Source organism: Adlercreutzia sp. (assembly GCF_056795635.1).
In genome coordinates this window covers 1-100,692 of sequence record NZ_JBQIIT010000009.1, presented here as the reverse complement: position 1 = coordinate 100,692, position 100,692 = coordinate 1, and the positions used below count along the sequence as shown (strand labels likewise).

At 63.3% G+C, this 100,692-nt stretch carries 73 protein-coding genes, 4 tRNA genes and 1 pseudogene; 15 read left to right on the top strand and 63 right to left on the bottom strand.

The genetic code is table 11. The annotated features are described in order from the left end of the window. Positions 1-160: 160 nt before the first annotated feature. On the bottom strand, positions 161-403 hold the full coding sequence (locus ACTOXK_RS07295) for a FitA-like ribbon-helix-helix domain-containing protein (protein ID WP_482277296.1): 243 nt from the start codon (positions 401-403) through the stop codon (positions 161-163). Positions 404-650: 247 nt separating this feature from the next. Here ACTOXK_RS07295 and ACTOXK_RS07290 point away from each other — a divergent pair, with 247 nt between their 5' ends. Continuing rightward, on the top strand, positions 651-1,931 hold the full coding sequence (locus ACTOXK_RS07290; protein ID WP_482279227.1) for an ICP22 family protein: 1,281 nt from the start codon (positions 651-653) through the stop codon (positions 1,929-1,931). Positions 1,932-2,039: 108 nt separating this feature from the next. Here ACTOXK_RS07290 and ACTOXK_RS07285 read toward each other — a convergent pair whose 3' ends face one another. Beyond that, on the bottom strand, positions 2,040-3,518 hold the full coding sequence (locus ACTOXK_RS07285) for a helix-turn-helix domain-containing protein (RefSeq protein WP_482277298.1): 1,479 nt from the start codon (positions 3,516-3,518) through the stop codon (positions 2,040-2,042). A gap of 278 nt (positions 3,519-3,796) precedes the next feature. Here ACTOXK_RS07285 and ACTOXK_RS07280 point away from each other — a divergent pair, with 278 nt between their 5' ends. Next, positions 3,797-5,704, top strand: coding sequence for an FAD-binding protein (locus ACTOXK_RS07280; RefSeq protein WP_482277299.1), 1,908 nt, complete (start codon positions 3,797-3,799; stop codon positions 5,702-5,704). A 230-nt stretch (positions 5,705-5,934) separates the two neighbouring features. Here the strand turns inward: ACTOXK_RS07280 and ACTOXK_RS07275 are convergent, their stop codons facing one another. After that, entirely contained in the window at positions 5,935-6,861 is a 927-nt protein-coding gene (locus tag ACTOXK_RS07275; RefSeq protein WP_482279226.1) for a substrate-binding periplasmic protein, read from the bottom strand. A 269-nt stretch (positions 6,862-7,130) separates the two neighbouring features. Next, on the bottom strand, positions 7,131-8,675 hold the full coding sequence (locus tag ACTOXK_RS07270; RefSeq protein WP_482277301.1) for a helix-turn-helix transcriptional regulator: 1,545 nt from the start codon (positions 8,673-8,675) through the stop codon (positions 7,131-7,133). 280 nt (positions 8,676-8,955) lie between these two features. Here ACTOXK_RS07270 and ACTOXK_RS07265 point away from each other — a divergent pair, with 280 nt between their 5' ends. Then, entirely contained in the window at positions 8,956-10,599 is a 1,644-nt protein-coding gene (locus ACTOXK_RS07265) for an FAD-dependent oxidoreductase (RefSeq protein WP_482277302.1), read from the top strand. Between the two features lie 384 nt (positions 10,600-10,983). Continuing rightward, positions 10,984-12,297: an ATP-binding protein gene (locus ACTOXK_RS07260; RefSeq protein WP_482277303.1), complete on the top strand. Its 1,314-nt coding sequence runs from the start codon at positions 10,984-10,986 to the stop codon at positions 12,295-12,297. Between the two features lie 151 nt (positions 12,298-12,448). Here the strand turns inward: ACTOXK_RS07260 and ACTOXK_RS07255 are convergent, their stop codons facing one another. The 4 genes from ACTOXK_RS07255 to ACTOXK_RS07240 all read right to left on the bottom strand — a co-directional run bounded on the left by ACTOXK_RS07255 (position 12,449) and on the right by ACTOXK_RS07240 (position 14,988). Continuing rightward, complete coding sequence (locus tag ACTOXK_RS07255) at positions 12,449-12,760, bottom strand: hypothetical protein (protein ID WP_482277304.1); 312 nt, start codon at positions 12,758-12,760, stop codon at positions 12,449-12,451. A gap of 231 nt (positions 12,761-12,991) precedes the next feature. Continuing rightward, a complete protein-coding gene (locus ACTOXK_RS07250; protein WP_482277305.1) occupies positions 12,992-13,636 on the bottom strand; it encodes a helix-turn-helix domain-containing protein in 645 nt (214 codons plus the stop codon). Positions 13,637-13,897: 261 nt separating this feature from the next. Further along, the gene (locus ACTOXK_RS07245) at positions 13,898-14,500 is read right to left on the bottom strand and encodes an ATPase (RefSeq protein WP_482277306.1); all 603 of its coding nucleotides are present in this window, start codon (positions 14,498-14,500) and stop codon (positions 13,898-13,900) included. Beyond that, positions 14,500-14,988 carry a helix-turn-helix domain-containing protein gene (locus tag ACTOXK_RS07240; protein WP_482277307.1) on the bottom strand — a complete coding sequence of 163 codons (489 nt, stop codon included), beginning with the start codon at positions 14,986-14,988 and terminating at the stop codon, positions 14,500-14,502. Before ACTOXK_RS07240 ends, ACTOXK_RS07245 begins: the two co-directional genes overlap by 1 nt. Before the next feature lie 798 nt (positions 14,989-15,786). Between ACTOXK_RS07240 and ACTOXK_RS07235 the strand changes: the two genes are divergently transcribed. Further along, complete coding sequence (locus ACTOXK_RS07235) at positions 15,787-17,544, top strand: FAD-binding protein (RefSeq protein ID WP_482277308.1); 1,758 nt, start codon at positions 15,787-15,789, stop codon at positions 17,542-17,544. A gap of 149 nt (positions 17,545-17,693) precedes the next feature. Further along, entirely contained in the window at positions 17,694-19,145 is a 1,452-nt protein-coding gene (locus ACTOXK_RS07230) for a helix-turn-helix transcriptional regulator (RefSeq protein WP_482277309.1), read from the top strand. A 170-nt stretch (positions 19,146-19,315) separates the two neighbouring features. On the opposite strand, the gene ACTOXK_RS07225 is transcribed toward ACTOXK_RS07230, so the two are convergent. From ACTOXK_RS07225 to ACTOXK_RS07180, 10 genes are all read right to left on the bottom strand, one after another. Next, the gene (locus ACTOXK_RS07225; RefSeq protein WP_482277310.1) at positions 19,316-19,999 is read right to left on the bottom strand and encodes a PspA/IM30 family protein; all 684 of its coding nucleotides are present in this window, start codon (positions 19,997-19,999) and stop codon (positions 19,316-19,318) included. Positions 20,000-20,134: 135 nt separating this feature from the next. Then, a complete protein-coding gene (locus ACTOXK_RS07220) occupies positions 20,135-21,322 on the bottom strand; it encodes a hypothetical protein (protein ID WP_482277311.1) in 1,188 nt (395 codons plus the stop codon). Between the two features lie 10 nt (positions 21,323-21,332). Continuing rightward, on the bottom strand, positions 21,333-21,803 hold the full coding sequence (locus ACTOXK_RS07215) for a universal stress protein (RefSeq protein ID WP_482277312.1): 471 nt from the start codon (positions 21,801-21,803) through the stop codon (positions 21,333-21,335). A 227-nt stretch (positions 21,804-22,030) separates the two neighbouring features. Further along, a complete protein-coding gene (locus ACTOXK_RS07210) occupies positions 22,031-23,683 on the bottom strand; it encodes an ABC1 kinase family protein (RefSeq protein ID WP_482277313.1) in 1,653 nt (550 codons plus the stop codon). Positions 23,684-24,060: 377 nt separating this feature from the next. Next, positions 24,061-25,002 carry a mechanosensitive ion channel family protein gene (locus ACTOXK_RS07205; protein WP_482277314.1) on the bottom strand — a complete coding sequence of 314 codons (942 nt, stop codon included), beginning with the start codon at positions 25,000-25,002 and terminating at the stop codon, positions 24,061-24,063. Positions 25,003-25,358: 356 nt separating this feature from the next. After that, positions 25,359-27,326 (bottom strand): Stk1 family PASTA domain-containing Ser/Thr kinase, encoded by a 1,968-nt coding sequence (gene pknB, locus ACTOXK_RS07200; protein ID WP_482277369.1) that lies wholly within the window; start codon positions 27,324-27,326, stop codon positions 25,359-25,361. Between the two features lie 100 nt (positions 27,327-27,426). Beyond that, positions 27,427-30,213, bottom strand: coding sequence for an FtsW/RodA/SpoVE family cell cycle protein (locus ACTOXK_RS07195; RefSeq protein WP_482277315.1), 2,787 nt, complete (start codon positions 30,211-30,213; stop codon positions 27,427-27,429). 7 nt (positions 30,214-30,220) lie between these two features. After that, the gene (locus tag ACTOXK_RS07190; RefSeq protein ID WP_482277316.1) at positions 30,221-31,495 is read right to left on the bottom strand and encodes a Stp1/IreP family PP2C-type Ser/Thr phosphatase; all 1,275 of its coding nucleotides are present in this window, start codon (positions 31,493-31,495) and stop codon (positions 30,221-30,223) included. Continuing rightward, positions 31,495-31,908, bottom strand: coding sequence for an FHA domain-containing protein (locus ACTOXK_RS07185; protein WP_482277317.1), 414 nt, complete (start codon positions 31,906-31,908; stop codon positions 31,495-31,497). The genes ACTOXK_RS07190 and ACTOXK_RS07185 overlap by 1 nt, the downstream gene beginning before the upstream one ends. 39 nt (positions 31,909-31,947) lie before the next feature. Further along, positions 31,948-32,817 carry an FHA domain-containing protein gene (locus tag ACTOXK_RS07180; protein WP_482277318.1) on the bottom strand — a complete coding sequence of 290 codons (870 nt, stop codon included), beginning with the start codon at positions 32,815-32,817 and terminating at the stop codon, positions 31,948-31,950. A gap of 223 nt (positions 32,818-33,040) precedes the next feature. Here ACTOXK_RS07180 and ACTOXK_RS07175 point away from each other — a divergent pair, with 223 nt between their 5' ends. Next, positions 33,041-33,697 (top strand): 4Fe-4S cluster-binding domain-containing protein, encoded by a 657-nt coding sequence (locus ACTOXK_RS07175; RefSeq protein ID WP_482277319.1) that lies wholly within the window; start codon positions 33,041-33,043, stop codon positions 33,695-33,697. Positions 33,698-33,770: 73 nt separating this feature from the next. Here ACTOXK_RS07175 and ACTOXK_RS07170 read toward each other — a convergent pair whose 3' ends face one another. From ACTOXK_RS07170 to ACTOXK_RS07080, 19 genes and pseudogenes are all read right to left on the bottom strand, one after another. Next, positions 33,771-34,478: an ABC transporter ATP-binding protein gene (locus ACTOXK_RS07170; RefSeq protein WP_482277320.1), complete on the bottom strand. Its 708-nt coding sequence runs from the start codon at positions 34,476-34,478 to the stop codon at positions 33,771-33,773. A gap of 20 nt (positions 34,479-34,498) precedes the next feature. Then, positions 34,499-35,377 (bottom strand): hypothetical protein, encoded by an 879-nt coding sequence (locus ACTOXK_RS07165; protein ID WP_482279225.1) that lies wholly within the window; start codon positions 35,375-35,377, stop codon positions 34,499-34,501. Next, positions 35,367-36,158 (bottom strand): hypothetical protein, encoded by a 792-nt coding sequence (locus tag ACTOXK_RS07160; protein ID WP_482277322.1) that lies wholly within the window; start codon positions 36,156-36,158, stop codon positions 35,367-35,369. Before ACTOXK_RS07160 ends, ACTOXK_RS07165 begins: the two co-directional genes overlap by 11 nt. Then, a complete protein-coding gene (locus ACTOXK_RS07155) occupies positions 36,159-37,382 on the bottom strand; it encodes a hypothetical protein (RefSeq protein WP_482277323.1) in 1,224 nt (407 codons plus the stop codon). It abuts the gene before it with no gap. 288 nt (positions 37,383-37,670) lie between these two features. Continuing rightward, positions 37,671-38,996, bottom strand: coding sequence for a sensor histidine kinase (locus ACTOXK_RS07150; protein ID WP_482277324.1), 1,326 nt, complete (start codon positions 38,994-38,996; stop codon positions 37,671-37,673). Beyond that, positions 38,993-39,712 carry a response regulator transcription factor gene (locus ACTOXK_RS07145; RefSeq protein ID WP_482277325.1) on the bottom strand — a complete coding sequence of 240 codons (720 nt, stop codon included), beginning with the start codon at positions 39,710-39,712 and terminating at the stop codon, positions 38,993-38,995. Before ACTOXK_RS07145 ends, ACTOXK_RS07150 begins: the two co-directional genes overlap by 4 nt. 105 nt (positions 39,713-39,817) lie before the next feature. Further along, the gene (locus tag ACTOXK_RS07140) at positions 39,818-40,849 is read right to left on the bottom strand and encodes a Na/Pi cotransporter family protein (RefSeq protein ID WP_482277326.1); all 1,032 of its coding nucleotides are present in this window, start codon (positions 40,847-40,849) and stop codon (positions 39,818-39,820) included. A 164-nt stretch (positions 40,850-41,013) separates the two neighbouring features. Next, positions 41,014-41,841, bottom strand: coding sequence for a phosphate ABC transporter ATP-binding protein PstB (pstB, locus tag ACTOXK_RS07135; RefSeq protein WP_482279888.1), 828 nt, complete (start codon positions 41,839-41,841; stop codon positions 41,014-41,016). Positions 41,842-41,870: 29 nt separating this feature from the next. Then, entirely contained in the window at positions 41,871-42,824 is a 954-nt protein-coding gene (gene pstA, locus ACTOXK_RS07130) for a phosphate ABC transporter permease PstA (RefSeq protein WP_482279887.1), read from the bottom strand. Positions 42,825-42,874: 50 nt separating this feature from the next. Beyond that, positions 42,875-43,945 carry a phosphate ABC transporter permease subunit PstC gene (gene pstC / locus ACTOXK_RS07125; RefSeq protein WP_482279886.1) on the bottom strand — a complete coding sequence of 357 codons (1,071 nt, stop codon included), beginning with the start codon at positions 43,943-43,945 and terminating at the stop codon, positions 42,875-42,877. Positions 43,946-43,964: 19 nt separating this feature from the next. Further along, a complete protein-coding gene (locus ACTOXK_RS07120) occupies positions 43,965-44,912 on the bottom strand; it encodes a substrate-binding domain-containing protein (protein WP_482277329.1) in 948 nt (315 codons plus the stop codon). A gap of 658 nt (positions 44,913-45,570) precedes the next feature. Further along, on the bottom strand, positions 45,571-47,169 hold the full coding sequence (locus ACTOXK_RS07115; RefSeq protein WP_482279885.1) for an alkaline phosphatase: 1,599 nt from the start codon (positions 47,167-47,169) through the stop codon (positions 45,571-45,573). Positions 47,170-47,847: 678 nt separating this feature from the next. Further along, positions 47,848-48,324 (bottom strand): integrase core domain-containing protein, encoded by a 477-nt coding sequence (locus tag ACTOXK_RS07110; protein WP_482277332.1) that lies wholly within the window; start codon positions 48,322-48,324, stop codon positions 47,848-47,850. Then, positions 48,296-48,457 (bottom strand): annotated as a pseudogene (locus ACTOXK_RS07105) (helix-turn-helix domain-containing protein); the annotation flags it as partial. The gene ACTOXK_RS07110 and the pseudogene ACTOXK_RS07105, both read right to left, overlap by 29 nt. Before the next feature lie 120 nt (positions 48,458-48,577). Beyond that, complete coding sequence (locus tag ACTOXK_RS07100; protein WP_482277333.1) at positions 48,578-49,354, bottom strand: ferric reductase-like transmembrane domain-containing protein; 777 nt, start codon at positions 49,352-49,354, stop codon at positions 48,578-48,580. A gap of 34 nt (positions 49,355-49,388) precedes the next feature. Next, positions 49,389-50,102 (bottom strand): TorD/DmsD family molecular chaperone, encoded by a 714-nt coding sequence (locus ACTOXK_RS07095; RefSeq protein WP_482277334.1) that lies wholly within the window; start codon positions 50,100-50,102, stop codon positions 49,389-49,391. A gap of 84 nt (positions 50,103-50,186) precedes the next feature. Then, positions 50,187-50,870 carry a 4Fe-4S binding protein gene (locus tag ACTOXK_RS07090; protein WP_482277335.1) on the bottom strand — a complete coding sequence of 228 codons (684 nt, stop codon included), beginning with the start codon at positions 50,868-50,870 and terminating at the stop codon, positions 50,187-50,189. Between the two features lie 48 nt (positions 50,871-50,918). After that, on the bottom strand, positions 50,919-54,182 hold the full coding sequence (locus ACTOXK_RS07085; protein ID WP_482277336.1) for a molybdopterin-containing oxidoreductase family protein: 3,264 nt from the start codon (positions 54,180-54,182) through the stop codon (positions 50,919-50,921). Positions 54,183-54,228: 46 nt separating this feature from the next. Next, complete coding sequence (locus tag ACTOXK_RS07080) at positions 54,229-54,909, bottom strand: hypothetical protein (RefSeq protein WP_482277337.1); 681 nt, start codon at positions 54,907-54,909, stop codon at positions 54,229-54,231. A gap of 333 nt (positions 54,910-55,242) precedes the next feature. Here ACTOXK_RS07080 and ACTOXK_RS07075 point away from each other — a divergent pair, with 333 nt between their 5' ends. After that, a complete protein-coding gene (locus ACTOXK_RS07075; protein WP_482277338.1) occupies positions 55,243-56,676 on the top strand; it encodes a helix-turn-helix transcriptional regulator in 1,434 nt (477 codons plus the stop codon). 51 nt (positions 56,677-56,727) lie between these two features. Here the strand turns inward: ACTOXK_RS07075 and ACTOXK_RS07070 are convergent, their stop codons facing one another. The 6 genes from ACTOXK_RS07070 to ACTOXK_RS07045 all read right to left on the bottom strand — a co-directional run bounded on the left by ACTOXK_RS07070 (position 56,728) and on the right by ACTOXK_RS07045 (position 67,507). Beyond that, positions 56,728-57,906: an ATP-binding protein gene (locus tag ACTOXK_RS07070; protein WP_482277339.1), complete on the bottom strand. Its 1,179-nt coding sequence runs from the start codon at positions 57,904-57,906 to the stop codon at positions 56,728-56,730. 185 nt (positions 57,907-58,091) lie between these two features. Continuing rightward, positions 58,092-60,425, bottom strand: a complete 2,334-nt coding sequence (locus ACTOXK_RS07065) for an anaerobic ribonucleoside triphosphate reductase (protein WP_482277340.1) — start codon at positions 60,423-60,425, stop codon at positions 58,092-58,094. Positions 60,426-60,852: 427 nt separating this feature from the next. Then, positions 60,853-61,761 (bottom strand): homocysteine S-methyltransferase family protein, encoded by a 909-nt coding sequence (locus tag ACTOXK_RS07060; protein ID WP_482277341.1) that lies wholly within the window; start codon positions 61,759-61,761, stop codon positions 60,853-60,855. 124 nt (positions 61,762-61,885) lie between these two features. After that, positions 61,886-62,119: a hypothetical protein gene (locus ACTOXK_RS07055; RefSeq protein WP_482279583.1), complete on the bottom strand. Its 234-nt coding sequence runs from the start codon at positions 62,117-62,119 to the stop codon at positions 61,886-61,888. Positions 62,120-62,254: 135 nt separating this feature from the next. Continuing rightward, entirely contained in the window at positions 62,255-66,370 is a 4,116-nt protein-coding gene (locus ACTOXK_RS07050; protein WP_482277343.1) for a hypothetical protein, read from the bottom strand. A 546-nt stretch (positions 66,371-66,916) separates the two neighbouring features. Beyond that, the gene (locus ACTOXK_RS07045) at positions 66,917-67,507 is read right to left on the bottom strand and encodes a hypothetical protein (RefSeq protein WP_482277344.1); all 591 of its coding nucleotides are present in this window, start codon (positions 67,505-67,507) and stop codon (positions 66,917-66,919) included. Positions 67,508-67,708: 201 nt separating this feature from the next. Between ACTOXK_RS07045 and ACTOXK_RS07040 the strand changes: the two genes are divergently transcribed. Both ACTOXK_RS07040 and ACTOXK_RS07035 read left to right on the top strand, forming a co-directional pair. Further along, a complete protein-coding gene (locus tag ACTOXK_RS07040; protein ID WP_482277345.1) occupies positions 67,709-70,351 on the top strand; it encodes a YhgE/Pip domain-containing protein in 2,643 nt (880 codons plus the stop codon). After that, complete coding sequence (locus tag ACTOXK_RS07035) at positions 70,348-72,522, top strand: YhgE/Pip domain-containing protein (protein ID WP_482277346.1); 2,175 nt, start codon at positions 70,348-70,350, stop codon at positions 72,520-72,522. Before ACTOXK_RS07040 ends, ACTOXK_RS07035 begins: the two co-directional genes overlap by 4 nt. Positions 72,523-72,720: 198 nt before the next feature. Here ACTOXK_RS07035 and ACTOXK_RS07030 read toward each other — a convergent pair whose 3' ends face one another. Both ACTOXK_RS07030 and ACTOXK_RS07025 read right to left on the bottom strand, forming a co-directional pair. Beyond that, complete coding sequence (locus ACTOXK_RS07030; protein WP_482277347.1) at positions 72,721-73,662, bottom strand: serine O-acetyltransferase; 942 nt, start codon at positions 73,660-73,662, stop codon at positions 72,721-72,723. A 495-nt stretch (positions 73,663-74,157) separates the two neighbouring features. Next, positions 74,158-76,155, bottom strand: coding sequence for an MDR family MFS transporter (locus ACTOXK_RS07025; RefSeq protein WP_482277348.1), 1,998 nt, complete (start codon positions 76,153-76,155; stop codon positions 74,158-74,160). A 313-nt stretch (positions 76,156-76,468) separates the two neighbouring features. On the opposite strand from ACTOXK_RS07025, the gene ACTOXK_RS07020 reads away from it, so the two are divergent. From ACTOXK_RS07020 to ACTOXK_RS07010, 3 genes are all read left to right on the top strand, one after another. Further along, entirely contained in the window at positions 76,469-77,779 is a 1,311-nt protein-coding gene (locus ACTOXK_RS07020; protein WP_482277349.1) for a hemolysin family protein, read from the top strand. Between the two features lie 112 nt (positions 77,780-77,891). Next, complete coding sequence (locus ACTOXK_RS07015; protein WP_482277350.1) at positions 77,892-79,256, top strand: helix-turn-helix transcriptional regulator; 1,365 nt, start codon at positions 77,892-77,894, stop codon at positions 79,254-79,256. Positions 79,257-79,403: 147 nt separating this feature from the next. Next, positions 79,404-81,104, top strand: a complete 1,701-nt coding sequence (locus tag ACTOXK_RS07010; RefSeq protein WP_482279884.1) for an FAD-dependent oxidoreductase — start codon at positions 79,404-79,406, stop codon at positions 81,102-81,104. A gap of 184 nt (positions 81,105-81,288) precedes the next feature. Here ACTOXK_RS07010 and ACTOXK_RS07005 read toward each other — a convergent pair whose 3' ends face one another. From ACTOXK_RS07005 to ACTOXK_RS06975, 7 genes are all read right to left on the bottom strand, one after another. Continuing rightward, positions 81,289-82,080, bottom strand: a complete 792-nt coding sequence (locus tag ACTOXK_RS07005) for an amidohydrolase family protein (RefSeq protein WP_482277352.1) — start codon at positions 82,078-82,080, stop codon at positions 81,289-81,291. Positions 82,081-82,298: 218 nt separating this feature from the next. Continuing rightward, a tRNA-Ser gene (locus tag ACTOXK_RS07000) sits at positions 82,299-82,391 on the bottom strand. Positions 82,392-82,479: 88 nt separating this feature from the next. Next, positions 82,480-82,571 (bottom strand) — tRNA-Ser (locus tag ACTOXK_RS06995). A 177-nt stretch (positions 82,572-82,748) separates the two neighbouring features. Next, complete coding sequence (locus tag ACTOXK_RS06990) at positions 82,749-84,092, bottom strand: peptidylprolyl isomerase (protein WP_482277353.1); 1,344 nt, start codon at positions 84,090-84,092, stop codon at positions 82,749-82,751. Positions 84,093-84,339: 247 nt separating this feature from the next. Continuing rightward, entirely contained in the window at positions 84,340-86,151 is a 1,812-nt protein-coding gene (gene typA, locus ACTOXK_RS06985; RefSeq protein WP_482277354.1) for a translational GTPase TypA, read from the bottom strand. 109 nt (positions 86,152-86,260) lie between these two features. Next, positions 86,261-86,875 carry a J domain-containing protein gene (locus ACTOXK_RS06980; RefSeq protein WP_482277355.1) on the bottom strand — a complete coding sequence of 205 codons (615 nt, stop codon included), beginning with the start codon at positions 86,873-86,875 and terminating at the stop codon, positions 86,261-86,263. A 10-nt stretch (positions 86,876-86,885) separates the two neighbouring features. Continuing rightward, positions 86,886-87,611, bottom strand: a complete 726-nt coding sequence (locus ACTOXK_RS06975; protein ID WP_482277356.1) for a CPBP family intramembrane glutamic endopeptidase — start codon at positions 87,609-87,611, stop codon at positions 86,886-86,888. A gap of 52 nt (positions 87,612-87,663) precedes the next feature. On the opposite strand from ACTOXK_RS06975, the gene ACTOXK_RS06970 reads away from it, so the two are divergent. Further along, positions 87,664-88,386, top strand: coding sequence for a TraX family protein (locus ACTOXK_RS06970; RefSeq protein ID WP_482277357.1), 723 nt, complete (start codon positions 87,664-87,666; stop codon positions 88,384-88,386). A gap of 24 nt (positions 88,387-88,410) precedes the next feature. On the opposite strand, the gene ACTOXK_RS06965 is transcribed toward ACTOXK_RS06970, so the two are convergent. The 10 genes from ACTOXK_RS06965 to ACTOXK_RS06920 form a co-directional block, all read right to left on the bottom strand. Further along, positions 88,411-88,614: a CopG family antitoxin gene (locus ACTOXK_RS06965; RefSeq protein WP_482277358.1), complete on the bottom strand. Its 204-nt coding sequence runs from the start codon at positions 88,612-88,614 to the stop codon at positions 88,411-88,413. Beyond that, a complete protein-coding gene (locus ACTOXK_RS06960) occupies positions 88,604-88,912 on the bottom strand; it encodes a BrnT family toxin (RefSeq protein ID WP_482279265.1) in 309 nt (102 codons plus the stop codon). Before ACTOXK_RS06960 ends, ACTOXK_RS06965 begins: the two co-directional genes overlap by 11 nt. A 797-nt stretch (positions 88,913-89,709) precedes the next feature. After that, the gene (locus tag ACTOXK_RS06955; RefSeq protein WP_482279268.1) at positions 89,710-90,219 is read right to left on the bottom strand and encodes a signal peptidase I; all 510 of its coding nucleotides are present in this window, start codon (positions 90,217-90,219) and stop codon (positions 89,710-89,712) included. A gap of 179 nt (positions 90,220-90,398) precedes the next feature. Next, positions 90,399-91,562, bottom strand: coding sequence for a MucBP domain-containing protein (locus ACTOXK_RS06950; protein WP_482277361.1), 1,164 nt, complete (start codon positions 91,560-91,562; stop codon positions 90,399-90,401). After that, positions 91,559-92,422: a hypothetical protein gene (locus tag ACTOXK_RS06945; protein WP_482279263.1), complete on the bottom strand. Its 864-nt coding sequence runs from the start codon at positions 92,420-92,422 to the stop codon at positions 91,559-91,561. Before ACTOXK_RS06945 ends, ACTOXK_RS06950 begins: the two co-directional genes overlap by 4 nt. A gap of 12 nt (positions 92,423-92,434) precedes the next feature. Further along, entirely contained in the window at positions 92,435-93,190 is a 756-nt protein-coding gene (locus ACTOXK_RS06940; protein ID WP_482277363.1) for a hypothetical protein, read from the bottom strand. 3 nt (positions 93,191-93,193) lie between these two features. Further along, a complete protein-coding gene (locus ACTOXK_RS06935; protein WP_482277364.1) occupies positions 93,194-93,736 on the bottom strand; it encodes a SipW-dependent-type signal peptide-containing protein in 543 nt (180 codons plus the stop codon). Between the two features lie 2 nt (positions 93,737-93,738). Further along, complete coding sequence (locus tag ACTOXK_RS06930; RefSeq protein WP_482279262.1) at positions 93,739-97,470, bottom strand: hypothetical protein; 3,732 nt, start codon at positions 97,468-97,470, stop codon at positions 93,739-93,741. A gap of 378 nt (positions 97,471-97,848) precedes the next feature. Beyond that, positions 97,849-97,924: transfer RNA gene (locus ACTOXK_RS06925), tRNA-Ala, on the bottom strand. Between the two features lie 116 nt (positions 97,925-98,040). Next, positions 98,041-98,117: transfer RNA gene (locus ACTOXK_RS06920), tRNA-Ile, on the bottom strand. Between the two features lie 144 nt (positions 98,118-98,261). Between ACTOXK_RS06920 and ACTOXK_RS06915 the strand changes: the two genes are divergently transcribed. After that, entirely contained in the window at positions 98,262-98,768 is a 507-nt protein-coding gene (locus tag ACTOXK_RS06915) for a bifunctional nuclease family protein (RefSeq protein ID WP_482277366.1), read from the top strand. A gap of 70 nt (positions 98,769-98,838) precedes the next feature. On the opposite strand, the gene ACTOXK_RS06910 is transcribed toward ACTOXK_RS06915, so the two are convergent. Then, positions 98,839-100,692: DNA gyrase C-terminal beta-propeller domain-containing protein (locus ACTOXK_RS06910; RefSeq protein ID WP_482277367.1), on the bottom strand; the 1,854-nt coding region annotated here is incomplete at its 5' end.

The following is a 100,692-nucleotide window of genomic DNA, read 5'->3' as shown; positions in this document are numbered from 1 at the left end:
GTTGCCAAAATGCAGTCGTTGCGCTTGCAGATGGCTGCGATCATCAGATCCTCTATGGTGGGCACTTTCCCCTGAGACAACGCCCGCTCATGAAGCTCGGCACAAAGAAAGGCGCTGGGGCGCATCAATTCCGAGGCCACATTGGTATCGACAACATAGTTCATACCCACCCCCGCGTATCAATTTCCCGGGCCGGATGGCGCGGAGGATCTTCAAAATCGATACCGCTGACGGCCTGGGCGGCATTCCTCAGCCGCGTCACCCAGCTTGACGGCTCAGGATGCAGCGACGATTCGAGGATGGCCTTTGCCTCCCCCTGCTGCGTGCGCCCATGACGCGCCGCCCACTCTCGCAGCAGTCGCTTCGTTCCCTCGTTAAGGTCTCGTATGAGCAGATCGGCCACAACAGCACCTCCCTCGCTTAGGTGATAGCAATGATATCGCCTTTCGGTGAAGCAGGGAAGCTGGATACTGCTCGTCGCATCCCAAAGCGCACGAGCCCTCTTACGAAATGTCCGGGAGACAACAGGTTACGGGAGGGTTGGTGACAGGTTCGGCGGGGGCGTGGGCTGCGAGAGGTCGCCTTCTTATACTTGCGATGACCTTTTCAGTGAGGGAGAACCTTTGCTGCACCGAGAATGGGGGCGCACCATGGCCACGTCAATGAGAAAATCCGTCCTCTCCCTGTGGGGATTCCTTCTTGCGGGATGCCTGGCCATCTCTCTGAGCGCCTGCGCAAGCCAGTCGATAGACGACCCCAACCGGAGCCTCGCTTCCACCAATCCAACGGAGGAGGCCGCTCCGAACAACGACGCTGAAGCCGAGGGGGCAGCCACCACGGCCACCATCATGTACTACGAGAACGTCAACTACGACGACGGCGACGTGAAGCCCGACGCCGAGGGCCGCGTGCTCTTGGGGACCTACGAGCTCAAAGATGTGGCCGTCGGACAAACGTTGAACGCCTGGAACTACGTGGTCGACATCCCCGGTTACTTCTTCTGGGACGGCTGGCCGCAGAACCTCACCGTGAGCGAGAACCCCGACGACAACGTGATCAAGCTGTTCTACTTCAAGCTGTGGAACAACGCGTACACCGTGAACTACTACCTCATGGAAAACGCCGATCTGTCGGCCGACAACTGGAAGGACGCCCTGAAGCCCGATGACGTGAAGTTCATCAAGATGGGCTCCGAAACCTTCACCGACCAGCGCTTCGACAAACTCGTGAAGGGCGACGCCTACGAGTACAAGATCGACGGCACCTACGTGGTTGACACCTATCCGACCGAGATCCGCGTGGGCGTGAATCCCGATGACAATGTCATCAACGTGCTATACGTGCCCGATTCCCCGAACATCCCCGACGGCGTGGAAATTCCCGATGACGGGGCGAAGCCCGACGACACGACCACGCCTGATGACGGCACGCCGCCCGATGACGCAACCGCCCCCGACGACAGCATGACCAAGCCCGATGGCGGGGATGCCCCCGATGACGGCACACCGGATCAGGGCGCCGGAAACGATTCCTCCGACAAGCCCGCCGATACCCCGAACGACGATTCCGCCCCTACCCCGGGCAGCGATGCCTCCACCCCACCGAGCCTGCCGAGTGACACCACCTTCGACAAGAACGAGATCGAAGCCGCCGTTCCCAACAAAGACGAGGTGGTCAACGACTTCGTAGCCTCGGGCGATGCCCAGGACAAGGTGGAAATCACCGATGAGATGATCGAGAACCCCGTGAGCAAAGCCGAAGCCGACTACGTGAAGAACGTCTACGAAACCGGGCTGCGCGAAGGCGAGAGCCTTGCTCAAACGGGCGACCGCACGGCCCTCGCCGCAGTGGCGACCGTCGCCGTGGCCGCCGCCGTCGTAGCCGCCATCGCCTTCGCCCTGCACCGTCGCAGCCAGCGCAAGAGCGACTAGGGCCGCGCGCCTAGGTACCCTGGTCGGAACCGCGGAGCTATGCCGCCCAGGCCCAGCGCCCCCTAGCGTGGCCCTGCCCGCAGACCGGCCTCCCCGTCCCGGGCGGCCCTACCGTCCGGGACGGTCGCGGAGGGCCAGGGCGCGGTCCACCAGCTGCTGCTTGGTATGGACGTCCACCTTCCGGTAGATGCTCTTGGCGTGGGACTGCACGGCGCTATCGCTGACGTACATGAGCGCGGCAATCTTCTTGTAGGTATTCCCCTCGAGCAAGAGTCCCAGCACCTCGGCCTCCTTCTCGGTAAGGCCGTAGGCACGGGCCATGGCCCCAGCGAGAACGACCGCCTCCGTTTGACCCGGAGCCGGCGCGAGTTCCACGCGGGGCAGATACCGAATCACCAGGGATGACAGGAACCCGAAGAGGAACACGCCCAGGGAGAACCCGAGCAACAGCGAGAGCACACCCCAGAAGTCGTTGTAGGCCACACCGAGGGCCTCGGCCGCCAACGGCACGATCAAATAGCTGATGAGACTGCTTGCGATGGTGGGCAGCACGAACTTCAGCAGCAGCGAACGCCCCGCAGCGGCAGGGCCTGCGGCTCCCTCCAACACCACGAGCATGAACAAGAGCAGCGAGAAGCAGGACTTGCCCGTCTGTATGAGACCGACGCCGATGGTGAACCAGCTTTGCCGGAACAGCGTGGCGAGGAAGATGCCGCCGAACAGCAACACGACGATCGCCACGATGAGCGTGAACTTGATGCGCTCTACCGACTTCGATGCGGCTATGAGGGCGATGATCGAAAGCGTCGCCACCACATTGAGGGTATCGCGCACGAAGGTGTGGGGCGACGGATCGTAGGAGGCCGTACCTGAGTTGATGAAGCCCGTCGCCACGCTGCTCACGAGGAACATCACCAAAACGAGTCCATAGAGGCTCCGACCGTCAGCCTGGGCCATCCCCGGGACCGCCGCTGTCTCACCGGCCCCATCGGACGCCGCAGCGCGTCCTTTGGGGCCGCCGTTTCCTTCGCGCCAGCAGTACAGCCAAGCTGCGGCCGACAAGAGAGGGGCGCCCACCGGGCGCACGAGGTTGAGCGGATCGGGGGCGTAGGACAGGTAGCCCACGAGGAAGCTCGCTCCGTAGGATGTCGCCGCCACGAGCAGCAGCCGCTTGGGAAACGGACCAAACCACCGCAGCAGCACGGTGCACCAACCCAGGGGCAACGCACCGTAAACGCAAGCCAAGATAACGGCATCGGCGGCAACAAGGGCCGCTTCCCCCGCCGCGGGCACCGCCACCAACAGAAGCCCCAGCACGCTTGCTGCCACGCAGGGCGCCAGAACCAAGGCGGCACTCCCGCGGCCAGCGATGATGCGGCGGCCACGCTCCGACCCCAAGGCCAGCACGCCTCCGCAAGCCACCAGGGCGGATACTGCGAGAAACAGCCAGAGGCAACCGTGGGCCCACGGCTCGGCCACCCGGGACGGCGAGAACAGGAAGCCCACGATGCTGTTGCGCAGCAGCGGCCACCAGAACGCCATACCGAGCGTTGCGACAATGAGAATGTTGCGTTCCTCCTTCTCCATGGGGGTAAGTATAACGCTTCCACGGGCCCTCCTGCACGACCGACGACCCCCGTTTCCCTCTGACCCCATCAGGGAAAAGGCAAATATACATGTTTTATGGGAGGGCCTGGCGAGCATGCGGGGCTTTTATGGGATGCGCATCGGCGCAGGGCGCCCCATCATGGGCGTTGCCCGGGCACCGCGACCGCACCTCCCCCGCCCCGGCCCGGGCCCGCGGCTCTATCCCGCCGATGCGAGACCGCGCCCCATCCGTTCCACCCCTGAAGGAGGGATACCCCATGAACACCAATCTGTCCCGTCGCTCGTTCCTCACCGGCTCGGCCCTTGCCACCTCGGGCCTGCTGGGCGCCGCCCTCATGGCCAGCTGCTCGCCGCAGACACCCGCGGCCGCCACTGGTACCGATGAGGCCTTCGAACACACCGTGGCCTGGGATGCCGAATACGACGTGATCGTCGTCGGCTTCGGCGGCGCCGGAGCGAACAGCGCCATTGCCGCAGCCGATGCTGGAGCCCGCGTACTGCTGCTGGAGAAAGCGCCCCAGGCCGAGGCCGGCGGCAATTCCATCGCCTGTATGCAGCTGTTGTGCTGGTCGGAGAGCCTCGACGATGCCATCGCCTACGTGAAGGCCATGCGCGGCGACTACGAGACCCCCAGCGACGCCATCATCGAGGCCTACTGCGGCGAGATGGTGAAGAACAAGGAGTGGATCGAGTACCTCGGCGCCGAGAGCCCTGCCTTCGTGGAGGGCAAGATCGAATACCCCGAGATGCCCGGTGCCCAGTCCTTCCGCGTGCTCACGGTGCACGAGGGCCGCGGCGACGGTGCGGCTTACAAGCTGTTCCGGGAGGCAGTGGCCGCCCGGTCCGACGCCATCGACGTGTGGTACGAGGCCGCCGGCCAGCACCTTATCCAGGATCCGCTGACACGCATCGTCCACGGCGTGGAGGTGGCCGTGGACGACCGCACAGTGAACGTGCGCGCCAAGAACGGCGTGATCCTGACCTGCGGCGGCTACGAGTCCAACGACGAGATGCTCCAGAGCTTCAACGGCTACCACGGCTGGGAATCGCTGGGCCACGCGCTGCACAACACCGGCGACGGCATCAAGATGGCCATGGAGGTGGGCTGCGACCTGTGGCACATGGGCAACATGCAGACGAACAATTTCGAGTTCGTGGATCCCGACACCCTGGACTGTACCTGGAAGTACGACAGCGACCTGAAGGGCATTCTCGTCGGCGGCAACGGGTGCCGCTTCATCAGCGAGACCGACACCGGCGCCACGAACCACGGGCACCTGAACTACGCCGGCACCTGGCACGTGCCCGTGCTGCCCGAAGTCACCTACGAAGTGCTCGACCAGGCCATCTTCAGTCGCGGACCCCTCTATAAGTCCTGGTCGGCCGACGGCCAGGAGGAAATCGCCAAGGGCTGGATCCTAAAAGCCGACACCCTGGAGGCCCTGGCCGCCGCCATAGGCTTCGATGAGGAGGGCACCCAGAACCTCGTGGCCGAGGTGTCCAAGTGGAATCGCTTCTGCGAAGAGGGCACCGACCTGGCCTTCGGCCGCAAGGGCGACCTGTCCCCCGTCGCCGAGGCCCCCTTCTACGCGGTGAAGCTCACCCATACCCTGGTGAACACCCAGGGCGGTCCCGTGAAGAACGAGCAGGGCCAGATCGTGACCCCGCGCGGCGAGGCCATCCCCCACCTCTATGAGGCCGGCGAGCTCGGCGATATCTGGTCGAATCACTACCAGGGCTCGTGCAACCTGGGCGGCGGCATGATCTTCGGGCGCATTTCCGGGCGCAACGCCGCGGCGGCGAAGGACGACAACCTGCAGGAATCGGTGCTTGAAGACGGCGTCGCCTTCGTGCCCACGACCCTGGCCGCCTTCGGTGAGGCCGTGGACCTGTCCTCCTACGAGGCCGGCGACGGGGAATACCTCGGCGTGGCCGAGGGTAAGAAGGGCCCCATCGTCGTCAAGGTAGCCTTCGACGGCACGACCATCAGCGCCGTGGAGATCCTCGAGCAGAACGAGACGCCCTCTATCGCCACGGACGCCGTGACCACCATGCCCGGCCGCATCGTCGAGGCCAACGGCACGAATGTGGACGTCGCCACCGGCGCCACCCTGACGAGCAAGGCCATCATGGCGGCCGTCGATGACGCAGTGAGCAAAGCCTAACGGCCGGAAAGCCAGCAGCCGAGCGAACCAGTGGAGGCCCCGAGCTGATCGGGGCCTCCACCTTGTGCCGTCGCGGCCAGCGCCGCAACCGCCGCCGTCGCAGCCAGTGCAAGGCCGGTTAGAGGCGCACGGGCAGCTGTCCACCGAGACGCCGGAGCGAGAGGGGCGTCGGCTGGGTGGGCGCGAGAAGGCCGGCGGCTGATTAGGCACGGCGCCCCGCCCGCCGGATCCTATCCGTTTTGGAACACCATATCGCCAGGGCCGTCGGGCATGGCGGTATAGGGGCCGGCATCGCCGCGCTGGGAAGGCTCGCCGAACCAGGTTTCGATCAGCTCGTCGTAGGTGCCATCGGCCTTCAGGGCGGCCAGGGCCTCGTTGATGGCCGTGGCCAACGCCCCGTTGTCCTCGGCTACGACCATCACGAAGCCGTCGCCGGTGGTCACGGTCTCGACGACCGCCAGACGCCCCGGCGCCTTCACCTTGCGGAACCGCTGCACCACGGGCTCGTCCACCACGCAGGCCACCACGTTGCCCGACACCAGCGCCGAGAGCGCATCGTTGGGATCGTCGTAGGTCACCAGCTCGGCCTCGGGCATGGACTCGGCCGTCCAAGCTGCGGCGCTTCCACGACCCTGAACAGCCACCGGCCCCGCCCCGATGGCTTCCACCCCTTCAATGCTGCTATCCGCGCGGACGACAACGGCCAGGTCGAGCGCAAGATAGGAATCGGTCGCCACAACGCCCTCGGGCAGATCGTCGCTCAACCGAATGCTCGAAAGGCCCACGGTCGCCTCATGGGCCGCCACCGACGCCGCCACATCCTCCACAGTGCCCGGCTCTATATCGGGCAGGGCACTTTCATCGTGCACGGGATCGCCGAAGGTCGGGGAAGTGCCCAACTCATCGCCCACCCGGGCCAGCAGGTCGATGGCGAAGCCCTCGGGCTCCATGCCCGTTTTCATCTCAAACGGCACCCCCGTGTAGGTCGACGCCACGACCAAAGCAGGCGCTACGGAATCCCGCCCGCCAACTTCCTCAGGCAACGAACCATCCGGATCTCCCGCACATCCAGCAACCACTACGGTCGCCGCAAGAGCCAACGCCAGCAGCGCCTTCACTCTGTTCGACCCAGAGCACCAGAGAGCACGCTTCACCATCATCCTTCCGACGGGACTACCGACCCCATCTTAGCCAAGGACCCCACCGTCCCCTCATACGATCAGGATGAAACCTCTGGCAAAAGCCAGCGCCCGCGCATCAAGCGAACCCTCACTGCACTGACTGCACGGACATCGCGCCTGTTTGCGAAAATTGCGAAAGTTTGCGAAAGATGCGAAAGAAGCCCGAGAGACCCCGAAGCCATAATAAACCGATCCAGAAACACGCAGACCATTGCGACAACAACATCCGGCAGTGCCCGGCGCTCCTACCCCTCGAACAGGGCGATGACGTCGGCTTTCGAGTTCGCGCCCAACTTGGCGTACAGGTGGCGCACGTGGGTCTTCACCGTGTTCTCGGACAGAAACAGCTCGCCCTCTATCTCGCGGCGCGTCTTACCCTGGGCGATGAGCCCCATGATCTCCGCCTCCCGGGCCGTCAGCCCATGCTCGGCGGACAGGCGATCGCAACGGGTGATGAAGCGCTCGCGAGGGCCGGCCACATGCAGGTTCGTCTCGGGCGCCACCCCCGCTGCGCCCCAGTCACCATTGACGGACTTCTCGCTCGTCCACACGAGCACGCAAGCTCCCACCAACGCAAGGCCCGCCACGGCGAAGGCTGCGACAAAGGCGTCGTTTTCCGTATAGCCGCTCTCCCAGAAGAAGCGCCGGAAGATGACGCCCACCAGAATGGCCGCCTCGCTAGAAGCGCGGGCAATAGCAAAGACCCGCAGGCTCGGCACCTCGAAGCGATAGCAGATGCCCGCCAGCACCAGCAGCACGAAGAACGTGAACCACACGTAGGCGAACTTGACGAGGAAGGCCACCAGGTAGGCCAGGGCACCGTGGGCGGAGGGCACCAGAGCCAGGGCCAGCACCGCCAGAGGCAGGGCCACCTTCGCGAGGAAACGCACGTCCATGCGGTCGCGGCGGGCGAACATCACCCCCAAAATGACCGCGCCCGCCAGCATGGTGGCCAGCACGCGGAACATCGCCCCGACCCCTTCCACCTGCACCAGACCTGACGTGCCCGACAGCAGGCCAGCCACGGCCATAATGGCCACGAGCTTCCATGGCACGGCGTATCGAGCCCGAGGCTGGCCGGCGGGCTCTCCCGGCAGTGCGCGCAGGCTCAGCCAGGCGCAGCCGAGGGACAGGACAGGAAGGGCTGCCGTCGCGAGGATGGCATAGGGCGCTTTCATGGTGCACACGAGGAACGCCGCACCACCAGCGACCAGGCAGGAAAGAGCCCCGTACATGATGGTGCGCGTCATGCCCATCTGGGAGTAGATCTCGGCCCACAGGCAGAACAGCGCCGCCCCGCCGAGGGCCGTTACCACGCCGACCGCGCTCAGGAGCGGCACGGGAACGGCCCCGGGAATGAGAGCAACACCGCCGGCCAACGTTCCCGCACAGGTAAGTCCCACCAGCCCGGCGCACAGGCCGCCATGGCAGCTGAGGCGCCCCACCCGCGGTGCGGCCAGGCCGAGCAGCAAGAGCATGCCCACATCGCCGACGCGCATGGCATAGTCGAACCCGTGGCGGGGCTCCAGGTCGATGCCCGGGCCGGGGAATATGGCCGTGATGTGGGTGCAGCAGAGCCAGGCGATGAGCAGCCCCATGCCGAGGAAGCGCCAGGGGAAGAACCGCGCCGGCATGCCCCCGCGATCATCGCCGGGAGCATCCGGGGCCACCTCGCCCTCTTGCTGCGCTGGGCCGGGCGGCGCCGGCGCCGACGCGGGCCCGGGCAGCCCCTCGGCTGCGGCCTCCACCATGGTACCCGTCACCATCTGCACTGCTTCCCTGGTTCCCACCGTTGGTCATTCCCCTCTTCCGTGGCTTCCCGCGGGGCGAGCCTCCCGCCTTCCCCTTGGAACATAGGCTCATTGTACCAGGGAAAACTCAGGGGTGAGGCGAGGGGTGAGGGGGCAATCACCCGGAATCGGCGGCAACTTCACCCGCGACAAGAAATCGTGGCGGTTCCATGATGGGCTCGGCCGCTGAGAGGGCGGTCGCCCCGCCGCTGAAATGCGGCACCGATTCCGAGAGCCGCCCCCAAGCGGCATCGATTCCAACTCTTGGAGGGAGAGAACCATGAGCAACACCACCGTTTCCCGTCGCAGCTTTCTGACCCTCGGGGGCATCGCCGCCCTGGGCGCCGGCGCGGCCCTGGCCGGCTGCGCTCCGAAGGCCCCGGCGAAGGACTTGGCCGAAACCGGCGCCGAAGAAGCCGGCGCGGCCATGCAGACCGCCGACGAGACCAAGGAATGCGACATCGCCATCGTGGGCGCCGGCGGCGCGGGCATGTGGGCCGCCGTGGAGGCCGTCCGCGCCGGCAAGTCGGTCATCGTCATCGAGAAGGGCGGCGACGTGGGTGTCTCCAACGGATCCATCGCCGGCGGCCCGTTCATGGTGGGCTCGAAGCTCCAGCAGCAGGCCGGCATCGCCTTCTCCATCGAGGAGGCCTTCAACCACATCATGGAGTACTCCCACTGGTCCACGAACGCCGCGGCCGTGAAGCGGGCGCTGGAGCTGTCGGGCAGCACCGTGGACGAGTTCACCGACGAGTTCGGCGTGGCCACGGGCCTGCGCCCCGACAACTACGGCGCCGGCCACGATTCCGTGCGCTGCAACTTCCAGTCAGACCCGAAGGATTCCAAGACCCAGGCCAAGGGCGTGGACCGCATGGGCCCGCTGCAGGCCTTCATCGAGGGCAACGGCGGCGAGTTCCTGTTCAACACCGCCGGCAAGCGCCTCATCATGGAAGACGGCACCTGCACCGGTATCCAGTGCGAGGGCGATAGCATCATCGACGTGAAGGCCAAGGCCGTCATCGTGGCCACGGGCGGCTTCCTCGGCAATCCCGAGATGATGACCGAGCGCTTCGGCACCTTCGTGAACCCGCTCGGCAACCTGCTGTCCGTGGGCGAGGGCATCGAGATGGTGCAGGAGGTGGGCGGCCAGGTGTCCACCCAGTGGGGCATCGCCGGCAACGAGTTCTCCGGTTCCAACCAGAACGCCGACGGCCTGTGGGGCAAGGGCAACGCTGCCTTCTCCATCGGCATCTACGGCACGCTGCTCGTGAACAACCAGGGCCGCCGCTTCAGCAACGAGGGCAAGTTCGCGAATCTGCCCCTGGCCTTGGGCGGCGCCATCTCGCTGGTGGGCGGCCAATACTACGCCGTGGTGGACCAGGCCTACGTGGACGGTCTGGCCGGCGGCACCGACCCCTGGACGCTGTGCGGATCCGATGCCGAAAACTGGCGCACCGGCATGATGACCCTGAAGGACAAGCCCCTGGAGGACGTGCAGGCGAACATCGACGCCGGCGTCGACGCGGGCTGGATCTTCAAGGCCGACACTGTGGAGGCCCTGGCCGAAGCCATCGGCGCCCCCGAGCTGGTGGCGACGCTGGACGAGTACAACGGCTACTGCGCCGCCGGCAAGGACGAGCAGTTCTACAAGCCGGCCTGCTTCCTGCAGCCGGTGGCGGAGGGCCCCTTCTACGCCATGCAGTACGAGCCGAGCGCCTGGGTGACCATCGGCGGCATCCGCACCAACGACCGCCTGCAGGCCATCGACAACGCGGGCATCGCCATCCCGGGCCTGTACGTGGCCGGCGCCGACAACGGCACCCTCATGAGCGCACCCTATTGCGACTACGAGGGCTTCTCTCTCATGTGCGCCTACAGCGGCGGCCGCATGGCCGGCATGTACGCCGCTGAGGCCATCGCCTAGGGAAACGGCCGTCTCGGCGCGGCGCGAGTTCTCCCTCCCCGACCCGCGCCGCCCCGCCGAGGTTCCGCCCCCCTGTAGCCCTCCCCCCGGGGGGAGGGCTACTCTCCCGTTCCAACTCCCTGCGGGCCTACCCTCCCTGGCCCGCACCCCTTTCAAGCGCCGCTCCGCTATCCGGGGCGGCGCTTCGCGTATGAGACCCGTTTCGCAGCCGAAGCCTCTCCCACGCCCTCGGGAAAAGAAGGCATATTTAGGTTGAAAAAAGAAGAGTGAATTGGTTGAAAAAAGGAGAGTGGACAGGTTGAAAAAAGGAGAGTAAACTGGTTGAAAAAAGGAGAGTGAAAGTCCTCTTAATCTCAGTATTTCCTTAGATAACCAGGAGTTTCAATGATAAGCATACCCATTGATCCCCAGCGTGGAAACCTTATCAACATCGGCTATGAGCCACGGGTTCTCGATAGATTCATTTACGAGAATTTGGAAGACTTCGGAGCCGTGTGCATCGAGGGGCCAAAGTACTGCGGAAAGACGTGGACGGCCCGAAGTCTCAGCAACAGCGAGATCTGCCTGCTCGACACCGAAGGCGCCTTCCAAAACCAAGAACTGGCGCGTTTGTCTCCCCACCAGGCGCTCCAAGGCGCCCATCCCCGCCTCATTGACGAGTGGCAAGAGGTGCCCTCGCTGTGGGATGCCGTCCGCAACGCCGTCGACAGAAGCGGCAAGCGGGATACGTTCATCCTCACGGGCTCCGCCGTTCCCCGCAGGGCCAAACCGCATCACAGCGGCGTGGGCCGCATCGAAAAGGTGCGTATGCGACCCATGACGCTCTTCGAGGCGAACCGGTCCTCGGGGGCCATATCGTTGCGGGCCCTCTTCAATGGAGAGAAGCCGGACGGCAGCGCCCTTCCCGTAACCTTAGAGGACCTCTGCGACGCCGTCCTCCGTGGCGGCTGGCCCGCCGTTCAAGCCATGGAGCTGCGCCGGGCATCGCGGCTCGCCCGCAGTTACGTGCGCCAGGTGTCCGAAGACGATCTCTCGCGCGTCGACGACGTGGCCCGCGATCCGCAGAAAATCAGTCGGCTCCTCCATTCGCTCGCCCGCAACGCAGAGCAGGCGACGGCCACCAAAACCATGATTCGCGACATGACCGCCGATGCAACGAGCGAGCCGCTCTCCAAGGAAACGGTTGACGACTACCTTCAAGCTCTTCGGCGCATCTTCGTCATTGAGGAAATCCCCGGCTGGTCCCCGAACCTGCGGTCTTCAATCCGCATCAACAAGCGACCCAAATACCACTACGTCGACCCCTCTCTACCGGCGGCCGTCCTTGGGGCCACCCCGCAGAAGCTCCTCGGCGACCTCAACGCCTTTGGGTTCCTTTTTGAGTGCCTTTGCCTGCGCGACCTGCTGGTATACGCCGAGGCCTCAGAGGCGCAGGTGCGCTACTACCGCGATAACACCGATCTGGAAGTGGACGCGATTATCGAATCCTATGACGGGAAATGGGGCGCCCTCGAAATAAAGCTCGGGCACAGCCAGGCAGACCAGGCCGCTAAAAACCTCCTGCGCCTGAAGGCTAAGATGGAAGCTGCTGGAACCGAGCCTCCGTCGTTCCTTGCCGTGGTAGAGGGGCTGGGCCAGCACGCCTACGTTCGCGACGACGGCGTCTGCGTCATCCCCATTACCAGCTTGGCTCCCTAAGGACGCGGGTGCCCTCGCAGCTGGGAAGAACGTCGACCCCCGCAAGCTGCCGTTTCGCTCCCGGCCCCTCCTACGGCATCCCCATAAGCACAACGAAGAAGCGCGGCCGCTGGGAGGGGTGGTGTCCGCGATCAGGGGAGACCACGCGTCCCTACTCCCCCTTGGAGGTGAGGTGCCAGCCCTCGCAGTAGGGGCAGCGGTACACGTGCAGGGGCGGGGCACCGTGCTCGGCGCATTCGGCAGCGGTGGCTTCTGCCTCATAGCGGCTGGCGTAGCGGTTCTTGCGCTCGCAGGCCTTCTTGCGGCGCGCGGCCTCGCGGGCCTCATCGCGCGCCGTCCGGGCCGCCGACTCGCGGGCGAAGGGGTCGCGGCCACCGTCGGCAAACAAATCGTCCCGACCGCCGAGAGAGGCGGCGAACTCCGCCTTCTGCTTCTGCCACGCCGACCGCTTCTTGCTGCCCATGGGTTGCCCTCTTCCGCCTGTTCCGCCGATGCCCTGCAATTCCTCCCACGCATCATAGGGCACAACGGCGGCGCCCAGCCGTAAACGCGGACATTCTCGCGACAATCACCTTACTACCGCGTAGCCGCTTTTCGCGGGGCTCGCCAGCCACGAGAAATCGCAGCGGAACACGAGCACCCAACGGGGCTGCGGAGATCATTCGCCCGAAAACTCCCCAAGGATGCCGAGCACTCACTGCTCAATATCGATGTGCAGTGTGGCGCCAAGACCTCGGGCAAGCGATTCCACGACAGCGAGCGTGGCGTTCCCTCGACCGTTTTCGATGCGACTGATAGCCGCCTGCTGGATGCCCGTTTTCTGCGATAGCTCATACTGGGTGATACCCCGCTCCTCGCGCACCCGGGCCAATGACCTGCCCACTTGCATCATCAGCGAGTCGCGAGCATGGCAATTCGCCGGCGCCACCGTTTCTTCCCCAGGGGATACGGCTCCCCCCAAAGGGGCCCTCCCTTCGTCATCGCTGCAGTCGCCGCCCCGTTCCACCTCGCGCAGAACGAAATCGTCCTGCGAGCACGCGCCGCCCGACGACATGAGCAGCGCGAACTCATCGTATTCCCGAATGCCGTGAGCCTTGAGCACCTGCCCGATATTCTGACGCCCCGAGGGGGCGATGCGCTCTTGCACCCATCGCAGGCTCTGCGCGGGGCCAACGAAGCGCTCCCCTCGCTGCGCCAGCAACTCCAGCATCAACGGCGCCCGTTTCTGCGCACTCTCATCCAGCTCTATATGGAACTCCCGCCGCTCCTCGTCGTAGAAGAGCCACGCGCAGGGCTTCGCCTTACGGCGACTCCCATCAACTATGGCAAAGGTTCGCAAGACGACACCACCTTCCCCAAACGATATCCCACATCTCATCCTGGTGAATTGGCGAGAGCACCCATGGGTCGGCTTGCTCCGCCCAGTTGAGATGCCGAAGATCCTACCGGGTTCTTATCACGTCGCGACAGCGCATGATCTCACTTCCCATAAGTATATGATTTATAAGTCATATACTTATGAACCCCATTATGCAAGGAGAAAGCAGCGCCCAGGTACGCACAAAGTGCGGACGCCGGGAGGGAGGCGTCCGCACGCGCCCTACCGCCACAACGTTTCGTCGCGCACGGCTTTCATGAGCCACGAGCCGTGATGGGCGAGATCGCCCACCCATGAGAGCACGCCCGACGTCCAGCGAGCGAGGGCGACGAACTCCACCGTGTTGTCGAAGACAGTGACCTCATCGCAGAAGTCCAGAGCGCGGGAAAGATTGCCAAGAGATACTCGGTAACGGCGGCGCACGGCGTCATCATCGATGGGATGGCCGCCCACATCCACACGATGGGCGATACGATCGATAGCCACGGAAGGCGCGTCCACGCCAAGGTAGAAGAGAAGCACCCGATAGTTCAGCTTCTTTGCCCGCTCCAAATTGCGCAGAGCCGCGTGCCCCGTCAAGGTGGTTTCCTGATTGAAGCTTCGCCGATGCGCGAAATGATCCCCTATGAGACGCACCGCCTCGCGGCCGGCACGAAGCTGGTCGGCCTGAGACCGCGGGTCACCGCCACGGGCTACCACGATCTCGTCCGAATTCACCCGTGGCATCGAGGGCGGCATGCCCGGCTGGCACCACAGACCCGTACGGTAGAAGGTGGATTTGCCCGCCCCGTTCACGCCGGCGAACACCACATAGAGCGGCTGCATCAGAAGACCCCTTCCCGTATCAGCTCCCGCTGCCGCCGCTGAAGGAAGAAGTCGAACACGGCCATGTAAAACGATGCCTCCTCTCGACTTCGCGCCGCGGCCATTACCTCGGCCGAGGGCAAATGCGCGAACTGCCGGCGGCACTCATCGTATAGTTCGCGGGCGCGGAAAGGAGTCTCCTGCCCAACTTCCGGGGCACCTCCCGATAAGTCTGGTGCCGCCATCGAGGGAACAGTCCCCGTTGCGTGAGCTGATCGACTTCCCAGGCCCTTCTCGCTTTCGCCCGCCGCCCATTGCTCCCTCCCGGCGGCGCAGCCTCGCGGCCGGCCCGCCCGAGGGTGCTCCATCAAACGTTGGAGCACGTCTTCCTCCCGCAGCACCCATTCGCGGCCGTTCTTCACGGCCGGCAGGCGCCCGTCTTTGATGAGTGCTCGCACCCGCGCCGGACTCACCCCTAGCTGTTCCGCGCTTTCAGCAACCGAGAGCATTCGTCCTCCTTGGCCGATAATTATTGTGTTGACGCAATAATAACATGCTCGATGCGAGACACAAACCCCCCTATAGTTAAAGACAGAGTCCGCAGGGCACGAAAGCGAGGTAATGTGCGCTACGGGCTAAGATGGTTAAATTCGCTTGGCAGCTGCGTTTCCCCTAGAAGATATGAGGGGTGGCTGGAGCCTCTCTCCATAAAACAAAGGGCCCTCGGAGGGGCATCGCGGGTTAGGATACAGCTACCGTAGTGTCCGCACCGCATTCATGAGGAGGCCCAGTCATGGAGTATCGTACCAGCATAGGCTGGACGTGCACGCCAGAACCGTAGCCGCGGCGGCGTTCGTCCCAGAGACAGGGGAGGTGGTCGAGCGGTCCTTCGGCTGCGAGGCCGCCGAGATCGCGGCGTGAAGGCGGACAAGGCCAACGTGGCCGTCGCGCGCGAGTTGGCCGGGTTCGTCTGGGCGCCCGCCGTCTGCGGGGGCTGACCGGCATACCGACCGCCCTGACGGCCGGGAGGGCGGCGATGGGGAGATCCGCGATCGGGCTATGCGCAGCCCCAGGGCCACGCGCGGTACTAGAAAGCGCGCTCTCGGCGCCGGACAAGTCGGAATGCGCTACCCAACGCGCGGATATCAGACTGGAGATCGCCGAGGCCGTCTGGCTCAACGTATTTACCAGGTATTTTTCCAAAATACCCCAATAGGGGTGACGCGGCGAGACGCTGGCGGCGCTTAGGATGTGCCTGCTCGTCCACTGACGAGCGAGAGAGCAGGATCGTTTACGAGGAGGGAATCATGACCCAGGAAATCTCCCGACGCAATTTTCTGTCAGGCGCGGCCATCGCCGCAGGCGCGGCCGCGGTAGCAGGGCTGTCGGGCTGCGCGCCCAAGACAATGGCCGAAACCGGGGCCGAGGCAACTGCAACTGGAACAGTTGAAGAGGGCGGACTCGCCGTCGTGGGCAAGACGCCAGCATGGCTGGGCACTGCCCCGGACATCCCCGAAGATGAAATCGTAGAGACGCGCGAGACGAAGCTGCTCATCGTTGGAGCCGGTAACGCCGGCCTCGCAGCGGCAGTCACGGCGCAAGATCTCGGCCTCGACTTCCTCATTGCCGAAAAGAGCGGCACTGTTTCCACTACGCGCAAATGGTACGGTGCCATCAATGTCCCCGAATGCGCCGAGGCCGGCAAAAGCGTCGATGTCATTAAGCTGAACAACGTGCTGCGCCAAGCCTTCTGGGGCAAGAACGACATGCGTGTCACCAAGACTTGGCTGAACGAATCTGCGGAGATGCATCTGTGGGTTCGAGCCATTATGGAGGAGTACGGTTTTGCGTCGAACTTCGATTCCGACCAGGGCGAAGGCCGCGGCGGCGTGGGTATCGACATGTACGTTCCCCCCATTCAGGTGAACTACAACCCGCGCGAGGACTGCCCAAAGGAAAACGCCGAGATGGCGCGCAACGAGATATTCGAGGACCTGCTGAAGAAGCAGGGCAACGACATCCTGTACGGCTTCGACCTCGCGAAACTGGTGACCAACGAGAACGGCGCTGTCGTGGGCGCCATTTTCGACACGAAAAACGGGTTCGTCCAGATTAACGCCGAGAACGTCCTTCTGGCCACGGGCGGCTATGCGGCCAACCCCGATATGCTGGAGGCCATCAACCCCATTCTGCCCCGTTGCCTGACCTCCTCGAACTGGGAGCCCGGCAATACGGGCATGGGCATTAAGGCCGGCCTGTGGGCTGGCGCCATGAAAGATCCGGGCGCGGCGGCGTTCGTCTTCGACCGCGGGGCCGTGCCTCCGGGAACCAAGGCGGGCTGGACGGAAGACAGTCTGGCCGTGGGCGAGCCCATGCTTCCCACCACAGGCCAGTTCAATCCCGGATCCCAACCGTTCCTGAAGATGAACCTCCACGGCGAGCGCTTCGCAAACGAGTCGGGTAACTATGACTGGCTGCCCTATGCCGCCGCTTCGCAGCCCGGCGGCGTCTATCTGGAAGTCTGGGATGCGAACTTCGCCGAGGACGTTAAGAGGTTCCACGGCTTGGGCTGCGCGAGCCTCACGAACGTCAAGGTGAACATTCTCGGAATGGGCACCGAGGGCTACCTTCAGGAGTGGATCGACAACGGCGTTGTCGTGAAAGCTGACACGCTAGAGGAGCTGGCTGACAAGCTCCTCCTGGAAGGCGAGCACAAGCAGAACTTCCTCGCCACCATTGAGCGCTACAACGAGCTTTACGACAAGCAGGAGGACGAGGATTTCGGCAAGGAGCCCTACACGCTATCTGCCATCCGCCAAGCGCCCTTCTACGGCGTAACCCTTGGCGGAACGCTACTCGACACCTCCGATGGCCTCCGCATCAACCCCGATGGGCAGGTGCTGAACACCGACGGCGACGTTATCGAGGGGCTGTACGCCGCCGGGAACTGCGCTGGCTCGCTCTTCGCTGACGGGTACTACAACCTCACCCACGGCATGGCCTGCGGCCGTCTCCTCACGTTCGCCCGACATGAGGTGCGTCATATCGCTGGAGACCTGGACTAGCCGGTAGGAACATCAACCCTCCCCCTCAAGGGACGGAGCCTCAGGCCCGTCCCTTGAGTGCATTGGGCCGCCCTAGATAACCTGGTTTTCGGCAGGCTCTGCACGAGTGTGGTAATGTTTCCGTTCAGAAGGAGAGGGGGCTACAACTTATGAGCGCAAAGAGAGATTGGTTGATGGTTTTCGTAGCAGGTGCCTGCGAAATTGCCTGCAACCGCTTGCTCAATTCGGAGATCATCGCGCCTCTCTCGATGGAGAGCCCCGCGCTTCGCGATATCGTCTACATCGCAGCAGGAATATTGCCCCTCCTCCTTATACTGGCAGCTGCGCAACGCAGCGATATCCGGCAGCTCGGAGCCCGAGCGACCCAAATCGCGCCCCTCCTCATTGTTTCAGGCGCGCTCCTTACAGGCGTATGGTCGATAGCCGCCTCAAGACCCGCCCTCGTCGCCGGCTTCGCTTGTTGGGAGCTGGGCCATCTCTGGATACGTGCGCTCTTTCTTCTCGCGCTGTGCCAGATGAAGTCCATCCGCCTTGTCGCCCTCTGCCTCTGCGCGTCATGCCTGGTAGGCTCGCTGGGACAGTGGGCATTTTTCCTGCTTCCTCACGCGCTGCGCCTCATCATGTGCGCGCTCCTTCCCTGTATTGCCTTGGCGGCATCGTATCCCCTCGCCCGCCAGAATCTCCTTGCGCTCTCTCAAGCAGGAGGCCTTAAGGCCATTGAGTGCGCCAGCCCGAGCTCCTTTGTGAACCCCTGGAACCCCGCTTTCTGCTGCCTGCTCGTGTTCAACTTGGTTTTCGGTTTCACTCTCGCCCTGAACTGTATTTCCGGAGTCCCCGTCGACACTTCTCTCATGGGCATGCTCGGGGCGGTCCTTGTGGGCATTTTCATCCTCGTCAGCCGCAACCGCAACGACTTTGCCGACCCCCTCGCCATCCTTGCCGCCCTGCTTGTCGTAACGGGTCTTTTATGCGCTGTTATCTCCCTTTTTCTTCCCCTCGGAGCGACGAGCAATTTTCTCTTGAGAATCAGCGATTCATGCCTCACTATCATTAGCCGCCTGGTCATCGTCGGCATCGGATCGCGCAACCAGCTAGGTGCCTTGCGCGTCATCGCGATCGCCTGCATCTTCTCAAGCTCGGGCACGCTGGCAGGAACCATGCTCGGACATCAGGCAAATGCGCTCATGGAGCCCAATCTGGAACTTGCGGCCGCCTTCCTTGCCTCGCTGCTAATCAGCTTTGTCGCCCTCGCGTTTCTCTGGCTCTCCAAATTCAGTTTCGGAGCCGTCATTTTCGGCGTCGAACCAGTTGTGGCCGCTGTTCCAGCCGCTGAACCCGAAGAGATCAGCATGAGCATCGAGGATCTGTGCCAGCACCTGGGCGAGCGCTGCGGACTCACCAAGCGCGAAACGGAGCTGTGCGCCCTTCTCGCTCGCGGACGTAACGGGCGCGCCATCAGCGAGCAACTCACCCTTTCCTACAACACCGTGAAGACCCACGTGAAGCACATCTATATGAAGCTTGACGTCCATACGCAGCAAGAGCTGATCGATTTGGTGGAGCTGGAACGCGAAGCGGCCGTCAGCCGCGCGTCGTCGTAAGACGCTCGCGCCAACCAGCGTCAGCTTTCCAGACAACCTGCTTTTAACAGGCTCTCTTAGCGCCGCACTTCCAACAAAAAGGGACGATCCGGAGACCGTCCCTTAAGTCTGAGTTCGTTACGCAATCACCGCGGAGCGGCGCGATAGCACGCTTTCGGCATGAAAGCGTGCTACTCCAGGCCCATTTCCTTCTTGAGGCGGGCCAGGTCGTCGTCCACGGCGGCGGTGGCGCCGGCCTCGGCGTACTTCTTCGCCAGGTCCTCGGTGGGATCGGCCGGCTTCTCGGACAGCTCGGCCACGGCGTTGGCGCGGTCCAACATCTCGTCGGCCTTGGCCTCCATGCGGTCGAAAGCGCTGCGAGCACCCTCGGCACGGTCGCTGGCCGAGGTCATCTCGTTCACCTTGCTCTGGGTCTTGGCCACAGCGGCCTTGGCCTTGATAGTGGCCTTGCGCGCATTCAGCTCCTCGATATCGGCCACCAGCTTATCGTGCATCTGGCGCATCTTGTCGGCGTTGGCCTTGGCGCCCTCAAAGGCCACGGTCAGCCCCTCGGTGCGGCCGGCCAGCTCCTGCTTCTTCGCCAGGAACACGCGAGCATCGGCCTCGTTGCCGGCGGCCAGGGCCTTGCGGGCCAGCTCCTCGTACTTCTCCATCTCGGCTTTGTTCTCGTCCACGAGCTTCTTGCAGCGGCGCTCCTCGGCCATGACGCCGGCCGTGGCCTCGCGCACCTCGGCCAGCGACTCGGTCATCTCGCGCAGGTACTGGTCCACCATCTTCTCAGGGTCTTCCGCCTTGTCCAAAAGCTCGTTGATGTTCGCCTTCACGATGGAGGTGAAACGATCGAGGATACCCATGGTGCATCTCCTATCTGGCCCAATCGGCCCGGTTCGGTTGTTCCGCGCGAGGGCGGGACGTTATCGGCAAGCGCCCGTGGGCGCGGTGCTCCCTTCGGCGGCTCTGGCCCCGTGCGAGCCAGAGGCCCGGTCCCGCTACTGCGGGGGTCTCGTGGGTTGTACGGGCGGCGCGTCCGAAGCGCCCGTCGCCGAGGCCGTGTACTTCTTTTCCAAGTCCTCAAGCTCGCTGTCGGCGAAGGATTCCAGCGGCGTGCTCAGAATCTGCTCCATGCGCTCGGCCTCGCGCTGCTTGGCCAGGCGCCGATTGCGCACGATGACGAACACGACAACGGCGACAATTATGACCGCTCCGCACACCGCGATAATCGGCAGCGGCGAAGGCGTCACCCGCATGATACGGTCGGCGGTATCGCTGAACGCCTTGGAGAAGATCTCTTCCTCGGACAGGCTCATGTCGTCGTAGTTCTGACTCAGATAGCCCTTGAAGATATTGATGGCCTCGTCGTCGAGCACCGATCCCGTCTGCGCCCCGGCCCAGTAGGCCGCGTTGAAGCGCCCGTTGCCGTCGTCGCAGAATACCAGCACGAAGTGGGCCTGGTCGGTGAACAGCTCGTCGTACTTCTGCTGGGCGATGGACTGAAGCTCCTGGTAGGAGCGCACCGACCCGTTGGGCAGGATGTACACGTAGGGCTGCACGCCCGTTTCCTCGTAGAAGTGGCGCAGACCGCGCTCCAGCTTGGCCGGATCGTGGATCCAGTCGCCATCTTCGTCGGTGAAGTAGCCGGTCTCGTTCACCGAGCCGGGGGCGAGGGCCGTGCGCTCCACCGTAGAACGGGGAATATCGGCGCTCGAGCAGCTGCCGCCGCCGAGGGCCACCACCAGCAGGAGCACCAACAGCACCGCCGCCAGCACGACGAACACGGTGCCGCAGCCGCTCTTCGGGGGCGTTCCCTGGGGTGTTCCAAGCTGCGGCCCATTCGGACCGCCCGGACCGGAACCGCCCGGACCCGGCTGCTGGGGGCCGTTCGGTTGCGGGGGCATCGCGGGCGGGCGCGACGATCCACCGCCGCTACGGCTCGAGCCGATGAGGCCGCCGAGCAGACCGCCCCAGAAGCTGCCACCACCGAAACCGCCGCCGTAATAGCCGCCTCCGTGGTAGCCCCCGCCGAAGCCGGAGCCGCCAAGGCCGCCGCCCGCGGAGCGGCCGCCGCGGCCGGAACCGCCGGAGAATCCGCCTCCGAAACCGCCGCCTCCGCTTCCAAACCCGCCGCCGAAGCCGCCTCCCCCTCCGGAGAAGCCGCCGCCTCCGCCTGAACGACCCATGGGCCCTCCTCTATTTCACGATGAGCACGGGCACGTTGGTCTTATGCAGCACCGAATAGCACACGCTGCCGAGCATACCGCGCACGGCGCCCAGGCCGCGATGGCCCATGACGATGCAGTCGTAACCGCCCTCGTCGGCATAGGCGGTGATGGAGTCGTGGGGCGAGCCGTTCACCACGGCGATGCCGATGCCCTCGGCGTCGCCCACCAAGGGTGCGATGTTCTCGGCAATGGCGTCGGTGTCGGCCTTGATGGCCTCGTTCTCCACCTCGGCAATCACGTCCATATCCATGGTGTCGCCCATGACGCCAGACATGCGCGAGGCAATCTTGAAGGTCTCCGCATTGAAGTCGTGCCAGTCCACCACCGAGAGCACGGTGATCTGAGCGCCGGGCACCCCAGCAGCCAGATCAAGGGCCGCCGACAGCGCGTGCTGGGCCGGCTCGGACTTATCGTAGGGGACGAGAATCTTCTGGTACATAACGGCCTCCTGTTCCCCGGGCAGCGTGAATGCTAACCCGTCAACTCATAATAAATAAGTCGCAAGGTCATTTTATCACGGGCCGCCCCCGCGCCTGCGACTACGGCCAGCTGTAGTCACGGCGTTACGCAGGGCGCGCTCACCAAAAGACCTGTCCCAGGGTTGCGCCGGACCACCGTCCACCCCCCAGCCCCGGTCTCATCCAATCGCAGCTCGAATTCCCGGTCTTACCGTGGCTCCTCGTTGTTCAGCAGGCGATGGCGCGACACCATGATGCGGAACACGGTGTAGCCTCCCAGCACGAAGGCGCCCAGGTAACCGAGCACACCGAGCAGGGGCACGTCCAGAAACCGCGGCTGCATGGCGGTGGTGCACACGATGGACGACCCGATGAACAGCCCCGCCGACAGCAGCGCCAGAGACAGGCGCCCCACTGAGGCGTAGGCCGTGGCCAGAATGCGGGAGGACACATCGATGCTGCCGTTCACCTTAACCTGGCCGCGATCCACCATTTCCAAGGTATTCGACAGCTGGGTGGGCAGCTTCGCCAGGGCCTCCACCGAGGCGGCGCTCGACACCACCAGATCGAGCACCCGCGTGCCGAGCAGCTTCGGGTCGCCCTGCTGGGCAATGACGTGCTTGGACACGATCTCGATCACACTCGTGTTCGGCGAAATCTGCGCGATGACCCCCTCAAGGGTCACGAAGCCGCGGGCGAGCATGGTCACCGACGAAGTCATCACCATATTCTGATCGCGCAGCACCTCGATGACCTCGGTGAGCACCGTGCCCACGTTGATCTCCTTCAACTCGGCGGTGCTGTACTTGGCCAAAAGCCGCGACAGCGCTGCGAGCAGGGCCCCGTGGTCCACCGGTCCCGTTACCCGCACGAGCCCCATGACCGCTTCCTTCAGCAGATAGGCATTGCCCGTGGCCACAGCCGTGAACGCCTTCCCCACGAGCATGCGCTCCGAAACCGTGAGCGTGCCTACCATGCCCAGATCAATCCACACCACCTCGCCGTCGCGCACGAGGATGTTGCCCGGGTGCGGGTCGGCGTGGAAGAACCCGTGGTCGAGCACTTGAGTCACGTAACTCTGGCACACACGGCGGGCCAGAGCGTCCACGTCGATGCCCTGGCTGCGCAGGGTCGCCGTGTCGGATATTTCCACCCCCTGCACGAATTCCATGACGAGCACCGATTCGGTGGAGTAGGCCGGATAGGCCACCGGCGACGTCACCCCCTCTTCATCGGCCAGCTCGCCGTGGAAGCGCACGAGGTTGCCCAGCTCCTGGGTGAAATCCACCTCGTTGGCCGTGGTGCGCTCGATCTCTTCCACGAAGCCCTCCAGCGACAGCAGCATATCGCGGTGGGTGTTGGAAGCGAACTCTCCCAGAGCCAGCAGGTGCTTCATGAGCATGATGTCCTCGGCCATGGATTCGGCCACGCCGGGACGGCGCACCTTCACGGCCACCGTGGTGCCATCGAGCAGCACAGCCTTGTGCACCTGGGCGATAGAGGCCGCCCCCAAGGGCTTCGGGTCGATGGAGGCGAACACCGCGTGCCACGATTTCCCGTAGGCGCGGTCGATCTGCTCGATCACCTGCTCGAAGGCCATGGGATTCGCATCGTCGCGCAGCTTCTCGAAGGCGTCGCAGTAGGCCTTCGGCAGCAGGTCGGAGCGGTTCGATGCCAGCTGGCCGATCTTCACATAGGTGGGCCCGAGGGCCTGCAGCACCTCCACAGCCCGCTCGGGGGTGAGCCCGCGCAGCACGTGGTATTCGCGCATGATGTGGATGATCTCGTCCATGCGCTTGTGGGAGGTCTTGTCCTTCAGGGAAATCTCGGCGACCTTCAGAAATTCCTCGAACGTGGCCATGGGCCCTCCTTTCCGAAGACCCCATGGTACCCTGGCGAAACTCGACCCTGGCACTCAGCTATTGACTTGGTGCCGAGCCGTTGCCACCGGCTCCCTCGCCCCAAACGCACCAAAGAAAAACTTGGTAACGGATTTTGTCAAGACTTCCCCTCAGCGCAAGTTCGCGTATACTTAACTCAAGTCCTGTTCCCGCCATACACTGCGATGGACCGACGTATTGAACTGAGGGAGCTTTAGAAGCTGGTGGAATGGAGATTCGTGTCCGTTGATACGAAAGCCAGGATCCCAGATGCGAGCACCCACCTTGTGAGGTGGGTTCATCCTCTGGCGGGGGCGGGGCATTTTTATGCCCATCGCCGCAAAGGCGGGGCTCCTCCCTACTTATCCCCCTCATCGGAAGCCGCAGCAACGGCGGCCAGCGCCGCCTCCCCTCCCGACGCAGACACCGGTTTTGCCGCAACCGTCTCGCCCTGAGCGGGCGCCGGGTCGGCCGGGGCCCCCGTAGCCGCCGTCGGCTCGGCAAGGCTTTCCATCTCTTCCTCGATCAGGTGATTGTGCACGTAGGGCGCAATGGCGCGAATGGCCGCATCGGTGGCATTGCCGGCCTTGCTGGCATCGGCAATGGTGAAGCTCAGCGTTCCCTGGAAACCGCGCTCGGTAATGGCACTGAAGCTCACCGAGGGGCCTTTCTTGATCTTGCTCACCCGCGACACCGCCTTCTCGGCCGCATCCTCGATGTGGTGGGCCGTAGCGGTCAGCCGCTCGCTGTTGGTGGTCACGATCAGCGCGATGGATACGTCGCTGAGCGGCGAGAGCCGGGTCACCGCCGTAGAGGTCATCACAGCGTTGGGGATGTTCGTGTGGTTGCCCGAGCTGTCCACCACCGTGGTATAGCGCCAGGTCACGTCCTTCACCACCCCGGTCACGCCCGACGAGCCCATGCGAATGTTGTCTCCTGGCTCCACCGAACGCGACAGGCTTACCTGCAAACCGCCGATGAGGTTCGAGAGCGTGTCCTGAAAGCCCAGGGAGATGGCGATACCCACAACCCCCAGGCCGGTGATCATGCCGTTCACGTTCACGTTGAAGCACGCCGACAGCACGAACCCGATGCCGATGAGCCACACCGTGGCGCGGATGACGTTGATGAAAATGGAGCTGGAGGGCAGAAGCGACGTGCGGTTCAGCAACCGCCGCGCGAAGTACACGGTCACGCGGCACACCACGAAGGTGATGGCGCAGATAATGGCCGCGCCGATGAGGGAGTTGAACCAGTCGGCGTGGATGAATTTCTCGAAGATGTCGAAGAGCTGTTCCATGGCTCTATTATAGGGGCGACTTCCCCATCCTAACGAGGAAGCCGCCCGTCTTCATCGTATCGTTGCAGGAGTGGGACACCTTGCCGGGCTCTTCTCGGCGTCCATTCCAAGCAAGACGTCATCGACCTGTTCCGCGCGTAGGGAGGCAAGGCCTGGCCCTTGCCCTACGGGCGATCGGCATCCCTGGGGCAGCCACAAGTGCGAGACAATCGGCATCCCCGGAGGGCATCCGACACTCCCCTCCTCCGCCAGTGAGGGCCCCGACATCCTCGGAGGCACTGGAACCCCCGGGTTTCCCTGCGAGTTCAGATATAGAAAGAGCGCCGCATGGCGCGGCGCTCAATCGCATACTGGCCTTATTCCGCAGCAGGGGTGGTGCCGCCCGGATTGTTGCCGGAGTTGCCTTGGCCACCGTCACCGCCCTGATCGGGGTTGTTCCCACCATCGGGGTTCTCGGGCTGGTCGGGGTTATTCCCCCCATTGCCGTTATTGCCCCCATTATTGTTGCCGCCGTTGTTGCCCCCGTTATTGTTGCCCCCGTTGTTATCGGGCTCGGGCTCCGGCTCGGGAGCGGGCTCAGGGCCCTTCGAGATGGTGATGGAAACCGTGGAGCCCGGCGCCACCTTGTCGTTGAGGGGGTCCTGCTTCATGACCGTGCCCTCCTTCTTGGTGTCGCTGTACTCGCGGGCCTTCACATCGGCGCCAAAGCCCTCGCTCTGGAGCTTCGCGATGGCGTCTTCTTCGGACAGACCGATGACGTTCGGCACGTTCACCAGCTCACTGCCCTTGGACAGCACGTACTCGATCTGGGTGCCCGGCTTCTCCATGCTGCCGGCCGAGGGGCTCTGGGACATGACCTGGCCCTCGGGCACATCCTCGGAGAAGCTGCTCTCCCGCAGCACCGCCGTGAACCCGTACTCCTTGGCCTTGGCCTTGGCTTCATCCTCGGTCAGTCCCGCCAGACTGGGCACTTCCTTCTCCTCGGGGCCCACGGCCACGACGATCTTCACCTCGGAGCCCTTGGCAGCCTTGCCGCCCGACGGATCCTGGGAAAGCACGGTGCCCTCCTCGGTGCCCTCGTCCACCTTCGGTTCCACCTTCACGGTGAACCCGGCCTCCTTCAGGGCGAACTCGGCCTCGTCTTGGGTCTGGCCCACCACGCTGGGCACGTCCACCTCTTCCTCGGCCGGAGCCGGGCCGCCCATGGACAGGGCGAAGGCGATGCCGGCGATGAGCGCCACGGCCAGCACGGCCACGAGCGCGATGATAACGGGTTTCTTGCTCTTCTTCTGCGGGGGAGCCGCGTGGAAGTTCTGGGGCGGGAACCCGCCGGTGGCGCTCGGCGACACCATGCCGCCCACGCCGGCGCCCACGATGCCGGGCATGGCCTGGGTGCCGTCGATGCCGCCGATGACCGCAGTGGCGGCCTGGGTGTTCATGCCGCCCACGGCCCCCATCATCTGGGTGCGGGCGCTCGTGAAGCCGGCGCCTCCCGGCAGGGTGACGGGGCGGCCAGCCAGATAATCGTTCAGGGCCATGCGCATGTCGTTGGCCGTGGCGAAGCGCTCGGCCGGGTTCTTCGCCAGGGCCACCATGATGATGTCCTCGAGATCCGGATCGATATCCGGGTTGATGCTCGACGGCGGCACGGGCTCGTCCTTCACCTGCTGCATGGCCACCGACACGGCATCGGGGCCGTCGAAGGGCAGCTTGCCCGTGGCGGCCTCGTAGAGCACGATGCCGAGCGAGTAAATATCGCTGGCGGCCGTGAGGTCCTTGCCCTGGGCCTGCTCCGGCGAGATGTAATGGGCGGTGCCCAGCACCGCGGAGGTCTTGTCGTTCACGGAGTTCTTCGCCCGGGCGATGCCGAAATCCATCACCTTCACGTTGCCGTCGGGCTGCACCATGATGTTCTGGGGCTTGATATCGCGGTGGATGATATCCTGGTTGTGGGCCACCGTAAGGGCCTGGCACACCTGGCCGCCTATCTCGGCGGCCTTGCGCTGGTTGATGGCGCCGCGCTGCTGGATGGCGGTCTTCAGGTCGGACCCGCGCACGAATTCCATGACGATGTAGTAGGTGCCGTCGTCCTGGCCCCAGTCGTACACGTTCACGATGTAGGGGCTCTGGAGGTTCGCCGCAGCGGCGGCCTCCTGGCGAAACCGCTGGGTGAAGGAGGGGTCGGCGGCGAATTGCGGCAGCATAACCTTCACGGCCACGACGCGCCCGAGGGTGCTGTCCTGGGCCCGGTACACCTCGGCCATGCCGCCGATGCCGATGCGATCCTTTATTTCATAACGGCCACTGAAAACCTTGCCCGTCATTGTTCCCTGTCCGGTCACTATTGCTACTCCTTAACGTTCCACGTGCTAGTGCGTTTTCGTTTGCGTTTCGATGCGGACTCGTATGAGTCTAGCCATTGTACTACAGCACCCCCGCCACTTCGAGAGCCGTCTCCATAACGTCACGGGCTGCCCGGGCCCCCGCGCCCGATTCGCCGCGTTCGATGGCCACGGCCACGACCACCTGCGGGTCGTCGGCGGGGGCGAGCCCCACGAACCAACTGTCGTCGTCGCCGTCGCCGCGCTCGTGGGTGCCGGTCTTGCCAGCCACCTCCACACCGTCGATGGCGGCCTTCCCGCCGGTGCCCTCGACCACGACCCCCTTCATGACCTCGATTTCCTCCTCGGCCGTTTTGGGGTCGATAGCCTGCTTCAACTTCACGGGCAGCGGGGTGAAGCCGCGCTCGCCGTTGGCGTTGTAGATGCCGTCAACCAGGTAGGGCTGCATGATGGCGCCCTCGTTGGCGATGGCGCAGCCAACCAGGCACATCTGCATCACCGTAGCCTGGGGGCCGGCCGGGCTCTCGTGCTCGCCCACCGGCTCGCCGCAAGCGGCCCAAGCGGTCTCCCACTCGGTCATCTCGGCGGGATCGGGCATAAGGGAAGTGGCCAGGGGCAGATCGAAGTTGATGGCCTCGTTGAAGCCGAAGCTGCAGGCCATGTTCACGAGCAGGTCGCTGCCCAACTGCACGCCCACCTGGCCGAACACGGTGTTGGAGGAGTACCACATGGCCTGGGCCAAGGTGATCTTGCCGTAGGAGCGCTTCTTCACGTTGGTCACGGGCGCATTACCGATCTCCATCTCACCGGGAGAGTCGTACTCGGTGTCGGCCTTGGCAATGCCGTCCTGGAGGGCGGCAGCCAGGGTGACCATCTTGAAGGTGGAGCCGGGGGCATAGAGCGCCTGGGTGGCGCGGTTGTACAGCTCGGAGGAATCGTTCCCGTCACCTTCGGCCGCGGCCGTGAGCAGCGCCTCGTAGTCGGCCGCGTCGTAGGTGGGCGAGGATGCCAGGGCGTAGACGGCGCCGGTCTCGGGATTCATGGCCACGACAGCGCCCACCTGGCCCTCCAGGGCATTCTGGGCCGCCTGCTGGATGCGGGAGTCGATGGTCAGGGTGACGTCGTTGCCCTTGGTCTGAATGCCCGCGAGCGAATTCACCACATCGGTGAAGCTGGCGAAGTTCTGCTCGCCGCGCAGGGCGTCGTTGTAGGCCGCCTCGATGCCGGCGGTGCCGAACTTCTGCGAGGCGTAGCCCACGATATGGGCCGCCAGGGTGCCGGCCGGGTACTCGCGCCGGTAGCTGCCGTCCTCCTGGCGCACCGACTGGGCGAGCACGGTGCCGTCCACGGTGGAAATGGTGCCCCGTTCCATCTGGGCCTCGCGGGCGATGGTGTGGTTGTTGCTCGGCATGTTCTGGTACTCGGGCGCCTTGATAATCATAAGGTACGTGAGGTTGGCCACCAGCACGGCGAACAGCAGCGAGAAGATCATCATAGTGCCAGTCAGCCGCTTACCCAGGGCCACGCGCCCGAGCACCGCGTCGGCCCCGTGGGAGCCGATGGCCCCGGTCTGGCGCATTTCCTCGCCCACGCCGGTGCCCTCGTCGCCGCAGCGCAGCAGGAAGGCCACGATCATGAAGCTGGCGATGAGGGACGAACCGCCCTGGCTGACGAAGGGCAGCGTGATGCCCGTCAGGGGAATGAGGCGCGTGACGCCGCCGACGATGATGAAGGCCTGGAGCACGATAATGGAGGTGAGGCCCACGGCCACGAACGAGCTGACGTCGGACTTCGCCCGGGCCGCGGTCACGATGCCGCGAATGGCGAAGCACAGGTACAGCAGCAGTAGGCCGGCGGCGCCCATGAGGCCCGCCTCCTCGGCGATGACGGGGAAGATGAAGTCGCTCTCGGCCACGGGAATGCCGCCCGCGGCCACCGGCTCGCCGCCCATGCCCCGGCCGATGCCGGTGCCGAACAGGTCGCCGTCGGCCATGGAGAAGAGCGACTGCACCAGCTGGAAGCCGCCGCCCTGGGCCGCGGCGAAGGGATCGAGCCAGATGCTCACGCGGGTCTGCACGTGGCCCATCATGAAATAGAGGGCCACGGCGGCAATGGCCGCCAGGCCGATGGAGGCCACCAGGTAGAGCTTCTTGCCCGTGGCCACGTACAGCATGATGACGAACACAGAGAACAGCACGAGGGCCAGGCCGAGGTCCTTCTCCAGTACCACGACGATGAAGGCGAGGGCCCACATGACGATGAGGGGCAGCAGCGTCGGCAGACTCGGCAGGTGCAGCGGACCCACCTTCTGGGTGAACACCGAGAGCATCTCCCGATTAGCGGCCAGGTAGGCCGCGATGAAGAACACGATGAGGATCTTCGCGATCTCGCCCGGCTGGAAGGAGAAGGGGCCGAGGCGCAGCCACAGCTGGCCGCCGCCCGACTCCTCGCCGATGACCGGCAGCATGGGCGAGAGCAGCAGCAGGATGCCCACGATCATGAGGGTGTACTTATAGTTGGCGAGCTTGTCCAGGTTCCGCACGAGAGCCAGCACCGCTACCATGACCGCCACGGCCGCGAAAAGCCAGATCACCTGGCGCACCGCCAGATCCGGCACGATGCGGGTCACAAAGGCGATGCCGATGCCCGACAGGGCGAAGGATATGGGCAAGATGGCCGGGTCGGCCGCCGGGGCGAGCCAGCGCACGGCAATGTGGGCCACCACGAAGGCGGCGAAGATGCCCAGGGGCACGCCCAGGGTGTTCACGGACAGTTCCTGACCGCCGGTCACCACCATCATCGCGAAGAGCACGATGACGATGGGCGAGGCGATGACCAGGAGCAGCAGCTCGATATTGCGGCGCGTCACGGGGCCATCACCTCGCGGTGCCCGGCTTGGAGCCCGAATCGGAGGCGCCCGAGCCTGCGCCGTCGTCGACGGAGGAGCCTGCGGGCGAGCTGTCGTTCGCACCCGCGCCGTCGCCGGCATCGGAGCCAGCAGCCGCGGCGGCGTTCGCACCCGCGGCATCGGAGCCAGCGCCCGCGCCCGCAGCGCCGTCACCGGCATCGGAAGTGCGGCCGGCGATGTCGGCCTCGTATTCGGCCACGAGGTGCTCGGCGTCGTCCACGCTGGCCACCTTGATGGTCTCCTCGCGCAGGCGATTCGCCACTCCTGGCTGCAAATCGTCCACGGCCACATCGGTCACGCGAACGAGCTTGTGAGCCGTGAACCCGAACAGCTCGCCGGGAACTCCCTGGTAAATGGCCACCTTCCCCTCTTGTTCCACCAGATAGGCGGCGTTGCTCGCCAGGTAGTTGAACCCATAGCCGCAGCCGGCCAGGATACCCACGAGCAGCAAGATGAGCATGGCGGCCGTCACCCGCGAGCGGCGGGTCATCTTGCGGCGGCGCTGCTCGGCCAGGCCGGTCACGTCCACCACGATCACGGTCACGTTGTCGTAGCCCCCCAGGCCGTTGGCCTCGTTCACCAGCTGGGCGGCGCAGCGCTGGGGATCGCTCGCGCTGACGAGGATCTTCTCGATCTCCGGGTCTTCCAGCATCGTGGACAGGCCGTCGGAGCACAGCAGCAGCCGGTCGCCCGCCTCCACGTTGATCTCGAACAGGTCGGGCTGGGTGCGCGGGTCGCTGCCCAGAGCCCGGGTGATGACCGAGCGCTGGGGATGCACCCGCGCCTCGGCCTCGGTGATCTGGCCGGCCTCGATCAGGTCGGCCACGAGGGAATGATCACGGGTGAGCTGCTGGAGCTTGCCGTGGTGCAGCAGGTAGGCCCGGGAATCACCCACCTGGGCAATGACGAGGCGCTCCTTCTCCAGGATAGCGGCGGTGCAGGTGCAGCCCATGCCGGCGCGGCCCACCCCCTCCCGGGCAGCCTTGATGATGGCGAGGTTCGCCTCTTCCACCGCTTGGCCCAGAGCGCTCGCGTCGGCGTGTTCCGGGGCGCTCTGGGCGATGACGTCCACGGCGATCTCGGAGGCCACCTCGCCGGCGGCGTGACCGCCCATGCCGTCGCACACCACGTACAGCGGCGGGGCCACCACCAGGGAATCTTCGTTGTGATCGCGCACGCAGCCCACATCGGTGCGGCTGCCGAACGGCGTCTGGACCTTCTTGCGGCCCTTGACCTTCGCCATTATTGGTTCCTCACGCGCATGTCAACGTCGCCGATGGTCACGAGGTCCTTATCCCGCAGGGCCACCGGGTCGTGGACGGGCCGACCGTTCACCGCCGTGCCGTTCTTCGAGCCCAGATCCTCCACGAAGAGGTTCTGGCCCATGAGCTGGAAGCGAGCATGGCGGCCCGACACGTAGCCGGCGCCGATGACGATGTCAGCCCCCGGCGAGCGCCCCACGATAACGGGGCCGTGCACCGCAATGGACACGCCGCGCAGCTCTTTCGGGCCGCGCTCCACCGATACGGTCCAGGTACGCTCCTTCTTACGGGAGCCCTTTACCATGCCGATGCCCGTGCGCATGATGGCGAACAGGAACAGATAGAGCAGCGCCACGAACAGCAGGCGCGCGATAAGCAGAACGAGATCGATCACCGGAAATCCTCCTTAGCTCGAATGGCCGCAGATGTGCGGCTAGATGAGCTGGAATTCGAGGTTGGTGGTGCCCACGATGATGCGGTCGGCATCGGAAAGGGCCGCGGACTTGATCTGGCGGCCATTCACGAAGGTGCCGTTGGTGGAGCCCAGGTCGGTGAGGATCCACGCGCCGGACTCGTCCTGGCGAATTTCCGCATGGACGCGGGACACGTTGATGTCGGGAATGACGATGTCGTTCTTCGACTCGCGCCCGATGGTCTCGGCATCGCCGGGAAGGGTGAAGGCGCGATCGTTGGTGATGTCGTAGATGTAGGCCTGGCGCGGCTCGTCGTCGGCCAGATACTCGTCGTAGCCGTAATCGGCCGGAGCCGCGTTGAAATCCATGGTCTGGGGCGCGGCGGGAACCGGCGCGGGGGCCGGAGCCTGGTAGCCGTAGCCGGCGGCCGGGGCCATGGGCGCGGCGGCGTGGGGCCGGCCGCCCTGGTTCAGGATGCCGTAGCGGGCGTATTCCTCTTGGCGCAGCTGCTCGACCAGGGGCGAGGCCACCATCTCGGCGATGACGTCGAACTTGCCGTGGCGCAGATCGTCGTCCACGATGAAGCGCACGAGGGGCTGGCCGTCCATGACGAGGCCCTGCTCGGCGGCCTTGGCGGACAGATAGGTCTCGGTCTCGCCGGCCAGCGTGGGGTAGTAGCCCAGAAGGCGCCGGTCGTCATCGGCATTCACGAGCACGGTGTACAACGTGGGGGCATACTGCTTGCCTGCGCCGACCATCTTCTCGCGGCGCATCTGCTTCTCGGCCTTCTTGGCAATTTGCACGGGAGACAGCGGGGCCGCGCCCATGCGGTCGGCGGCACCTTCCACGGTGTCTTCCATTTTGCCCTCGAACCTTGAGAGGAGTCCCATGTGCTTCTCCTTGTTTCTACCATGTTTAAGCTGCGACTAAATGCACATCGGTTCATTTTGCCATAAACCATTGGTCGCGGGGTCAACAAGCCCCCAACCTTACGCAATCGTCACAGGGAACGGGGGCTCGTTTTGCGTTGGTTTTGGGCTCAAATAGTTGAATTATGCTGACGGCCCCTCGCTCAAACGTCATTTTTGTCACTTGGGTGCTAGAATCTCCGCCATGAACGAGACCATGCTGCGCGTTGGGAACGCCGAAATTCCCGCTCCTACCCATATCTCCCTCTACGGCACCGTGCCCGACTCCATCGTGGACGGGCCGGGGCTGCGCTACGCCGTGTTCGTGCAGGGATGCTCCCACGGCTGCCCTGGCTGCCACAATCCCGATAGCCAGCCCGTCGAAGGCGGCACCGTCACGGCCATCAGCGACCTGCTGGCCGACATCGAGGCCAACGGGCTCGTGCGCAACGTGACCCTCTCGGGCGGAGAGCCCTTCGAGCAGCCGGCGGCCTGCGCCGTGCTGGCCCGCGAGCTGAAGCGCCGCGGCTACGGCGTGTGGAGCTATTCCGGCTACCTCTACGACGATCTGGCGAAACGGACCGCCACAGCCCGGGCCGAACGCGACCGCCGAGCCGAAGCAGGCCTTGAAGACGCCGCGCAGGTCGAAGGCCTTGAGAGGGACCTGGCCATAGGCGCGCTGCTGGACAACCTGGACGTGCTGGTGGATGGCCCCTTCGTGGAAAGCCGCAAGTCCTTGGAGCTGAAATGGTGCGGCTCTTCCAACCAGCGCCTCATCGACGTGCCCGCCACCCGCCGCACCGGGTCCGTAGTCCTCTGGCAGCCCACCACCTTCGACCTGGAGAAACCCTCCAACTGGTAAGGCGCGCCGGACGGCGACGCCACACCGGCGACGCCCCAGCACGAGCTTGGGGCCGGCGTGAGGCCACACGCTCCTAGCGCAGGCGCGTCATCCTGCCGCGATCCAGTTCATGTACGGTGTCGCAGAGCACGGCGATATCCTCGCTGCTGTGGCTGGCAAGCACGATGGTGCGGCCATCCTCCCTAAGCGCGAGAAAGAGGGCCCTCATGTCGGCCAGCCCCTGCTTGTCAAGCCCGTTCATCGGCTCGTCGAGCAGCAAGATATCCTGGCCTTCCATAAACGCCTGGGCGATGCCCAACCGCTGCCGCATTCCCAGGGAGTACTTTCCCACGGGCTTGCGGCTATCGGGGTCGAGCCCCACATCGGCCATGGCTCGGCGCAGAGCCTGCTTGTCGGCGCGGCCTTGCAAGCGGGCAAGGTAGGCGAGGTTTTTCATGCCGCTGTAGTGCGAGATGAACCCAGGCGTTTCGATGATAACACCGATGCCTGCTGGCACCTTTTGCCAGGGCCGCACATCCTGCCCCCTGATGGCGATGCGACCGCCGTCGGGTCTCGCCAGCCCACAGAGGCACTTGAGAAGCACGGTCTTCCCCGAGCCATTGCGCCCTATCAGTCCGTGAATCTGCCCTGGCCCCAAAACGGCCGACACATGATTCAGAACGCAGGTGTCGCCGTATCGTTTGACCAAGCCCTCGAAGGCAAGAGCCGGTTGCGAAACATGCGACGCGACCCTCTCCTCCACGGCTTCGCGAGACCCTTGCTCCTCAGTCTGTCCATTCATAGAATGCTCCTCCCCCGCCATTAATCCAGCGATCGGGGTTGTATCTCCATAACCTTCATCGCCGACAAAGCGAGCAGCCCGAAAAGACACGCCAGGACAAGGTCGACCCCCAGTGCTTCGAGCGGTGTCGGGAAATAGGGCGATGCGCCAGAGAAGTCGAACACGGTCAGCCGCCCGTGGGAAACCGGAGAAAAGCGCAGAGCGGCATAGGGCAAGGTATTGATAGCCAACAAGTCGAACAGGGCCACAAAAGCAGCGACACCCACCCCGAAATGAGTGCCCGTAAGGGAATTTACCGCCAGAATGATGAGGCCGAGCACCATCCCTCCCAGCACTTCAAAACCAAGCACCAGCGCCAAAGCGCTCAAAGGCTCCATGGAGCCCACGAGGCCAATGGCGAAAGCCAGCGGCAATCCCACCGTCTCAGCGGCATCGGTCTCAGCCAAAGTAGTAAGCGTCACGCCCCATCCCTCGACGGCGAACGTCATCCACGGCAGCGTGAAAAGCCACGACATCCCGAGCAGCACCAGATAGTAGAGGATCACGATCAGGGCGATGGCGGCAATACGGGCCGCCGCCCAACAGGTTCGACTTGTGCGCACCGCCACCGAGGCCTCTCCCTCGGCCACAAAAGGAGCATCGGCCAGAAGAAAAATGAGGCCCGTCACGAAGAACAGCTGGCAAATGGGGTCGGCCGCCATAAACACCAACGACCACGGCCCCACCCGATAGCCCAACTCGACGGCAAAAGAGGCCACGGGGCCCAGCACGTCCCAAAAAACCACCGCCTCAACGAGAAAGACCAGCGCTGCGCGCTTCGACAGCAGCACGCGGGCCGCAACAGCCATGGCGAGCGAAAGGAAGGGGCGTATCCCGGAGAGAAGGCGTTCACAACGCATGGTCGATCACCACCCCGAGACGATGCAACCCCACAAGGGCCATAAGAGCCACGAGCGAGCCGTACACGCCCGCAATAACCGCGAGGGTTTGGAGGCCCTCTCCAAAATAGCTCCCATAGGCCAAGGTCATCAAGTTCAGATTCATAGGCCACAGCCCGATATTGACCAGCTTCACGAAGACGATGCCTCCGATAAAGGGCGCCGCGTAAGCGGCGTAAGCATACAGCGCGAACATAGAGATCACGAGACCAAAGACCGCAAGAAAGGCCCCGTAGATGAACTGGGCCGCGCAAAACAGCAGACCGTACAAGAGGAGGCGTCCCTCAACGATCAGCTCGACAAAAGGCTCGTGGCCCACTAGGGCGGCCCATTCGCCCGTATCGAGGGATGCCGCCTCACCACGAAATGCGACACAGACGCAGAAGAAAACCGCGCAGGCCAATACGACTGCGGCTCCTCCCGATACAGCGCAGGCGAGCACCTTCGCAAGCAGGTAGCGCCAGCGGCTTTCCCGTGTCAGTTGGAGCCTCAGCATTCCGGTACGGTAGTCTTCGCAGAATGAACCTGCAAAGGGAATAGCCGCTCCCACGCCCACGAACAGAAATGAATTGTTGAAGCAGTAGGAGTAACGAAAGACGCTGAGCGCATCGGTCTGCGAGATAGCAGAGGCCGCCAGATCCACGGAGGCCCCGTAGAGAAGGCCGAGCACGATCACGGCCGTCCCCACGAAAAACAACGGGGAGAGAAGGGCGCGGCGCAGCTCGGCCCGTAGCGCACGCATTCAAATCACCTCACCCGTCAGGGCGCTCACTCGAATGGCGTGATCAGGATCGTCCCCGTTGCGGAATATCCACGCCGGCACCAATATGATCCCCGTTTCGTTTTCCCCGTCCACCAGCGGGCAATACTCCAGGGCAATGCGATCCACATTCGACAACGTAGCCGCAGCCACCGCCCCATAGCGTTGCTGTAGCGCATTGATGGCGGCATCCAAGGGCAGCAACGCCTCGTATTCGTCGTGATACACCGTGCCGGCCCCATAGCCGCCCATGAGGTTGACGGAACGAATTCCCTGCCGTCCCACATAGGCTCGCAGGCAGCACGGGCCCAACGTGTCCACGTCAGCGCTCATGTTGTAGCGGGTACCGGGCGACGAGGCTGCAAGGGGCATGCCGTTCGCTTCGAGTTGAAGGTGCACCACGTACATCTCGTCAGCCTCGTCGTATACGGCCTTACTGAGAGCCTCGAAATCCTTGCGCTCCTGCGCGAATTCCCCGCCCTCTTCAAACTGAGGCCCTTCAACGCCGTCCGCAAAAAGCTCCACGTATCGATCCCTCAGGGCATGCAGGACACCCACCGACAGCGGATAGGCCTTGATGGAAGCCACGTCATCGATGCCGGCTGCCTTGAGAAGCGCGATCACCTGACCCTTGGCCTCGTCGGCAGAAAAGCCCGCTAACTCCCCCTCAGCGAGAATGACCGACGAGTCAACGTAGGGCATTTCTGAGCTTACCGTCTCGTAAAGCCCCTTGAGAAAAGTCTCGTTTGGCTCGAAATAGACGAGAAAATCCACCCCAGCACTGAGACCTCCCCATAGGCTGTCGGCGACGACAAGGGGCGCTGTCTCCATGCTGCGCCATCGGGAATCGGGACTAGCCTGGGTGACGAGATCGAGTCCTTCGAGCTGAGGGAGCATTGCGGCCACGCTCTCCGCATAAAGGTCGAACCTCATCGGTTCGGCATTCAATATGGCCGTGGACGCCCGCTCGGGCATAACCACCTCAGCATCGATGGAGATAGCCGTACCTATACTTTCCTCTACATGGGACGGCGTGGTAGCGCGCATGGCCTCATAGCTGGAATTGTCGATGCCGTAGTCCACGGGGGAGAGCGCGTCAACGGTGCCGTCGATGCGTTCGGGCAAGCATCCCGGCAGCACCAAGAGCGCTGGGCAGAACAGGACAACAAGCACGAGAGCCCACAACGACAGGCGCTTTCCACTCATGGCATTCCTCCTTCAGTCGCGGGCTCTCGTTCTACTGTTTCACATCCTAAGGATTCCACTGTCCCCCAACACGGGTGCCGGTATTGCCCGCAGACTGGGCAACCTGGCCCCACAGCTTATAGTTCATGCGAGTGCTCCCGAAACCACTCCAGTACGGAAGCGTCTTCTTGACGCAAGTGTAACCGCTCGGAGGACGTTCCTCAAGTTCTTCCAGCCTGAAGAGGGTTTCTCCTCAGAGCGTCACCCTCATTGCAAGCAGCGCCTGGAAAGGAAATGCTCGGGGATTCCCTACGCAATACCGGGGAACCGCAGGGTGAACTGGGCGCCTTCGCCTTCGGTGCCGCCGACTTCGATGGTGCCGTGGTGGCGCTGGGCGCCGTGCTTCACGATGGCGAGGCCCAGCCCCGTGCCGCCCGTTTCCTTAGAACGGCTCTTGTCCAAGCGGTAGAAGCGCTCGAAGATCTTCTCGCGCTCGGCCTCGGGAATACCGGGACCGTCGTCGCGCACCCGCACCGTCACGGTGGGCGCGGCAGCCCCGTCGGAGGTTGTTGTCGCAACCCCATCGGGGCCCGCGGCCACGCCATCGCGATCCGAGACGAACCCCCAGGCAGCTGGGGCCGCCGCCGGGCCAGCTTCCCCACCCGCAGGCTCCATCGCCACTTCTACCCACACATGGCCGCCGGGTTCGTTGTAGCGGATGGCGTTCTCGATGAGGTTGTAGAGCATCTGCTCCATCAGCTCCTCGCGGCCGAGCACCACGGCCGACTCCCCTTGCACCGTCACGGTCACCGCGCGCTCCTCGGCCACCTTCGCCAGGCGGCCGGCGGCCCGCTCGGCCACGGCCCGCACATCCACCGGTATGGCGGAGGCCTCGTCGGGGGGCACCTCGTCGAGGCGCGACAGGATGAGCACGTCGTTGATAAGAGCCCGCATGGCCAGAGATTCCTGATGGATGAGCCCCGCGAATCGCGGCACGTCCTCGGGCGGCACCAGGCCGTTCTCCATGAGCTCAGCATAGCCGGAAATAACATGGAGCGGCGTCTTCATCTCGTGAGACACATTGGCCGAGAAATCGCGGCGCAGGCTCTCGGCCCGGGCCAGCTCCTCGTTTTGGGCCCGCAGGGTGCGGCGCTGGGAATCGATGCGCTCGATGAGCGGCTCCATCTCCGCATAGACGGGTGTCTTCCACGGCTCGGCCGGATCCAGATTATCGAGCGGCCGCATAATGCTGGCCGTCAGCAGACGCGATATGGCGAAGGCGAGCACCGTGCCCACAATAAGAGTGGCCAGCACGCACACCGCAAGATCGCTCGCGAAGAACTCGGCCATGACGGCGCCGGCGTTGGGCAGCTGCATCATGGTGGCGTAGAAGATGCCCGCTAACATGAGAGTGAGCATGACGATGCCCGTGAGCGTGAAGGCCAGCACGCCCCGGAAGATGCGGCCGCCCAAGCTGGGGGCGCCCCCACGACGCGCGGCACCCGGGCGGAAGCGGGCCGTGGCCCCCACGTCACCCCCGGCTCGCGTCGCGGGATCCGCGCCAACCGAGGAGCGGGCTGCCTCCGGCTCGCCGCGGCCGCCACTCTCGGACCGCACCCCGGGCTCAGCGCTCATCGCGGCACCTCGCGCAGGCAGTAGCCCACGCCGCGCACGGTGCTCACGGCCTCTTCGGCCCCGGGCCGGGCCGCCGCCAGCTTCTTGCGCAGCGTCTTGATGTGCATATCCACCGTGCGCGTCTCGCCGACGAAGCTTACGCCCCACACCCGTTCGAGCAGCTGCTCACGGGTGAGCACGCGGCCCTTGTTCTCCAAAAGAACGCGCAGCAGGTCGAACTCCTTACGCGTCAAGGGCACTTCGACGCCATCGGCGCTCACGGAGCGGGCGTCGGGCGACAGGGCGATGGGCCCGGCAGTCAGTCGGTCGCTCGGCGCGGCGAGGCCTGAGGCAGGACGGGCGGCCCGGCGCAGCAGGGCGTTCACCCGCGAGACCAACTCCATCATGCCGAAGGGCTTCGCCAGGTAATCATCGGCCCCGGCATCGAGGCCGCACACCTTGTCGTACTCGGCGCCCTTGGCCGTGAGCATCATGACCGGCAGGCCCTCGGTGGCCTCGTCGGCCCGCAACCGGCGCAGCAGTTCCAAGCCGTCGACGCCCGGCAGCATGATGTCCAGCAGCACCGCCGCCGGTCGCTCGCGCCGGCAGGCTGCCGCAAGGTCACGGCCATCGGGGAACGCTTCCACGGCGAACCCGGCCTGGCGCAGGGCGTAGGCGGTCAGATCGCGAATGTGCTCGTCGTCCTCGACGTAGTATATGAGCGGTTTCTCTTCCATGGGGCTATGGTAACCGATCTGCCGGTGCGGGCACGGCCCCGAAGCCGCTTCCCCGCAAGGAGCACAGGGATGGCTACGGGGCCGTTACCGACCTGTCATGCAGACTCAAGCGGCGGCCGCATCGGGGGCGAAGGGGCCCTCGGCCACGGGATTGCGAGGACGGCGGGGGCGGTCGGGCAGCACCGCCATGACGATGCGCACCATCAGAGACACCAGCGGTAGCCACAGCAGCGTCATGGTCACATTGAACAGGGTGTGGGCATTGGCGATCTGGCGGGCGATGACCTCGATCTCGGGACCCGGGGTGAGAGCGGCCACCACGGTGGCGGCGGGGCCGATGAGCCACACGAACAGCAGGCACCCAGAGAGGTTGAAGATGCAGTGGGACAGGGCCACGCGCTTGGCGTCGCGGCTCTGGCCGACAGCGGCCAGAAGAGCCGTGATGGTAGTGCCCAGGTTGTCGCCGAGCAAAATGGGAAGGGCCCCTTCCAAGCCGATGACGCTGGCACCGTCGGGGCCGGCCTGGGCGGCGAAGTTCTGCAGCACGGCGATGGTGGCGCTGGAGCTCTGCACCACCAGGGTCATGACGGTGCCCACGGCCACTCCCAGAATCGGCACGCCGGTGACCTGGGCAATCACGTCAGTGAACACGGGGTTCTCAGCCAGGGGCTTCATGACGGCACCCATGGTGTCGATGCCGAGGAACAAAAGGCCGAAGCCGAAAATGGCCGTACCGGTAAGCTTCACCTTCGACTGCTTCGCCACCGACATGATGATGAAGCCCACGAGCACAATGCCGAGCACGTAATCGGACAGCTTGAAGGCGATGATCTGGGCCGTGATGGTGGTGCCGATGTTGGCGCCCATGATAATGGGGATGGCCTGGCGCAGGTTCATGAGGCCGGCAGCCACGAAGCCAATGGTCATAACGGTAGTGGCCGACGAGCTCTGCAACACCGCCGTGGCCACAGCGCCGGCGAGCACCGCCACCAGCGGGTTCTTCGTCACGACTGCCAGAATAGATCGCATGCGCTCGCCAGCGGCCTCTTGCAGGCTGCCGCTCATGAGGTTCATGCCGTACAGAAACAGGGCCAAGCCACCGAACAGTCCCAACCCGATTTGAAGCAGTTCTTCCACCTCTGCGTCTCCTTCTTACGGCGGCCCGCCCCTTGCGAACCGCATTTGTCGGCAGGTCGCGCCCCGGCGGCCCGTGCTCGTCTCAGCAGGGAAGGAGTATGAACCCCCATTGAGCGGCCGCCGTAAGAGCCACGTAAAATGAAGGTAAAATCGCGGGCTGCCGATTACCCAAAACGACCGGCGACGTAGTCGGCGGTGCGGGGGTCGGTGGGGGTCGAGAAGATGGTGTCGGTGTCGCTGGCTTCCACCACTTCGCCCAGCAGGAAGAATGCCGTTTTGTCGGAGATGCGCAGGGCCTGCAGCATATTATGGGTCACCATGATCACCGTATAACGCTCCTTCAGCTGGCCGATGAGCTCCTCGATTTTCGCCGTGGAGATGGGATCGAGAGCGCTCGTGGACTCATCGAGCAGCAGCACCTCGGGCTGCACGGCCAGCGCACGGGCGATGCACAGGCGCTGCTGCTGGCCGCCCGACAGCCCAAGCGCGTTCTTCTTCAGGCGATCTTTCAGCTCGTCCCAGATAGCTGCCGCACGCAGCGACTCCTCCACAATGATGTCCAAGTCGGCCTTGGCGCGCACCCCGTGGCTGCGGGGGCCGAAGGCAACGTTGTCGTAGATGCTCATGGGAAAGGGGTTGGGCTGCTGGAACACCATGCCCACGCGGCGGCGCAGGTCGGTGGGATCGAGGGAACGGTAAGCATCGGTGCCGTCCAGGGTGACCGAGCCTTCCACACGGCACCCTTCAACCAGATCGTTCATGCGGTTCAGGGTTTTCAGAAGCGTAGATTTTCCGCAGCCGGACGGTCCGATGAGCGCGGTCACCTGGTTTTCCGGGAAGGCGAGATTGATATCGCGCAGACCCTGGAAGTCGCCGTAGAACAGGTTGAGGTGCTCGACGGCCATCTTTGCGGGGGCGGAAGCGCGCGCGGGCCCGGAGGCGGCACACACAACGTCGGCCGAAGAGTCACCAACCGGCTCCGAAGCGCTCATCTCGTTCGCGCGTTCTTTCAAAAAGCTCGTCATTTCTTGCTCACTTCCATCTTTGTCGCCACCAACCTCATGGCGGCGTTCAGTAAAAGAACCAGGGTCAGCAGCACCACGGCCGTGGCGTAGGCCTCGTTCACATGCAGACCCTCGCAGGCCAGGGTGTACATGTGCACGGCCAAGGTGCGACAAGAGTCGAACAGGGCGAAGATGCCCTGGCCGCCGAAGTCGGGAATTTGGGCCACCGTGCCGGCGGTGAACAGCAGGGCCGCCACCTCGCCCACGCAGCGGCCGAGAGCCAAGATGACGCCGCCCAGAATGCCGGGCACCGCCGAAGGCAGCACACAGCGGGCCACGGTGCGCAGCCGTCCGGCGCCGAGGCCGAAGCCGCCCTCGCGATAGGAATCGGGCACGGCCAAGAGCGCCTCCTCGGTAGTGCGCATGATGACTGGCAGCACCATGATGGCCAGCGTGCAGGCACCGGACAGAAGCGAGAGGCCCCAGCCGCAGGCCGTCACGAAGAACAGCATGCCGAACAGACCGTAGATGATGGAGGGAATGCCCTGCAGCGTTTCGGCGGTCACGCGCACCAGACGCACGAACCGGCTGCCGCGGCGGGCGTATTCCACCAGATAGACGGCCGCACCAACGCCCACGGGCACCGCGAGCGCCAAAGCCGACAGCGCCATGACGACCGTGGAGGCCAGCGCTGGCAGAAGCGACACGTTCTCGGAGGTGTACTCCCACTGGAACAGGTCGGGGGTGAGCGCGGGCACGCCGCGCACCAGGATGTAGCCCACCACGAACAGCAGCACGGCCGCGGTTACCGCTGCGGCGGCATAGGTGAGCCAGCGCAGCAGAGCCGACATCGCGCGACGGCGGCGCACTGCGTGCGCGGCGCGGGCCTTAAGGGCGTCCTCCTCGGCGAAATAGACGGGCGCGAGATCGACGGCGCCCAGGGCGCCCAGCACCGGCGAACAGGCAACCACCGGTGGCCTCGGACGGCGAAAACGCAGGAAACGCAGGTTGAAAGCGATGCTCATCGCGCCTCGCCTCTCTTCCGAATGACGCTGAGCAGCAGCGTGGTTAGCAGGACGAATACGAACAGGACGACCCCCGTGGCGATGAGGGCCTCGCGGTGCAAATCGGCGGCATAGCCCATTTCCAGCACGATGTTGGCTGTCATGGTGCGCACACCGGAAAGCAGCGAGTCGGGAATAATCGGCATGTTCCCGGCCACCATGACCACAGCCATGGTTTCACCAATGGCACGGCCCAGCCCCAGCACAATGGCGGCCATGATGCCAGAGACAGCCGCCGGAGCCACCACCTTGAACACGGCGTGCTCGTGGTCGACGCCAAGAGCCAGGGCCCCCTCGTAGTAGCGGGCGGGCACGGCATCCAGGGCGCTTTGAGCCACCGTAATGATGGTGGGCAGGATCATGATGCCCAAAATGAGGCTGGCCGCCAGCACCGAAAGCCCCGTGCCCGGCCCGAGCAGACGCACGAAAGGCACAATGATGACCAGGCCGAAGAAGCCGTAGACCACCGACGGAATACCAGCGAGCAGCTCCACGCCGCTGCGCAGGAAGGAGCCCACGCGGCCGCGAGCGAACCGCGAGAGATACACCGCCGTGAGAAGGCCCGCAGGAACGCCCACGATCATGGCGCCAGCCGTCACGTACAGGCTGCCCACAATCATGGGGAAGATGCCGTACAGGTCGTTGGCCGGGCGCCACGTGGTGCCGAAGAGGAACTCGGGCAGCCCGATCTTGGCCATAGCGGGCACGCCGTTGGCCAGAAGGAACAGGCAGATCAGCGCCACGGCGGCAATGGAGAGGGCCGCAGCCATGGCGAACAGAGCGCGAGCGGCCCCCTCGCGGAGAGCATGCGGACGCTTTGGCGCACGAGCGGCTGCGGGAGCATCCGGGCCTGAGTCGCCAGAGCCCGCGCCGCTAGGGGCCATGCCACCAGGGGCCGCACCGGGCGCCACGCCACCCAGAGCTGCGCCGCCGGAGCGCGCAGCAGGGGCCATGCCGAGGGCCGGGCCACCGGGGCCGTCATCCGCAGAGGCAGTTACCGCCGGCGCATTCAACAGAGAGAACAACATGGTCGGGCTCGCTTAGGCGCTAGGCGACGTCGGCCCAGCTGGTAGCCGCACCGGTGTAGATGTCGCACACCTGCTGAGATGTGAGATCGCTCACCGAGGACGAAGGCGCCACGATGACCGCGATGCCGTCCAGAGCGATGGCCGTGGCCGTGGCGCCGACACCCGTCTCGGAATCCTTCAGCTCACGGGAGGCCATGCCAATGTCGCAGGTGCCATCGAGCGCCATGTTCACGCCCGTGGTGGAATCGGATTGCTGCACCTCCACCGTCACCTGGGGATTGGCGGCCTGGAAAGCCTCAGCCAGCTTCTCCATGACGGGCGTGACCGAAGAGGATCCGGCCACGACCACCTTGCCCGCAGCGCCGTTGGAAGCGAAGGGAGCTGCCGCATCATCGATGGCGATATAGTTGTTGTCGCTCACCACGGCCTGGCCCTCGGCGCTCATGATGAACGCGAGGAAGTCGGCGGCCGGGGCCGCGAGCTCACCCTTGGTCACGATGTTGAAAGGGCGCGCGATAGCATAGGAGCCGTCTTTCACCGCGGCGGCCGTGGGCGCGACGCCGTCGATAGACACCGCCTTCACCGTGTCATCGAGCGAGCCGAGGGAGATATAGCCGATAGCGTTGGGGTCGCCGGCAACCGACGTCATCATAACCGCCGTGGAGTTGGTGATGGCGGCCGTAGGCGTGGTCATGTCCACCTTGTCGCCGTTGGCGTCCTTCTGCTCGATGCCGAGCAGCTCCACGAAGGCGCCACGGGTGCCGGAGCCGTCTTCGCGAGAATACACCGAGATGGGAGCGCTGGCCGCGCCGCCTGCGTCACCCGCTGCAGCCGCATCGCCGGCCGAGCCGGCCGCGCAACCCGCAAGCGCCAGTGCCAGCGCACCGCATAGGGCCGCCGCTCCAACGAACGCCACCAGGCGCCGCAACCGCTGCGACAAACAAGAAGTGCCAGAGGATACTTTCATGCCATTGTTCCTTTCACGTGCGCGGGGCAGTATCCCAGAACCGCCGCCCCGCAAGGCCATTCAACTTTCGAAAGCGGCCCGCAAGGGAAGGGTCGCCTCCGTGCATCCATGATGGGCCCCGCTTCGTAAAAGAACCGAGCAACACCCGTAAAGAGTCCCCGTCAGTTTTGAAAAGCTTCGGTAAAACCCCAGCGCCAAACGCCTGAAGCGCTTACTTGACTGTCATTTGGCTCGCGCGTCAATGGCAACTCCGAGCAGCTGCCCGGGCGTATTTCCAGGCGCCGCGCTTTCGCCGAGTAGATGCCAGTTGAGGGCCGAAATGGTCGGCGGCCGACGAATGCCTCTGCCATTACGAGCCTGAAGTGGCAGAAAAATGCCAGTTGAGGGCAGATATGGCAGACCACCCCCGTTCGGCCTTACCATTTCGGGGTCGAAGTGGCATTTCCGTGCCCTTCAGGCACCTTTGACATCTCTTCGGCCGCTCCGGCGTTTTTCAGATGCCGGAAAGTTACTTAATGGTGCGACTCGCCGCAAGAAGGCCGGAGCGCTTGGGAGGGGACGCGCTCCGACCAGACAGAGAGGAGAAAACAGATGAAGGGTGACACGAAGAGGAGGAGAGAAATCTCGACAAGCAAGACGGCGAGGGCGACAAAACAATCTAGGCGACGCCAGTCAGCGCGGCTAACTTCGCGTAGACTTCGGTGTTGTCGTAGAAGCCGTCGAAAACTTCGGCGCCAGCGCCCATGGCGAACACGGGCACGGTAAGTCCCGAATGGGCGTAGGTGGAGAAATCGACACCCGACTTACGGTTGAGCAGATGAGTGAGAGTCACCGTGAAGGGCTCGTAGGTGCCGTAGTGGACGTACTCTTCCTGGGTCATGTCCTCCTGGTCGCCGGCGCCGACGGCCACAGTTCGCTCGTAGGCCTCGCGCAGCTGCTCGTCCTCGTAGGCAGTGAGCATCAGGCTGCCCGGCTCGGCCTCGGCCGCTTGCGCGTCGGCGGCGGCGCCCGATGACAGCGCCGAGGCCGGCCTTTCCAGCCCGAACAGTTGGGCCACATCTTCCATCGCCTGCTCGTAGGTTGCTCCGGCATCAATATAGCCGGCCACGTAATCGCTGTCGAATTTGGCATAGGAGATCTTCTGCCGCGCGATGTTGGCCAGGAAAGTGTCGTAGTTGGTTTCTGCATAGCCGATGGTCAAGCCACCCGTCTCGTGGTCGCCCGTCACAACGATCAGAGTCTCGTCGGGATGGTCCTTGCAGAACGCCACTGCCTCAGCCACGCAGTCTTCCAAGGCCATCACGTCGTGGATGGCGGCGGCGCAGTCATTCGCATGGCACGCCCAGTCGATCTTGCCGCCCTCGCACATCATGAAGAAGCCAGCGTCGCCGTCACCCAGCACCTCGATACCCTTGGCCACGTAATCGCGCAGCGACCACTCGTCGGCCGACGCATCCATCGCGTAGGAAAGCGCGTCCTCGTCGGCCAGTTTCTCCGCCACAAGCAGCGCCTTGCTACCAGCCGTGACATGGGCGGCCTCGTCGTAGGTGCGCGCCACCACGTAGCCGGCATCACGCGCCGCCTCGTACAGATCGATGCGGTTATCACTGGCGCCCGTAGGGTTGAGCAGGCCGCCGCCGGCAAAGTAGTCGAACCCGCTCGCAATAAGCTCCTGACCGATCTCGTAATAGTTCTTGCGCGACTGCTGATGAGCGTAGAAGGCCGCCGGCGTCGCATGGTTCAGATTCACGCTGGTGAGCACGCCCACCTTGTAGCCGAGCTGGCGCTTCAGTTTCTCGGCGATGGTCTCGAAGTGCTCGGAGGCGTCCGGCGACACGTTGATGACCCCGCTGGCCGTCTTGCGCCCAGAGGCAATGGAGGTGGCCGTGGAGGCGGAATCGGGGCAGAACGAGGTGCTGTCGTAGGTGTACTGGGAGCCGATGGCCGGGAAGTCCATGAAGCTCACGCGCTCGATGGTCGGTTCTTCCCCGCCCTGCTGGGTGCCGTTGAAGTAGGCTGTTGCCTGAATTTGGGGGTAGCTCATGCCGTCGCCGATGAAGAGGAACACGTACTTCGGCGTTGCGGCCGCAGAGCCCCCTTGCGCCCCGCCTTCGCCGGTGGCAGCTACGGCCACCGAACTTGGCTCGTCCGAGGAGCAGCCGAGCAGCGCGCCCATGGACACCGTTCCCGCCAGGCCCACGGCCCCGCGCAGGAAGTTGCGGCGGGATACAAGATCCGGAATCGCATCATCTATCATGAGAAGTCCTTTCTCGGGTTTCATCGTTCAGCGAACAACTCAACGATAGATCGGCACAGTAAAGCTTCGGTAAGCCGTGAGGAAAACCTTTGAGTGCTTTTCGTAAGTTCTCGCGAGGCCCGGCTCCGGCCTCATCAAGCAGTATTTTTGCTGCAGGAAGGCCGGAAAACTTGGAGGGGAAAGGCGTACGTAGACATGAGCATCACTTCTCTGAAAGGACAGCGAGCAACGCGATGGGGACTTCGGGTGGCGCTCGGCCTTGAGCAGCTTTATGCCCATGACCTACGGCGTAGATGCCCTGCGAGCCATTATGCTGCGTGGCGCGAACCTCGCCGCCGTAGGGTTCGATCTCGCCATACTGTGCCCTATTCTTCACCCTGGCCGCCGCCAGTTTCCGCAAGAAGCGCGCGTGAGCACCTTTTGCCTGCAAGATTCTCGATATTTCGAATGTGTCCAGCATTTCGAAGGGGCCCGCTTTTCGAATATCGCTCAAAATGCCAGTTAAGGGTCGAAATGGTCGCCGCACGCAGAGACCCTCTGCCATTACGGGCCTGAAGTGGCAGAAAAATGCCAGTTGGAGGCAGGTATAGCAGAAGGGAGAATCCGCCGCTTGCCAAAGCAGGGTCGAACTGGCATTTTCTGAGGAAAAGCAAGAAGAGGGCCGTCGCTGGGACGGCCCTAGGTGTTGTGTGCCAATAGGTTGTTTACGCCGACGATGCGCGACATGGGCGGAAGGCCCCCGCAGGCGCTGTGCGGCCGATCCCAATTATAGCGCTCGATGAAGGCGGGGAGGGCGGCGGCCCTCTCCGCCTCGCTCCCCCACGCCCTGGCGTACTGCCACTCCTGGGCGATCGTGCGGTTCATGCGCTCGGCCTTGCCGTTCTGCCAGGGGCTGAAGGGCCTCGTATAGACGTGGCGGATCCCCCGCCCCTCCGGCAGCGCGTTGAACTCGGCGCTCCTGTAGCCCGGCCCGTTGTCGGTCATCACGCGCTCGACCTCCACGCCCATCTCCCCGAAGAATCCCAGGCAGCGGGCCACGAACGCCGCGCACGTGCCCTTCCTCTCGTCGGGCAGCAGCTCGGCGTAGGCGGCCCGGCTGAAGTCGTCGACGGCGACGTGCAGGCAGGCCGTCCCCGCCCCGGGCCGCGCGGGCAAGCCACTTCGAGGCCGTCTGGCGGCTGACGCCCATCTGGCGGGCGGCGTCGGCCACGCCGACGCCGGATTCTATGCGGGAAACGAGGGTTTCCCGCCCCCTCGGGGTCAGCTTTGCGTTAGGATGCTGTCTCATGGGAGGCCCCCTCTGCTATGAATCTCGACAACTCACAGCTTGACGGAGGCCTCCCTATTTGTCACTACCCGGATGTAAACAACGTCTTGGCACTAAACACTTAGCGAAACTCCAGTTTCGCTATTTTTCGCTATTGGGGATCCTCCCGAACACTCCGAAGGGCGAATTGGGAGAGGACGGCGCGGGAGCCTCGTCGATCAGAGAGTCGCCTTTATCCCGCTGCCGTTCGACGGTCTTTCGTCGATCTAAAACGGCCTTAGCAACACGCAGCGCCGCGTACCCCCCGAAGAGCACGGTATACACAACGAACCCCTCGGCTGACGTGCCGTCCACACCGCTCAGAGCCGAGGGGGCGAGGAGGAGGGCGAGATGTGCATACACCAAGCCGTAGAAGAGGTAGGCCCACTTCTGCAGCACCACCCACACGCCCGCGCTCATTGCCTTCTTGATGGCCTGAACGGACGTAATTGCCAAGGGAACCATCAGCCAAAACGCCACAACCCCGGCCCCAAGGCCTATCTGAAGCACCGGAGAGAGCATCCCCATCGACGTCGCAAAGGAAAAGGCGTACTTAACGACGTGGCCGAGGATGAGAATTGACGCAACAATGGACAACGGCGCGCGCACGGGCAGCAGACGATGGCGAACAAAATCGACGTCCCGAAAAACACCTATGTACATGACCACGATAAACAAAGCTGTGGCCAGCGTCCCCTTCTGAGTCAGGAAAAAGAGCAGCAGCTTGAAATCAACGGGATAGCTCACAACGCCCGATATGGCATAAAGCGCGGAAAGCGCCAGGGCCGCCCCGTAGAACAGCACCGGCGCCTTTCGGATAAGATCCTTGAACGCCAAGGTGAACGCAAGGGCGCAAAGCATCACGGCCACAAAACTCATGGTGAATCCTTTCGGATAAAATATCGAGCAGAACTCAAGAAATGAGGTCTCTCAGATCGCCGAGGGTCTCCTGATCGAGAAGCAAATAGCCGAACGTTGCCTTGAGCACTCCCCGATAGAACCGTGTTTGGACGATGCTCAACGCCCGCTCGTAAAAGGATCCGTACCAGCTCAAGATGTTGTCGCTCAAGAAAGTCTGCGACACCTCAACGAGCCGCAAGGCCTCCTCTACCTCGTTCCTCTGGAGAGCCTCTCCCATTTTGTCGGACAAATCGGCCATGAAGCTCATCTCGAAGCTGAGATGGTCTTCCGGCAAATGCAGGCTCGCATCCACCGCAATGTGCTCTCGCCGATAGGCAGCCAGGTCGTTGGCGCGGGGCTCCTGGAAGAAAACGGCCTTATCGCCTTTAATGCTGCCGTTGTAAATGCTCGCATAAGGAACGGCCACAAGGCCCTCGAAACTGCTCACGCCGTCGAAGCACATCGTGAAGTCGGTGCTCAGCAAACGCTGGGTGCCTGTATGGCGGCGGTGCAACCCGCGGCCCATGTCGTTGAAGCCCGCCGATAAAAGCTCGACGCCCGCGGAAACTTCCTCCGAGGTGTCGGCCAAGCTGCCCCCCTGGCTTTCCAACGACCTCTCAGACAGGCCCTCGATGTCCTCGGCGGTCAGCGGCTTGAGGAACAGCCGAGAGAACATGCGGTAGCTTGCCGCCCTATCGTCCAGCACAGATTTCACTTCGCCCTTCATATTCATGGGAAACTCCTTTTTTCTCCGCAAGGGCTGCCGGCGGGAGGGAGGAGACGCCGGCAGCCCTCGGGAATCAGCCTCGAACTAGCCCTTCGCGTACAGAACCTGGCAATTATCCAGGCCCTGCCACGTGGCCACGTCCTCGGAGAGAATGTAACAGCACACCGGCTGGGCACCGTCTACCTCCAGATGGTACACGCCGCGGCCGGCCGCCTCAGCGGCCGCCACCGCCTGAGCAACCACGGAGTTCTCGTCATCGAGGTCGCCGAAGTAACGGGCACCGTTGCAGCAATTGTGCACGCAGGGAGGCACGCAATGGGCCTCGTCGTAGGTGTCGTCCTCGTTTTCAATACCATCGCTGTTCTGGGTAAGGTGGTTGCACAGCGTGCACTTCGTCACGGTGTTGGTATCGGGGCGCAGCCACCGCACGCTGGGGCGAGACTGCCCATCGGCGGTGGAGTAGGGGCAAGCCGTAAGGCACGACATACAGCCGATGCACGTCTCCTCGTTTACGGTCACCACGCCGTTCGTAGCGCGGAAAGAGGCTCCGGTCGGGCACACCTCCACACACGGGGCGTTCTCACACTGCTGGCACATGATGGGCATCCAGTACATCTCTACGTTGGGATGGGTGCCTACCGGGCCCACGTCCAGCACGTCGCACCGATAATTGCCCAGGCCCAGATCGTTCTCAAACTTGCAGGCCACTGTGCAGGTATGGCACCCCGAGCAACGGTCGAGGTCCACCACTAGGCATCTCCTAGACATTATCAGACTCCTTCTGTGTCTTGTTCGCTCTCATTGTTCCTCAAGGGGCTATTTCGGGCCGCCTCCCATGCCGCCGGACTCCACCTCAACCGGATCGAAGCTGCTCACCGCGGTGAGCATGGCGGGATTGTCGATGAGGACACCCACATCGTTAGAAGCCTGATTTGCCGCGGTGGGCATGAAGGGCTCGAACTCCTCCGGGGTCACCCATACGCGGTCAGGGCGCTCCGACTTCTTGATATTCACGGCGAAACCACGGTTGGTGTAAGAGCCAAACGCCTCGTTGAAGTTGGCGTCCACGGCGTTCGTGATGACGTTCACGCCGCACTCGGCCCAGCCGCCGGTCTTGGTCTCTTGGGAGTTGTCGAAGCACTCGGGGTTCCAGAAGCGCTCCATGAAGATGACCTTGGGCGCCACCATCTGAGTCACATAGGCCACCGTGCGGATGGGCTCGGCCGTCTTGGTGTTCTGCTCCTTCTCCCCCGCGTAGGAACGCTCGGTGCCCGCCTTCGACGGATCGTAGTCGGCGCCCTGGGTGCGGCGAGAGGAAACCTCGATCCAATCCCCGTCCCCAATACCGTACTCTGCCGCCGTCTCGGGGTTCAGGTAAGCGAAGGGCACCGGATACAGCTCGCGGGAATAGGGCGCGTGGCGCATGGTGCCGTGATGGAAGAAGACGCGGCGGCCCGAGGTGAGCGCCAAGGGGAAATCAGGGTCGGGATCCATGACGAAGTCCTCGAAGCCCTCTCCCACGTCCGGCGTTTCCTTGGCCTTCGGAACCACGCAGATGGGCGCATAGGTGCCGTGGAAATTCGCGATGCGCGAATCGACGGGGGCATCGAAGCCCTTCGGCCAGTTGTAGGGGAAACCGGTCTGGCCCAGACGCACCATAGCCGTACAGTACACCTCGACCTTGCGAGACACCGTAGGGAAGCCGTAGGGGAGCCCGTCGTTGGCAAGCACCAGGTAATGGCCGTAGGTCCAGTACTCATCGGAGGGCGTGCTCACCTTGTAGACCGGATTGTTTTTCCAAGCCTCGCGATACTGATCCTCGGTGACAGACTCGCCTTCGGCCACCTCGATGCCCAGTATGGAGGCACCCTGCCGGAGGCGCTGCTGCTTGTTAGACTCGTCGGAACCGGAGCGGATCTGTACGAGCGGGAACTGCACGCCGATCTCAGCGAGGGTCTGACCCGTGCCATTGAACACGATGGAGTCGAGCTTCTGATTGGCTTTCTCGTAGAAGGCCTCCAGGAAACGAGAGTAGGGGCGGCCCGTGTCCACGGCCTCGCCGAGGTGGATGAGGGAGCCGCAAGGAGTCTCGATGTTCAGCTGGGAGCTGCCGGGGTTCCACATTTCCAGCCACTCCTCGGTGGGGAAGAACATGTCGGTCAGCTCGGCGTCGAAGGAGGTGAAATGCGGATACTGGTGCACAACGTATTCCACGTTCTCCAGCGCCGCGTTGTACCAAGCACCGGCGCTGCCCAGCATGGCGAACTTGTTGCCCGAAGTGTCAAGCCAAGCGCGCGGGCGCCACGGCTCGCCGGTCTCAACTGCCTGGCGCACCGCCGGAATATGGGACTGATACCAATGGGCAAGACCGCGATGATTCGACACTCCCAGTCGATCGAGAACGATTTGCTGGAAGCAGTCCTGCTCCGGACTGGCGTAGGACTCGTAGTTGGCACGATTGGCCTCCTCGGTGGCGCCCATGGTGTAGCCGATGCCGAAGTCGGTCGTCTCGCCCTGAGTGGGACGCGGCTGAACGCCATCGGCGATGCACTTGCCCCATTTGTTCGTGGCATCGAGCGTCGCCTGATCGCCGCCCATTCCGCCGCCTGGGCCACCGGCGCCGATGCCGGTGAGAGTAAGGGCACAGCCGGGCTTCTGCACGTAGCCCATGATGGAATCGAGTCCCGCCGTGCCAAGAGGCGCTTGGCTCGAGCACTCCATCATGTCGGTCGCGACACCATGACCGATGCCACCACCGCCATCGGATCCGTTTTGGTACGGCGACACGTACAGCTTGATGGCCTCCTCGATCTTGTTGGCATCAAGCCAGCAGAACTGGGCCGTCTTCTCCAAAGTCCAGGGCTCGGCCTCCTCCTTGTAGTACTGGCCGGCGGTCTTGCAGGCTTTGCCGTTGATGGGCACCTCACCGAACACGCTGGGGTTTACCCCCACGTCCTCCGGCATCCCATACGGCAGCGGAGCTGCCTCCCCCGTCGCCTCATCAATGCACACATACACCGGAGTGTCCTCGGGCGTGGTGGGCGTATATCCGTCGAACACGTCAGTGGCCAAGAGGGGCAGCAGCGTGTCGGGGTCAATCACACAGGGCAGGTTAGTCCAATACTTGGTGAACTCCTCGTTGTACAGCTTGTTCTCGAAGATATAGCGGTACCACGAGAGCGCCAGAGCGCAATCGGAGCCGGGGCGCAGCGGCAGATGGATGGTGGCCTTCGCCGCGTCAGGGGTGAGCATAGGATCGACGACGATGGTCTTGCAGCCATTCGCGCGCAGCTCGGCCATGGCGCGTCCGGCCTTGGCCGTCTGAGACGAGGACGGTTGCGTGCCCCACAGCACCAGCACCTCGCAGTCGTTGGTGATGCCCGCCTCACGGTCGGCCTTGCTAAACCCCTTGAAGGGCTCGCGCACCTCATTGTCGGCGATAGAGTCGCTCATCTTGAAGCCCATGAGCTGCGTAACGCACACACGGGGAAGAAAGCACTGTGCGGCGCCAGGCTCGAAGGCGTTGGGAGAATAGCACGACGCGGAAACCGTCGGAAGCATGGGAGCCGGTACGTAGGCGCCGCCGCCACCGGTGGTGGACAGCATAGAATAAGTGCCGTACTTCTCGAAGATCTCAAGCCACTTGCTACTAGCTTCTTCAATGGCCTCATCCCAAGTGACACGCTCGAAGGCCATGTTCTCGGCGCCCCGAGCGCCCGTGCGGCGCATGGGATAGAGAACGCGGCGGGGACTGTAGCACGTGTGAATTTGGTTCAGCGCTTTTACGCAGGCCGAACCTTGGTTCTCGGCCCCCGCGGGATGACCCTCGATCTTACGCACCACGCCGTCTTCCATGTACACCTTCATGGGGCAGGTGGTGATGCAGCCATGGCAGCTTGTCGTATAGAAGTCGTACTTCGGAATGCTCAGGGCCTCCTCGCCCCCCGTTTCCGAAAGGTTCGCCTCGCTGGACGCCTGCTTCGCCGTGCAGCCTGAAAGCGCGCCGCCAAAAGCGGCGGCCGCCCCGGCAACGGCCGCAGCCCCTACGAAGCCACGGCGGGACAGGGACTTTTCTCTCATGGGTTTTCCTCTCCTCTAGGTCCGTTTCGTTCCGTTTGATTCGCCTTTACGCTGTCTTCAGAAGCTCCTTTCCCTCGGAGGTGATTTGCCATCCACCGTCGTAAGCAATGACCCCGGCCGCCTCAAGCTTGTCAACGAACAGGCTCGGTTGCAGCTTCACACCATCGCGTGCCGTAGTGATAAGCTCATCGCGACCACGAATGAGCACCTCGATTTGGGCAAAGCTCTTCTTCTCCTGGAGATAGTCAAGAAGCTCCTGATACAGGTCAGCACGATCGGGCTCGTCATCAAGCAGCGCCGTGAGCTTGCGCGCGGGACTGAACAGCTCTCGCACTGCCAAGCCTGCCTCTGTCGTTTCGTAGGCCGTAGTGGCCACCAGATCATCCAGCTCATCTTCGGTGAGATCTTCCACATCGGAAGCACGATAAAGGCGGCCTTCGTGATCAAGGTATTGCTCCTCCAGACACCCCGCCTCGTGCAACCAGGAAATAGGGAAAAACGGGGGCTGCCGGAGCTTCTCATAACCGGGACCGGCGGCCACCATCTCCTCTAAATCGGATAGAGCCTGGGGTTCGCGCTCGCACGCCTTGAGAATAGCGAGGAATGTTTGGCGGTACCCAGGGTTATGGCGAAACAGCACGTCGGCCTTCGCGCGACGCTCTTCGTCATTACTTTCGAATGCTTTCCCTCTTCGCTGCTCCTCCATAGCTGAGTCCCTCTCTTCCACGCCAGGCCTCCTTGCCGAGCTACCAACAACGGCAAAGTACAAAAGACAGGCAGGCACTCCCTACGAACAGCTATATGATTTTTCGCTTTTTCTGCTCTGCACCTGCATCTATCTGCTGTACATAAGATTTGTGTATTGCGCCAAAACGCCCGAACGGCCATCATTGAGCTACGAACGAGGGAGGGTGAGACCGTGGCAGATTCCAGTACTGGGGCAAAGAGATGTCTAGCATCTGCTGGCACATCCCTAGTAACCCTCTGGCCCAACTTGCGCTATTTCTCCTTGGGAGTTTTGCTCGCTTGGACTTACCTCGTCGTTGACTTCGGAGCATGGATGACCGTCACTGATGCCGGGAATCTGGCTGCCATTGATGTAGCCATGCATGTGTATCTTGTTTCGGCTGCAGTGCTTATCGCTGGTGCTTTCTTCCAGCAAAAGCTCGCTCGCTTCTTTCAATGGCGCCGCGCGTCTTTGCTGATAGCGGGCATGTGCGTTGTCGGCGTTTTGCTGCTTATCGCAAGCGGGCCGCGCTTTCTCGCGCTCTGGGGCCCTTCCTCGATCCTGTTCCAAGGCGGCAGTATCTTCGTCGGCATCGGGCTCGGACTGCTCACCTTGTTCGTTGCCAGGCTGTACGCCCATCTGGAGCCCAGCAAGGTTTTCCTTTACGCGGCGCTCTCCGAACTACTCGTGGCCATTATCTTCTACCTCGTCATCGGCAACAGCTGGTTTACTCCCGTTCCCGACGGCCCTCCGCTCAGCAATCTGCTCTCGGTAGTTTTGCTGCCCGTGGTAGTCGTCGGTCTTGCCTCTCTTCCTGAAGAAGCTGGCAAGGAAAGCATTGCTCCCGGGAACGACCTTCTTACCGTGCCGCTCTTTTTCAAGGCGCTCCCCCTCATGATCAAGCTCATGGTCGCTGTATGCGTCTTCTCGGCGGTGTCGTCCATCGTTCGCAACTTCTTCATGCTCGACCAACCGCCTGACGTGCATCAACTTAACTCCCAGCAAGCCATGCTCCTGCGCCTCACGTTCGCAATCCTGCTTATTTGCGCCGCCCTCTTCTTTCTTAAAAGCGTCGGCTTTGGTCGGCTGTATCTGCTGTGCATGGCCGCTCTTGCCCTTGTCGTTGCCGCCCTTCCGCTCCTCAACCTGCACACCGCCCTCCCCCTGGTGTTCACAGCAGCCCTTTCCAGCGTTAACAGCCTTATCGTGTGGTGCCTGCTCTCCTTCGTAGCGAAATCGGGAGGCTTCTCGCCCGTACTCGTATTTGGGCTGGGGGAAGGGTTTGCCAACATGGGGCTTGGCGTGGGCTACCTGTACGGCTATTGGAACGTGTTCGATAAGCTGGGCGCAAACCCCGACGGTATCGGAACGCCCTTCGCTGTCCTGCTGATCGCGCTCATACTCGGCTGCTTCGTGTTGGTGTTCACTGAGAAAGACCTTGATGAGATTCTTGAGGCTTCGGGGGCAAATCAGCTCAATATTCGTGATGTCCTCATGCGCGAGCGTAACAAACTTCAGACGAGGAAAAGCGAGCGGCCCTGGGAGGAAGCCTGCGAGATCGTCGGAAAGCGCGCGATGCTCTCCGACCGAGAGAGGGAGCTGCTGCTTGAATTGTCCCGCAACCGCACGCCGCAGGAGATCGCCTCCCAGCTTTCTATCACCGTGAGCACGGTTCGCACTCACACCCACAAGATATACGTGAAGCTTGATGTGCACTCACGAGACCAGCTTATCTCTCTCGTTCGCGACGCCTTCGACAACCTGTAAGCGGCCATCTGTCCGACACGAGGCAGTTGCACATTGCCTGAAGCTTCTGCGCTATTGGAAAAGGGAGACGTTTCCTGACAGAAAGTCCTCCAACGTGCACCCGTCGGTTCCGACCACGAGCGCATAGGTGCCCGGATAGCGCTCGACGAATGTGCCAACCCCCAGGGCCCGACGGTGGCGTCCGCTCTTCACCTCGATGGCCGTGCGCCTTGTGCCCTTGGTTATCACGAAATCGACCTCGTCGTTTCGCTCGCGCCACCAACGAAGCGCAAAACGTTCGGTCTTGGAACGGGCCAGAAGATAGGCCCCCACTGCCGTCTCGACAAGATGACCGCGCTGGTCGGGCATCGAGATGAGCTGCTCCCAATCCTGCTCGTAAGCTGCCGTCATCAGGGAGGTATCGTGGACGAGGAGCCGCGGCGAGCTCGTTTTCGAGCGGAGAATCTTCTCATCGTATTTCTTGAGACCGGACAACAAGCCGGCATGATCGAGAAGATCCAGGTAGTGCGCCACCGTTTCGGTGTTCCCCTTGTCATCTAGTTGACCGAGCAGTTTCCGATAGGATATTTCCTGCGCAGAATAAAGGGCGCCCGTTTCAAAAAGGGCACGAAGGAGGGCGGGCTTCTTCACCGTTTCCATTTCCAGAACGTCTTGCGTAATAGTGGGCTCGATGATGGAGCTATGCATGTAGGCGAACCATCGGTCCACATCGTCAATAAATGCCGCTGCCCCGGGGTAGCCTCCGAAAAAGAGAAACTGGTCGAGCGAGAAGCCGAACGCCTCGCGACACTCAGCATAGGTCCATTGTGTCGAGGGTATCTCCTCGAACCTCCCCTTCAAAGACTCGGCCATGCCGCTTTGGAGCGTAAGAGCCGATGAGCCCGTGAGAACGACCTTTACATTGCGCCCCTCCCTCGTATCCTCATCCCAAAGAGCCTTCACTGTTGATGACCAATCAGGCACCTTCTGGATCTCATCGAGGGACAAGATCACCTCGGGCTCATCACGAAGAAAACGGCGCGCCTCGTTCCAGACCCCCTCAAGCCTTCTTGCGGTCCGGTCGCGTGGCCTATCGAAGGATGCCGAGACTTTTGCAGCGCCCACGCGTGCGAGTGCCTGAGAGACCGCCGTGCTCTTCCCCGTTTGGCGCGGCCCTATCACGATTTGGATAAAACGACGCGGCTCTTCCATGCGCTTCGACAAAACAGAGACAATAGACCTCTCGTACATCGGTAGCTCCCTCGGCAATAAACCTATCATTTTGTTAGATTTAACATTTTGATAGGTTATCCTATCATATTGCAGAATCCCTTAAAATGCCCGATTCTCAGCCGACTATGCCTTTTCTCGAGGAAAAACAAAGAGGGCCGTCATAATGACGGCCCTCAGGGGTGCGCGAGATGTTCGGCGCCGCGTTACTCGCCGGCGGGCACGTCGTGCTTCACGCGCTGGCTTTCCTCGGCGCGCTTGGCGTCGTTGAAGCGATCCAGGGTGCCCACCAGGTAGCCGGTGATGCGGCGAATGCGCTCGAAGGGCTGGTTGTGGGCGTCCTCGGAGCGGCCGCACTTCGGGCACACGTCCTCGATGATGCCGTTGTAGCCGCACACCGGGTCGCGGTCCACGGGGTGGTTCACCGAACCGTAGCCCATGCCGCAGTCCTTCATGTAGCGGATGACGCTCTCGAAGGCCTCCAGGTTGTCCGACGGGTCGCCGTCCAGCTCGATGTAGCTGATGTGGCCGCCGTTGGTGAGCGCGTGGTAGGGCGCCTCCAGGGCGATCTTGTCGTAGGCGGAGATGTCGTAGTACACCGGCACGTGGAAGCCGTTGGTGTAGTAGTCGCGATCGGTCACGCCGGGGATGACGCCGTAGCGCTCGCGGTCGATGCGCACGAAGCGGCCGGACAGGCCCTCGGCCGGGGTGGCGATGAGCGAGTAGTTCATGCCGCGCTCTTGGGAGATGCGGTCGCAGTAGGAGCGCATGTGGCCCACGATCTCCAGGCCGAGGCGCTGGGCCTCAGGCGACTGGCCGTGATGCTGGCCGGTGAGGGCCACCAGGCACTCGGCCAGGCCGATGAAGCCGGTGGTCAGGGTGCCGTGCTTCAGCACGTCGCGCTGCACGTCGGTGGGCGAGAGCTTCTCGGAATCGATCCACACGCCCTGGCCCATGAGGAACGGCGCGTTGTACACGTGCTTGCGGGCCTGAATCTCGAAGCGCTCGTCGAGCTGGCCGGTCACCAGCTGCAGCTTGGAATCGAGCAGGTCGAAGAACAGGTCGATGTCGCCCTTGGCGCGAATGGCCAGGCGGGGCAGGTTGATGGAGGTGAAGGACAGGTTGCCGCGGCCGGGCGTGACCTCGCGGTCGGGGTCGTACACGTTGCCCATGACGCGGGTGCGGCAGCCCATGTAGGCGATCTCAGTCTCCGGCGTGCCCTTGTAGTACTGGGCGTTGAACGGCGCGTCCAGGAAGCTGAAGTTCGGGAACAGGCGCTTGGCCGAGCAGTGCATGGCCAGCTTGAACAGGTCGTAGTTCGGATCCTCCGGGTTGTAGTTCACACCCTCCTTCACGCGGAAGATCTGCACGGGGAAGATGGGAGTCTCGCCGGAGCCCAGGCCCTCCTCGGTGGCCAGCAGCATGTTCTTGATGACCATGCGGCCCTCGGGGCTGGTGTCCATACCGTAGTTCACCGAGCTGAAGGGCGTCTGGGCGCCGGCGCGGGAGTGCATGGTGTTCAAGTTGTGCACCAGGGCCTCCATGGCCTGGAAGGTCTGGCGGTCGGTGTCGCGAGAGGCGTTCTTCTCGGCGTAGGCCACCACGCGCTCGGCCGTGGCCTCGTCGGCCCCGGCGGCCACGATGCCGGCGATGACCGCGGCGCGGAAGGCCGGATCCATCTCCAGGCTGGCGGTGGTACCGGTCTCGGCCTCTACGGAGGCCAGCAGGTTCTCGGCGAAGGCACGGTCGTCCTCGATGTCGGTCAAGAGGTCGATGGCCTCGGCGGCGTGCTTCTTGAACAGGCGACGGAAGGTCTTGCCCACACCCACGGCCAGGCCGTAGTCGAAGTCGCAGACGGACTGGCCGCCGTGCTGGTCGTTCTGGTTCGACTGGATGGCGATGCAGGCCAGGGCCGCGTAGCTGGAGATGTCGTTGGGCTCGCGCAGCACGCCGTGGCCGGTGGAGAATCCGCCCTTGAACAGCTTGCGCAGCTCGATCTGGCAGCAGGTGGTGGTCAGGGTGTAGAAGTCCATGTCGTGGATGTGGATGTCGCCCTCGCGGTGGGCCTTGGCGTAGCGCGGGTCGATGACGCACATCTCGTAGAACTGCTTGGCGGATTCCGAGCCGTACTTCAGCATGGTACCCATGGCGGTGTCAGCATCGATGTTGGCGTTCTCGCGCTTCATGTCGGAGTCGGCGGCCTTGGAGAAGGTGATGTCCTTCAAAGTCTGGATGAGACGGGAGTTCACGTCGCGCACGCGGCTGCGCTCGGCACGGTACAGGATGTAGGCCTTGGCGGTCTGCACGAAGCCGGACTCGATGAGGGTCTCCTCCACGAGATCCTGCACGCCTTCCACCGTGGGCGTGCCCTCGATGGCGCCGCTCTCAAGCTTCTCGACGACCGTCGCGGCGATCTGCTCGGCGGTGGCGCGATCCTGCATGGCCGCACAGGCCTGGAACGACTTCTCCACCGCATCGGCGATCTTCTGGGGGTGGAACTCCGCCGTGCGCCCGTCGCGCTTGATAATGGTCTTGAGCATAACCGCTGTACTTCCTTTCTTGTGCCGCGTTGCCGCGCCTTGCCAACCACAACATACGGAAGTCCGACAATGTTTTCCCCATCGTCGGACTTCGATGCTTCCTAAGAGGTAAACCGATGTTTCGCCTTGTTTTGCCCACAGGCTTTCCACCGGTTATCAACCAACTGAACCACTATATCTTGTGTTTATTCGTTCATTTGGCGGATACATATAGTACTCGCCGAACCGTTCGAGATCAACCGAACAAGTTGTGTTTTTACGCGGCCGAAAACTACAGAAGTTTTTTCGATGAGAGATGACGGCGCGTCAGCAAGCCCCGCGCATGCGGAGCTCGCCGGCGCAGACGGAAACCTCCCGCCGCAGACGGGCGAACCACCGCGACGGGCAGCAGCGCTCTCGGCGTTCGTTTTCGGATGGGCAGATGCGCCTAGCCTTCTACGGTCACATCCTGCCCTGCCGTGGCGGCGGCCAGGACGCCGGTATAGGCCGGCGTGGCATCGCCCGCTGCGCGGAGGAACTGCACCCCAGCCGAACGCAGCGCCCCGGCGGCGGCCATCATGGTATCCGGCGCGTAGTAGGGGTTCTCGGTCGTAGGGCCCTGCTGTCGGGAATCGCGCTCGGCCACGACGAGGGTGGCCATGAGGCTAAGGTCGGCTCCCTGGGCGGCCAGGGCCTCGCGGGCCCCATCGGCCAGCCGGGCCGCCGAGGCCGGGTCGGCCAAGGTGGCGAAGCCGGCCACCGATGCGCCGAGGTCGGCCATGACCGCCACCGCTTCGGCCAGGGTGCCGCGGCCAGAGGCGAGCATGCCATCGGCCGTAACATCTACCGAGGCGAAAAGGGGCGCGTCGCTTACCTTCCGCAGCCCCATGAGGGCGCACTTCAGGTCATCGATGGTCGTGAACCCGTTCAAGAAGAAGGCATCGAACTCCTCGGCCTCGAACAGCTCGGCGGCCCGAGCGTACTGATCGCGATTCTCCACGAGGGAGCCCTTAGACGAGGGATCCAGCGGCAGCCCGCAGGGCCCGATCTCCACCAGCAGATGCTGGGGCTTGAACGCGCGCACGGCGGCGAGGGACGCCCGGGCCAGCTCAGTCCCCTTTCCTTCCATGCCGAGGGCCGCCAGGCGGGCGGGGGTGAAATCGGCCACGGGGGTAACCAGCACCTGCGGCCCCGCCACCGCTTCCAAGCGATAGATGTCCTCCACGGTTTCCGGCTCCAAGACGACCGCGAGGGCCTGGTCGCGCGGATCGGTCACGCCCTGACGGGCCAGGGCCGCCGCGACGGGAGATGAGACGACGAGCATGTCCTTGAAGAAGCGCAGGGCGATATCAGCCATGGGGAATTCCTTTCCGAGAAGTTTTCCCTTCCATGATACAGGAAGTCGCCGCAGGGGCCCTTTGGCGACTTTTGAGGGTGAGCGGGCCTGTGATCGGGACAAACGGTGACCGAATTACCCTAGATTACAGTTCACCGCCAAAATTGTGCCGCTCTCTTGTGAATGCGATACACATTATGGACAGGAAAACAAGTCTTGCTTTATTATTCGTATCAGCGATTTGGAAGTTCCCCTGCTTCCATCGCTCTGCTTCAATCCCCTTGAAAGCAGATGCGGCACTTGATGCCGCTACCCCCTCCTCCGGCGCGGCGAAGCACCCCTCTTCGCCGCGCCACTTCTTTCTTGCGATCTTCGCCAAGGTTGCCAGAGCCGCCTTACCGGCTTGGGCAACCATGATTCTTGGGCGATGTCGAATGCTCGCGACGATGAGCATGCCGGCGGGACAGTGATCGGTCCCGCCGGCAATTTTGTTTCTGGCCGCGGCGAAGGTACACTACCTGTCTGCGCTTCGCCTCCGCCACGCCGCAACAAGGAGCGCCGCAGCTAAGAAGCCGATAAGGCCGACGGTCGTTGCGATCGCCGCGAGGGGATCGCCCGTCTGGGCGAGGCGCGTGAGGAAGGCGGGCTTCGTGCCGTTCCCGGCATCCGTATGCTCGGCATCCCCCGTCCCTGCTCCGCCGGTGCTCGATTCGTCGCCCGAGCCGTTGCCGCCGGCGCTGCCGTTGCCGCCACCATTGTTATCGCCAGCGCCGCCCGGGCCGTTACCGCCGTTGTCGCCCCCTCCCGAGCTGTCCGAGCCGTTGCCGTTATCGTCGCCGTCGGGGTCGAAGCCCTCGGGCAGCGAGCCGCCCTCGAATACCACATACACCGTGTGGTTAGCGGCAATGTCGCTGAAGGTGAGGCTGTCCTTGTCCAAAAGATCGGTTCGCACGACGCCGTCGACAATTACGTACTGGGGCCGCGATCCGTCACTGGATTTCCACGTCACCGTGTGGCTTCCCTTGGCCGGCACGTGGGCCGAACCTCCTACGGTGCCCGCGCCTGACCCCTCGATGATGATGCTGTGGTAGCCGTTCGGCGCCTCGGGCTTCACTTCGGGCTTCTCGGTCGACGTCAGCACGACGCGCACCGTGTGGTTGGCCGCCACGTCGTCGAACGTCCACCGGTTGTCGGCGGGGACAGCCACCTCCTTGCCGTCTACGTACACCTTGGCCACGGTACTGCCGTTGCCCACGGTCCAGGCGACCGTATGGCTGTCGCCGCCGTCCACAATACTGACGTCGGAGATAGTGCCCTCGCCCCCTTCGATGGAGGTGTCGATACGGAAGCGCGTGTCGGCCGGGACCGTGTGCTCGCTGAATACCACATGCACGCGATGATCGGCTCCCACGTTCGCGAAACTGAACGAGTTGGCTGAGCGCATAAGGGCCGGCAGCGCACCGTTCATCAGCGAGAAGGGCGCGGCAGCGCCGGCGTCGCTCGCCAATGCCGCAGCGGCCCCAGATACCAGGCCGGGCTGCTCGATGTCGTCGATCAATACGCGCACAACATCTTCGCCCTTCGAAGGCGACCAGCTAACCGTGTGCGAGCCGTTCTGAGGAACGCTGGCCGACCTGCCGGCCATGCCGTTGCCCTCGCAGGTGACGGTGATGGAATAGAAGCCCGTGATGTCCAGCGTCTTGAGGGGCTGCACCGAGACGATCACCGAATGGTTGGCCGCGATATCGTCGAACCGCACCCGATCGGAGGAAAGCAGGTCGTCGCGGGGCACGCCATCTACCAGCACCGATGCCACCCGATAGCCCTCAGCAGCCTTCCACACCACCTCATGCCCGCTGGAATGGGGCTTCAAGTTCGCCATAGATCCCGTGATGGAGCTGGGCCCTCCCACCATGGAGGTGTCGATGGCATAGGTCACCTCATCGCGCTCGGCTTCGGTTTTCAGCACCACCTGGACGGTGCAATCGGCGCTGACGGCCGGCAGTCTGACGGTGTTGTCCTTGGCCGTAAGTACCGTGCGCGTGGCTCCCTGGGTCAGGATTACGCTATCCAGATAGAAGCCGTCTCCGATAGTCCACGTCACATCCACGTCGGATGCGGACCCCTTCTCCAGCTCGACCGAGGGCGAAATGGTTCCGGGGCCGCCCACCAGCTGGGTGGCGACCACGAACGAGCCGTCATCGGTCGGCTGGTCGGGAACGTCGGTGCCGAACTTCTCATCGAATTCCTTGTACACCACTTCCACTTTGTGGTCGGCGGTAACCTGATCGAAGGTAAAGGTCTCGAAGGCGCCCTCGGCATGCTCAACGGCATGGCTGTCGTACTTCTTCACGCCGTCAATGTACACGTAGGCTAGTTCCGCCTTGTCCTTGGCAGCGTCCTTCACGTTCCAATTCACCGTGTAGCTGCCGCCCTTCGGCACCGTGGTGCCGGCGCTGATCTCGCCGGGTCCGCGCACGATGGTCTGGATCGAGTAATAGTCGCTGATGGTGCGCACTTCCACGGTATGCCCCACGGCGATGTTGCTGAGGGTGAGGGTGCCGCTGGCGGGACTGGCATAGGGAATGCCGTCTACCAGCACCTCGTGAATGCGGTAGCCGGCCTTGGCGGCCCAGGTGATGGTCATCGATTCGCCGCGCTTGACCGTACGGGTTTCGGTGAGCGCTTCCACGCCCTTGTCGCCCTTGGTATCGATGCGGATGAATTCCGCGTCCGCGGGCGGATCGTTGGGACTGTCGGGCTCGTATACCACGCGAATGTCGTGGGCCTGTCCGTCGATGGGCAACGTGAAGCTGTCCTTGCCGATCAGGTCGTCGCGCACCACCCCGTCGATGACGATGGACTGCACATGGTGGCCCGCGTCGGGCGTGGGAGTAACGGTGACCGAGCCGTTGGTGGGGTAGCTGTCGCCCACGCCGTTCTCACCCGTGACAGTCAACGTACCGCTGCCGCTGGAAGAGGCGGTGACGGGGAAGCGCAGAATGTCGGAGGCTGTGGTCTTGTACACGAGACCGAGCTTCTCCATGACCATGTCCGCGTGGTGGGTTCCGTTCTCGTCCACGAAGGAGCCCTTCAGCGACGCGCTGTTAGAGTAGGGCACGTAGGTCTCGCTGCCCTTGGCGGTGCCCTCGAAGATGACTTCGAAGAAACCGGTGCGGGTGATGACCGTGTCGTCGGTGGCCTGCACGGTGATGACCGGCACGCCGTCCACCATTTCCAGGCCCTTAACGTTCAGGTCGTAGGACTCCTTGCCGTCGTAGCTCTTGTAGCGGGCGATCACATCGCTATCGAGATTCACCGTACGCATGGCGGGCACCTCGATGGTCAGCGTGGCGTTCTTCAATCCCAACTGCTTTTTGTCCTCGGGGGACTTGTTCACGGCCAGCACCGTCGAGCGCAAGCGGTCGCCCTCCTGCGCATAGTGCACATGGGGGTTGTAGTTCTCGGTGTCGGAGGAATAGTGGCGGTCCAGGTTGGTGATGATCATCGTGGTTTCGAAGGTGGGCACCACGATGTCGATGGCCAGGCCGAGGGAACTGAGGATAGTGGGGTTATTGTTGGTGGAGGCTTTCACGATCACCTGCTTTTCGCCGCCATTCAGTTTCAGGCTGCCCCCGTTGGCGTCATCATTGATGTCCATGACGCAAAGGTCGGTGTTGGCCTGGGGCCAAGTGCGATTCGTGCTCGTGCAGGCGCTCGTGTTGCCAGCGACAGGAGCCGGATCCACATCAACCCACGCTCCTTTGTGATCGATCACGAAAGAATAGAAGCGGTCTTGCGGGTGGTGGGGGTTGGAAATGCTTCCCGAGCCGCCTTGGTCGGTGGTATAGTTCATGGATTGGGCGCTGTCCATATAGTCGGAGCCGTCCATGGACATGACCAGCTCGCCAGTGGGCTTATCGGCCACCGAAAGGCCTTCGCCCGAGATTTCCACCTGGGTGGTAGCGCCGTTCACCACACCGGTGCCGCCCAGGAGCAAGCGCAGCATGCGCACGGGTACCGCGGGATTTTCCTCGATCACGATGAGTTTCCAAGCGCCAAAGTAGTCGCCGCCCGCGACGGCAGCGGCCGAGCGGGCGGTGAAGGGGATATTGATGCCGGTGTAAATGCCGTAGGACTGCTCCTTCACGAAGTCCGTTACGTCGAAGAAGGTGGATGTGCGGCTGTCTCCCTCATTGAAGAGGTATTCGGGCCAGCAGCGGATCATGCCGCCGCGAGGGCCCTTCAAGGTGACGCCGTAAGTAGAAAGAGGACTGGTCGCAGAGAGGAACTGATTGTAGTGGGTGGCGGCCACGACGAGGTAGGCCTTGTGGATGCGCACGTTTTCGCTAGCGGGCGCCTTCAGCACCGCAGAACTGGAATTACTGCGCGGGGCAGTCTCTTTCTCTCCACCCACATTTGCCACCGGAGAGGTGGTCTTCTCCAGGCGGTAGCCGGCCTCGGCCTCGGCGTTGGGGTCGACGGAGCTGTGCAACTGGGTGCCGATGATGGAATCCGACTTGCCTCGGGTGTTCGTGTTGCCGGCAATGTTGAACTGGTAGGGGCCCACGATGGAGGTGTAGGCGCCAGGAATAGCGGCATCGCCCAGGCTGTTGGTCTTGGGCTTCACGGCGCCCTGGAACTCTTTACCGACTTCTTTCAGGTAGGTTTTCGGCACCGCGGTGTAGCCGCCCAGCGACGTCGCGCGGGGCGCGGCTGCATCGTCGGCAAAGGCCGGCAGGGGTGTAAGACCCCCCCCCGCGAGGGCGACGGCAGCGAAAAGAGCGAGGGCTTTGGCGAAAAGGGGCCGCTTTGCTGGGCGCGTTGCAGCGATGGCCTGTCTCACGGAGCGCTCCTATTCCTCAGCTCGCGCATTCGAGTGGCAGACCCGACGAGCGGCACGGATGCGCGAGACGTTTAGCCAACCCCTGATGTCAGGAAACAGGGGCGAAATTACCTCAGACCAATGTAACGGTAAACGAATTTCTAGGCAACGAATTGATGACGCTTTTCTGGCTTTCGCACCTTTCCCATGGGTCACAAGCAAGCGATCCCCATGGAATAGGAGACTTGATGGCCGCCGGCATTTTTTGCTTCTGGCCCCGAAAACAGCGAAGGGCGCCGCGGGAAGCAGGGCGCCCTCCTCTTTCTTTTTTGGCAGATTGCTTCGGCAGATTTACTCCGCTTCGCCGTGGCAGCCGCAGCCGCAATGACCGTCGCCGTCGTGGTCATGGGCGCCGCAGCACTCGTCGCCGGCGTCGTCTCCCTCGTCCTCGGCGGCGTACTTCTCGTCGATCTCGTCGGCGCCGTAGGCGACCGGCTCCTTCAGGGCCTCCATGAAGTTCGGGGCCTCGCCGATGTAGGCCGGCTCGGCCTCGAAGGTGAGGGCGCCGTCGTCATCCATGGCGTAGAGGTAGGCCACGGCATAGCCGGTGTCGACCCCGGGCTGGCCGCCCTCGGCGATGATGGCGTCCTTCACGCCGTCGTCGGTCTCGATGTAGCCGTCATAGCAGAAGGCGTAACCGCCGGCGCCGCGGGCGCCGCGCACGTTGGCCTCAGCGGCGGCGAAGCACTCCTCCGCGTCGTCGCCGGGGTGGGTCTCCAGGAACAGGTTGTCCTTCACGATGAGGGCGGTGAAGGGAATGAGATCCGCGCCGGATTCCAATTTCTCCTTACCCTCGTCGAGGGCGAAGACGAGCACGCGCTCCAGTTCCTCGGGAATCTCGGGGACGTCGGTGCTGTCATTCTCGATGGTGCGATCGGCCACGGGGGCCTCCTTTCAACTCGTTACAGAGGGCGCGGGCAACAGGCTGCACGAAACGGGGCGGCCCCAAGAGCCCGCGGGCCTATGATCGCAGTGTATCGCAACCCTTCGGCGGTCAGGCCACAACGTGTTGACAAACGGGCAGCACGACCCGACAAATCGATGAGAGAGAAGATAATCGTGCCCATGGAATGACGAGCGAGAATGGGCTTCACGGTGTTCAAGCGAGCGCGGGCATACCTCGGCGTGATCTTCGCCATCTTCGCGCGGGATGTACGGCGCATCCTGCGCAATCCCGTCGCGCTCGTCATCACCCTCGGCATGATCGTCATGCCCTCGGCCTACGCCTGGTACGTGGTGGCCGCGAACTGGGACCCCTACAGCAACACCGAGGCCATGAAGGTGGCCGTGGCCAACGAGGACGCCGGGGCCGACAGTGCCGAGGCGGGAAGGCTGGACGTGGGCGCCAGCGTGGTGGCCTCGCTGCGGGAGAACCACGCCATGGGCTGGGAATTCACCGATAAGGAGAGTGCCGTCAACGGGGTCTACGCGGGGAAGTACTGGGCAGCCCTCGTCATTCCCGAGGACTTCAGCGCCGACTTCGCCAGCGTGTTCACCGGCGACTTCACCCCGCCGACCATCGACTACTACGTGGACGAGAAGCCCTCCTCCATCGCCCCGAAGGTGACCGACGCCGCCGCGGGGGCCGTGCAGAAGGCCGTCAACGAGAACTTCGTGAAGACCGTGGCCGAGAAGGTGGTGGGCACCACCCAAGCGGCTGCCGCCTCGACCCAGGAGCAGGGCGCGGCGGCCGAGCATAGCCTGACCGCGGGCGTGGGCCGGGCCCGGGAAACCGTTGAGGCGGCCCGGGGCGCCCTGGAGACCCTCGGGAACACCGCCGAGGCCACGGCGGCGGCCGTGCACCGGGCCGACGACACCCTGGCGGCCCTGGAAGAGGACGGCCCCCGCCTGCGGGAGACCATCGCCGAGGCGAAGGAGCTTCTGGGGCAGACGCGCACCACCCTGGACGGCTACGGCGACACCCTCACCCACCAGGCCACCGACGGGGCCCTTGCCCTGGCCCGGGCCGCGAGCGAGGCCCACGGCGCCCTGGGCACCGCCGCAGGCGCGGTGGCCGCGGCCGAGGCCACAACGCGGGCGGCCCTGGAGGAGGCCCAGGTCCTGCTGCTCGACAACGAGGCCCTCGTGGCATCCCTGGAGCAGGAGGCCGCCGCGGCCGATGCCCCGGCGGCGGTGACCGAGGCCTTGGCCGAGGCCCGGGAGGGCAACGACCGCATGGCTGCCACCATTGCCGCCCTGCAGAACGCCCAGACGGCCCTGGATGCTACCGCGGCCTCGCTGGAAGGCGAGGGCGACGTCCTGGACGAGGCCGCCCGCAGCGCCGCCACGGCAACGGAACAGACCGCCGGCACCTTCCGCGACACCGTAATGCCGGCCCTGACCCGCAGCCTCGACGGACTCGTGGCGGCCTGCGGCACCTTGGACGGCGCCCTAGCGGGCATGGCCCCCTCCCTGGCCGAGGCCCGGGCCCTCTTGGCCCAGCTGAGCACGACGCTGGACAGCTCCCTCGCATCGCTCGAGACCACCGACGGGGTCCTGGGCACCCTGCAGGACAACCTTACCCGCGCCGAGAGCGACCTGGCGGCCCTCCAGCATTCCGCCCTCGTGCAGGCGCTGACGGACTACCTGAAGGCCGACCCCTCCACCGTGGGGGCGTTCATGGCATCTCCCGTCACCCTGGACACCCACCTCGTGTACCCGGTGAAGAACTACGGCAGCGGCGTGACCCCCTTCTTCACGAACCTGGCCCTGTGGGTGGCCGGCTTCATCCTCATGGCCATGGTGAAACTGCGGGTCGACCCCGAAGGGCTGCCCCGCTTCACCCCCACCCAGGCCTACTTCGGCCGCTGGCTGTTCTACGTCACCGCCGGCCTGGCCATGGGCCTCGTGTGCTGCGTCGGCGACCTCGCCCTCGGCATTCAATGCGAGAACCCTGCGGCCTTCATCGGGGCCGGGCTGCTCACGGTGTTCGTGGACGTGAACCTCATGTTCGCCTTGGCCTACGCCTTCCGCCATGTGGGGAAGGCCGTGGCGGTCATCCTGCTCATCGTACAGATTCCCGGTTCGTCGGGCATGTTCCCCATCGAGATGATGCCCGCCTTCTTCCAGGCCATTCACCCCCTGCTGCCCTTCACCTACTCCATCGATGCCATGCGGGAGGCCATCGGAGGCTTCTACGGGCTCGATTACCTCTGGGATATGCTGTGGCTTGCCCTGCTGTTTGTGCCGGCCGGCTTCGCCATCGGCCTGGGCCTGGGCCGGGCCTCGTTCAACCTGAACCTCCTGTTCGATGAGAAACTCGGCGAGACCGACCTGCTGCTGGCCGAGCCGGTGGCCCCGGGAGTGGAAGCGGCCGAGAACGCCGCCGGGGCATCGGCACCTGCGGCCCGCTTCCACACGCGCACCCTCGTGCGGGCCCTGCTGGATACCGGCGCCTTCCGCGACCAGCTGGTCGCTCGGGCCCAGCGGTTCCAACGGCTCTACCCGCGCCTGGTGCGCGTGGGCTGGGTGGCGCTGTTCGCCCAGCCGCTCATCACCTTCGCCATCATGGTGCTCGTGCGGGCCGACGTGGACACGCGGGCGCTCATGCTCATGGCCATGGTGGTCGGTATCATCGTGGTGGACACCTACCTCATCGTCATCAGCTTCCTGAATGCCCGTCTCACCCGCCAGCTCGCCCTCGCCGACCTGAGCACCGCCGATCTGCATGCGGAAGCCGCCCATCAGCTGTCCCTCGGCTCTCCCCGAGGAGGTGAGCGCCCATGAGGATGATCGCCGCGATCTTCGCCGAGGACGTGCGCCACCTGTTCCGCAACGTCATCGCCGCCATTGTGGTGCTGGGACTCACCCTGGTGCCGCCGCTGTACGCCTGGTTCACCACCCTGGGCTTTTGGGACCCCTACGACAGCACTGGCAACATCAAGGTGGCCGTGGCCTCGGTGGACGAGGGCTACCGCTCCGACCTCCTTCCCACGCCCATCAACGCCGGCGAGTCGGTGCTCAGCGCCCTGCGGGCCAACGATCGCTTCGACTGGCAGTTCGTCAGCGAGCAGGAGGCCATCGACGGGGTGCGCTCGGGGGAGTACTACGCGGCCCTGGTGATTCCGAAGAACTTCTCCGCCGACCTGATGACGGTGTTCACCGGCCAGGTCACCGAGGCGAAAATCGACTACTGGGACAACGAGAAGGAGAATGCCATTGCCCAGCGGGTCACCTCCACCGGGGCGAGCACCCTGCAGGAAACCATCGACGAGACCTTCGCGGATACCGTGGCGAAGGTGGCCCTCGGCACCACGGCGAGCCTCACGAACTTCATGGATGGCGAGGGCATTCTCACCTACGCCCAGACTTTGAGCCAGCGCCTCGAGGCGGCCACGGGCGAGCTTGCGGCGGCGGCCGACCAGACCGAGGCCTACGCCGACCTGCTCGGCGCCACCGGTTCCCTCACCACGGCGGCTGGCACCGTACTAGACGAAGCGGGGAAGGCCCCCGAGGCCGTGCGCCCCCTTATCGGCGAGGGCGACGAGGCCCTCACGGGGGCCCGGGACGCCCTGACGGCAGCCGCCGACGGAGCCGAGGGCGACCTGGCGACGGCTCGAGAGAGCTATGATGCCGTGGCCGCAGCGGTGGAGGAGGCCTTCGCCACCATGGAAGAGGACCCGGCCGCGGCCGCAGCGGTGCTGGCGAGCACCCGCGCCGACGCGGAGGCTTTGGCATCAGCCTACGGGGAACTGAAGGACGCCCTGGCCGCGGCCGACCCCGATAGCCCGGCGGTACCCCTGCTGGGCCGGGCCCAAGAGGCGCTCGGCGCCCTCGCGGAAAGCCTGCAGCAGGCCGAAGGGGCCCTCGGCCACGACAAGGACACGCTGGAGGAGGCCCATCGGAAGGTAGCCGAGAGCGTCGGCCAGGCCCGGGACAGCCTGACCGCTGCCGAGGACACCTACCGCGACCAGCTGAAGGGCGAGCTCGAACGGCTCAGCGCCAGCCTGGGAGCGGTGGGCGACGACACCGAGAGCCTTCTGGACTCCCTGCACGCCACCGCCGCGAGCCTCGGGGGCGCGACCGGCTCCCTCTCCCAGGGGCTCAACGAGGCCGAGCAGGCCCTGCGCTCCTGCGCCGAGGGGCTGCGCCAGGCGCGGGAGCCCCTCGATCAGGCCCGCCGCGACCTGAATGAGGCCGTGAGCAGCGGGGACTTCGAGGCGGTGCGCCGCATCATCGGCGACCGCCCCGGCGCCGTGGCCCAGTTCCTGGCCGCCCCCACCCGCCTCGAGCGCATCCCGGTGTACCCCATGGCCGACAACGGCAGCGCCATGAGCCCCTTCTACACCTCGCTCTGCCTGTGGATCGGCGCCATCTTCATGGTGGCCCTCATGAGCGTGACCGTCTCGCCGACCCAACAGAGGGCCCTGGCCGCGCGGATGGGGCGCGCTCCCACGGAAGCGGAGCTGTACCTCGGGCGCTACGGGGTGTTCTGCCTGCTGGGGCTAGGCCAAGCGCTCATCGTAGGGCTCGGCAACGTGTTCTTCCTCGGAGTGGAATGCGAGCACTTCTGGCTGTATCTGGCCGCCTGCTGCCTGGCCTCGGTGGTGTTCACGAACCTCGTGTACACCCTCACGGTTTCCTTCGGCAACATCGGCAAGGCCATCGCCATCATCGGGTTGGTGCTGCAACTGGCGGGCTCCGGCGGCCTCATGCCCGTGCAAATGCTCTCGGCCCCGCTGTTCGGGGCCATCTATCCGTGGCTGCCCTTCGCCCATTCCATGCCGGCGCTGGAGGGAGCCATGGCCGGCATCTACGGCAATCACTACCTGGTGAACATGGGGCAGCTCGCAGCCTTCCTCATCCCGAGCCTCATACTGGGCCTCGTGCTGCGCCGCCCCGTCATCCGCCTCAACAACTGGGTCCTCGCCAAACTGAACGAGACGAAGTTCCTGTAGAACGACCCCGGTTCAGGGCCGTGGCGAGCGGGGATCCCCTTCGACCAGCCTCTCGATCTTCGCCTCGCAACGAAGCTCTTCGAGGTATTCGTCAGTAAGCGCGAAAGGTGCATCTGGCACGGGAACCCCTAGAGCCTCCCTCTGGACCTGAAGCGATCTCAAAAAGTCCTCGACCGTTTGAACTCGCTTCTCCATCCTTTAGTCCCGCTCCCCCGGTTGACGGACGGTGATCTCCTGGGACTTCACCGACACGCGGGAATTGGGGGGCACCGAGAACGTCACGAAGGTGGAACCGGCAATGACCGAGCCCTTGCCGATGACCGTCTCGCCACCGAGCACCGAGGCGTTGGAGTAGATGGTCACGTCGTCCTCGATGGTGGGATGGCGCTTCACCCCGGCCAAACGCTGGCCGCCACGGGTGGACAGGGCTCCCAGGGTCACGCCCTGGTACAGCTTCACGTGGTCGCCGATGACCGTGGTCTCGCCGATGACGACACCCGTGCCGTGGTCAATGAAGAAGTACTCGCCAATAGTGGCGCCTGCGCCGATGTCGATGCCCGTGGAGGAGTGGGCGATCTCGGTCATCACGCGCGGGATGATGGGCACCCCCAAGTCGTAGAGCACGTGGGCGATGCGGTACACGTAAATGGCGTACAGGCCCGGATAGGTGAAGATGACCTCCTCCTTGGAGCCGGCCGCCGGGTCGCCGTCGTAGAGCGCCTGCACATCGGTGAGCAGCACGCGCTGAATATGGGGCAGTTCCTCGAAGAACTTCGTGCAGATGTCGGCCGTCTGCTCGCAGATGGAATCGCTCGTGCAGCCGCCGCACAAGTGGTTGCCGCTACCCGCCGCCGCATCGCGATCGTCAGAGGTATAGGTGAGCGCCAGAATCAGCTGCTGGCGCAGCACGCTCTCGATATCAATGAGGGTTTGGCCGATGAAGTAGCTCGGGCTTGTAGAGGGGGTCAGCATCTCCGGGCCGAAGTAACCAGGGAACAGCACCCGGCGCAGTTCCGTCAGCAGCCCCTTGATGGCCGTGCGGCTGGGAAAGCGGCGGCCGGGCTTGGTGAAGAAGATCTCGTCCGCCTCGTAATTCTTCTCGATACCGGCGACGATGCGCTCCAAATTGTCTCCGAACATGGGGCCTCCTCAAGGGTTGCGGCGCAGACCGCCCCTCTGGGCGGCTGTCCGTGGTTTTCGATAGGATAGCAGAAAGGCGACGGTTCCCCGTTGCACACAGCGGCCGAGGGCGAAAGGGCTACTATCGAAGGTGAAGATACTAGATGCTCGTTCGACGCCGAATCGCAGCCCGCGCACCTGGCGTCTTTGCCTCGCACGGAAGCCGGCCATGCGGCTTCCCAAGCCAAGCAGCCCCGTTGCCTTCGCTCGCCGGGGCTGCTTGCTCACTGTTGTTTCGCTGGCGCTGACGCTCCAGCGAACTATGCCGACGCTGCGGTGCCGGGAGAGGCCCGGCCTTGCACCTCAGGACTTTCCCTCGCGGCGCGGAGGCCGCTCGGCCGTCCTTCGGCACAATTCCGGGCCTCTCCCGGCACCTCGCTGAGTTCCTTGGGCGAACCTGGGGAACAAAACTGAACTTATTTTTTAGACAATTGGCGAAACGACTTAGTGCGGTTCTTACTTCTTCTGACCGCCCCGGCTCTCACAGTCACAATCGCAATCGCATTTCCCGTCTTCTACGCACTCGCTTTGGCCGCTCGGTCCGTCGCCGCAGAAGACGGCGCGGGTGGGGTGGTCGGACAGGTAGGCCGCCATGGAGTACTGGGTGATGTCGCTGCGGTTGATGATGCCCACGATGTGACCCTCCTCCAGCACCGGCACCTTCTTCAGATGATTCTCGGCCAGCACGCGGCACACGTCGGTCAGATTCGCGTGCACGCTCACGCAGATGGGGCTCGCAGCGCCAATCTCGCTGGCGCGCATCTGCATCACCTTCGCCAGTTTCTCGTCGTAGCCTTCCTCATCGGGCACCGTGCGGTTGATGAGCACGATAGGATCGGTGAACGAGTTGCGGCGAGGGCTCAGGCGCTTCAGAATGTCGCCGTCGGAGATGAAGCCCACCGGCTCGCCCGACGCATCCACGATGGGGGCGGCCGAGATGTTCTTCTCCACGAACAGGCGCATGGCCTCTTCCACGGTGGCGTCCTGGGAAAGGGAGTACACGTCGGTCTTCATGATGGAGGTGAGCAGCGACTTGCGCGTGCCGCCCTCGTCCACGGCCGCTTCCTCGCCGGGCTTGTCCTTCACGAACATAATGGTCATGACCAGGCCCACCAGGCACAGCAGCGTGCACACGAGGAAGGCGGCGTTGATGCCGAACATGGTACCCTGGGCCGCGCCGAAGTCCGGCGTGGCGAAATTCTGCACCTGGGTAGATACGGCGATGATGATGGCCGTGCCGAGAGATCCCGCCACCTGGCGCAGGGTGTTGTTCACCGAGGTGCCGTGGTTCATCACTTTGTTGTCCAGGGCGTTCATGCCCCAGGTGGTGATAGGCATGTTCACGAGCGCCATGGAGAACATGCGCACGGTATACACGATGGTGAGGTAGATAATGCTCGACGTCAGGTTCAAAATAGCGAAGGCGAAGGTGGTGAGCGTCAGCAGGCTCATGCCCACAATGGCCATGCGGCGCGGGCCGTGGCGGTCGAACCACTTGCCGGCGACGGGATTCATGACCCCCATGAGGATGGCGCCGGGCATGAGCACGAGGCCCGAGACCGTAGCCGACAGCCCGTGGAGCGACTGCACGTAGATGGGCATGAGGATGCCGGCGGCCAGCAGCGCCCCCTGCACGAGCATGCCGATGATGGTGCCGATGAGGAAGCGGCGGTTCTTCAGCACATCCACCCGCAGCATGGGGTGGGGAAGCCGTGTCTGGCGGATGAAGAACCACACAACGCCAGCGGTGCCGGCCACGGTAGTGACGATGGGCACCAGAGTGAGCCCGGCCGAGCCCAAAGCCGAGAAGCCGTAGAGCATGAGCCCGAAGCCCAGGGTGGACAGGGCCAGCGACAGCGGATCGAGCACCGAGTCGCCCTTGTTCGCCGGGGCCTTGTTGTCCACGAGGAACAGCGATGCGCCGATGATGACCAGGGACAGCACGAAGATGATGTAGAACAGGATGTGCCAGTCGGCCTGGTCGATGACGAAGCCCGCCACCGTGGGGCCGATGGCCGGGGCGAAGGCGATCACGAGGCCGAAGATGCCCATGGCCGACCCGCGGCGATCCACGGGGAACACGAGCATGAGCACGGTCATGGTCACGGGCATGAGGATGCCGGCGCCCATGGCCTGCACGAGACGGCCACCCAAGAGCACGGGGAAATTGGGGCCGAGTGCCGCCAGCAATGTGCCCGCCGCGAAGGTGGCCATAGAGAACACGAACAGCTTGCGGGTGGAGAAACGATCCTGCAAATAGGCCGTAATGGGAATCATGATGGCGTTCACCAGGGTAAAGCCCGTGGTGAGCCACTGGGCCGTAGACTGATCGACGGCCATCTCCACCATAATAGACGGCAACGCCGGCGTAACCAGCGTCTGGTTCAACACGGTGACAAAGGCGCCGAACACCAGCACCGCCAACATCAGCCATTCCTTGCGGGACAGTTTCATCTTCTACCTCGTCTGCTACTCGTCTCTTGCGTGCGCTTCGCGATATGCATTCTGGGGGGCTGACCTACTGTACCACTGCCCCGGCCTTTGCCCCAGCGGGCCACGCCGAACGGTTGCAGGGCTGGCAACTTGCCCACAGGCCCAGCGCGCGAGCGAGAAAAGCAACAACACTATGAAAGTTCACCGTAAAGCGGTGTCAGTTCGGCGGATGCGGCGAGAAATCGCCTAGGATATATCCCGTAATTTAGTCGACGGATGGGGGCTCTTCCAAGAGGGAAGCGGCCCGAAATCCACCGAAAGGGTGCATGACGGTATGTATACCGCACTTTGCTTGTTGCTTGTTGTCCTGTTCTTGTTGATGAACGCGTTCTTCGTTGTGGCCGAGTTCGCCCTCGTGCGCGTCCGCCGCAGCCAGATCGATATGGCTGTGGCCGAGAAGCGCCGCGGCGCCGAGGCGGCCCGCGATGTGACGACTCACATCAACGCCTATCTGTCCGCCTGCCAGCTGGGCATCACCTTGGCCTCCCTGGCCATCGGCTGGCTCGGCGAGCCGGCCGTGTCCGCCGTGCTGGAAGGCCCGCTGCTGGCCCTCGGCCTGCCCGAGGCCGCCATCCACCCCATCTGCGTGGCCGTGGGCTTCTTCATCGTGACGGCCCTGCACGTGGTGGTGGGCGAGCTTATCCCGAAGTCCTTCGCCATCTTCTCCACCGAGAAGTACGCTCTGCGCACCGCCGGGCCGCTGCGCATCTTCTATCGCATCACCTACCCCATCATGGTCATCTTCAACGGGGTGACTAACTGGGTGATGAAGCTGTTCGGCCACGATCCGGCCGACGAGCATGAGGTGTACACCGGCGATGAGATCAAGCTGCTCATCGACGAGTCCACGGAAAACGGCCTTATCGACCCGGAGCAGAACGAGTTCGTGGACAATATCTTCGACCTGGGCGACAAGGACGCCGAGGGTATCATGACCCCCCGCACCGACGTCATCTGCCTGGATACCGAGGACACGCTGGAGGAGAACCTGGAGCTCATCCGCCAGTACAAGTACTCCCGCTACCCCGTGTGCCACGGCTCGAAGGACCACATCGTGGGCTTCGTGCACACCAAGGACCTCGTGGATATGCCCCTGGACACGCCCATGAGCGAGTGGAATATCCGCGAGCTGCCCGCCGTCCCCGAGAGCATTCCCATCGCGAAGCTGCTGGAAACCATGCAGGAGCGCTGCACGAAGATCTGCGTGGTGGTGGACGAGCACGGCGGCACGGCCGGCATCGTCACCATGAGCGACATCATGGAGCAGATTGTGGGCCGCATCGACGATGAGTACGTCCACGACACCGATGACGACGTAGAGGAGCTGCCCGACGGCACCTACCAGATCAACGGCACCCTGGCCATCAACGACCTGGTGGAACTGCTCGGCTTCGAGCCGGAGGAAGCCGACGACGTGGAAACCGCCGGCGGCCTGCTGCTCACGCTGTTCGACCGCATTCCCGCCGAGGGCGACGTGGTGGTACTGGAGCATCGCGGCACCAAGGTGACCTTCACGGTGCTGGTCATGGATCGCCTGCGCATCGACCGCATCTGCATGGCCATCGACCGCCCCGACGAGGAATAACGGGCGGCCCCGAGAGCTTCGTATCCGGGCGGTCTTCGGGCCGCCCTTCGACCGATCATACGGCCCCATGTATAATGTCCCCGTATGATCGAGGGCCACAACGAGAAGGGACATGCCGTTGCAGCGCAATCACGGGCGGTGGCTCGGAAAAGATCTGCTGCTGGCCATGATGGGCATCTCTGCTCTTTTGACGGCCCAGTCGCTTGAGGCTCCTTACGAGATCGCATGCTTTCTCTCGGTAGGGCAGGGCCGTGTGCCGGCAACTATCGTAGATGTGGCCGCGACCTCGCTTATCTCCTGTGCAGCATTTATCGTGGGCAACAGACTGGCCCGAACGCTCATGCAAGTCCCCTGCGCCGTGGCAAGTGCGGCCTGCTGCCTGGTGGGATTGGCAACCCAGGGCATCAGCGGCACCTTCTCTCCCCTCGGTCTCATTCTCATGTCTGCCGGCGGCACTATCTTGCTGTTCTGCTGGTTGGCGACTGTTTGCGCGCACCGTGATATCGGAATCGTCGAGTTGATGATAGAAGTCGAGGTGCTCGTATCCGCAGCAGCCCTTCTCCCTTCCCTCCTGCCGGCATCGTGGCGCCTCGCCCTGGCCGGCGTATGCGTAGCATCATCGGCGGCGGCTTTTTACCTCCTTCAACAGGGCACTCTTCCCAATTCGGAACCCGAGTGCGCCTTTAGCATCGATCCTCCATCGTTGGCTAAAATTCTCTGCAGTTTCTTCGTCATTGGTCTCGTGGTGGGGATGCTGCAATATTCGGTTTTCCTGCAGCAGGTGGAAGGCGAGATGTTCCCCGTCATCATCGCCATCATATCGCTTGCGCTCGTGCTCTGGCTGTTCAACCACGGCCGGGACTTCAATCTGTCGGCGTGGACGAAAGTGGTTGCAACCCTCTCGCTCATTGCCCTTATTCTCGTGTTGTTCTCCTCATCTCTGATCTATTTTGCCTATGTACTGGCCGGCATTGCCTACGCCCTTCTCGAGTGCGGTGCCCTCTATGTGGGACTGCTGTTGGGGCGCCTCTACCCTGACACCCGCGTAAGGATTTTAGCCACCGCATGGTGCGTAGGGGCTTTGGGGGCCCTCCCTATCATGGTCTCCGCTTTTCTCGGATTCGATATAGCCGGCCGCGCTACCGTGCTCTTCATGGCCCTGTTGCTCGTTGTAGCGTCAATTTGGATTTTAGAAGATCGGAATATGTCGTTGCTGCTGTCCTCTGGCAGCGAGGGAGGATCCCTGTCGCTGGCAAGCCAGTCCCTCGAGACGTTCTGCGAGAGTATGGGCTTGACTGCCCGCGAGCGCGACGTGTTCAGCTTGTACATTATAGGGCGCAGCGCTCCCTATATCGCCGAGAAACTAGTGATCAGCGAGAGCACCGTGAAATCTCACCTGCAGCATATCTACACTAAGTGCGATGTCCATTCACGCCAGGAGCTTATCTCTCTCGTTGAAGCTGTTCGAGAGAGTTAGAGTTCTCCCTGTTCAAAAGGTATTCGTACGTTTCGTAGGAGAAGAGTTTTCCCCTATTTCATACGTTTCTCCCGTTTCGCCGCCTCCGAAAATGCGGTGATATGGGCACTATCTTGCCGTACAATGAAAGAGGAGGAAATTATGGCAATGGAGGAAAAGGGCGCGGGGGCAATGACCCGGCGCGGGTTTCTAACGGCCCTGGGCCTGGCGGGCGTTTCCGCGGCCGGCACCGGCCTTGTTGGCTGCTCTCCGAAGCAGACATCGGAAACTCCCGGCAACGAGAGTGCCGCCCTCGCTGACACCGGCACTCTGGTGGAAACCAACATCCCCGAGGACAAAATCATCGAGACCGTCGATTGCGATGTATGCGTCGTTGGCCTTGGCGTAGCGGGTGTGGGAGCCCTGCGCTCCGCCGCTGAAGGAGGGCTCAACGTGGTTGGCGTGGAGAAGGGCAGCAAGCCCAGCGCCCGCTCCAACATGTTCGCTGCATTCGGCACCGAGAAGACGCGCGCCGTCGGAATCGAGGACATCAGCCCTACCGAGGTGGCCAACGAGCTCATGACGCAAATGTCGCATCGCGCGGACTACCGCATAACCACGAAGTGGCTCAAGAACTGCGGGGAAGCTTTCGAGTGGTACACCTCCGCATACGACGGACTCCTGTGGATCGGCATGGAAGACGAGCTTCCCGAGGATCCCAACCAGTTGTTCGTCTGCGCCGACACGCTTACGAGCGGCATCTACCGTTTCGGAATCGACCACGAGCGCCTCTTCGCCGGATGCTGCTGCATCAGCGGCGGCGGCGAGACCCATACGCCCGTTTTGCAGGCTAATGTGGATGCGGCTTTGGCCACGGGCAACGCGCAAGTGCAGTTCTACTCTCCAGCTGTGAAACTCGAAACGACCGACGGGCAGGTAACTGCTGTGATCTGCCGCAATGACGAGGAAGAGGGCTACACGCGCTATCGTGTCTCCAAGGGCGTGGTGCTCGCCACGGGCGGCTATTCCCACAACGAGAAAATGCTGGGGCAGTATGCTCCGTGGATTCTGAAGAACCAGGACAAATTCCTGTTCTCATACGAGGTGACGGATCACGACGGCAACCCCGCCGATACCGGCGACGGCCAACAGATGGGCATGGACGTCGGCGGCCACCTGGACGTGGGGCCCCATGCGGTAATGGCCCACATCCTTCAGTTCGGCCAGGAGTTCTTCCTGCAAGTCAACGAGCATGGCGAGCGCTTCACCAACGAGGATCTCAGCATGACCAATATCGCCAAGGTCATGCAGAACCAACCAGGCAGCAAGGTTTTCCAAATCATAGACAGCCACTGGCCCGAGCAATACCCGATGCTTGAGATGGTCATGCAGAACATCCGCAGCTACGGCGACGGAGAGGGCTTTTCGGCCCAAGCCGATTCACTCGAAGAGCTCGCCTCTCAGCTGGAACTCAGCGCAGATGCCACCCAGAATTTAACCGCAGCAGTCGCGCGCTACAACGAGCTGTGCGAAAAAGGAGTCGATGAGGATTTCGGCAAGGCAGCAGAGAAGATGTTCCCCGTGGTCGATCCTCCCTTCTACGCGATCACCTACGATATGCTCAAGCACACTTCAGTGGAAGACGTAAGCTGCATGCGCTTGCTCGTAACCATGGGCGGCCTTGTAACCGACGATAACGCTCGCGTGCTGGACGATGACTCGAACCCCATCCCCGGTCTGTTTGCCGTCGGCAACGTGCAAGGCGGCCGTTTTGTGGAAGACTACCCCTTCACCTTGTCTGGGGCCAGCCACGCCGCCGCTCTCACCTATGGGTACCTGACAGGCAAGTATCTCGCCGAGCAGGCCTAAACGGCGTCATTTTGGCGTGCGCGGGGCCCTCAGAATTTCCCGCGCGCCAATCGATCCCTCTGGCCCAAACAGTAAAGAACCCCGGCCTGGGCAAAGTGCCGGGGTTCTCCCTTTTCCGCTGACTGGCTCCACTATCGAAAAGCGTAAGCCGCCGGGGTAGCTCCCCTCGAGGACTATCGGGATTCTAAGACTCCTCCCCGATAAAACGCATGGCGCTCTTCCAGGTGATAGCCTCGAACTCCTCGGGGGTGAAGGGCATGGCCTCCAGCATACGGTACTCGGTGGCAGGGCTCCACATGGGGAAGTCGCTGCCGAACATCACGCGGTCGGGGCCGTAGGCGCGCACCAGTTCCACGGTACGACGGGGCCCGAGGAACTCCAGGGCGCTCGACGTGTCCACGAAGCAGTTCTCGTTTTCCAAGTACTCCAGGGCATAGTCGAAGATGGACCAGCCGCCGAAATGGGCCGCATCCACCTTCAGGCGCGGGAACGTGCGCAGAATGCGCTTCAGGCGCCGCGGATGCGAATAGTCGTAGCGGTAGTCCCCCGTATGAATGACGATGGGCAGGCGCCCCTCGATCACCTCATACAGGTGCATGAGACGCGGGTCGTCCATATTCACCATCTGGGTATCGGGGTGAATTTTCACGCCCTTCAGGCCCAGCTGGATAGCGCGATCGATCTCGCCTTCCACGTCCACGTAGTCCTGGTGCATGGTGGCGAAGCCGATGAACTCAGGGTGCAGGAAGCACTGGTCGGCGATGAAGTTGTTGATGGTCTCCACTTGCTCGGGGGACGTGGCCACCGAGTGCACGATGTGGTGGGTGATGGGCGTCTCCGCGTCGGCCGCCAGCAGCGCCTCTGCCGAGGCATCGGGCGCGGCCATGGTCACGCGATAGAAATCGCCCACCGCCGCCGAGGCCCTCGCGGCAATCTTCGCAGGGTAGATATGGGAATGGGCATCAACGACAGCCATGGGGAAATCCTTCGACGAACGTGCGGTTTTTCTCTATTGTAAAGAGGCACTCGTTTCAAGAACATGACCAATTCGCCCACCTTGACGGCAAAATGCGCGAATGGTTATTCACTTGTCGGGCAATGTCAGCGAGCGGTTATCCCCTCGCAGGGTTCGAATCCCTACGTAATAGCGGCACTTTTCCCAATGAGGGACAACCTTACTTGAAACAAAAAAGATGGCGGAGGAGGAGGGATTCGAACCCTCGTCACCGGGGTTACCGGTGAAACGGTTTTCGAGACCGCCGCATTCAACCACTCTGCCACCCCTCCGCAGGGGCGAGGCACCGCTTCGGTGCCGTAGCAAACGCCGCATAGGGGCGTATATAGAAGCGAGCCTTAACGGCTCGCGAATTAACTCTGGCGGAGAGGCGGGGATTTGAACCCCGGATACGCTTTTGGCGCATACACGATTTCCAATCGTGCTCCTTCGGCCAGCTCGGACACCTCTCCACGTAGCCTTGCCTCGCAAAGGCGAAGCGTTTAAGAAGTATAGCGCACGGCACAGCCCCAAACAAGAAGTTTTTTGCAGAAGTCCACGAAAAAGCGCCTGCGGCCGAAGCTAGCAGGCGCTTTCCTTCCAGGCAATAACCCGATGCGATGGCGCAGTTCGCCGCAGAGAGAACTCCGTTACTCCGCAGCGCCTTCGGCAGGTTGCTGACCCTCAGCGGGCTGGCCGGCGTCATCTCCCTGGGCGGGCTGGTCTCCCTCAGCAGGAGCCTGAGCATCCGCGTCACCGCCGGCAGTCGGCTGATCGCCGGCACTGCCGCTGTCAGCGCCCTCGGCCGGCTGCTCGCCCGCGTCGGGGGTAGCGTCGCCATCAGTCGGCTGCTCGCCGTCAACGACCTCGGGCTCGATGGTCACGGGGTTGCCCTCGCCGTCAACGGCGGTCACGCCCGTGTCCTCGGCCCCGTCCTTCGGGAAGTTCGCCATATCGACGTAGTAGGGCAGGCCCTCGGGCATATCGTTAATGACGATGTCGGCCGACTCGCGCTGGCCCTCGAGCCAGGTGTAGTAAGCCTGAGACTCGTTGGAAGTCTTCACGGCATTGCGCAGGGCATCCTGGAACTCCGTCGGCAGTTGGTCGAGGCTATCCAGCGTTTCCGGAGCCTCGAACTGCTCGGTGCAGGTGATGATGTGGATGCCATAGGTGCTCGGCACCAGGCCGCTCACGTCGCCCACGTTCAGCGTGGCCAGGGTGTCGCTGTACTCGGTCACGAAGTTGCTCAGATTGTTCCAGCCCACGTTGCCGCCGTCAGCCGCCGAGGCGGTGTCCTTGGAGTAGGACTCGGCCGCCGTGGCGAAGTCCAGCTCGCCGGCGTTGATCTTCTCGAGCACCTGCTGGGCCGTGGCCTCATCGCTGGAATCGAACAGAATGTGGGACGACTTCTTCGCGCCGTCGAAGGAAGACAGGTAGTTCTGCTCGTTGGCCAGGGCCAGGGCATCCTCATCGGTGGCCTCGGCGGCCTCTTCGGCCACCTTGGTCTTCAGCTGCTGGGACACGAGCGACAGCTCGATGTTCTCACGGTACTCGTCCTCGGTCAGGCCCACGGCGGACAGAGCCTCGCCCCACGCCTCGTCGGAATCGTAGTGGCCCTTCATGGCGTCGACATACTCGTTCACCTCATCGGGATTCGCGGTCACGCCCAGGGATTCGCTCCCCTGTTTCACGAGTTCCTGGTCGACGTAGCCGTTGATGATCTCCTCGCGGACGGTCTCCGGCGTGTAGTCGTTCTCAGCCAGCCATTCGCCCCACGCCTGCTCATCGGTCAGGCTCATCTGGGCGCGAATATCCTGGATAGCCTGGGTGACCATGTCCTCCTGGATTTCCACGCCGTTGACGGTTGCGGCCACACCACCAGTGTACACGGGCGCGTCGCCGGAAGAGTTCTCAGCGCAGCCCACAACGCCCACGGCGCACACGGCCGCAAGGCCCATGGTGGCAAGCGATTTCGCAAAGGTCAGCTTCTTCATACATACCTTCCCTCATAGGTGACTGGGCCGCCGAATTCGTTTCGCGGGTGCGTTTTGAGACAGTCCCAGATGATTTCACAAGGCATTTTCCCATGGGGATGCGCACGGTAACAACCGCCGCACAATTTGCCCACTTTTGATTCACGGTTCGTCAATTACAGAAAAGACAAACCCCACGTCAACGCTGATGAATTGACGCGGGGTTTGGATAAGGAAGCGCAACGGAGCGAGGCGCGAAACAGGGGCGCTACTTCTTCGAGGCCTTCTTGCGATCGGTGGCGGACAGCAGGCGCTTGCGCAGGCGAACGGACTGCGGGGTCACCTCCACCAGCTCGTCGTCCTCGATGTACTCCAGGGCCTCTTCCAGGGTGAAGGTGATGGGGGGCGTCAGCTGAATGGCCTTGTCGGCGGAACTGGAGCGCTGGTTGCCGAGGGACTTCGTCTTCTCGACGTTCACCACCATGTCGCCTTCCTTGGCGGACTCGCCCACGATCATGCCCTCGTAGCACTCGTCGCCCGGGCCCACGAACAGACGCCCGCGCTCCTGCAGGGTATCCAGGGCGTAGGCCACGGCCTTGCCCGTGGACATGGCGATCATGCCGCCGTTCTTGCGGCCGGCCATCTCGCCGGAATAGGGACCGTACTCCTTGAAGTGATGGAACAGCATGGCCTCGCCGCGGGTGGCGTTCAGGATGCGGGTCTTCAGACCCATGGTGCCGCGGGAAGGAATGCGGAAGGTGAGGTGCGTCATGGTCTCGTCGGAGGACATGTCCTCCATGATGCCGCCGGCGGTGCCCATGACCTCGATGGCCTTGCCCGCGTACTCGTTGGGCACGTCCACCGTGGCTTCCTCGATGGGCTCCAGCTTGCTGCCGTCCTCGGCGGTCTTGTACACCACGCGGGGGCGGCCCACCTGGAACTCGAAGCCCTCGCGGCGCATGGTCTCCATGAGCACGGACAGGTGCAGCACGCCGCGGCCGGCCACCTCGATACCGGTCTTGTCCTCCAGCTCGTTGATGCGCATGGAGATGTTGCTCTCCTTCTCGCGCATGAGGCGCTCCTTCAGCTGGCGGCCGCCCACGATCTCGCCCTCGCGGCCTACGAGCGGGCTAGAGGAGGCCTCGAAGACGACGGCCATCGTAGGCTCTTCCACGGCGATGGGGGCCATCTCCACGGGGTTGTCGGGGCAGGTGATGATGTCGCCGATATCGGCATCCTCGATACCGATGACGGCCACGATGTCGCCGGCGTCGGCGGCAGTCACTTCCGCCTTGCCGAGGTTCTCGAAGGTGTACACCTTGCGAATCTGAGCCTTGCGCTCGGTGCCGTCGGCCTTCACCACGAGCACCTGCTCCTTCTCGTGCAGCGTGCCGCTCACCAGGCGGCCGACGCCGATGCGGCCCTCGTAGCTGGAATGGTCCACGGTGCACACCTGCAGGGCCACCGGGCCGTCGATATCCACGTCGGGGGCGGGAATCTCGCTCACGACGGTGTCCAGCAGCGGCACCATGTCCATGTTGTCGTCATCGGGGGTCAGGCGCGCGTAGCCGTTCACGGCCGAGGCGTACACCACGGGGAAGTCCAGCTGCTCGTCGGTGGCACCCAGCTCCACCATGAGATCGAACACCTTGTCCACGGCGCCCTCCGGGTCGGCGTTAGGACGGTCGATCTTGTTCACCACCACCACGATGCGCAGGCCGCGCTCCAGGGCGTGGGACAGCACGAAGCGGGTCTGGGGCTTGGGGCCCTCGTAGGCATCCACGATGAGCAGGGCGCCGTCGGCCATGTTGAGCACGCGCTCCACCTCGCCGCCGAAGTCGGCGTGACCAGGGGTGTCGATGACGTTGATCTTCACGCCCTTGTAGTTGATGGAGATGTTCTTGGAGAGGATGGTGATGCCGCGCTCGCGCTCCTGGTCGTTGGAGTCCAGCACGCGCTCTTCCACCTGCTGATTGTCGCGGAACACGTGGGAGGCCCACAGCAGACGGTCCACGAGGGTGGTCTTGCCGTGGTCGACGTGGGCGATGATGGCGACATTGCGGATATTCTCTTGCTTCATGAATCTTCTTTCTTATTCGGTTTGGGGCCTAGAAATTATAGCGCTTTGCAGCGGGTATTAACGATGATCGGCGCGGACGGTGCAGGGAAGCCACTCGCCGCGGTGGCATTTACTCATCCAGCAGAGCCTCGTACTCCCGGCGCTCTTCGGTCAGCTTCGCAAGGTGCTCGTTCAGGGTGTTCAGGTTGCGCTGGGCGCTGATGGCCTGTACGACCCCCCAAATAGCCGCAGGCACCGCCATGGCGGCGATGAACCCGAAGATACCGAAGGGACGGCGGATGGTGAAGAACGCGGCCACGGCGCCGATGCCGGCCATGGCCAGGCCGTTGCGGCGCTCGTCGGTAACCGTGTCGCGCTGGGCCACGAGCTGGGCCCGGGCCGCAGCGATGCCGGCCAGGCGCGCCTTGATCTCGGCCTCGGTGAGGTACTCCACTTCCACGTCGCCCTCGGTCTCGGTCCACGAACGAGCGGCGCCGGACGGGTGAGAAGCGCTGCTGCTTGCAGAGGAACCGCGGCCGCGGCGGCTGCCGCTCGACGAGGTCAGCAGCTCATAGGCTTCCTGGAGCCGCTTGAACTGCTCGGTGGCGCGGCTCTGGAGCTTCTCGTTGCCGGCGAACTTATCGGGATGCAGGATCTGCACCGTTTCGCGGTAGGCAACCTTGATGTCGTCGGCCGAGGCATCGTCTTCCAGGCCGAGTATGTGAAGGGCTTCGTTTCTGTTCATGCGGGCCATCCTAGCATGAGCGGGCTTTCTTCGACCGCGCGGCCACGAATACCGCAAGAATCAACAGCAACGTGCTCGCCGCCATGCCCAACTCGTCCAGGGCGTTCCCCGTCAGATAGGTATCGGGCAGAGGGAAGCCAAGGCTCAAGCTGGGAGCGAAGTACAGCAGATCGAAAGCGGCGTGCAGCAATATGGGGAATCCCAGCGAGCGCAGTACCGCGCCGTCGCGAGCGGTGAACCAACGGCTGCTCACGACCAGGGAGCCCATGAGGAAGCCGAAGGCCGTGCCCTCGACGACCTTGAGCATCGCCTGGATCGCGACGGCTGGCGAGAGAGCGGGGAGGGGGGTTCCGGGGGCAGGGAACAGGTGGGCAATGCCGAAGAGCACTGAGCTGGCCACGACCGCGAACGAGGCGGCCCCTTGCGGGCCCCGGCACCGGACCGGTGCGCTAACCAAGGGCGCGTTGTTTCGGGCCAGCCAACGGATCACCGCAGCCAAACCCCACAGCAACAGCCCGCGAAACAGCAGCTCTTCAGTCACAGCCGCTTCAAGCGACACGACCACGGCTTCACCGAAGCCGGCCGGAGAAAAGGATGACAGGACGGCAGCGAGATCGCGGCCAGCGGCCAGCTCCGGCTGCACCTGTGCGGCGGCCGAGGCCAAGCCGCCACACGCGCCGGCCAGGAGAACGAGGACGACGATCGCGGAGCGCCCATTATGTCGCAAGCATTTCATAGGGCTTCATTATAATGGTGCCGCAGTATCCACCTTCCTGGGAAGGAGCTCCGTGGCCCTATCGCGCGGAACCTCGGCCTTCACCCTGAAAATGGCCGCCATTGCAGGTATGACCTGCAATCACGTAGCGAATATCTTCGGCGACGTCATGGCGCCGGCGGCTACGGTGTTCTTCTTTACCCTGGGCGGTCTCACCTTTCCCATCATGGCGTTTCTGCTGTGCGAGGGCTATCGCCACACGTCAAGTATCAGACGCTACGCCACTCGGTTGGCACTGTTCGCCGTCATCGCCGAGGTGCCCTGGTTTCTGCTGTGGGGCCCATCGCTGAACGTGCTGTTCACGCTGCTCATCGGCCTCGGCCTGCTGTGGGCCGGCGATCATCTGCGCAGCCGGGTGGGCTATGGGCTGGTGCTTGTGGCCGGCGTTGCTGCCAGCTGGTTTTGCGACTGGGCCATTGCGGGGCCGCTCATGGTCGTTTTCTTCCATCGCTTGCGGGAACAGCCACGCGGTGTACTGAAAGTCATGGCCGCCTTCGGCGCGGTCTTCGGCATTCCCCAGCTCATAAGCGTGCTGGGCACAAACCCGGGAGCGGCCGGGGCGCTTCTCCCGGCCATCCAATGGGGCGCGCTGGGCTACTACACCCTGGGCTTCGCTCTGGCCACCTTCCTCATGACCACCTACAACGGCCAGCGCGGACCATCCCTCAAGTGGTTCTTCTACGCCTACTACCCCGCCCACCTCCTCATCCTCTGGCTCATCGCACAATTCGTCTAGAGGGCGCGGCCTTGCAGGCTCCAGCTAGGCAAATGCAAGTGTCTTCTTCTCTTCAGCGCACTGCACAAGATAGAGGTTTATAAGGTTCTGATAGGGAATGCCTGTGCGAACGGCTTCTTCTTTGAAGTACTCGATAGCCTCAACATCGAGACGAATAGTAACCGCGCGGCGAATCCTCCTTGCATGGGGATTCGGCTTTGAGTCCTCGAAATCATATTCAGCTCTCATGGCAATACCTCCAGTAGGTCTTTCCCTCGGTTTTCGTTGCCTCCCGCGCGGAAATAATCCGTATGACATTTCCCTTTTCCCGATAGCAATGGCACACGATCAGCATACGCCCTTTCCGGCTCATACCCAAAATGACGAAGCGCTCCTCATCATCGGAATGATCGGGATCCGCGATAATACGAGCGTAAGCATCGGAGAACACCGTTGAGGCCTCCTCGAACGTAACCCCATGCTTAAGAATATTCGCCCGGTTCTTTTTTGGGTCCCAAGCGAATGATACACCAAATATTGCCAACATATTGCTACCATACCTATCCCTAGCGAAATTGAAATCTTTGCATTCGGGAGCACGTGACGTCTTGCCTGTCGCTACCGACAGGCACTCCATCCTACAAAACGCAAATCGCATCCATGACGCAGGAGAGCCGTATATTGTTCCCTCCGCGTGCCGTCGCAGCGTCGCGCTGGGACCACCGCAACTCTCCCTTGAGACGCCGTGGCTTCTCTTTCCCCACGACACGAGCTATGGCAGAGCCGCAGAATTCTCGCCCAGGGTCATCGGAGAGTCTCATCGCGAGCTCCAGCCAAGCACCGGCGGACGCCTTCTTCTCAATGCAAAAAGGGCGGTGCCGAAGCGCCGCCCTTGGGGGGGTATGTTGTTGCGAGCCAGTTAGGCGGCGATGAGGGCCGCTAGCTCCTCGCGGCCGTGGAAGCGCACCGCTTGGCCGGGGGGTCGTGGGCGGGCAGCACTTCCCCCTCCCACACGTTGCCGTTATCCTTGAACTTCTCCGAACGGACGACCCAGCGAAACGCCGCCCAAGACGACCCACCATAGATCAGAGTATCACCCCCCCCCGTGCGGACAAGCAGTCAATAAGAGAAAAAGTCAACTATTCTGTCGATCGGTTGGATATTTTCCATTGATGAACTGGTTTTTTACCGATAATCGTTCTTTTACAGAAGAACAAAGCGGAAAGCAACTTTGACAGGGTAATGACTGGCTAAGTTCTGATAAAGAATAACAAAATCGTTGGCGAGCGGTTACCTGGCTCCTCCAGCCAAGAACGCCGATCGCGGGAAACGAGGGGAATATCCCTACCTCCCCGCCTCACGGTTCTCGGCAAGATGGCCTACAACAGTTCCCACCACGCACAGGGCCACGGCCATGAGCACAGCCCAGCCCAGGAGCAGCATGCCCGCCGTGGAGCCCAGGGCCATGAGGAAGTAGCCCACGAGGGGCATCGAGAACACCACGCGACCAAGCACATTCTGGAACGGAACGGGCCGCAGATCCACATCCTCGTTCGCATCGCCCTTGGTGACCAGCTCGCCAGCATCACCGTCTATGGCTTCCACGCGGTGGATGATGACCTCTTCCCCCTGCCAGAAGGCGGCCACATCGCCCACCTGGAGTGCCACGCCGTCAACAGGATCGGCGTATACGAGGCTGCCCGTAGGGTAAGCCGGTTCCATGGATCCGGAAATAATGGCATAGGGCTGCATACCCATGACCCGCGGCACCACCGAGGATCCAATACCCACAAGGGCCAGAGCCAGCAGCAGCGCGGCTCCGAGAGCCGAACACAAACGGGCGACGCGCCGCATCCGCGCCAAACGGCGCTCCACCGCGCGGGAAAAGGCATCGCGCGACTCAGAGGGGGCTATGTCAACCGGATGTTTGGCCATGGATTCAATGTATCACGCATCGGCTTCAGTGCGGTATAGAACAAAGGGGAGGACGGGCGTGAAAACCCGTCCTCCCCTTCCATTGCGCCGCAGGGACCTTAAGCGGCCGAAGACTCAGACTGGTCTTCCTTGGCCTTGCGCAGGCCTCGCACGAGAATGAAGGCAATGGCGCAGGCCAGCACGGCCGCGGCCACAGCCCAGGGAATCCAGGAGGTCTGAGCGGCCGCGCCGGCCTCGGAGCCGGGAACGGCCTCGGCGCCGCTTGCGAGGGCCGTCTCATCGTCGTTAATAGTCTCAGTACCCGGGGTGGCGAGAGGCGTGCCGTCATCGGCCAGCACCTCGGTGCCCGCGTCGGTCGTGAGGGGCACCGCCGCGCCGATGGGCTGGACAGGAGTGGGGGCACCGGCCCCCTCGGCCGTACCGCCGGCGCCAGGCGTCGTGGCCTCAATGGGATTGACCGGGGCACGCTGGGCCACCTCGTCCGTCGGGTCGGTCGTGTAGGTGCCCTCGGCCCGGGAGCCATCGGGATTCACCACATCCACCGTGCCGTCGGGCTGGGGTTCGGTGGTCGTGCCCTCGGCCAAGCGCGTGTAGCGGTAGGTAATGACGTTCTTCGTCTCGTCCTCGCTCAGCACGATGTCGATGAGCGTTGCATGGGGCACGTAGTTCTCAATGTACGCGGGAGCCGTGGCCGGCACATCTCCGATGTCACCAAAGAAGGTCTGGGACTCGGCGAGTTCGGTGCCGTCAGCAGCATCTACGTAGTTCACCGTGAAGGCCACGCGGTTGGCCATAATGCCGTAGGCCACCACATAATCGGCGTCTTCCGTCACGGGCACGGAACCGACCAGGGTGCCATCGCCCCTCACATAGGCCACCATAGGGGTCTTCGTGCCAGCGAGGTTTTCACCGTCGCGGTTCTTATCGGAGCGCTCGTTGTCGAGACCGGCCAGGCGCACGCCCTTGGCGTAGTACTTGCTATCCGCCGGCACCTCCAGGGTCACGCCCTCGAAGGAGAGGGGCTCGCCCGGCACCTGATCGGTGAAGGTGCGCTGGGTCTCGCCGCCAGTGAACGTGCCCTGATTGCCGCTGTACAGCGTAATGGTGTAGGTCGTGCCCTCGTAGGAGGTCATGGCCCCAGCCGCAGGCGCAGCAGTCACCGGCTCATCAGCAAAAGCCGCGGGCGCTGCCAGAGAGGTGGCCAGCACCACGGCACCGCACATCGCCCCAAAGCGGCGACTCCACTTCTTCATATTCTTCATCGGGCGTCGCCCTCCTTGTCGCTCCTCTTACGGCTGCGTACCGCTGCCACAATCACTACCCCCGCAGCTACAACAGCCACGGCCACGATGATGCCCAAGGGCAGCATATCTCCCGTCTGGGACAGCTTGCCGCCAGACTTCTTGGTATCCCCGTTCTTGGGAGAATCCTTCTGCTTGGGATCGTCCTTCGGCTTGACCGTATCCTCGCTGGGAGGATCGGCCTTTCCCGGCGTTCCCTCTTCGTCGGAGGGCTCTGCCGCGAAGGCCAACTGCACGCTGGCATCGGTATCGAAGTAGGTGTTGCCGTGGGTCTCGCCGTCGATGGCCACTTCCAGCACCATATAGGCCCGGGCATCGGCGGCCAGGGTATCCAGGTAGAACCACTCGCCCGTCGCCTCGGTGGCATCGAACAGACCGCGGGTCTTGGTGCCGTCTCCCTCCACTTCGCCCGAAACCACCTCGTTGGTGAGAATCACCTTCTCCTCGTTCTTGGGCGTGATGTAGGTGAGCTTGTAGCCGTAGGAGCCACCGGAACGCTCGTTGGCGTTGGCCATGGACTCTTCCATGGTGGTCAGCACTTTGTTGCGCATATACCAATCGGCCGAGCCCTGGGGGCCTTCCTTCATCTCAATGGTGAAGCGCGCGCTGTCTCCCGGCTGCATGGAGCCGAGGGTCTTGGTGATGTTCGCCGTACCCTCGTCCTTCATCTCGGTACCGGTGAATTCCACCGTCCAGGCCTCGTCATAGGTTTTAGCGAAGGCCGGAGCAGCCACGACCAGCGACACCACCACAGCGGCGACAAACGCCAGCAACAGGGCTGCGAGGCTGGGCAGGGTGCGGTTTTTCGTCAGGCAATGCATCGGATCACCCCGCTATTCCCCAGCCGTCTCATCGGACCACTGGTCGAGGCCCAGCGCCTGCACATCCACACCCCACGCGCTCTTGGCGGCTGCTGCGGCGTTGTTCACCTGCACAGAATCCACCTGGGCCGACAGGGCCAGATAGCAGTTGGAGTAATCTTGCTTCACATTTTTGATGGCATCGCTCACGCGGATACCGGCCACAGCCGGTTCGGCGGCGGTGTTCTTCTCCAACATGGGGCGGTAGTAGTACACCTCGCGCTCGTCGGTGCATTCCGCCTCCGAGCGCACCCAGTGCTCGTCGAATTCGTCGTCCAGCACCAGCTCGATGAGGCCTGGATCCAGTGTGGCGCTCTTCTGGGGATCGCCGTTCTCTCCCGTGGCCCAGTACTTGCGCACCGTCAGGCGCACGTACTCGTCCATATCAGCTGACACGTTCTTAACTGAGAGGAACTCCTGGTACACCTGGCCCGGGGCCATAAACTCCTCAACGGCGCCAGTGGAGGCGTTCACGATCTGCCAGCCGGCCTTCTGGTCGAGCAGCTTGCCGATGCCCTTCGCATCGGGGTCCACGTCCACGCCGTTCTCGGTCAGCGTCACGCCAATGTGGGTCTGCTGGATCTCGGCCACGTAATCGTCGCTTTGGAACACGAGGGCGGAACGGGCCGGGCTCACGGTCATCATGACGAGGCATACCACGAGCCCCGCGGAAAGCGCGATCAGCAGGATGCGCGTCTGCAAATCAAGGGTCTTCAGCGTCTTCAACATGGGCTACTCACCATCCTGGGCGGTCAGGTACTTCTCGCCATCGGCGAAGGTGCCCAGCAGCGGCTGGGCCGCCTCGAAGGCTCGGGCGCTCGCGCACTGCTGCACCACGGCCACATCGAAACCGTGGGTGACCTTCTCGGCATCCACCGTCACGATAGCCTTCAAGGCCGGGGTGGAAGCACCGGGGGCCACGGGCTCGGCGTAGTACCACCAGCCCTCGCCGTTGTCGTTCACGGCCTGGGTCCAGCCCGCGCTGGCCTCGAAGGTAAGCTCTACGCCGTCGATCTGCGGGTCGAATACCTTCACGCGCACCATGGCGTCAACATCGCCGGTGTTCTTCACCGAGATGACCTTGTTGGCGCCGTCGGCCTTCTCGGTCACCTCGGTATCGGGGGGATTCGGGTTGTACTTGAACTGGATCATGCCAGCGGCTTTGGTCGTATCGGTGTAGTAGGCCCAAGCCGTGCCGGCCGCCACGCCCAGAGAGATAACCAGGGCCGCGGACACCGTCAGGGCAACACGCTTGGCAAGGGATTGCTTTCCCATGACTACCTCCCCTCTTCCGTCGTGGGCATGGGCGTGTAGGTAAAGCCGTTCTCGCCCGGAGCGTAACGGTTCACGACACCGGTGCTATAGCCCTCATCGACATAGGTGTTGTTGAAAGTGACTTCTGTAATGAGAATCTCGTCATCCTCACCAGGAACCGTGCCCTCCACGGCCACAATCTCGCGATTGGGGGTGCCGTCGAAGTTGTCACCGCTGTAGTACAGCTCTTCGATGAGGTAGTAGCCCTCGGGAAGGTCAGACAGCAGCTCGGCCTTCGTCTGGTTCTCGCCAGCACCAAAGGTCATGCTCACGGTGTTCTGGTAAATCACCAGTTCGTCTACCTTATTGGCCGCCGCAGCCTGATCGACATAGCCCGTCACCTGGAAGACGGCTGTAGCGATGCCGTTGGCAGCCTCGAAATTGTCCAGGTTCTTCACGAGCTGCAGGGCTCCGAGCTTCTCGGGCTGGTCGGGGTTGCTCGGCTCCTCGGGCTTCTCCCCGGGAATCTCGGGGTCGCGGCCCACTACGATGCGGTCGTTGCAAGCGATGCCGCCGCCGTTGGTGTTGGAGTAGTTGCCTGTGAAGTACAGCACCGCCTTGCCCATGGCCGCGTCCTTGTCATCCGAGGTCGGGTTGGCCTTCAGAGCTGTGAAACGATCGGCCTGAAGCACGGCCTCGGCGGTCTGGGGAAACGTGTTCGGGTCGGTCAGGTGGTAGACGGGATATTCTTTCTTATCCTCGGTGCGCGTCTCGGCAATCAGCGTCTGGGGATCGTCGTCGAAGGAGACCTCCTCGCGGGCGCCAGGGGCCGGAGCACTCCGATCGATGGTGAGCTCGTACTTCTTGAAGCCAGGAGTGTCGCTCGTCACCTCGGTGCACTTGGTCACCTCGCCGGACCACTTCCCATCCGGGAACTTGTCACTCACTTTATCTTTCACTTCAATGGTGGCGAAGTACCCCCCGAAATCACCGGAGGCCGCATGGGCTTCGGGAACGTAGATCTGGGCCACGTTCGTAGTGGGATCGAACAGAACATTGGGGATGCTCGAGGTGGTCAGGTCCTTATCGTCAATCACCAGACCCGTCTTCTTCTCCCTATAGCTCACCCCCGAACGCCAGGCACTCAGTGTGCCCTTGTACTTCATGTCGGGCACGTAGGACACCGTGCCGCTGGTGTAGCCCGTCCAGCGATGGTAGCCGCCACCGAGCATGGCGTTGAACACCGTGCTCTCCTTGGCGCAGAAGAAATCATCGGCCGCATGGGCATCGATCTCGAGACCGTAGGCCGGATCAAGAGCCCACTGGTCGCCGTACTCATTGGGGTTGGTCGTCGCATTGGCCTGCTCAGCCGTGTTGTCGAAGATGGCCGCATCGGCCGTGACCACGACGCCGTTGGTGCACACACCCACGCCGCCGCCGAAACCATGAGCGGTATTGCCAGTCACGATGGGGTAGCGCACCGTAAGGCCCGTCTCTTTGCCGTGGGTGGCCGAGGGCAGAAACAGGCCGCCTCCACCGTAGTCGAACTCCGTGGCGGTCATGTTATTCGTGATGTAGCCGCCCTTGATATAGCTGGCCTTGTCGGGCATGACGTTAATGGCGCCGCCCTCGCTCGTGCCGGCGTAATTGGAGGCGAAGACGCCGTACTCCACCTGAAGAAGCGGATAGATGTACTGAGGATAGGGCCAACTCCCGACCGTGTAGTCGGAATAGCTCGCGAGAAGCAAGGCCCCGCCACCGTCAGAGGCGTAGTTGCCCGTCAGCGTGGCGCCATCGATAATCGTCTTGTCCATGGAGAAGATGCCTCCACCGCCACCGCCGAGCTGCTTCCAGTTCACGTCCTTGTTGGTGTCGGGACGCACTGAGGGATGGATGGCAGATTTGTCGTTCTCGGAGCGGTTGTTGGTCACCAGGGCGCCATCCTTCACCGTGAGCACGCTCTCAGGCTTAGAAGTTTCGCTCTTCAAGCGGCCCTGCACGTAGACGGCTCCGCCATCGGCGCAGGCCACATTGCCCGCAAGCACGGCCTGCTCGGCCACGGTTACCTCGCATGAGGCGTTCGCGTAAATGGCGCCGCCGTTGCGCACCTGGGCCATATTGCCAGGCGTGGTGTCTTTGAACACTTCCTCACCGGCGCGGTTGCCCGCGAGCAGGGCCTCACCGGCCACGGTCAACCGGGTGTTATCCACCCACAGCGCGCCGCCATTGCCATCACCCTTGGCCGTGTTGCCTGCGATAACGGCCTGGCCGGCAATCTCAACCGTGGCGTCTGCGGCATTGATGGCCGCGCCATCGGCGCCGGCCGAACCCACGATGAAGCCGTCGATCATGGTGACCGTGCCCGTTTGAGCCGCCACCACATGCTCGCCCTGGCCCACGGTCAGACGACCACCCTCAATATTGAGCGTGCCGCCATGAACCGCCACCAGGCTCTCGGCCTGGGCGGCCTCGATGGAGCCGGCACCAGAAAGATCGAGGTTATACTGGTAAAGATACTCAGTGGTCTCCCCCTTGGCGGGGCGATTGGTGTAGGAGCGCGTCACAAAATACTCGAGGGAGTGGCTTTCGGCCTGATAAGTGGCTCGCTTGCCAATCAGCCCCTCGAAAGTCGCCCGATCCTCGGCGGGACTCGGAACCCTCACGCCCTTGAGGGCACCGGGCACGTCCACCTCGACGGCCGCGGCGTTCTCGCTCGTATCCGTAATGGTGAACACGGCGCCGTCGTTCACCGTGAACAGCGTGCCGATCTCATCAACGGCAATGTCACAGCCGTTCAAGTCAAGCGTCTTGGTGCCGCGCACTTCCACGGGGCTGACGCCCTCGGCGATGTCGGCGGCCAGCCGCACGGTCGCTTCGTCGTCCTCGGCGAGAGCGCGAGCCACCTCGTCCCAGCTCGACACCCCATCGGCAGGCTGCACCGTGACGACGATTACAGCATTGCGGGAAGCGGCCTCGGCCAACTCCGCGGCCGGAATGACATAGGAGCCATCGGCGCCGGGCTCCAGAGAGACCTCCACCACCGGCTCATCGTCCTCAGCCACCGGGGCGGCGGCCATGGGCGGGTACTCGTCAGCGAGAACCTCTTCGACAGCATCGTCCCCGGTCACTGCCAGGGGAGTAGCCTCGGCAGTTGAGGGCGCTGCCGTATCGGAGTCACTGAGAACCTCGGCGCTCTCGCCCTCGGGAGCTGCTTCGTCGACGGTCGGAACGGTCTCCTCAGTCGAAGGCTCTTCCTCCACCGGGGCCTCGAGATCACTCGTCGGCTCTTCGGGAGCTGGGGTGTTTCCCGTTCCCTCCCCGTCATCTTCGATGGGAGAGGAGACAATGGGGTCATCTTGAGAGCCGTCCTCCAGGGACGGCTCTCCGATAATCAGATTATCGGAGAGCTGCTTGGAGCCCATGGCCCGGGAGACGGGGTCGCCGCCCTCCACACCATAGGTCACGGCAACGGCCATATCTTCAGGGGCATCCACTGAGAACGCGAGGTCGGTGTCGACAGCCGCCGCGTACACTGCATCCTCATCGGCGCCGAACTGATCGGCGCCCACGGTAACCGTCATGCCGTCGGCCACCTGGAAGCGAACCTCCACGGTGCCGTCCTCGGCCAGGGCCTCCGAAGTGCCGCCCAGAGCGAAGTTGCCGAAGGAGACAACCATCGCTGCAGCGACAACGGAGGCGATTACCTTTTTCGCCTTCGAGAACTCATACCTTTCGTTTTGAGTTATCGCCTTCATATCTCACCGTTCCTCTTACGAGACAAGCACCCTCTACTTGTCCTTTTTACCCTCTCTCACGGGCGGAAAACCGCCTTCAATCCCTGATTATTCCGATCAGCTATTGTAGCTCTACGATTTCCTTACTGTCTACTTGTCAATCGGTTACGGATGGTCTTTTTTCCGCTTCAGGGGCTTCTTTAACACACCTATCATAGATAAAAGCGACGGAAAGTCAGAGTTTACGGAAAGATGACAGCTATATGACAGGGTAATGACTAGGGAAATTTAAGATTTCGTGGACATAACAGCCGTTGGACTGTTCGCTCCTCGCGGGATTCAATCCCTGCGCGATATACAAAAAACGACCGCCTACCAAAGTAGACGATCGATAAATCATGGTGGAGCATAGGGGGATCGAACCCCTGACCTCAGGCTTGCAAAGCCCGCGCTCTCCCAGCTGAGCTAATGCCCCGTGGCTTCTCTTTCTCCCCTACTTTGCTTGGTGGCATATTCAGAAAACTGTCTCAGAATATAATAAACGCTCCACCGGCTAACTCGGCTCACGGTGGAGCGTTTATCGCAAAGTAATGGTGGGCCCGAATGGATTTGAACCAGCGACCTCACGCTTATCAGGCGTGCGCTCTAACCAACTGAGCTACGGGCCCTTGAAAAAGTGCTTGATTATCTTACGATGAAATCACGGCGGGGTCAAGGAAAAATTTAACCGAATTGGAAAAATTATCTTTAGCCCTGGAAAACGCACTCATGAGACAATATCATCGCATCGTTTCCCCCGAAAGGAGCCTGCTGTGATTCCCCTGAAAGTGCTCACGCTCATCATGGCGAACCCACTGCAACCTTCAGTGCTCGTGCTCCAACCGGTGGAAGATGCTCCAGCGGGGAAGGCCCGCATCGTGCCCATCTGGATCGGGCCCTCGGAAGCAGCGCAGATCGGCATGGCCCTGGAGCAGGTGAAGCTCGATCGACCCATGACCCACGATCTCTTTCTCGACGCGCTCACCAACCTTGATGCCCGGATCGATTCCGTGGTCATCTGCGGCGCGAAGGGCCCGGTGTTCCGATCCCACCTCATCCTGAGCCAGGGAGGGCGCCTCTTCACCCTTGACGCGCGGCCGAGCGACGCCATCGCCCTGGCCCTGCGCCAAGGCGCCCCGCTCTACATCGAGGAGGCTGTGCTGGCCGCGGCCTCTTTTCCCTTTATCTTCAAGGAGGAGCGACCGGAAGAGGAGCTGGCGGCCTTCAAGACGTTCCTGGACCACGTCTCCCCCGACGACTTCGGCATCGAGGACCTGTAGGCGGCCCTAAAGAAAAGGGGGCAGGCCCGCAGGCTTGTCCCCTTTCGACACGGCAATGGGAAAGAGCCGACTACTCTTCGCCTTCGACGACCTCTTCAGCCGCTACCTCGGCGGTGTCGTCGCCATCATCTCCATCGATATCATCGATGGCCAAGGAGCCATCAGTGCTCTCGTCGTCCAGCAGGTCGAGCTGATTCTCATCCATCTCGCCGGCCTTCTTGGCCTTCTTCTTGCCCGTGGAGGAAATGGCCACGGCGCACACCTTGTCCTTATCAGACACGCGCATGACCATAACACCTTGCGTTGAGCGGCCAAGCTCGGAGATGCCCTTCACCGGGGTGCGCACGATAACGCCCTCCTCGGACACGATCATGATCTCGTCCTCGGCGCCGACGATCTTCATGACCGCGAGCAGGCCCTTCTTGTGGGTCATGGTGATGGTGTACACACCCTGGCCGCCGCGGTGATGCTCGGGGTACTCCTCGATCTTGGTGCGCTTGCCGTAGCCCTTCTCGGTAATCACGAACAGGTCGGTGCCGGGACGGGCAATTTCCATGCCCAGCACATGGGCGTCGGCGGGCACGTTCATACCGCGCACGCCCATGGTGCCGCGGCCCATGGCGCGGGCCTCGGACTCATCCCACAGGATGGCCTTGCCGGCGGAGGACACCATGATGACCTTCTCGCCCTTGGCCACGCGCTTCACCGAGATGAGCTCGTCGTCGTCCTTCAGGTTGATGGCGATGAGCCCGTCGCGGCGGGTGCGGTCGTACTGGTCCATGGAGGTCTTCTTCACATTGCCCTGGGCCGTGGCGAACATGAGGAACTCCTCGGCGGGGAAGTCCTTCGTGGCGATGACAGCGCTGATGGACTCACCCTTCTCCAGAGGCAGCAGGTTCACGATAGCCGTGCCGCGGGCATGGCGGCTGGCCTCGGGAATCTCGTACACCTTCAGGCGGTACACCTTGCCCTTGGTGGAGAAGAACAGCATATAGGAGTGGGTGGAGGCCACGAACAGGTGCTCAACGAAGTCGGCGTCCTTCAGATTCACGCCCTGCATGCCCTTGCCGCCGCGCTTCTGCTGGCGATAGGTGCTCACGGGCAGGCGCTTGATGTAGCCGGCCTTGGTCATGGTGACGACCATATTTTCCTCGGCGATGAGGTCTTCCACCTCGATATCCTTCGCCTCGCCGGTGATGCGGGTGCGGCGCGGGGTACCGTACTTCTTCTTGATCTCCAACAGCTCGTCCTTGATGACTTGCTTCAGCAGGTTCTCATCGGACAGGATGCGCTTGTAGTAGGCAATCTTCTCGCGCAGCTCGGCCAGCTCTTCCTCGATCTTCTCGCGCTCCAGTCCGGTCAGGCGGCGCAGGCGCATCTCCAGGATGGCGTTGGTCTGCTTCTCGGACAGGCCGAAGCGCTCGGTCAGGCGCCCGGCGGCCTCCTTGTCGGTCTGGGACGAGCGGATGATCTGGATGACCTCGTCGATGTTGTCCAGCGCGATGATGTAGCCCTCGAGGATGTGCTCGCGCTCCTCAGCCTTGGCCAGCTCGTAGCGGGTACGACGGGTGACGACGTCCTTCTGGTGCTCGATGTAGTAGTGCAGGATCTCCTTGAGCGACAGCACGCGCGGGGTGCCGTTCACCAGGGCCAGCATGTTGGCGCCGAAGCCCACCTGCAGCTGGGTGTGCTTGTACAGCTTGTTCAGCACCACCTGCGGAATGGCATTGGACTTCAAATCGATGATGATGTCGATGCCCTTGCGGTCGGCGGCGTCGTGGATGTTGCTGATCTCGGGCAGCTTCTTGTCGCGCACCAGCTCTCCGAGCTTCTCCAGCAGGCGCTTGCGGTTCACCTGGTAGGGAATTTCCTTCACCACGATGGAGGAGCGGCCGTTCTTCTTCTCCTCGATCTCGCACTTGGC

Coding starts and splice junctions, on each gene's coding strand:
- ACTOXK_RS07290 (WP_482279227.1), top strand. CDS start 651: ATGGCCACGTCAATGAGAAAATCCGTCCTCTCCCTGTGGGGATTCCTT.
- ACTOXK_RS07285 (WP_482277298.1), bottom strand. CDS start 3,518: ATGGAGAAGGAGGAACGCAACATTCTCATTGTCGCAACGCTCGGTATG.
- ACTOXK_RS07280 (WP_482277299.1), top strand. CDS start 3,797: ATGAACACCAATCTGTCCCGTCGCTCGTTCCTCACCGGCTCGGCCCTT.
- ACTOXK_RS07275 (WP_482279226.1), bottom strand. CDS start 6,861: ATGGTGAAGCGTGCTCTCTGGTGCTCTGGGTCGAACAGAGTGAAGGCG.
- ACTOXK_RS07265 (WP_482277302.1), top strand. CDS start 8,956: ATGAGCAACACCACCGTTTCCCGTCGCAGCTTTCTGACCCTCGGGGGC.
- ACTOXK_RS07260 (WP_482277303.1), top strand. CDS start 10,984: ATGATAAGCATACCCATTGATCCCCAGCGTGGAAACCTTATCAACATC.
- ACTOXK_RS07255 (WP_482277304.1), bottom strand. CDS start 12,760: ATGGGCAGCAAGAAGCGGTCGGCGTGGCAGAAGCAGAAGGCGGAGTTC.
- ACTOXK_RS07245 (WP_482277306.1), bottom strand. CDS start 14,500: ATGCAGCCGCTCTATGTGGTGTTCGCCGGCGTGAACGGGGCGGGCAAA.
- ACTOXK_RS07240 (WP_482277307.1), bottom strand. CDS start 14,988: ATGCTCTCGGTTGCTGAAAGCGCGGAACAGCTAGGGGTGAGTCCGGCG.
- ACTOXK_RS07235 (WP_482277308.1), top strand. CDS start 15,787: ATGACCCAGGAAATCTCCCGACGCAATTTTCTGTCAGGCGCGGCCATC.
- ACTOXK_RS07230 (WP_482277309.1), top strand. CDS start 17,694: ATGAGCGCAAAGAGAGATTGGTTGATGGTTTTCGTAGCAGGTGCCTGC.
- ACTOXK_RS07225 (WP_482277310.1), bottom strand. CDS start 19,999: ATGGGTATCCTCGATCGTTTCACCTCCATCGTGAAGGCGAACATCAAC.
- ACTOXK_RS07220 (WP_482277311.1), bottom strand. CDS start 21,322: ATGGGTCGTTCAGGCGGAGGCGGCGGCTTCTCCGGAGGGGGAGGCGGC.
- ACTOXK_RS07215 (WP_482277312.1), bottom strand. CDS start 21,803: ATGTACCAGAAGATTCTCGTCCCCTACGATAAGTCCGAGCCGGCCCAG.
- ACTOXK_RS07210 (WP_482277313.1), bottom strand. CDS start 23,683: ATGGCCACGTTCGAGGAATTTCTGAAGGTCGCCGAGATTTCCCTGAAG.
- ACTOXK_RS07205 (WP_482277314.1), bottom strand. CDS start 25,002: ATGGAACAGCTCTTCGACATCTTCGAGAAATTCATCCACGCCGACTGG.
- pknB (WP_482277369.1), bottom strand. CDS start 27,326: ATGACGGGCAAGGTTTTCAGTGGCCGTTATGAAATAAAGGATCGCATC.
- ACTOXK_RS07190 (WP_482277316.1), bottom strand. CDS start 31,495: ATGGCGAAGGTCAAGGGCCGCAAGAAGGTCCAGACGCCGTTCGGCAGC.
- ACTOXK_RS07180 (WP_482277318.1), bottom strand. CDS start 32,817: ATGGGACTCCTCTCAAGGTTCGAGGGCAAAATGGAAGACACCGTGGAA.
- ACTOXK_RS07175 (WP_482277319.1), top strand. CDS start 33,041: ATGAACGAGACCATGCTGCGCGTTGGGAACGCCGAAATTCCCGCTCCT.
- ACTOXK_RS07170 (WP_482277320.1), bottom strand. CDS start 34,478: ATGAATGGACAGACTGAGGAGCAAGGGTCTCGCGAAGCCGTGGAGGAG.
- ACTOXK_RS07165 (WP_482279225.1), bottom strand. CDS start 35,377: ATGCGTTGTGAACGCCTTCTCTCCGGGATACGCCCCTTCCTTTCGCTC.
- ACTOXK_RS07160 (WP_482277322.1), bottom strand. CDS start 36,158: ATGCGTGCGCTACGGGCCGAGCTGCGCCGCGCCCTTCTCTCCCCGTTG.
- ACTOXK_RS07155 (WP_482277323.1), bottom strand. CDS start 37,382: ATGAGTGGAAAGCGCCTGTCGTTGTGGGCTCTCGTGCTTGTTGTCCTG.
- ACTOXK_RS07150 (WP_482277324.1), bottom strand. CDS start 38,996: ATGAGCGCTGAGCCCGGGGTGCGGTCCGAGAGTGGCGGCCGCGGCGAG.
- ACTOXK_RS07145 (WP_482277325.1), bottom strand. CDS start 39,712: ATGGAAGAGAAACCGCTCATATACTACGTCGAGGACGACGAGCACATT.
- pstB (WP_482279888.1), bottom strand. CDS start 41,841: ATGAGCGCTTCGGAGCCGGTTGGTGACTCTTCGGCCGACGTTGTGTGT.
- pstC (WP_482279886.1), bottom strand. CDS start 43,945: ATGTTGTTCTCTCTGTTGAATGCGCCGGCGGTAACTGCCTCTGCGGAT.
- ACTOXK_RS07120 (WP_482277329.1), bottom strand. CDS start 44,912: ATGAAAGTATCCTCTGGCACTTCTTGTTTGTCGCAGCGGTTGCGGCGC.
- ACTOXK_RS07115 (WP_482279885.1), bottom strand. CDS start 47,169: ATGATAGATGATGCGATTCCGGATCTTGTATCCCGCCGCAACTTCCTG.
- ACTOXK_RS07100 (WP_482277333.1), bottom strand. CDS start 49,354: ATGAGTTTTGTGGCCGTGATGCTTTGCGCCCTTGCGTTCACCTTGGCG.
- ACTOXK_RS07095 (WP_482277334.1), bottom strand. CDS start 50,102: ATGAAGGGCGAAGTGAAATCTGTGCTGGACGATAGGGCGGCAAGCTAC.
- ACTOXK_RS07090 (WP_482277335.1), bottom strand. CDS start 50,870: ATGTCTAGGAGATGCCTAGTGGTGGACCTCGACCGTTGCTCGGGGTGC.
- ACTOXK_RS07085 (WP_482277336.1), bottom strand. CDS start 54,182: ATGAGAGAAAAGTCCCTGTCCCGCCGTGGCTTCGTAGGGGCTGCGGCC.
- ACTOXK_RS07075 (WP_482277338.1), top strand. CDS start 55,243: ATGACCGTCACTGATGCCGGGAATCTGGCTGCCATTGATGTAGCCATG.
- ACTOXK_RS07070 (WP_482277339.1), bottom strand. CDS start 57,906: ATGTACGAGAGGTCTATTGTCTCTGTTTTGTCGAAGCGCATGGAAGAG.
- ACTOXK_RS07065 (WP_482277340.1), bottom strand. CDS start 60,425: ATGCTCAAGACCATTATCAAGCGCGACGGGCGCACGGCGGAGTTCCAC.
- ACTOXK_RS07060 (WP_482277341.1), bottom strand. CDS start 61,761: ATGGCTGATATCGCCCTGCGCTTCTTCAAGGACATGCTCGTCGTCTCA.
- ACTOXK_RS07040 (WP_482277345.1), top strand. CDS start 67,709: ATGGGCTTCACGGTGTTCAAGCGAGCGCGGGCATACCTCGGCGTGATC.
- ACTOXK_RS07035 (WP_482277346.1), top strand. CDS start 70,348: ATGAGGATGATCGCCGCGATCTTCGCCGAGGACGTGCGCCACCTGTTC.
- ACTOXK_RS07030 (WP_482277347.1), bottom strand. CDS start 73,662: ATGTTCGGAGACAATTTGGAGCGCATCGTCGCCGGTATCGAGAAGAAT.
- ACTOXK_RS07025 (WP_482277348.1), bottom strand. CDS start 76,155: ATGAAACTGTCCCGCAAGGAATGGCTGATGTTGGCGGTGCTGGTGTTC.
- ACTOXK_RS07020 (WP_482277349.1), top strand. CDS start 76,469: ATGTATACCGCACTTTGCTTGTTGCTTGTTGTCCTGTTCTTGTTGATG.
- ACTOXK_RS07015 (WP_482277350.1), top strand. CDS start 77,892: ATGCCGTTGCAGCGCAATCACGGGCGGTGGCTCGGAAAAGATCTGCTG.
- ACTOXK_RS07010 (WP_482279884.1), top strand. CDS start 79,404: ATGGAGGAAAAGGGCGCGGGGGCAATGACCCGGCGCGGGTTTCTAACG.
- ACTOXK_RS07005 (WP_482277352.1), bottom strand. CDS start 82,080: ATGGCTGTCGTTGATGCCCATTCCCATATCTACCCTGCGAAGATTGCC.
- ACTOXK_RS06990 (WP_482277353.1), bottom strand. CDS start 84,092: ATGAAGAAGCTGACCTTTGCGAAATCGCTTGCCACCATGGGCCTTGCG.
- typA (WP_482277354.1), bottom strand. CDS start 86,151: ATGAAGCAAGAGAATATCCGCAATGTCGCCATCATCGCCCACGTCGAC.
- ACTOXK_RS06980 (WP_482277355.1), bottom strand. CDS start 86,875: ATGAACAGAAACGAAGCCCTTCACATACTCGGCCTGGAAGACGATGCC.
- ACTOXK_RS06975 (WP_482277356.1), bottom strand. CDS start 87,611: ATGAAATGCTTGCGACATAATGGGCGCTCCGCGATCGTCGTCCTCGTT.
- ACTOXK_RS06965 (WP_482277358.1), bottom strand. CDS start 88,614: ATGAGAGCTGAATATGATTTCGAGGACTCAAAGCCGAATCCCCATGCA.
- ACTOXK_RS06960 (WP_482279265.1), bottom strand. CDS start 88,912: ATGTTGGCAATATTTGGTGTATCATTCGCTTGGGACCCAAAAAAGAAC.
- ACTOXK_RS06955 (WP_482279268.1), bottom strand. CDS start 90,219: ATGCGGCGCGTCGCCCGTTTGTGTTCGGCTCTCGGAGCCGCGCTGCTG.
- ACTOXK_RS06950 (WP_482277361.1), bottom strand. CDS start 91,562: ATGAAGAATATGAAGAAGTGGAGTCGCCGCTTTGGGGCGATGTGCGGT.
- ACTOXK_RS06945 (WP_482279263.1), bottom strand. CDS start 92,422: ATGCATTGCCTGACGAAAAACCGCACCCTGCCCAGCCTCGCAGCCCTG.
- ACTOXK_RS06940 (WP_482277363.1), bottom strand. CDS start 93,190: ATGTTGAAGACGCTGAAGACCCTTGATTTGCAGACGCGCATCCTGCTG.
- ACTOXK_RS06935 (WP_482277364.1), bottom strand. CDS start 93,736: ATGGGAAAGCAATCCCTTGCCAAGCGTGTTGCCCTGACGGTGTCCGCG.
- ACTOXK_RS06930 (WP_482279262.1), bottom strand. CDS start 97,470: ATGAAGGCGATAACTCAAAACGAAAGGTATGAGTTCTCGAAGGCGAAA.